Here is a 111,786-nt window from a genome sequence, read left to right as displayed (position 1 = left end):
TCTCGACAGCGTCGTCCTCGGCAGAAACAGCGTCTTCCTCGTCGTCAGCCTCGAGAGGCTCGTCGCTCTCGTCTGTGACTGGCTCGAGGTCGTCGGCAGCTGGTTCCTCGGCGTCTAGGTCTTCATCGACAGCTGCGAGGGCATCCTCGTCGTCCTCGAGTGGTGTCTCATCTGCGTCAGATTCGAGATCGTCGTCAGTCTCGCCGTCCTCAAGATCGAGTGTCTCCTCGTCATTGCTCTCGTCGTCGACACTTGCTGCCGCATCCTCGAGGTTGAGATCGAGTTCTGGTTCGTCACCGTCGTCGTCGCCATCCTCGAGATCAACCTCGAGTTCGAGGTCGTCGTCGGTCTCGAGGTCGTCTTCCTCGTCCTCGGCGACGGGTTCGGGGTCTGGAATTTCGTCTTCTTCGAAGCCGAGGTCGATGTCCGGCGTGTCGTCGTCGACGTCATCGTCGGCCTCGAGATCCGGTTCGGTATCGACGTCACTGAGATCGAGGTCGAGTCCGCCATCGTCGCCGTTGTCCTCGGCGTCAGTATCGGCATCGTCTGTCACCGATTCCGAATCATCAGGAGCCGGCTCTTCGACGTCGACTGCAGCGTCGGCTGCTGTCTCCTCGGCAGCCGACTGTTCGTCGCTGTCGGGGGTGGACTCGGCGTCGTCGGCGTCTGCCGTGTCGCTTTCGTCGGCAGCATCGTCGAGTCCAGGAACGGTACTCGAGTCGCCCGAGATCATTTCTCGGACGGCCTGATTCCGGTCTTCGGACACAATGCTGTCGATAACGGCGTCGTCGATTTCGTCACCCTCGGTTGTGGGTTCGTCGTCGGCACTGACCTCGACAACCGTTGGCTCGGTGAGAAATGCCTCGGCGGTGCGCTCGTCGTCGATGCGAATACCGTACACCGTCACAAGTTCCGCACCGGCCTCGAGCGTGCCGGTGAATTCGACGTGGTTGTCCTGGAATGCGGTCCAGTCGTCGCTGTGATAGTCGGGGTGGAAGCCGACTTTGTCCATTGGGAACGATTCAGGGATATCCTCGGAGAGTCGAAACGTAACCTGTGTGTCTCGCTCGGATTCAATCGCGAAGCGGATCGCAGGCACGGGGAACTCATCCGCCGTAAACGTCTTCCGGACGGTTAGCCCGTCGGCGTTGACCTCGATCACTTCGTCCGTATCGGCGGTACTGCTCATGCGGGCAACGTTGCCCCACCATTGTTATAAATGATACGGAAGAATATCAAATTTAGGTCATGTACGCATCTAGAGATCGACGCGATCACCGATCTCGGCGAGTTCGAGTCGGCGCGGGAACTCGAAACTCTTGGCGTGATGGTGCAGGATTTTCGGGTCCGAGGTCATGCCCTTCCACATATCCCAGTGACTTGGGAGGAGCCGGTCGAGTTGGAGGTCGTTTGTCGCCTCGATGATCTGGTTTTCGTCGCTGTACCAGCGGGTTCGCGTTGGCTCGCCGGTGTCTGAATCGGGGACGCGGCCGACCGTTCCGAACGCGAGGATGCCCAGATCGATATCGTACTCCTCGCCGATGCGGGCGAACTCGTCGCTCGGCTTCGTATCGCCGCCATGGAAGATGGTTCCGCTCTCGTGTTCGATCACGTAGCTAACCGGATGCGTCGAGTCGGGATCGTGGGCTGCTTCGACGTGAATCGTAAACTCGCCGATCTCGAGGGTGTCGCCTTCGGCGACTTCGCTGAACTGGTCGTCGTTGATATCCCACTCGTCGGTCCAGCCTTCTTCGTCCGTTACCGCGAGGCTGTCGTCTGCCCCGTAGAACGTTGTGCCCGTGTTCTCGAGGATCGGTGCCTGGCTCGGCCCATCGACGTGGTCCGTGTGTTCGTGCGTGGCGAGGACGGCGTCGGCCTCGCTGACATCGGTGGGATCGAACGGAACCGGGATCATTCGGACCGTCCGTGGCGGATTGCCAAGGCTCAGATAGGGATCAATATAGATCGTCGTTCCTGCACTACCTTTGAGGATAAAGCCGTTGCAGCCGAGATACCAGATACCGACGCTTTCCGGTGTTGCGTTTTCGACGTCGCGAACAAGCCAGTCTCCCCAGTCGCTTTCGACCATACGTGATGATAGACCAACGGCTGCGTAAATGTTGCTGTCGAGTTCGCAGTTCGAGCGACGGCGAGCGGTGAGAATAGTGCGGGTGTAGAGCGACAAACACGACCTACAGCGGGACTTCCGACTGGAGAGCTGCACACTCTCCGGTCATACCCTCGTCATCGGACTCGAACCAGGAGACACACTGTGCGGCGGTATCCGCGGCGATGACTTGTCCCGACTCGGTTTCATACTTGATCAGGTCGGCGTCGGCAAGCAGTGGCAGGTGGACGTGGACCAGTGATGTCCGAATGCTGTCGACCGCTGCTGTCGTGTCGTCGGCCGACGGCTCGCGTTGTGCAACGACTCGAGCGAGTGCGTCGACCGACACCGTGTCGCTCTGATTGGCTAGGGCGGCGAGGACCGTCCGCCGTCGCTCGTCGGCGAGTGCGCTGAACACTGTCTCGAGATCTGCATTCGAGGGATGGTCGTCGCCAGCCCGAATGGTGTCGAGAGTCGCGTCTGGCAGTGCGTCGGTTGCGACGAGCATGCCGTTTTCGTCGTCGAGAACGTCTGCGTCTTTCAGGGCAGGGAGGAGTCGGTGCTGACAGTCAATGCGTGCACGTTGGTGTTCGTCATCTGTGACTTCGGCAAGCGGTTTGTCATTTGTTACTGCAGCGATCTCATATGCAAGATCACCAGGTGTGATCCCGGTCGGGGAGCGGTCGGCGACGAGCCGAAGTACTTCACGACGGGACTCGTCTGCGAGCAACTTGAAGAGCTTCTCTTGGGAGGGCGTCGTTCGTCCGCCGACATCTGCATTACTCATCACTTACTGGTCGGGACCGTTTGGGCAAAAGAACTGTTCCAAATCAATTTGGAGTAAGTGGTGTTTTACTACCATACACGTGAAATTCTCGAGAATATACGTAACGTTCTGTGAATAGTTTATTCGTATTTCGCTACTGGTTCGAATTTGTGTACTGCTGTCGTAGCGGATTGGAGATCACTCTCTACTCGCGTTTTGCTTTCACTAACGACGATAGCCGTGAACAGCGCTCGAAAAGCGTTTGTGACTACCAGGTCCCGTGGAACGTATCGAAGGAGAGGTCCTCGAGTGGCTTGTTCCCGACGGCGATTTCGTACTCGCCGGGGGTGAGCATCGGCTTGTGGAAGCGCGGCCCGTCATCGGTCGTGATTCGCGGACAGCCGGTGTTGACGAACGCGTCCATATCGAAGTTCAGGAGGCGGTCAGGGGTGACCTCGTCCATCGTGATGAGGTAGGCATTGTCGTTGTTCTCGAGAATCTCCTGGGCTTGGTCCCAGCGACCCTGGCCGATTTTCGTACAGAAGATGACGCCCCACTTCTCGGCGTCCATCGCGCGATGAACTGCGCCGTAGCGCTGTTTCAGGAATTTTTCGGTGTCGGCGACGGTGACGACGTTGTTGACTGGATCGGCGATGACGACGTGTTTGTCGGGGTGTTCCATTGCCAGCCCGAGCGGGTGGAACTTCCCGCCACCGACGTACAACACTTGGTCCGCGGGCACGTCCGCGCTCGCGTAGTTACACCCGAGTACCTGTCCCTCGTGGGTCAGTCGGTCGTCGCCACGGCGGCTGTGGACCTCATAGCCGCGTTCCTCGAGGAATTCGGTCATCTCCTCGTAGAGGTTCATGTGCTGGGCCGTCGTCACGAGGCCGACGTCTTCCGTTTCATCGGGGTCATCAAGCGTCTCGAGGGCGTCTTCCATGATCGGCGTGACCTCGACGTTCGAGAACAGCGGCACGTAGATGACCTTGTCCGTGTTCTTCATTGGCGAGTGGCCGAAGTGCACGAACACGTCGGTGCGTTTCATCAGATAGGTGTCGAGGTCGCAGGCACCGTAACAGGGCTGCCCCGAGAGCATGAACGTGACGTCGTCGTCAGTCAACTTGCGCAGGTCGTCTGCCACTTTCGGGCCGCGGCGTTTGAGTCCCTCGGGGAACTGCAGGCCGACTTTCTCGGCGTCTCGCTCCTCGATGGCGTCGATAATTTGCTCGAGTTCGTAGTCCCACTCGCGGTCGTGTTTCAGCTGCATTCCGGTGTTTCGGAGGTCTCCCTCGGTATACTCCGTCTCCTGGCTCATTGACCGTGATAACGGCCACGGACGTATAACGGCGGCGCTTTTCGAAAATCAGTTGACGGACTCGTAGCCGGCAGGTGAGGAATTGGGTTTCGCCGATTCCACCCTCCCTCGCTTCGACCCAACAGTCATAGTACTGGAGTGTAAACGGGGAGCTAATGTCAGCGGAACAGTCCTCAGACGGATATCTCTTCGACCTCTATCGCCGGTATATCGGTGAACCGGAGAATCGGACTGACGTGTACGTCGGATTCGGCCTCTTTCTCGGCGGGGTTGGGTTGGCGGTCGTCGCACTGATTCTCTTCCTCTGGAGCAGCACGTTCAGTCGCGCAGATTCGGCCTACTTTACCTGGGTTGAACCCGCCTACGCGCTCGGGATGCTCTCACTGCCGGCGATGATTCTCGGGCTCGTCGTCTTGTTGCCCTCGAGTAAGAAGGCACTCGGCGTCTCGACGGCGGGCGCGGTCATCACGGTTGGCGCGACAGTGGGTTTCGTGATTGCCTATCCAGACAGCTGGAACTTCATGGGCGAGACGGACTACACGGTCGAGGTTACCGCAACGTACGCCGTTGGTCTGGCCGGGTTGACTGCCTCGACAGGCGCGGCGTTAATCGCTCACTACCTCGACATGGCTCGAGAGGCAGATCGGGTTATGGTCGGTGATGACGATGAACCTGATGAGTCGTACACCGACGAGGAAATCCAGAGCGACATCGACGCCGCGATGGAAGACGTCGAACTCTCCTGGGGTGGCGTCCAGAAAACTGAGCACAAGCGCCTGAGTTTCTCCGAAAACGAGTTCGACGAGGTCGACGTTGACAGCGTCGGCACGACGACCACCCGCTCCTCGGGCGTCGACGCACAGGTCGCCGGCCTCAAGGGACTCAAAGGCGGCGACACGAAGACGACCACCTCGAGTGCGACGGTCGACGATCAGACACAGAAACTGAAAGAGCTTCGTGAGCAACAGCGTGCTGAGGAGTTGGCGACGGACGACGGCGGAATTGGTGACTCGGTGACGGGTATACTAGCGTCCTTGCGGAACCGTCTGCGGCGCAATTAATCACTTATAAATTGACGTAAATACTATATTTTTCTGTATTTTCACAAAATGAAATCAATGCACATAGATTTATAATCCGTCAGCCGCCTTGGGCAACTATGGCTAAAGGCCTAGACGTTGGGACGATGAACATCCTGTCTGCACAGCAGGATGGATCCGACACGGTTTTCGTGCAACAGCGTAACTCCTTCGTGGAAATTGAGTACTCGGATATGGCCGAGCAGATGCTCTCGCGAAGTGAAGTGCTTCACATTCGCAAAGATGATAAGGTCTACGTCGTCGGTGACGACGCCCTGAACTTTGCGAACATTTTCAACAAGGAAACCCGGCGCCCGATGAAACACGGGATCCTGTCGAACGACGAACAAAGCGCGATTCCGATGATGAAACTCATCATCGAACAGGTCGTCGGCGAGCCGGCCTATCCTGACGAGAAACTGTATTTCTCGTCCCCTGCCGATCCAATTGACTCCGATCTCTCGACGCTGTATCACCAGAAGACGATTGAGTCCTTCCTCGACGACATGGGCTACGATTCCGAGCCGATCAACGAGGGGATGTCCGTCATCTACTCCGAACTCGCGGACAACAACTTCACCGGCCTCGGAATTTCGTTCGGTGCTGGCATGACGAACGTCTGTCTGTCCTACTACGCAGTTCCCGTCATGAAGTTCTCCGTCGCCCGCGGTGGCGACTGGGTCGACGAGCAGGCCGCCCGCGCAACAGGCACGCCCGTCGACAAGGTCACCTCGATCAAAGAGGACGACTTCGAACTCGACTTCACCACCGACGTCGGTGGCGTCGAAGGTGCACTCTCGATTTACTACGAGAACCTGCTTGACTACGTTATCGAGAACATCGTCTCGGAAGTCGACGAGGAAGACGTCGAGGAAGGCCTCGACGTCCCTGTCGTCGTCACCGGCGGGACCTCGAGTCCAAGCGGCTTCGAGGATCTGTTCCGTGACCACCTGAACGAAGCGAACATTCCGTTCTCGATCAGTGGCGTGACCCACGCCGACGAACCGCTCTACAGCGTCGCCCGTGGTGGCCTCGTCGCCGCCCGCTCCGATGAGGATGTCGACGTTGAGGAAGAAGACGCCGACGCAGCCGCTGCTGAGTAACGACACGCAGCAAGCACCAATTTTGGTGTTCTCTCTCGAGAAACTACCACACAAGAGCGACTGCGTTCTCGAGACCGAGTACGCAACTAGCTTTACTGTTCGTAGAACCGATTGAGAGCGTCCCGCCAGGATTCGGGTGTGTCGGGGACGCGGTCGTGGTCGACCGGGATGTCCGCAAACTCACAGTGGGGACAGGTTACGGTCGATACGTCACCGAGGGAGAGTTCCTCGAGCGAGCCCTGACACCGGGGACACTCGTCCATAGAATGCCTTCGAACGGCCTGTCCTTAACTCTATGCGAAGTTGTCACGAAACTGGTGGGGCAGAGACTGCCAACTTCACCCATCGGGTATTACTACTGTGCATCTACAAAACTTTTTGTATGCAGGATGTGTATACTCTCTGTATGAGCCTGACCTCGTCTGCCGACCACGAATCACCACTCGAGGGGTGTCGACCAGTGGATGTCACCCCGGTAACACTCGAGGCGCGTGCCCTCGAGTCGACGGCCCCGTCGTATCTGCGAGAGTTGAAACGCGACTTTGCCGACGACGGTCTCGCACCGACTGAACTCACCATCGACGCCTGTTTTGACGAAACGTGTTCGCTCGCGACGCAGGACGAAATCGACCGGATTCGTGGCTACGTTCGTGCCGGTTCGTTCCTCGGCGTCGGGTCCGTGACTGTCACCATCGACGACGTTGCCGAGGCCGAGACAGTCGAACCTGCACTCGAGGCCTGTGCCGAACGCGCTGATCGCGAGGGGATCGTTTTCGATCTCGAGGGGCCTATGACGCTCGAGCGCTACCACTAGGGTATGTCGCTGTCTCGTCGCTCGCTTGCTCGGGAACTCGAGTCAGTCGCTGATTTTGCTGATCCCTCGCCCGACCTCGAGCAGTATCTCACGCCGCCCGAAATTGCCGCCCACGTCTGTCATCTGGCTGCACTCGAGGGCGACTGCTCGCGGCCGGTCGTCGACCTCGGGACTGGAACGGGGATGCTCGCGATTGGGGCCGCACTTGCTGGTGCCGAGCGCGTGGTCGGAGTCGATATCGATTCGGATGCGCTGGCTACCGCGCGGAAGAACGCGACTCGAGTCGACGCTGCGGACATTGAGTGGGTTCGCGGTGACGGGACGTCCCCGCCGCTCGCACTCGAGAACGCAACTGTGCTTTCGAATCCGCCCTTCGGCGCACAACGCGGGAATCGACACGCAGATCGGGACTTTCTCGAGGCTGCAGCCGAAATTGGGACGGTTTCATATACGATCCACAACGAGGGCAGTCAGGAGTTCGTCGAGTCGTTCGCCGCGGACGAAGGCGGCGAGGTGACCCACGCGTTCAGGGCCGAGTTTCCGATTGCGCACCGGTTTGAGTTTCACTCCGAAGCGGAGTCGACGCTGCAGGCGGAAGTGTTCCGGATCAAGTGGTAAGTGGACCGCCGCTTGAACCGTCTCACTCCTCGAGGTGTTCGATCCGCGCGTAGCGTCCCGCTCGCCAGCCAGCGATGAGTGCGACGACGGTGCCGACGACGAGTGAGAGTCCGAAACCGATGACGTACACCTCGAGTGGCGTCTGTAGCAGGTCCTCGAAGCCAGCAACCGACGCGGCGAGATCGTTGAGTCCGCGGACGAGCAGCGGCGTTGCCGCGAGCCCAACGAGGCCGCCGAGTAGGCCGATGAGAAGCCCTTGCATCCCAATCGTTCCCGCAAGCAGCCGACGCGAGAGGCCAATCGCTCGCAGCGCTGCGAGTTGTGTTCGCTGCTGAGCGGCGACGAGCGCGAACAGATTGACGGTGAGGACGAGCCCGCCGACGACGGCGAGCCCGACCAGCGTCCCGCCGCTTGCGAGGACGAGGGGCTGTTCCTCGAGCAGTGCGCCGATCTGCTCGTCGCTGGTTCGGACGTCGTAGTCGGGGTACTCCTCCTCGAGGTCGGCGGCGACTTCTTCGCGGTCGGCGTCGTCAGCGACGTTGCCGGTGACGAACGTCGCTCGGTCGGTGCCGGTCGTTCCGGCGACAGCCTGCAGATCGAGCAGCGGGAGCGAGACCGTCTCCGAGCCGAGGAACTGCGAGTAGTACTGCGACGTGCCGACGACGGTGAACTCGTAGTCCGGCGCGGTCTCCTGGCTGGTACCGACGTAGATCGTGTCGCCGACGCCTGCACCGATCTCGTCTGCGACGCGCGGATCGAGCACGATCTCTTCGGTCGTCGGATCACTCGAGCGCTCCTCGTAGGCTTCGTCAGGCGTCTCGAAGCCCTCGCCGTCCTCGAAATTGAAGTCCTCGTGCGTCTGCTGGACGCCGACGGCGGGACGGCGCTCTAACTCGTCGGGCTCGGTCCCGACATAGACGTCGTGTATCGCAATCGGCGTCGCGTAGGTCATATCGTCGCGTTCGACGAGATCAGCCGCGATGGTGTGGGAGCCGACGATTGGATTCTCGGTCCCACTGGCGGAGGGATCGACCGGGTCGCTCGAGATCCAGATATCCTGATCGGCGTTCTCGAGGCCGTCCTCGCCGGTTTCGACGACGCCGACGCCGAGGCTTGCAAGCAGCGTAATCGAGAGCACGGCGATTGTGACTGCAAGAACTGTCAAGGCTGTTCGACCCGGTGACCGGCGCAGTTGGGCGACCGCGAGGCCCGTGACTGCTTTCGTACGGACGATAGTGCCACTGATCATTGGCTGACCTCCTCTACAACCGAGGTTCTCGAGGCGACTGCGAGCGGGTAGGGGACGGCGACGAGTCCGGCGAGCAGGGCGACACCGATGCCGTAGGGGATAAACAGCGGATGCACTGCAGCGACAGCACCCGGTGCAATCGTTGCACTCGCAACCGCGTTCACGACGTGTATCGCGCCGACACCCAATCCGACCCCGATGAGTGCACCCACGGCTGTGGTCGCGAGCGTTGATAACGCCACGACTGCGAGCCGGCTGAGTGTCGGGAAGCCGACGGACTCGAGGACGGCGAGCGTCTGGCGGTCTTCGTCGACGGTCATGCCCATCGTGGTCGCGACGAACGATGCACAGATGGCGATGCTGGCGACGAGTGCGAGGACGCTTGTCGCGAGTGCCAGTCCGTCGTCGAACAGCGAGCCGAGAGCGACGCTGTCGGGCGAATCGATTTCGGCGTCTGGATACGCGGTTTCACCTGCTGTCTCGGCTGTGCCGGCTTCTCCCCAGACGAGCACGCGGTCTGCGAGTTCGCCGTCTGCAGCGCCGGAGACGGTCTGTAACTCGCTTAGGTGGACGAGTGCAATGGGGGCCTCGTTTTCGCCCTCGGCACCAGCCGGTTCGACGCCGCTAACTGTCACTGCGGGCGCTTCGTCAATCGGCAGTGCTGCATCGGCACCCGAAACGGAGAGTTCGTCGCCGTCCGATGCCGCAAGTCGCTCTGCGGCCGCTTCCGAGAGCAGAATCTCTTCCTGTGGCATGCCCGCGTACGAACCGTTATCGTAGTGGGTATCGCCCGCCTCGAGACCATCCGTTGGGAGGCCGGCAACAGTCCGTGGCTCACCATCGGGCACGACGCCAACGAGGAGGATCGTTCGTGGCTCACCGTCGCCGTTCTCGAGACGGACTGGTTCGACAAGGACGGGTGAGGCGTGATCGACGCCGTCCGTCTCGCTGATCGTCGCGGCGCGTTCGTTCGCCTCTCCAAGTCGTGGGCCTTCGACGCCGTCGATGGCAGAGACAGACGCGCTATCGGCGGGTTCGATCTCGACGGTTGCGTCGTTTTCGCTGAGAGCGCCGCCGTCGGCAAGTGCCAGTGCGATGCCGGTGAGTACAATCAGAAGCGTAATCGTCAGTGCAACGGCAGTTACCGTCGCTGCGATCCGGCCCGAGCGGGTGCGCGTCGCACGACTCCACAGCCGACTAATCGAGAAGCCGACGAGCGCGTTCCAGCGCCCGCGGCGCGTGCCATCGGTGTCATCCGCCATCCGAAACCACCTGTCCATCGCAGAGCGTTACCACCCGATCAGCGACGGACAGTGTCTCGTCATCGTGTGAGGCAACGAGCACCGCCCGTCCGCGCTCGCGCCCAACGTCGGTCAGTAACTCGAGCACATCCCCTCCGGTCGTCGTGTCGAGTTCGCCGGTCGGTTCGTCCGCGACGATCACGTCGGGATCGGTCGAGAGCGCCCGCGCGAGTGCAACCCGCTGGCGCTCGCCGCCGCTGAGTTCGCTCGGCAGGTGAGTAATTCGCTCCTCGAGTCCGACTGCCTCGAGCAACTCTTCTGCACGGGCGCGTCGCCGGCGCTTGGGAACGCCTGCCTGGACGAGCGGAAGCGCAACGTTCGCACGCGCCGACAGCGACGGCAGCAGGTGAAAGCGCTGGAAGACAATCCCGACGTGGCGTCGTCGGAGTCGCGTCCGCTGTCGATCCGAGAACGTCGTCAGATCGTTCTCGAGCACCGAAACGGTGCCCTCGGTTGGAACGACCAGCCCCGCGACTGCATGCAGCACCGTCGACTTCCCGCTCCCGCTTGGCCCCTCGAGTCCGACGATTTCGCCACGTCCGACTGAGACCGAGACGTCTTCGAGCGCCGTCACCGTCCGTCCACTGCCCGAACTGAACCGGCCGCCACCCGAGCCGTACTCGTGGGTCACGTTCTCGAGTCGGACGGCTGCACGTGGTCCATCGTCGACTCGAGACACGGACGGAGCCGTCGCCGTCGCCTCTCCCTCGGACTCGGGGGTCGTTCCGGTCGTGGATCGAGACGCCGAAGCCGCCCTCGACAGTACGCGGTTAATCATCGACAGTAGTCAACTCACTCGAGTGGATGCGACAGCGGGCCATTGTTTCCCACCGACTTCCTGTTTCCACATGCTGGTTAACCACTGATCCGGCAGTTGCAACCGTTCAGCGACATGGTGACTGTCGATTGACACCGACTGTCACGAGTACAGAATAGTCTCTCGAAACGAACACACTGTCGTCACGACATGCGAAATCCCACCGTACACGGGGCTGTTCGAGACCCCTTCGGGAATCCGGCCGACTCGAGTGCGTTCAAGCGAACATTCTCAATGCAGCGTTCGATGATAGTCACGAAAACGGGCCAATTTCTGGGATGGATGAGCGAACAGTCACTCGAGAATGCAGGCCGAACACAGACTGGCAGATCGAGAAAGGTCACCATTCACTGTCCGTAGCCAGCCTCCTCGAGGTGGCTAGGTGTACGTTTCCTCGCTGGCGATGGCGACAGCTGTCGTCTCCGAGATGGCATAGACCGTTCCGCGTTCGTACTCGAACTCGACGCCATTGGCTTCGGTCGACTCATCGGCGGTCGGCATCGGCGCTGTTTCGACGCCGCTTTCGGATTCAACCTCGAGGACGAACTCGCCATCCTCCGGCGCGATTGTGATGAGCCGGTTGTTCACTCGCAGGTCTGCCATCTGTTCGTCCGATTCGTAGACGACGGTTGGCTCCTCGCCGGACTCCCACATGCGGATGTGATAGACATTCCCGTTGCCAACGGGTTCCCACCCGCTGCGGTCGATGTGGACGGACTCACGCCAGCCGGGACCGCCGACACTGATCGTCTCTCCGCCCGTATGCGCCAACTGCTGTTCTGTCACCGTTTCCATCCAGATATTTCGCTGCTCGCTCGAGACGATCACCCCCGTCGCCTCGAGTCCCGAATCGTCGATCAGTTCGTCGAGACCGATTCCAGAGACGAGCTGATTGTCGGCCTCCTCGGCGTATTCGATGGTGTAGTCCTCGATTTCGATGGCTCCCTCCCCAGGATCGTCATCGAAGACAACGACGTTCAGGTTGACCGGAATCGCCATACCCGACAGCACGGCAAGGACGAGCAAGACGACGAGCACTGCCGAACTTCGCTGGGTGATCGTCGACAGTCGAGTGCGCTCGCGGGCGTGCGTGCCACGGGCGATATCGCGGATGCGTTCGAGTCGTGAGTCGCTGTTCGACTCGCTCTGGCCGGTTGCCAACTCGAGCACGCGATCCGTTACCACGCCCGGATGCTCGTCGGCGTTCCAGTCGCGGAGAGTCGCGACGAATCGGTCGACTCGAGCCGGTATCACGGGCCGCTCGGTGGCAGTCAGTGCGACCGTAATGACCAGTGCCAGCAGCGCAACGATGACGAGTCCTGGCCCCTGAAAGAGGAAGTACGTCTGGCCCTCGCCGAACCAGTAAATCTGCCAGAGGCCTCGCGAGATCGCATACAGCAACACCGCCAGCCAGACGTGGAGTGGATTCGGCCGGCTGCCGCGGCGCTCGAGAACAGCGACTGCGAGGACGAGCCCGAGGAAAAAGCCGAGTGCGTGGCCCTGAATCGCGATTTCGGCCCACGAGGGAGCCGTTGGCGGACTCGGGCTGGCTGTGTAGACGTGGATTGGATCCTGTAGCGCGCGATAGAGCGTTTGGAGTGCGCTTTGAACGCCGATCACGCCGACGAGCGTCACGATTGGATAGTGCACGATTGCGAAGCCGACGAACGCGAAGACGACACCCGAAAAGCCGATCACGGGACCGAGCGAGAAGAGACTCGTCAGCAGCCCAATGGCGATGACGACGGCCGGGAAGATCACGACCGCACGAATCCACGGCGTCGTCCACCACGTGCGAAGTTGTGATCGAACCCCGGCGTCAGGATGGTTTTCTCGAGCGTTCGAACTCGCGTAGTGGCCCCAGGCGTATTCAGCGAGCGGCGCTGCGACGACGGTTCCAGCCAGATTGCTCACGAGGTGCCCAGGGCTCGCGTGTGAGAACGAGGCCGTCAGCATGCCGAGCGGGTAGAAGTACGACCAGGACCGGTACGGAATCGTCACGGGATCACTCGGATCTGTGATCCCATCCTGAACGAACAGATAGACGGCGAGGACAACCGTGACGACGACGAGCGTCCCCCATGGAACGCCCATGATGAAGCGCTCGCCGGCGACGTCTCGCCATCGTCGCTCGGGGGTGGCCAGTCGCCTGACGACAACGAGCGAGAGTGCGACCGTCACGACGATGACGGCCGCAAGCAGCGCCGCAATCGGTGACATGTGCCTGAGGTGCGACTGCGGGCGTATATACTGTTCGGCTCATCGTCTTACCGTCTCGACTCGAGCGACGGGCTTGGCGGACCAGCCTTCGAAAGGTACAAGCGGCCGACGAACGGAGTAGTCGCCATGGAACTGCGGGTCACCGAGAGCACCGAGGACGAACTCTCGATAGAAATCGCGGGCGAGGATCACACGTTCATGAACGTCCTCAAGGGCGCACTGCTCGAGCACGAGGACGTCAGTGCAGCAACCTACGACGTGAATCCAGAACAGTCCGGTGGGCAGACAGAACCGATTCTGACGGTCAAAACCGACGGCAGCGTCGACCCACTCAACGCACTCGAGGAGGCAGCCGTCGACGTCCGAGAAAAGACGGTTTCGTTCCGCGAGGCGTTCGAAGCCGCTGCATAATCGCTGATCGCTCGTTTTACTGCCACACTCACTCGTCGCCGAGCGCTCGCTCTCGCTTACTCACCTGCCTCGAGCGTCACGACGCCCTCGCTCAACTCAACACGCGGCATAGAAGACGTACACCGCTTGTCCACCCTCGTCGGGTCCGGCGTGTATGTCGAGCCCTTCGCGCTCGAGTGCACTCGAGTCGAGTTCGTCCGAACCGGCTTCACTGGCCTGGAGCGTTGCCGCAATCTCGTCGGCTAGCGCATCGGCGTCCTCGTAGTCCTCGAGGTTCCCGAGCGGCGGCTGAGAGATTCCGACTAGATCGCAGTCGACGCCGAACTCATCCGGGGTGGCGTACTCGGGCTCTGTATCCTCGTACTCGAGGGCGACCAGCCCGCGATTGCGGTGCTCGGCGAACGCGGCGATATCCTCGTCGTACGTCCGCTGGTCGTCAGCCTCTCGGGCAGCGTTGAGTCGCTCGTGGACCTCTTCTTCCGCGGCCTCGAGATCTATCCCAGCTGCCTCGCTCCCCTCGCCGGGCGCGCCCGGTGGCGCTGGTGCGCCGATACCGGGCAGGATCGAGGGCGGGATCACTCCGGTCGCAAATAGCAGGAAGACAATGCCGATGACGGCGAAGGCAGGGAGGTAGGGTTTGGCTACCTCGAGCCAACTGGGGGTCTCGAGTTCGCGCTCGATTTCGTCGTAGTTCTGCTCGGTTTTCTCGAGGTCGTGGCTGCCACAGCGCGAACACGGCGGGTTGTTGCGCATGTGCTGGCGGCCGCAGTCGGCACAGACCCACATGTACTGGGTGCCGGTGTCGACGGTGCCGTCGTCGCGGCCGCGGTCGGGTTCCTCGCCCTCACGGACGACCGCCTTCTCGAATTTGTTGTGCCCGCAGCTATCGCAGGGCGGGTCGTTGTCCTCGTGTGGTTTGCCACACCACGTACACCGCCACTTCACTGATAGAAGGGGTCGACCGCGACGAAATAAGCGTATTGAATCTAACCGGTCACTCGGTACACTTGACCGTTTCAGAGCCGAATCGGCACGCCCTGTTCGTCTAAGTATTCTTTCGTCTCCTCAATCGAGTACTCGTCGAAGTGGAAGATCGACGCCGCGAGCCCGGCGTCGGCACCGGCTTCGGTGAACACGTCGTACATATCCTCGGGGCTGCCACAGCCCGAAGAGGCGATCACGGGCGTGTCGACGACGTCACAGACCGCTTCGGTCAGCGGCAGGTCGTAGCCGTCTTTGGTGCCGTCCTTGTCAATCGAGTTGACGAACAACTCGCCTGCGCCGCGGGATTCGGCTTCTGCAGCCCACTCGAGGACGTCGATTCCGGTCCCTTCGCGGCCGCCCTTTTTCGTACACTCGAACCAGCAGGATTCGCCGTCGATTTCGGTGTAGTGTTCGCCCTGTTCGTCGAAGCGCCGGCGGGCGTCGACGCTGATGACGATACATTGGCTGCCGAAGGCTTTCGCGCCCTCGTTGACGAGTTCTGGGCGCTCGAGTGCGCCGGTCGTAATCGAGACCTTGTCCGCGCCGGCGCGCAGCGTCTCTTTGATGTCCTCAGTCGTGCGGATGCCGCCGCCGACGGTGAGGGGAATAAAGACCTCGTCTGCGACCCTCGAGACGACATCGAGCATCGTTTCGCGCCCCTCCGCGGAGGCGGTGATATCGAGGAAGACGAACTCGTCGGCCCCCGATTCGTTGTACGCTTTGGCCATTTCGACGGGGTCGCCGGTGTATTTGAGGTCCTCGAAGTGAACGCCGGTGTAGACCGCCGGGTTCCCGTCTTCGTCTATGTCAACGTCGATACACGGGATGATTCGCTTGGTCAGTGCCATTAGTCGTTACGCGAGTGTTCGCACCCGGGGTAGTAAAGCCGTCTGGATCGAACAATTTCGACTCGCCGCGACGGACGGTGGCCGATCACTCGAGCAGCCGATCTCGAAACGCGTCGACGGCCTCGGGAAGCGCCTCGAGTTCGGCACGCAATCGGGCGTATTCGCCGAACTCTTCGTCCAGCCTGACGTTATTGTTGGGCTCTCGATCTGCGTCGCGTGCAATCGTGTCGTCGGCCCAGGCGAGTTCCTGCAGGGTTTCTGCCAGCCGATACGCGCCGAGTGAAGGCTCATTCGCTGGGACAGCCTCGAGCGCTGCGTCTGCCGCCTCGAGTGTCGCATCGCGTTCGGCGCGAATCTCGTCGCTGTCTGTCGGTCCTGCCCCGTCGCGGGCTGCAAGCCAGTCACGGAAGCGCTCGAATCCGCGCAGGCGCTGTTCGAACTCGAGGGCGTGATGAAGTCCACTGCCGAGACTGCCTGTGTCCAACGCATCGTCCATCCGATCATGAGCGCGGTGTACCGACGAGCCAGCCCGCGACACGACGAACTCGAGTGGTCGGTGATCGAATTCCTCGAGTCCAACAGCGTCGTACCACTCCGCGGAATCCCCGTCCTGCGATGGAAACGCGGCCTCCTCGGCACGCGCACTCGAGCGCTCGAGTGCACGCTCGAACACTGCCTCGAGATCATCACTGTCGTCGCCGCCAAACTCGCGCGTATACTGGTCCTCGAAGTGCTCCCAGATTCGTGTCGTGGTCGTCGCAAACTCGAGGTCGCCCGCAGATTCGCCGATTTCGAGGACATCGTTGCTCTTGTGGACGCTCCACCGGTCGACTGTTCGGTCGGCGCGCTCGAGATCCGATTCGCGCTGATACGTGTAAAGCGCCGCGCGAAGTCGCCCCGAATCGGTGTCGATGCCATGATACGCGAGCGCCTCGCGGTGGTCGTCGATCACCGACTGTACGGCGTCGCGTTCGTCGCGAAGTTCGCGGAGCAAGTCATCTCGATCTGCATCAATCGCAAGCCACGCCGTCGCGGCTGCTCGCGCAGTCTCATGCAGTTCGCGCGCGTCGCGCAACGCGTGGTACTGCGCCGGCCCAGCCGCGTCGACTGCCTCCTCGCGAGCGGCCATCGCCTCGGTTCGGTCCTCCGCAATTGCCTCCCGAATCACGCCGTTCGGAACGTGGCCTTCCTCGAGTGGGTCCGGAATCTCACTGACGAGGCTGTCCGCTCGCTCGAGGGCGTCCTCGAGTTCGCTTGGCTCGGGTTCGACGGGCACTGGCCACTCGATCTCGGGGCGCTCTGACTCGAGAACCTGGCTGGCCTCGTCGGAGGTGTAGCTCGCCGTCGAGTCGTCATCGTCCCAGGGCAGGTTCTGACAACCGGCCACGGCGACGCTTGCGGCTGTAGTGATGCCCGCGAGGATCGCTCTGCGAGAGCGACTCGAGCGGTCTGGACGACGCTCGTTCTCCGACAGATCGGTAGTCATTCGTTGTCCTCTTCGGTTGTACGGCGGTCCGCGACGACGCCTTCGCCGTGACAGGACATGCTCTCGCCACTACTCCGGCTCGTTGGCCCCTCGTTGTATGGCCTGTCGACACGGATCACAACCGCTTCCATACGCTCGAGATCCGATTCGCAGGCGGTTTCCGGTGATTTCAGGCGCTGGCAGTACTCCGTTCGAAACGAGTTGCCGCGCGCTGTAACGGCGAGCAGGTGGCGCTCGTAACAATCGTCGATGGTCCGCTGGTCGATGACGATTGATTGCTGTTCGAAATTGGTGTCTGCGGCGAACTCCCGTATCTCGCGTGCAGTGGCGTCATCAGCATCGATCTCGAGGGCGTCGACGTCTTCGGTGTCGGTCACGAACAGCGCCCGATGAGGCCTGTGGATGTACTCGTCGTCGCCTTCGGCGGCATCCGCTGCGGTTTCTGCGTCCGGATACACGACGTGGTCGTTGCCATCTGTGCGGACCTGCAGCGTGTCATACCTGTGGCTCGAGTCTCGAGTCGGTGTCTCCGTTGCATCGTGTTCGTGCGTCGTCGTGCTCGTTGCGTTGTCGCTCGCGTTCTGCTCGAAGAATGAGCCGGTGTCGCCGACACAGCCTGCGAGAGAGATAGACAGACTACCACTCGCTGCGGCGAGCAGCCGTCTTCGGGAGGGAGTGCTGGAGGGCATTCGTCAGCAATTCGTCTGCTGATTGGTAAATACTTCTGGATGATGGGTTGGTGTCGAGTGCTGGCACTCGAGTGATGGCCCGTAAGCAGGGCTAAGTAGGTGTATTTAAGGGAGTGAGACGTGAACGCCCTCGTATGGCAGACGACACTCCAGCCGCGGATCACGACTCGGGCGCAGACGTCGGCCACGACCTCGAGGCCGACCGAACGACGGCTCCGATGAGCGACTACTCCTCGCGTGCCGTCGCTATCGGCTTTGTGGTCATGCTGATCGGAATCGCGGTCGTATTTGGCGTCCCACTCTTGACACTCGGTCTATAAGGAGACGTTAGAAGACGTATTCGTCGTCGTGGCCCATCATACCGTCATCTTCGAGGCCAGTGCCGCCTGTTGCTCCGTCCTCTTCGTCCATCGGTCCGCTGGTCTTGTAGGCTTTGATGCCCGTCGAGAGGAGATCCTCAATTGCTTCCTCGCGATTGACGAACTCGCCACGCTCGACCATCTGAGCGATTTGCATCTCGAGATGTTCCGGGATGGTGATCTCTACTTTTGGCATGCTGATTCGGCTTTCGGCGAGGGGGTATTTAGGTTTGACGGGGAGTGTACGCGTGTTGAAATCGCACACACTGGGGATACTCTCGCGGGGACGCGCCTTGTGCCCGACTGTCGTATCCTCGAGGCAATCACTGTAGGCCGGGGAACTCAGTTAGCCGAGGCTTGCCGAGTAGTTGTGGAAAGGGGGTCCACGGTGCGAGAGACACCGCCTGCGTGATGAAGTGATGCCAGTGTTTGCGTCGAACAGCAATGACGCGCTGTGAGCGGGGCCCTCGTCGTGGCGTATTGGTCTCCAGCGGTCGTCTGCGCTTAGCGATTGCCCATCATGGAGTCGAAGGCGTTTTTCAGCGTTGCTCCCGGCTGCGTGATTGAGTTCAGCTGTTGGCGCATCTTTCGCTGGTTGAAGTAACTCGCGAACGCGAGGATCGTCGGTGGCCAGAGGCCAACGAACAGTCCGCGCTGTCGGTCCCCGCGGAGGAAGAAGTAATACCACGAGAGCGCGACGGACGCGCCGGCTGCGAGGAGCGCAGGCCCCAGTGCTTGCTCTCCAACCTCTTCTACTGCTTCTCCGGAAACCTCTTGTTCCGTCATCTGTTGTTTGCTCGCCATGCACTCTGTGGGTGGGTGAGACGGTACTAAGTGATGGCGAGGGTTTCGATGAGAAGCTCCGACTTGTCCGGCTGAATTGAGTGCTGGGAATTGTTTCGACCTCGACGCAGTCCCCGAAATTCGGGCTTGGTCAAGCGAAACTCGCCCCTGTCACCAGTCCGTTGACACGCACTCGAGTGACTGCGTCACATCTACGTCTGTCCACACGAACACACTCGTATGCCGACCGACGTCACAGACCTCTATCAGGAGTTCGGCGACGACCGACTCCCGCCGGGCCAGCGCGAGACGACGGCATTTCCCGTCCTCTCGAAGAGCGCCACGCCGACCTGGGACCGCGACACCTGGGAGTTTACGGTTACTGGCGCTGTTGATACGGAACTCAGTTTCTCCTGGGAGGAGTTTCGCGACCTGCCACACGAAACCCAGCGCCAGGATTTCCACTGCGTGACCGGCTGGAGCAAGTTCGACTGCGAGTTTACGGGCGTTCCCTTCCCGGACCTCGCCGAGCGCGCGGGTGTCCACGGCGACGCCTGCCACGTCATGTTTTCCGCGCTCGATGACTACACGACGGATCTCCCACTCGAGGAGTGCATGCGCGAGGAAGTACTGTTTGCGTGGGCCTACGACGGCGAGTCACTGCCCGCAGACCACGGCGGCCCACTCCGGGTCGTCACGCCACACAGATACGCCTACAAGGGTGCAAAGTGGGTCGACGGCATCGAGTTTCTCACCGATCCCGAGCGCGGCTACTGGGAGAAACGCGGCTACTCGCAGACGGCGAACCCGTGGCGCGAGGAGCGATATAGTTAGGCTGAAGGCGAGGCGGTCCTGAGCATCGTGCGATGGACGGGACCTCGGAGGGACGGCTGGCGGGTACGCCCCACGAACCAGCGAGCGAGACGCTCGAGGAGCCCCTGGTCAGTGCGAGCCGCGAACTCGCGGACGTGTCGTTCGGTGCGATCACCGACGCCGAGTTCGATGGGGACGAGGCCAGCGAGTTGCGACTGCAGTGGGCGACGCCGGACGGCCTCGAGATCGTCGGCCGCGGCGTTGCTGCTCGCCTCACCGCAACCGGCCCAACTCGATTCGACGACATCCACCAGCAAGCGAGCAATCTTTTTGCCGACCTCGAGCACGATGGTCCAGCGATTGCTCGTCCGCGTGCGTTTGGCGGTTTTGCCTTTCACGATAGCCATGATACAGTGGCCGAATACGACGAGACGGCGACCTCCGACACCGCCGACACTGCGGACACCGACGCACGCAACTCACACTGGCAGGGATTCGACGCCGCGTCCTTCGTCGTCCCGCGCGTGTTCGTCACGCGCAGTGATACCGACGACCTCACAGGCAACGCGAAAATCTGGCTGACTGCCGTCGGCACCGACGCCAGCGAGACGAGTGACCGACTCGAGCGCTGGGACGAGCGACTCGCGGACCTTCCTGCGATGCAGCCAAGCGGCACGAGCCCGGGCGTCGCCGCGACCGAGCGAACCACCACGCGCGAGCAGTGGGCCGGGCAAGTCGACGCCGCCCTCGAGCGAATCGCGACGGACAGACTCAGGAAAGTCGTCCTCGCACAGGCGCTCTCGGTCGATCTGGAAGACGAGATCGACGTTGCGTCGACGCTCGAGCGCCTGCGTCGTCGGTACCCGAACTGTTACCGATTCCTGATTAGCGGCCACGATGGGTCGACCTTCTTTGGTGCGCCGCCCGAGCGGCTGGTTTCGAAACGCGGCGACCGCGTCGAAACCGAGGCGCTGGCAGGCTCTGCCCCCCGCGGCGAGGCACCCGAAGAAGACGAAGCGTACGCCGACGAGATGCTCGCGAGCGACAAACTCGACCGCGAACACGACCTCGTCGTCGAAGCGATTCGCGACCAACTCGAGGGACTCGCCAGCGAGTTGTACATTGGTGATCGCGGTATCCGCAAGTTGGCGACGATTCAGCACCTCCAGACGCCAATCGAGGCGACGCTTGCGGCTGATCGCCACGTCCTCGAACTCGTCGAAGGGCTGCATCCGACGCCGGCAGTCGGCGGGATGCCGCCGGAGGCAGCCTGGGAGACGATTCGCGACACCGAGCCCTTCGACCGCGGCTGGTACGCCAGCCCGATTGGCTGGTTCGACGCCAACGGTGACGGCGAGTTCGCGGTCGGCCTTCGGTCAGGAGTCGCGACAGCAGACCGCGTCACACTCTTTGCAGGCAACGGGATCGTCGCGGACAGCGACCCGGACGAGGAGTGGGAGGAAGTCCAGTTGAAGTTCCGCCCGATTCTCGACGAACTGCGATAACGACCGACGATTGTTATGCACGCACCAAATCGCGCAACGCTGTGGGGTCGTATTCTCGCCGACGAACTTGCCGCAGGCGGCCTCGAGGCTGTCTGTATCGCACCCGGAAGCCGGTCGACGCCGCTGACGGTCGCGTTCGCCGAGCACGCCGAGATCGACGTCTACTCACACCTCGACGAGCGCTCGGCGGCCTACTTCGCGCTCGGCCGCTCCCGGCGAACCGGCGAGCCAACCGCACTGGTCTGTACCTCGGGAACCGCGGCAGCGAACTTTCACCCGGCCGTTCTCGAGGCGAATCAGGCCCGCGTGCCGATGCTCGTTCTCACGGCGGATCGGCCGCCGGAACTCCGAGACAGCGGCGCGAATCAGACCGTCGACCAGGTGAAACTCTACGGCGATGCCGTCCGCTGGCACGCCGAACTGCCGGAACCCGAAGCCGACGAACGGAAAGTCAGGAGCCTTCGCACGACGGCCGCGCGGGCGCTTTCGGAAACCGTCGGCGTCGAACCCGGTCCTGTTCACCTGAACTGCCCGTTCAAAAAACCGCTCGAGCCACTCGAGGTCCCCGACGCCGTTCCGGACGCGTTTGCCGACACGCTCGCCGGGCGGGGACGCGAGGGCGCGTTCGTCGAGACCACCCGCGGAGATCGGACGCTCGAGGACGACCACGCCGCGGAAATCGCCGATACGCTCACGGATGCAGACCGGCCGCTTATCGTGGCTGGTCCTGCCGATCCGGTGGCGTTGCAGACGCTCGAGGCCGACTCCGTTGTCGACCTTGCCGAGCGGCTTGGTGCGCCGATTCTCGCGGATCCGCTGTCGGGGCTGCGATTCGGCCCGCACGTTTCGGCGGACGATGCCCCCGTCTTCGGTGGCTACGACACCTATATAGTCCACGTTGACGAGCCGGATGTCGTCCTCCGAATCGGGGCGTCGCCGACCTCGAAACCGCTGCGTCACGCCCTCCGAGACGCGGATGTACGCCAGTTCGTCGTCGATCCCGCGGGTGCGTGGCGCGAGGCGACCTTTACCGCGACGGATCTGGTCGCGGCGACGCCGCAGTCGGTTCTGTCGGGTGTCCTCGAGGTACTCGAGTCCGATTCAACAACAGATATGGCGTGGCTCGAGCAGTTCGAGACCGCCGAGCGCCGACACTGGGAACTCGCCGACGAAGCGCGTGCTGACGGAGCGCTCGAGGCTGACCCCTTCGAGGGGGCGATCATCGCGGACGTGCTCGAGTGCGCCCCGGACCCGGCGACAATTTTCGTTTCGAACAGCATGCCGATCCGGGACGCGGATCGGTTTGGACAGCCCCGTGCGGCCGATCTGACGGTACTCGCCAATCGCGGTGCAAGCGGCATCGACGGTATCGAAAGCACGGCGTTGGGTGCGGGAAGCGCAACCGCGGCGGACGAGCCGCTCGTGCTCGTCACCGGCGACCTGGCCTTTTACCACGACGCGAACGGGCTGCTCGCGGTCGACCGTTGCGACGTCGATGCGACCATCGTCTTGCTGGACAACGACGGCGGCGGCATCTTCCACAAACTCCCGATTGCGCAGTTCGAGCCGCCGTTTACCGACCAGTTCAAGACACCCCATGGCATCGACTTCGAATCGCTGTCGGCGGCCTACGGCCTCGAGTTCGAGCGCGTCGCGCCTGTCGAGTTCGAAGATGCGTATCGCCGGTCGCTCGAGCGCGACGGCACGCAGGTGCTGTCGGTGTCGTTCGATTCCGAGCGGAGTCATCGGCGACGAGAGGATCTAGGCGAACGCACTCGAGATGCGATTCGCTGAGTCGCGTCGACGCTGGCGGTGAAAGTGCTGTTTTCGCGATTATGGCTGTCTGTGAGCGGTTGGTTCGGAGGTTCGTCTTTGGGTGGACACAGACATATACATTCTATATCGCTATACCAAAATGGAGTGTGTCGTGCGAATCGACGTGGGCGATTGTCGGCCTCTACAGCGCGATCATCGTCACACCGATCACCGCGAGCACGGCGGCGATGAGCCGCACCCGGAAGTGGCGCTCGCCGAGCAAGATGCCGCCGAGGATGACGGCGACGATGGCCTGCGTGTTGATAATCGGCGAGGCGATGCTGGCCGGCAGGACGGCGAAGGCGAGTGTCGTCAGGTGTTCCCCCAGTGCGACCATCCCGCCCGCGAGCGCGAACTTCGGTAGATCGGCTCGGAGACTGACATCGCGTGGCGGATTGCGAATCGCACCCGGAAGCAAGACGACGGCGATACCGACGAGCAACAGCGGCACCCACAGGCGCTCCGGAATCGCCAACTCCTGTAATGCGACTCGCTTGCCGAGGTCGCTCACCGCATAACACATCGCACTCAGCAGCGCCAGCTGTGCCGGCCTCGAGTTTGCGGCTTTGACAATCGGTTTGAGGAATCCGCCGGGATCGTAGTTGGCGACGTACACGGCGAGGGTCGCGACGACGACGCCGGCGACCTGCAGCGGGGTGAGAACCTGGCCGAGAATGACGACCTCGAGCGGGAGAACGAACATCGGGACGGTCTTGTTGATGGGCGTGACATAGGAAACGTCGCCGTCCTCGATTGCGCGCAAAAAGAGGATGAACGCGAGAGCGGTCATGACGATGGTGAGTGCGGTAATTCCGATTTCCGAGGGGCCGAATCCCGAAAGCGCGGCTGTTGCGCCGTCGACTTCGGTCGCGGCGACCGGCAGATACCACGCGACCGCGAAGGTGTTGAGTAGGACCGTCAGCGCCGCCGGTGAGTAGCCCGAAAACAACCGCTTGAGTAGGTAGATGTAGACGCCCCACACCACGGCGGCACCGAGCGCAACTCCAAGACCGGCATCCATACCTCGCCGAATGGAGGTCCGTTACAAGAGTCGTTCGATCTGACGGCCGAACACCGCGTTTTCGAGTGATATGGCCCGTGTGAACGTACTACACCTGGCCGAGTGTGCCTCCTGTCCGGTCGAGCGTGACGAGAGCCTTATCAGGAATCGCACACCACTCTCGAGCACCAATGGTTTCGGAACTGTTCGACCCCGACCGCTGGGAGCCCGTCGCCGACCTGAACGACGAGTTCCGAGATATCACGTACCATCGCGCACTCGAGTCCGGGACGGTTCGGATTGCGTTCGACCGCCCCGACGTTCGCAACGCCTTCCGGCCGGGCACCGTCGACGAGTTGTACGATGCGTTAGAGCACGCCAAACGCCAGACCGACGTGGGCTGTATCCTTCTGACGGGCAACGGTCCGTCGTCGAAAGACGGCGGCTGGGCCTTTTGTTCCGGCGGCGATCAGACAATCCGCGGCGAGGACGGCTACCAGTACGAGGGAGACGAAGAACGAGCGTCCGAGCAAGGACGGCTTCACATTCTCGAGGTGCAGCGCCTGATTCGTCACATTCCGAAGGTTGTCGTCTGCGTCGTCCCCGGCTGGGCGGTCGGCGGCGGGCACTCGCTGCACGTCGTCTGTGACCTCACGCTCGCGAGCGAAGAACACGCGAAGTTCCTCCAGACCGATCCTGACGTGGCGAGTTACGACGCCGGGTTCGGCTCGGCGTATCTCGCGAAACAGATCGGCCAGAAGAAAGCCCGCGAAGTCTTTTTCCTTGGAAAGACCTACTCCGCCGAGGAAGCAGCCGAGATGGGCATGGCCAACGAGGCCGTGCCCCACGAGGAGTTAGAGGAGACCGCACTCGAGTGGGGCGAGCGCATCAACTCGAAAAGCCCGACCGCGATGCGGATGCTCAAGTACGGCTTCAACATGACCGACGACGGCATGATCGGCCAACAGGTGTTCGCCGGCGAGGCGACGCGACTTGGCTACATGACTGACGAGGCGGCGGAAGGCCGAGACGCGTTCGTCGAGGGCCGAGACCCCGAGTTCGACGACTTTCCGTGGCACTACTGACTCCGTCGGCTGTCATAGATGCCCCTCGTCTTTGCCGGCGAAAGCAAACCATTTGAAGCTCAAACCCCGAGTTCCGGATAGTGACGCTCCCTGACCGGTCTTCGCTCTCTCGACGTGAGTACGTCCGGCTGGCCGTCGCAGCGGGTGGGACGGCCGCATTGAGCGCCTGCCTCGGTGGTGAGGACGACACCTCGAGCGTCGACGTGCCTGCAGGTACCGACGACTCCGACTCGCTTCCGACACGACAGCACGCCTGGAACGATGCGCTCACGGCGGACGAGCACGGCAACGTCCAGCCGCCAGCACATCACGTGCTGGTGGCGCTGTCACTCCAGGACGACGTGATCGAAGACGGACGCGTCGACGAGACCGCTCGAGAAGCGACCGAAACCGCACTGCGCTCCCTTGAGCGCGCCTACGAGTGGAGCAACGAGGGGCTGGTCTTTACGCTCGGCTACACGCCGGCGTACTTCGAGCGCTTCGACGAGTCGCTGCCGGACTCGGTCGACCTGCCGGACCCAACGGCACTGACGACACAGGAAGCGCCCGAATTCGACGAGTTCGATGCCGTTCTCCATCTCGCGAGCGACGTTCCCGAAGTCGTCCTCGAGGCCGAAGAAGGGCTGTTCGGGGAGGTATCGGAACTCAACGGCGTCAACCTCGAGACGGACCTGACGTCGGTCTTTGACCGACTCGAGGACCGGCGGCGAACGGGCTTCGTCGGCGATGGCCTGCCCGCCGAGCACACGGACGTCTCAGGCGTGCCGGAGGCCGTTCCTGACGACGCACCCTTTTTGATGGGCTTTCGCTCGGGCTTTCGGGAGAGTCAGGCGACGGAGGACCGAGCGACACTCGAGTCCGGACCGTTCGCCGGCGGCGCGACCCAGCACATCGAATCGATGGACATCAACCTCTTGCAGTGGTTCGATCAGGAAAATCACTTCCAGCGCGTTTCGAAACTGTTCAGCCGCGAGCACGCTGTCGAAGACCTGACGGGGGAGGTTGGCGAAGAGTTGACCGCCTCGAGCGGGCTCTCATTGGAGCGAATCGACGCGACCGACGCGGACGCGCGCGAACACAATGTCGTTGGCCACTCCCAGAAGGCTGCACGGGCCAGAGAGGACGGCGAACCGCTATTGCTTCGGCGGGATTTCAACACCGTCGACGGCGACCGGCCGGGCTTGCACTTCCTCTCGCTGCAGCGCGAAATCGACGAGTTCGTGCGCGTTCGCGAGGCGATGACCGGCGCGGATCTGGACGTTCCGATGGCGAACAACGGCATTCGCCACTACATCTTCGTGAATCGACGCGGTAACTACCTGGTTCCGCCGCGGTCGCTGCGCGCACTGCCACCAGCAGCGCCGGAGCCCTAATCCGACGCAACCGACTTTCAGTACACAATCTCACCGATGACGAACGAACCTACTTTCGACCGACGGACGGCACTTCGACGACTCGGCGTTACGACCGGCGCGCTCGCACTCGCGGGCTGTCTCGGCGGTGACGACGCCGGCGACGACTCGAGCGATGACGCTGACACCGACGCAGACGACGACCTCGAGACGACGCCCGAGTTCTTCGAAATTGAGGATCCGCCGGATGCGGTCTACGTGCCGACACACCGCGAGGCGATGCGGATGCTCGAGCCGCTCGAGGCGGGCGACTACGTGCTCGCGCCGATGCTCTCGTACCCGCACCCGTTCTGGGTGATCGCGGGCGGGGACAGCGAGGACGAAGTCGAGCGCGTCGATCCCGAGGACGGCCGCGGCGTCCACATGATGTTCACGCTCTGGGATCGCGAGACCGAGACGGTGCTCCCGGTCGACGAAGGCGTCCAGATTCGGATCGCACAGGATGGCGACCAGATCGGGTCGCCGTTTTCGCCGTGGCCGATGCTCTCCCAGGAGATGGGCTTTCATTTCGGCGACAACGTCGCCCTTCCTGGCGATGGCACCTACACCGTCGAGGTCACGCTGCCGCCGATTTCGACGCGCAAAACCGGCGATCTCGAGGGGCGTCTCGACGAGCGCCAGACGCTCGAGTTCGAGTTCGTCTACGACGACGAGTTCCGCCACGAGGTCATCGGCGGCGTCGACTACCTCGACGAGGAGCACTGGGGCCAGCGAGGGGCCCTCGAGCCGATGGATCACGGCCACGACGAGGAACACGACGAGAGTCACGACGAGGACCACGGCGAACACGAGGGCGACCACGGGGACCACGACGGCCACGACGATCATTCCCACGACGATGGCCATGACGACCACGATCATGGCGAACACGACGACAGCCACGACCACGATCATGGCGAACACGACGACAGCCACGACCACGATCATGGCGAGCACGACGACAGCCACGACCACGACGGCCACCACCACGTCCCCTACTCCGAACTCCCGCCCGTCGACGCCTTCCCCGGAACACTGCTCGAGAGCGATGACGGAGACGCTGACGCCGACGAACTCGAGACGAGAGATCTCCCACGCAGCGGCGACGCGGCGTTTCTGGTCACGCTGCTCGAGTCGGACTCTCGACTGGCCGATGGGGAGCAGTACCTGCTCGTCTCGCCGCGGACGCCGTACAACCGCGTGCCGCTCGCGGATATGTCGCTCTCGGCGACGGTCGAACAGGATGGCGAGGCGACGGACCGATCCCTCGAGCAGACGCTCGACGGGGAGTACGGCCTCCACTACGGCGTCTCACTCGAGTCGGCGCTCGAGGCCGACACGCCGGTGACGATCACGGTCGAGTCGCCGCCACAGGTTGCCCGCCACCGCGGCTACGAGACGGCGTTCCTCGAGATGGACCCGCTCGAGTTCGTGGTTCCTGGGGAGGTGGACAACGAGTGACCCAGCAATCACGCAAGACGCTGCTCGCGCTCGTACTCGTCTGTTGTCTCGGCGTTGGACTCCTCGCTGGCACTGGACCGGCCAGTGCGGGCGATGGGGTGACAATCATCTCGTTCGACGCCGAGGATGCCGAGAGCACGGCAAACGGGATTGCACTCGACGCTGACGCAGGCGAGACGGTCGAACTCGAGGTGATCGTCAGCGATCACGGCGATTACAACGGGAACGGGATCGACAACCTCTCGCTGACGATTGCCCACGAGAGTGACGTCCTCTCGGTGACCGATGTCGAACACGGGCCGATGCTCGCGGATGGCAATTCCGACGCTACAGTTGATGGAACAGCCGATATCGACGACGAGAACGGGACAGTCATCATCGAGCAGGAACGAACGCCCTCGGGTGACGGCGCAACCGCGACGGACACGGCGGCGACGCTGACGCTCGCCGTCGACGACGACGCCGAGCCAGCGACGGAGACGCTCGAGATCGTGGAGTCGGAGGCGATAGTGATCACCGGCTATCCACAGAGTATCGTCGACCGAAACGCCCAGGTCCACATCGAGGGCGGTGCAGACGACTCGGAACCGGCCGATGAGTCCGGCGACGAGACGGGAACGGACGACCCCGATGGCATCACGCTCGCCGATGACGCCGAGCAAGACACGCAAAACGACACCGCGGACGAGAACGACACGACCGACTCGAGTACCCCCTCGGACGACGCGGCTGACGACGCTGCGGCGGCCGACGACGAGGGTGACGACGCGGTCCCCGGTGTCGCGATTCCGGGCGCAATCGTGGCGATTGCGCTCTGGGTGGGGCTCCAACGCCGGCACTGAGCCGGAGACCCGGCCAGTGGCGTGTGACTCGAGTCACAAACTCGAGTGCAATGCCAACGTTGACACTCCCACAAGTTGGACACTCGAGTCATGACTGAGGTCGAGACGTCACGAACGAAGGCGTGGCTGATGGCGGCACGCCCCCAGACGTTGCCCGCGGCAGCGGCACCCGTCATCGTCGGGACCGGACTCGCGGTCGCTGAGGGGGTGTTCGCCCCGATTCCGGCACTGATGGCGTTTATCGGTGCGGCGCTGATTCAGGTCGGGACCAACTTCGCGAACGACTACTACGACGCGGTCAAGGGCGCGGATACGGACGACCGTGAGGGATTCACCCGCGTTACCCAGTCGGGCCTGATCGCCCCAGAGCAGGTCAAACTCGCGACGATGATTACGTTCGCACTGGCAATTCTCTCGGGGACCTATCTCGTCTACATCGGCGGCGTACCGATTCTCCTAATCGGACTCGTCAGCGTCTTCTGTGGCTGGGCCTACACCGGCGGCCCCTACCCGCTTGGCTATCACGGACTGGGCGATCTGTTCGTCTTCGTCTTCTTCGGCATCGTCGCCGTCATGGGCACGTTTTACGTCCAGGCTGCGGCGGTCGTCCCCACGGAGACGCTGATCACGACGATTCCCGAGGGCACCGTCACGCTCGAGGCGTTCGTCGCCAGCCTCTCCATCGCCGGTCTCTCGACCTGTATCATCATCGTGAACAACATCCGAGATCGGGAGACCGATATCGAGGCCGGGAAGCGAACGCTCGCGGTTCGACTGGGCTATCGCTGGAGTCGCCTCGAGTACGTCGCCTTGCTCACACTCGCGTATCTCGTGCCGTTCTGGTTCTGGCTCGAGGGCTACGGCGTCGCCACCTTGCTCCCACTCGTTTCGCTGCCGTACGCTGCGGTGATCACGCGGACCGTCCTGACCAGAACCGATGGCGAGGCGCTCAACCCCGCACTCGAGGGCACTGGCAAACTGCTCGCGCTGTACGCCGTGCTGTTCGCGCTCGGGGTGGTCCTGTGAACTCAGACCGCGACCTCGACGCGGACCGCGGTGCGGACGACACACTCGAGTTCGACTACCAGCCGTTTTCGCTCGCACTCGAGGAGCCACTCGAGACGGCTGCCGGCCCAATCGACGCTCGCGAGGGGTTTCTCGTCCGTCTCGTTGATATCGACGGCACCATCGGCTACGGTGAGGCAACCCCACTGCCGGGCTGGACCGAGTCCGAAGCCGACTGCGAGGCAGCACTCGAGCGCGTCCAGCCAGCGCTCGAGGAAGGCGGCCCAAGCGCGGCGCTCGAGGCGGTCGACCAGCAGGTTGCAGCGCGACACGCGCTCTCGCTCGCCCTCGCCGATCTGCAGGCAACCCGTCAATCGACGCCGCTGTATCGCTATCTCGGCAACGGGCCGATGATCGGCAGAGTACCCGTGAACGCGACGATTGGCGACGGCTCGCCGGCAGCAACCAGCGCAGCGGCACGCCGTGCCAGCGACCGCGGCTTCTCCTGTTGTAAACTCAAAGTCGGACTGCGCTCGCTCGAGGCAGATCTCGAGCGTATTCGGGAAACACGGGCCGCCGTCGGCGAGGAGATGGCCCTCCGCGTCGATGCGAACGAGGCCTGGAGCTACGACGAAGCCGAGCGTGCACTTGAGACACTTGCTGATCTCGATGTCGCCGTCCTCGAGCAACCACTTCCGGCAGGTGCACTCGAGGGCCACGCGGATCTCCGCGCACAACAGTCGGGCGTCGATATCGCGCTCGATGAAGGGCTGCTTGAGCACGGTGTAGACAACATCTGTGAGGTGGGCGCGGCTGATGCCGTTGTCCTCAAACCAATGGCGCTCGGCGGCATCGACGTCGCTCGAAAGCTCGCCGCCTGGGTGACCGAACTCGGGATTACGCCGATTATCACGACGACTATCGACGGTGTCGTCGCGCGGACAGGTGCTGTCCACCTCGCAGCGGCGATTCCCGATATTCCGCCTTGTGGCCTCGCGACTGCGGAGTTGCTCGCCGAGGACCTCGGACGAGATCCCGTCTTGCTCGAGAAGGGCGCTGCCGTCGTCCCGCAGGCGAAAGGACTCGGCGTCGATGGGGTGTGGGCGGACGAATGATGCCCCCGGAGTGGCCCACTCGAGACCTGCTCTCGCATCGAGGCGCGACGACGCCGACTCGGACCGCGATGATTGACGCCGACACCGAACGGGCGTGGACGTACCGCGAGTTCGACCGCCGCGTCGACCGAGTTGTACAGGCACTCGAGGACGCCGGTGCTGGCACGGATGGCCGACTCGGCGTGCTCATGGATACGCGGCCGGCCTTTGGGGCCGTTCTCTTCGCTGCGATGCGACGGGGTCGCACGCTCGTTCCGCTGAACGTCCGGGAAACGCCATCCGAACTCGCGGCGAAAGTCGAGCGCACCGATCTCGAGGCACTCATCTGTGAGCGCGAAACTGAGTCGACGGCCCTCGAGAGTCTCGAGCAGTGTGACGGTTCCGTTCCGGTGGTGTCGGTCGACGATGCCGAGGCGTCCAGCGTTGGATCCATCCGCAACGCGCTCGAGTCCGAGACGGACCAAGAAACCGAACAGGCAGCGCTCGATCCCGTCGCGCTCGAACCGGACGACACGCAACTGCTCATGTTCACCTCGGGCACGTCGGGCGAGCCGAAGATCGTTCGGCTGACGGTCGGAAATCTGGTGGCCAGTGCAACGGCCTCGGCGTTTCGGCTCGGCCTCGAGCCTGACGACCGCTGGCTGTGTTGTCTGCCGATGTACCACATGGGCGGGCTGGCACCGCTTCTCCGGTCAACGCTGTACGGCACGACCGTCGTCATCCAGCGCAAGTTCGACGCCCGCGAGAGCGAGCGCGTGATGGACAACTACGATATCACGGGTGTCTCGCTCGTCCCGACGATGTGCAAGCGACTGCTCGAGGCGAGGTGGGACGTTCCTGACTCGCTGCGATTCGTCCTCCTCGGCGGTGCTCCAGCCTCGAGTGAGTTGCTCGAGCGCTGTCTCGAGGCTGGGATGCCGGTGTACCCGACGTATGGAATGACCGAGACGGCGTCGCAGGTGGCGACGGCGACGTCGGCGGACCTTCGAACCCACGAACGAACGGTCGGCCAGCCACTCGTCACCACCGACGTGACTATCGTCGACGAAAGGGGCGAGCCAGTCTCGAGTGGCGACCCCGGCGAACTCGTCGTCTCGGGGCCGACGGTGACGCCGGGCTATCTCGACGCCGACCGGACGGCTGAGGCGTTCGGCGAGTACGGTCTGCACACCGGCGATGTGGGCTACCGAGACGACGGTGGCCGCCTCTGGATCCTCAACCGGCGCAGCGACCGGATCGTCACCGGCGGCGAGAACGTCGATCCCGGCGAAGTCGTCGCCACGCTGCGCGAGTCTGCCGGACTCGAGGACGCAGCCGTGCTCGGACTCGAGGACGCGGAGTGGGGCGAACGGGTCGGGGCACTCGTCGTCCCAGCGGATACAGCATCGGACCTCGACCTCGAGGCAGTCCTCACCCACTGCGACGCCCACCTCGCGGGATTCAAGCGGCCGAAAACGCTCGCGGTCGCCGACTCGTTGCCCCGAACTGCGTCGGGGACCGTCGACCGCGAGGCGGTTCGCGAACGACTGCTCGAGGACGGCGTCGACGTCACTGACTGGTAGCACTACCTGCGTGCGATTTTGAAACGGGAGTTAAGACGCTCCAGCCCCTGCTTTCTCTCGTGTGTACACTCACGCTCGCCTGGCAGGTGTTTGAGGACGCGCCGGTCGCTGTCGCAGCGAACCGGGATGAAGCACTCGAGCGCGAGTCGCGGCCGCCGGGAGTCTACCGCGAGGACCCGCTGATCGTCGCCCCGCAGGATTCCGAAGCGGGCGGTACCTGGATCGGCTACAACGAACACAGTGTGTTCGCCGGGATCACGAATCGCTGGCTCGACGCCGAACTGGCGGGTGAGCGCTCGCGCGGCCTGCTCGTCGGCGACGTTCTCGAGGCCGAGTCAGCCGCTGAGGCGGCAACTGTCGTCGAGAACGCGACTGTCAAAAACGAGTACGATGGCTTCAATCTCGTCGTCGCCGACGCGGCCGACGCGTACTGCTTCCAGTGGGATGGCTCCCTCGAGCGGATCGACTTCGAACCCGGCGTCCACGTCGTCGTCAACGCGGCCGTCGATGACGACGTGTCGATTCCCGAGCACCGGGCCGAGGCCGCTCGAGCGCAGGCTTCGAATGCTCGAGCGGTTCGGCGTGACCTCGCCGTCGATAGCGACGAATCGGTCTCGGACTGGCTCGAGCGCGCTGGGACTGTTCTGGGTAATCACGAGTACGGCGTCTGCGTTCATGGTGACGGGTTCGGCACGCGCTCGTCGTCGTTGCTCGCGCTCGGGTCCGATCACCGGGAATACGCGTTCGCACCGGGGCCACCCTGTCAGACCCCCTACGAGGACGTGCGCCTCGAGCGCGAGGGCGACTAGGGCGGTCGCTCTCGCTGTCGGAACACCGAAGGGCACATTTAAGCGGCTCCCGAACGCTCTGTTGGACATGGACGCATTCTTGCCTGTAGCCACGGGCACGGAGAGGTGGTCACTGTGAGCATTTCAGCGGCCGAAGCAGAACTCTCAGAGGACGAACGCGCCGGTCTCGAACTCGTTCGCGACACTGGTGGCATTCACCAGAGTGACTTCTGGAAGGAACTGGGCGTGTCCTCGCGCAAGGGCAGCAGGATTGTCGAAGCGCTCGTCGAAAAGGACCTTGTCGACCGCGAGGAGACGGTCTACAGCGGTCACAACACCTACCACATCACGCCAACTGCTCGAGACCTCGACTTTCGGCTATTGATGGCCGGCGACATGCTCTCGCCGTTTATCGGTGAAGAGGAAGTCGATCCCAACAGCGACGCCTTCTCGCAGTGGATTATGAACCTCGCGTACGAAGAGTAACTCGCAGCCGCGACCACTTTGAGACGGTCCGTTACTCGTACTGGCCGAATTGCTCGATCAACACGAACGGATCTCGTTCTCGATTGTAGTACGAAACGTCCCCATCGAGTGCCTCGAGAATCCGGCGATGAACTTCGCGTGCGGCGCGACTCTCGTCTGGCTCCAGGTGGTGGCGACCGCGAAGATCGGTCCAGAACTCGCCATCCAGCCAGAGCAGTGTTTCCTGATTGGACTGGTAGACAACCTCACCAGTCCTGGTGAGTCCCGCAGTTTCGATTTGCCGACCCGATAACTGCGCTCTCGCGAGGACGGCGACGAGTTGTCGCCGCGAGACTGGGGCATGCAGCGCGACATCGTTGATCGTCTCATCGAAGTACGCTTCAACGAGGTCACAGGCCCGGGAGAACTCGTCGAACTCGAACTCGACGGTATGGTTGTGTGAATGTTTCATGGTCAGCGAATCGCGTCTCGATCAGTAGCTGTGTCATTCACAACGACTGATAAAAGTGTATCCCTTGTTGCAATGAGCGAGATTCTTACTCGAGCGCACTTGCCGCCTGAATCAGACGCTCTTCACCGAAGGCTGGACCGACGAGTTGGAGTCCAACTGGGAGGCCGTCAGTCTCGCCCGCTGGCACCGAAATCGCGGGCAGATCCGCGAGATTGACCGGGACCGTGTTCGCGTCGGCCAGGTACATCTGGAGCGGATCGTCCAGACTTTCGCCGAGTTCGAACGGTGGCACTGGCATCGTCGGCGATGCGAGCACGTCGGCCTCGGCAAGTGCCTCGTCGAAGTCCTGTTTGACCCACGCGCGGGCGTCCTGGGCCTTTTTGTAGTACTTGTCGTGGTAGCCAGCCGAGAGTGCGTACGTGCCAAGGAGGATGCGGCGTTTGACCTCGTCGCCGAAGCCCTCCTTGCGCGCTTTGGCGAAGGCCTCGTTCCAGTTGCCGTCGTAGCCGCCTGACTGCCCGTAGCGGACGCCGTCGAATCGTGCGAGATTCGAGGAGGCTTCCGACATCGCGATCACGTAGTAGGCTTCGACGGCGTGTTCGACCGACGGCAGGGAGACCTCGTGATACGCCGCACCCTGGGCCTCGAGTTCGGCAATCGATTCCCAGAAGGTCTCGACGACGCCCTCGTCAGCGCCCTCGAGCAGTTCCGTTGGGACACCAATCTGGAGCCCGTCGACGTCGCCCGTTGCGGCGTCGGCGTAGGACTCGCCCTCGAGATCCGGCGCTCGAGTCGTCGCGTCGTGGTTGTCGGGGCCGGCGATCACGTCGAGCAGGGATGCCGCGTCTTCGACCGTGTTCGCGAAGGGGCCGATCTGCTCTAAGCTGTTGCCGTAGGCGACGAGGCCGTAGCGCGAGACGAGCCCGTAGGTTGGCTTGATGCCGACGACGCCACAGAATGCGGCGGGACAGCGGATCGACCCACCAGTATCGGAGCCGAGTGCAACGTCGGCCTCGCCGGCGGCAACAGCGGCCGCGGAGCCACCGGAGGAGCCGCCGGGGACGTGCCCCGGTGCGGCGGGGTTGTCCGTCTCGCCGAACGCGGAGGTTTCGGTCGTCGAGCCCATCCCGAACTCGTCCATGTTGGTCTTGCCGACGATGGTCGCGCCGGCGTCTGTCAGCCGCGAGACGACGGTCGCGTCATACGGCGGGACGTACTCCTCGAGCATGGCAGAGCCACAGGTCGTGCGTACGCCCTCCGTGGAGATGTTGTCCTTGACGGCGACGGTCGTGTCCGCGAGCGGGCCGTCGCTCTCGCCTTCGATTCGCTCCTCGGTAATGAAGATGTTCTCGGCCATGTTAGGAAACGTTCGGCCCCTTGAAGTAGCCGTCCTCAGTTTCGGTTGCGTTTCGGAGCGCTGCGTCTTTCTCGAGGGAGTCGTGTTCCTCGTCGGGTCGCATCACGTTCGCGAGGTCTGCCTTGCGGTCGACTTCGGGGACGTCATCCAGGGTTTCGAAGTACCCCAGAATGTCCGCGAACTGGCGCGTAAACTGGTCAATCTCGTCGTCATCGAGATCGACTCGAGCCAGGTCTGCAACGTGGCGAACGTCGTCCGGCTCGACTTCGTCCGGGCTCTCACTCATGTCCGAGCACACTCGCCAGCGGAGAGTAAGGGTTTCGATACGGGTACGCAGGTGCTGCCGTCACGGTCCGGGTGGACGTCAAACGCGTCTCGTCTCCATCGCTAATTTTCATCTGACTTCAACTATATTCTGGGAAAATTTTAATTATGTATGGAGAATATATTTCCCGTGTCCGTCAGTAACTAGCACAGGATGTTACGGTCGGGTACCGATTCACGCGACTCGAGTTCGCGTGAGCGTCCGGCACGGGCAGTACACCTATGACACGCAAACCCACTGATTCCGACGGCGAACCGGCGGAGAACAACAGTCTGGAGAGTCAGAAGAAACGGTCCTCGAGCGGCCGTCTTGGAGCCGGATCGCGACGCAGCTTTCTGAAGGCGAGCGCTGGCGCGGGTGCGTTCTTGCTCGCCGGCAGTTCGCTCGCCGCGGGACAGGAACTCGCTGACGAGACCTGCGAGTCGTTTGGCGAGATCACCGTCGGCGACGGCAACTTCCTGCTGGTCAACAACGACTGGGGAGCGACCGCCGACGACTTCGAGATGTGTAGCTGGCTCGCGGAGGACGGCAGCTACGGCTACCACTGGGAGACGCGGACGACGGCAGGCGGTGAGCCGAACTATCCGCAGGTGCTGCTCGGCACCAAACCGTGGGGCGACGACAGCGGCGCCGACTCGTTCCCGATTCAGCGCGGCAACGTCGACGAACTGATTCTCGACATCGACGTCGACCTCGATGTGTCGGGCGGCGAGTGGAACCTCGCCGAGGAGTGGTGGCTGATGGAGCAACCGCCCTCTCAGGAGACCGAAACCCACACCCACGAGATCATGCTGGTGCTCGACTGGAGCGACGACCACGGCCACGGCGGGGCAATCGAAGACAACGCCTGGACCGACCAGTTCGGCAATACCATCGACTACTGGACGGTCTACAACGAGGGCGGCGGCACGGACGCAGCCTTCCATATTTTCCGCGTTAGCGGCGGCCTGACCACGGGACAGATCGATCTAACAGAGATCATGGACTATCTCACGCAAAACGTTGGTATCAGTGAGGACCTGTGGGTCAGCGGCATCGAAGTCGGCAGCGAGTACTGGCAGGGCACGCAGGGCGACGTCACCTACAATACCCTCGACGTAACAGTCAACGGAACGACCTACACCAGCGGGAGCGACGGATCTGGCACACCGCCTGGAGATGGCGAGAACGGTGATAACGGCGATAATGGCGATGATGACGACGGCGATACCGGTGACGACGACAGCCCAGGTGACGATGATGACAACCTGAACGCCGTGATGAACGAGAGCACGACGTCGGCGTCGGCTGGCGACCGCATCACGTTCGCCGTCGAGGATACCACGGGCGCTGGGACCTGGATCGACTCTCTCGAGTGGGACTTCGGCGACGGGACGACCGCCAGTGGCTGGTGGAACGAGCACACGTACGATTCCGCAGGGACGTACACGGTCGCGCTAGCTGCGACTGACAACGAGGGAACGACGACCACTCACGAGGTCGAAATCACCGTTTCCTAAATCCGTCTCGACGCTATCCGAACTCAGGCGTTCCAGTCACCGGCGGTGTGTGCTGTAATACGGTTCAGATATGTCGCTCGCACCGCTGAAACGTCGGTTCACAGTGAATGACCGTTCTCGAGGGTCGTGTATTGAAACTCGTCTCTGCAAGGCCACCCTGACCGACGCCACGGCGACCCCTCGTAAAGTAAATTGCAAGGTACATACTAGTGATTTTAATACACAGGGGTTGATACCAGTGACGAGAACTGATGACTGATCGGACCCACTTGCCGACGACCGACGCCGCCGCGGAGGACCGGCGTTCGGACATCACGTCGAATCGCGATCAAACTGAGACGGCCCTCGAGCGACGGTCGTACATGCAGCTACTCGCCACACTCGGCGTGGCAACCCCGCTGCTTGGCGCTGCGAGCGAGACGGCGACTGCGCAAGCGGCAAGCGATGACTGGGAATCGGCAGCCGACGAACGGATCGAGACACACCGAACGGGCGACCTCGAGGTCGTCGTCGAAGACGACTCCGGTGAGCGGGTCGCTGACGCCGACGTCGCCGTCGAGATGGACGAGCACGCGTTCGGATTCGGCGTCGCAATCGACGCGCCGACGTTGCTCGAGGCGGACGAGACCGATCCCTATCGCGAGCACACGCGAGAACTATTCAATACCGTCGTGCTCGGCGACCATCACAAGTGGCGGTTTTTCGATGACAATCCCCAACCAGCCAATGACGCGACGGCATGGGCGCTCGAGCACGACCTTGACGTCCGAGGCCATACCTGCCTCTGGGGTAACGTCAACGCGTGGTCGATCCCGCCGGACGTTGTCGAGGCCATGGGGGTTGACTGGCCCGAGGGCGGCGCGGACGATCCTGACTACGACCCCGAGTACGTCCGCGAGCGCACACTCGATCACATCGAGGATCTCATCGAGCACTACGGCGACGATATCATGGAGTGGGAAATCGTCAACGAGGTGCTCCACGAGACGGCGCTGATCGCAGCGGTCGAGGAGGGGCCGGACGAGGAACTCGAGCCGACCGCAGCAGCTACCGCGCCGATTCTCGCCGAGTGGTACGACCACGCACAAACCATCGCCGACCGCGAGGGTGTTGGTATCGCCGTCAATGACTACAACACGCTCGAGGGCGACTACGCGGACACGCAGGCGGCGTATCACGACCAGATTCAGTTCCTGCTCGAGGAAGGCATCGACCTCGACGGCATTGGCTTTCAGTGTCACTTCGACGCGGCGGAGACGCTCGAGCCGGAGGCAGTGTATTCGATTCTCGACGAGTTCGTGGAGTACGATGTCGGCCTGCGAATTACCGAGTTCGACACGTTTCAGGAGTTACAGGGCGTCGAGTGGGAGAGCGACGAGGCGAAAGGCGAGTTCCTGTCTCAGTTTCTCACAACGGTCTACAGTCACCCGGCGGTCGAGCAGTTCGTGCTGTGGGGGCTCTGGGACGGCGATCACTGGGGCGAGAACTTCGACGGCCACGAGGCCGATGCACCCTTGTTCTACGAGGACTGGGAGCCGAAACCTGGCTACGACGCCTACACGGACCTCGTCTTCGAGCAGTGGTGGACCGACGAATCGGGTGCGACCGACTCGAGCGGGCGCTACGAGACGCAGGCGTTTCTGGGGACACACGAGGTCACGGTGACGGTGGACGAGACGACCGTGACGGAAACGGTTTCGGTGACAGAATCAGACGGTACAACGGAAGTCGTTGTCACGGTCTCCGATGATAGTGAGGAGATCTCGGTTGGCGGCTACGAACCACAGGATACGACAGGCGACGGGTTAGCCAACGATATCACCGGTGATGGGCAGAGCACCCACGACGACGTTGCCGTTTTCTTCGAGCATATCGACGGCGATACGATTCAGGAGAATCCGCAACTGTTCGACTTTGCTGAAACCGGAGATGTTGGGTTCAGGGACGCTCTTGCGCTGTTGCGGACGATCTGATAGTGCGTTCAGCCATGCTCTCTTGTTGTTGCTGAATAATTTTAAATTTCCAATCTAACGGTATACTCTCTTCTCTACTTACCATTCCCAAGCATGCGCTATTCTGGAAATGATGAATACGCCTGTAGGACTTGTCGGATATGATTATCTTTTTCGGATGGATCACTAGCGTCTAATGCGTTCTCGAGGTGCTTCCGACCTCTGTCTGGTAGTCCTTCTAATGGACTAACTACTGACTCCCCAAATTTCCTTCCAGACATCGTAGCTATATTCAAGCGATAGAACTTGAATGAGAGATTCTCAGAAGGCGTTTTGGGATAGACATTTAACAGCGGGGGTGTCGCGTTCCTTGTAAGTGCACTTGTCGCACAGCTGTTTTCAGCCTCTGGAATCATTTCGAGGTCTCCACGAACAATGACGCTCTTCGTGGGTGTTTCAGTAAATGCAGTAAGCGTTGCTATATCGGTCGTTTCTACTACTTTCATTTTATGACTCTCTTCGGTATAGACGAATTGGAAGTAGAGTGCGTCTCCATCGTATCCAAATGACTCTGGTATGGCATAGGTTTCTGCTCCGTCAGTGAGCGATAATACCCCAGCATTCACGTCACAGAGAAATGACTCTATTTCCTCCCGGCTCATTTCCTCAACAGTCATCATCTGATTCTTGTGGAGAGCCAAACGTAGCGTATAGGGGAATTCCCACTTTGTAGTAAATTCGTGTGAATACTCTTGAATAAATCCCAATAATTTTGACTCCCTGCCCATACAAATAAACTCGGTCCTACATACTGTTACCATTTTCACGGATACTATCCTATTCATTCTGATATAGTGATATAAAAATTAACTAACACTATAGGGAACTTTTATCATGGTCTGTCGCGACATAATTTCACGTATGAGCCAACAGCAACATACGGCGATGGAGCGTCGACGCGTCTTGCAAGCAATGGGCGGACTCGCAACCGCTTCGCTTCTTGGTGGGGCAATGACCGGAACGGGGATGGCGGCCCACGACGACGAGTACCGTGGCGTGCGCGTCAATCAAGTTGGGTATCCACTCGAGGGACTCAAACGAGCGATTATCACGTCCCAGGCGATGGATGTCGACGGCGTCTCGACGTTTTCGCTCGTCGATGCCGACAGCGGCGAGGCGGTCTATGAGGGCGACCTCATGGACGAAACCCTCGGTGAGGGGCCAGATGCAGCCTCTCCCTGGGATGGCGACGACGCAGTGACTGACGAGTTCGGCACGGACCACGACCTCAAGTACGCCAATTTCACCGAGTTCGACGAGCCGGGCGAGTATCGGGTCGTCGTCGGGGACGAGGAGTCCTATTCGTTCGAAATCGATGACGCGAGCGAACTGTACGCACCAGTGCTTCGGGACGTCGGTCGCCTCTATACGCTCAAGCGCTCGAGCACCCGTATCGAGGACCCCTACACCGGCCTCGAGATGGGACCCGGCCACGAACAGGACGAGGAAGCCATCATTGCCGAACCACTCGGCGACTGGCTCGAGGACTACGAGGCCGGCGACACGATCAGCATTACCAACGGCTGGTACGATGCGGGCGACTACGGCAAGTACGTCAACCCGACGGGGGTTACCGTTGCGCAACTCATGCTTGCCTACGAGCGCAACCCCGAGTCGTTCCACGCCGGCCAGTTCCACATCGACCATCTCGTTGATGATCCGGAACTCGGCGACATGCCGGACGTACTCGTCGAGTGCAAGGAGGGCCTGCGCTTTTTGACGCAGATGCAGCGGCCAAACGGGTCGCTGTTCTACAAACTCGCGGGCAACGAGAGCTTCCCGGGCATGGACGTCGCACCCGAAGACGACGATATGGATCGGTACGTTTTCGGCACCTCCTCGGCCGGCACGGCCCACGCCTGTGCGGCCTTTGCGATGGCCGCCCGCGTCTACGAGGACCACGACCCCGATTTCGCCCAATCGATGCTCGAGCATGCCGAGGACGCCTGGGCCTGGCTCGAGGCCAACCCGGACCTTGTCTGGGAGGAATCGGCAAATCAGGACGAAGGGTCGGGTGCCTACGGCCGCGATGGGTTCGATGAACCGGATCGATTCTGGGCGGCCGCCGAGTTGTTGCGGACGACCGGGGATGACAGCTACGATCAGTGGATTCAGAACACTGACCTTGGCTTCGACAGCTTCGAGGGAGAGGTCGATGACCTGCCCTCGGACGAAGAAGCGCCAATCGACTGGAACAACCCAGTTGGCCTCGGCCACTACGCGTACTTCTGGGCCGACGGCGATCTCGCTGGCACCAGCCACGAGGATACAGAGACGGCCGCTGCTGGACTCAATGGCGCGTACTGGGCGACACAACGATACCTCGACGATCCGGCCGCCAACGAGTTCGACGCGTGGACGACCGGCGTCTACGGCCTCTACTGGGGCTGGACGAAATCTGGCCTCTCGAGGGCGCTCCAGGGTATCTGGGCCGTCGAGATGCACGAGGAAATCGGCAACGAGTGGATCGCAGATCAGCCGGAAGCCGACGTGATAACGGAGCCACTCCATCACGTCCTCGGGCGCAGTCCGACGGGGTACTCGTTCGTCACCGGCCACGGCGAGCGCTCGACGCAGAACCCACACGACCGCATCGTCCAGAGCCAAGAGATGGACGAGCCGATTCCGGGCATGCTCGTCGGCGGCCCACACCTCGGCGACGGTGTCGAAGACGACGAGACGCTCGAGCACCTCGGTGTCGACTCGCCGGGCGCGTTCGACCAGGGACCGCTGCTGGCGTATGCGGACATTCACGACTCCTATGCCACGAATGAGTGGGCGATCAACTACACTGCGCCGCTGTTCATGCTGCTGGCCGAAGTTGTCGGCACCATTGACGAGACGCCCGAACCCGACCCAGTCGAAACGGGTGATAGCATTCAGGTCGGCGAGTACAACACCGAAGACACCACGAGCGACGGTCTACACAACGACTTCACTGGTGATGGCGAGACCACCCACGACGACGTGACGGCCTTCTTCGAAAATCTCGAGGACGAAAACATCCAGAACAACCCAGAGGCGTTTGACTTCGCTGGAGACGGCGAGGTCGGATTCGCGGATATCGTGGAAATGCTCAACCGAATCTAAGCTCGCAGCGACACGTTCGAGTGCATTCGGTTCTCGATTGGTGTGACTCGAGCGAATTCGAGTTGCCCGCTTATATTCATGTCTACGAGCCAACTAGAAACCACAGCATTTAAGTACGTTTCGGCCGTTATTGGTGAGCACTGCATAGCGTTTTCACTGCGATTTGACGGTTTCAACACAATGACTGACTCCACAATCCAAACCCGTAGCGACGAGCGGCGCCACACCGACCAAGAACAGGAGCGGGAGTCCAACAAGCAGGCAAGCGAGCGAGAACAGTGTCCGGAGTGTGGCGGTCGTCTCGTTTCGGACGCCGAACACGCCGAGACAGTGTGTGATGACTGTGGGCTGGTCGTCGACGAAGGTGAGATCGACCGCGGGCCAGAGTGGCGCGCATTCGACTCCGCAGAGAAAGACAAGAAGAGCCGCGTCGGTGCCCCGACGACGAACATGATGCACGATCAGGGCCTCTCGACGAACATCGGCTGGCAGGACAAAGACGCCTACGGCAAATCCCTCTCGAGTCGCCAGCGCCAGAAGATGCAACGGCTGCGTACCTGGAACGAGCGCTTCCGCACTCGCGATAGCAAGGAGCGCAACCTGAAACAGGCACTCGGCGAAATCGACCGCATGGCGAGTGCGCTTGGGCTGCCAGAGAACGTCCGCGAGACTGCGAGTGTCATCTATCGGCGCGCACTCGAGGAGGACCTTCTCCCGGGTCGCTCCATCGAAGGCGTCGCAACTGCCTCGCTGTACGCCTCCGCGCGCCAGGCCGGAACCCCGCGCAGTCTCGACGAACTCACGGCGGTCTCTCGCGTCGAGAAAGACGAAATCGCTCGGACGTATCGGTATGTCATCCGCGAACTCGGTCTCGAGGTCCAGCCTGCCGACCCGGAGAGCTACGTGCCCCGTTTTGCGAGCGATCTGGACCTGCCCGACGAGACCGAACGCCGCGCCCGCCAGTTGCTCAAGACGGCCAAAGACGAGGGTATCCACAGTGGCAAGTCGCCGGTCGGCCTCGCGGCTGCTGCGGTCTACGCCGCCGCGTTGCTCACGAACGAAAAAGTCACCCAGAACGACGTCAGCGAGGTCGCGAGCATCTCCGAAGTCACCATCCGAAATCGGTATCACGAACTGCTCGAGGCCGAAGAAGCCGCGCCGGTCTGACTGCGCGCCGCTGCTGGTGCAACCGTGGCCGTCTGCAGGTGACGTGGCCCACACTACCGCGGAAGGTCCAAATCAGGGTTACCTTCGCCTTGGAAATGGAGAATTTAATTAGCGTCCGTGTTCACAATCTCTCGTTAGTATCGTTTAGCCACTCTATACTGAAGGTCTCAATTCGATACTGGTCGAGTATGAACGGTGAATGCGACAACTGCGAGTCAACATCGGAGATCGCATACACGCTGACGACCCACCTCGAGCGCAGCGATGACCAGATTGACCTGCACTTTTGTTCGACGGACTGTCTGCAGGTGTGGACGTAGGCTGTCCGTCGACTCGTGTGGCCTCGAGTGCATTCCATGGGATGGCTGACACTTATTGTGATCCTCATCGAAGGGTCGGTATGGCTTCCCCGCTGGCACTCGAGGATAGCGACTCGAGCACCGAACTGACGACGGAGTTTCGGACGATCAACGGAATCGAACTCCATACGGTCGTCGCGGGCGACCCGGCCGATCCGCTCGTTGTCTTTTTACACGGCTTTCCGGAGTACTGGGGCGCGTGGCGACGACAGATTGCACCGCTCGTCGAGTCGGGCTATCGCGTGCTCGTGCCCGATCAGCGAGGTTATAATCGAAGCGAGAAGCCACGCGGCGTTCGCGCGTACCGCCAGCCCCAACTCGCGGCCGATATCGCGGGGCTAATCGAGTCTGAGGGCACTGGGAGTGCTCATGTCGTCGGCCATGATTGGGGCGGCATGGTTGCCTGGGACCTCGCGCTTCGGTATCCCGAGTACGTCAACCGACTTACGATTGCCAACGCACCGCACCCGACGGCGTTCCGCCAGCATCTGCTCTCGAATCCCGCCCAGATTCGGCGCAGTTGGTACGCCTACTGCATTCAGGTACCCTGGCTCCCCGAGCGACTCTGTCGGTACGACGACTTTCGACTCCTCGAGCGCGCGCTCCGAGACACCGCCGCGCCGGGAACGTTCACCGACGACGATCTCGAGCGATATCGTCGCGCTTGGAGCGTCCCCGGTGCGCTCTCGGGCATGCTGAACTGGTATCGTGCAAGCGCCAGATACCCGCCAAACCCGCCGCGAGAGCAGATTGACGCCCCGACGCTTGTTATCTGGGGCACCGATGACGTCGCGCTTGGGACCGAACTCGCCCTCGACAGCTACGAGTACTGCCCTCGAGAGGAGCGCCGACTCGAACTCCTCGAGGGAACGAGTCACTGGGTCCAGCACGAACACCCCGAGCGCGTGACTGAGTTGTTACTCGAGCATGCTGCTGCGGGAGACGCGACCCACACATGACAGTCTGACGCACTCACTCTGCGTCGGGCGATTCCCAGCCGGTAGGAACAACGGCGAATATATTCCCGCCTGCTATGCATAGGGACCACTAGAACTCACTCCCATGGCTCAGGCAACACTCACACTGACGATGCCCGAGCAGCTCTGGATTCAGCAGCTGTCGACGGCCCATCCCGAAATGACGTTTCGCGTCCTGGCGGCCGTTCCTGGCGCGGACTCGGGGTTTGCACTCGTTCGAATCGCCGGCGCGGACGTCACCGACGTACTCGAGGCGACGCGGGACCACGATCAGATTACGGAACTGACAGTTGCACAGCGAAGCGAACACGAAGCGACGGTTCACTTCGAGACGACGGCTCCGCTGTTGCTGTTTTCCTCACAGGAGTCGGGCATTCCGATTGAACTCCCCATGGAAATCGTCGACGGCGAGGCGACGGTCGAGGTCACCGGCTCGCGGGACCGCCTTGCTGACCTCGCCGAGCAACTCGAGTATTTCGGGCTCTCTTATCGCATCGACAACGTCAGCGAACGACTTCATCAGAGTCAACTGCTGTCGGAACGCCAACTCGAGGTTATCGCGACGGCTGTCGATCAGGGCTACTACGACACGCCGCGTCGATGCTCGCTCACCGAACTCGCGGGCCACCTCGGAATCGCGAAATCGACCTGCAGCGAGACACTGCATCGTGCGGAGGAGGCGATTGTCAAGCGGTTCGTCAAGGAACTGCCCGGCTTCGATGCGGAAGCATCGCTCGCTGACCAACTTGCAGCGAACTGAGCGGGCCTCCCCGAGTGTTCCAGAGCGCATAGGTTGCTGTTTTCGTGGACTGTAGCGCCGCTACCGCAGCCACTAATATATGTGCGAATATGTTCGCCTCGATTCTCATGAATTGGAAACTGGGAGTGTAGTACAATTAGACACAGGCGTGAGTGCGCGATAGTGAGACGGGATAGATGGACATATTAAAGTACACCCCAGAAAGTTACTGGTCTACGAAAACGCTGTGTACAGAGGTGTTTTACCCAGATGAGTACGGACGATGAATCATTCCACCCACTCGGAAGCGAGTGGGAAGACGACCTCGAGACGATGCTCGACGATACCGAGTACGATACGGACCTCGGTATGCAAATGGCCCAAGACGCGTTCCGCGTCACCAAGGGCGAACTCTCTGAAGCCGAATTCCACGAGAAATATCACGACGACGTGATGGAGGAGTTCGGTGAGGACGAACGACCAACGAAAGAAGCCCACGAAGAGGCCCAAAAGACCGCCGGTGGTGTCGCTGGGATGCTGAAAAGCTTCGGCGATGGTGACTCCACGGAGAGCCGTCGCGATACGATGAAGAAGATGGGGGCCGGTGCGGCAGCCGTTGGCCTCGGTGCCTGGGGCACGGCCGACGACGGCCCCCAAGCCAGTCTCGGAGCTGCGCAAGAAGACGACGATGAAGCTGCTGACACTGGAGGCGAGAACGATCTCCAGTGGGGGATGACAATCGACCTCGAGCGCTGTGACGGTTGTCTTACCTGTGTTGACGCCTGTACGCAGGAGAACGACCTCGATCAGGGTGTCAACTGGATGTACGTCCTCGCGTTCGAGGACGAGCTTAGCTCTGGTGGCTCACCAGCACCCGACGTTCGCGGTGGAGCGGACGGGTTCGACATGCTTGTCCGTCCGTGTCAGCACTGTACTGATGCACCGTGTGAGAAGGTGTGTCCAACTACAGCACGACACACCCGCGACAAGGACGGTCTCGTTCTCACGGACTACGACGTGTGTATTGGCTGCCGATACTGCCAGGTTGCCTGCCCCTACGGCGTTAACTACTTCCAGTGGGGCGAACCAGATGTCTCGACGGACGAGATCGCGGCTCAGATGGATGTCGAGCCCGGCGAGGAAGGCGACCACATGACCGACGAGCGTGGTCGCTGGGTCGACGCTCGAGCCCCACGGGGCGTCATGAGCAAGTGTACGATGTGTCCAACTCGACAGGACGGCATGATGGGCGACGAGATGGTCGGAACCACGGCTTGTGAGGACGCCTGTCCACCGGACGCAATCCAGTTTGGAAACGTCAACGACGAGCGAAGCGATGCATACCAGCACCGCGAGAACCCGAACAAGAGTCGCTCGATCATTGATGTCCACCACAACATGCCGTCACCAGACGAGATCGACGAGGAACTCGACGGCGACACCGATCTCGAGGACGCGCTTGAAGCGCTCGAAATCGAGTCTGATGTGGTCGCTATCATGAAAGCGATCGAGATTACGACCGAGGACCTCGGTCCCAGCGACGAGGAGAACACGACGATCCTCGAACAGGAACAGGAGGTTCTCGAATCCGTTGCAACGCTTGAGGAGTACGTTGATCTCGAGGACGAAGATGTGCTGGACGAGCTTCGACTTGGCGATGGTGAGGAGAGCGATGCTGAATCCCGCCTCCGCAACTTCGCCGGTAACCCTCGGTCGATGTTCAAATTGCTTGAGGACATGGGAACGAACCCGAACATCGCGTACATCGGGAAGCAACCCGGACCGAACGCTGAGCAGGTTGAAGGGCCAGTCTCGTATGATGGCTGGGACAGTTTGACCGACAACCGCAAGGAGGTGCTCGACGAGGGCACCGTTGGTGACGCTGGGGTGTCCCTATGAGCACGAAGACGCCATCCGAGGAGGACATCCTCCGGCCAGTTAACCTGTTTACGAAGAAGTATTTCCTGCTCGCGGGAGTCTCCGCGTTGGCGTTTGGCGCGTTTCTCGTCGCCTGGGCGTACCAGCTTCAACAGGGGATGATCGTCACCGGGCTCTCCGACTGGGGGACCGGCGGCGGTGCCACCTGGGGGCTGTACATCGGGGCGTTCATCTGGTGGGTCGGGATCGCTCACGGCGGGATTATCCTTTCTGCCGCAGTCCGACTGCTCGGGATGGATCGGTACATGCCGGTTGCCCGCCTCGCCGAGATGCTGACGCTTGCCGGCCTTTCTGCGGCTGGCTTCTACGTGATTGTCCACATGGGTCGTCCGGACCGGATGGTCACGAGCGTTATCGGCCACTATCACATTACGATCAATAACTCGCCGCTGGTATGGGACGTGACGGTCATTACGGCGTACTTCGTCCTGACCGCAACGTATCTCGGACTCACGCTCCGGTATGACGTCACGCGCCTGCGTGATCAGCTGCCGACTTCTGGACCAACGGTTGCTGGCCGACAGCTGCCGAACGTCTACGAGCCGATCTACAAGACCATGACCATCGGCTACTCCGAGAAAGAAGATCAAATCGTCGAGCGGATGGTCTGGTGGCTCGCGCTGGCGATCATCATCATGGCACCACTCCTACTTCACGGCGGAGTGATTCCGTGGCTGTTCGCCGTCCTGCCAGGCATGCCAGCCTGGTTCGGTGCCGTGCAGGGACCACAATTCCTCACGATTGCACTCACTTCGGCGATCAGTGGCGTGATCATCGTTGCCTACGCGTTCCGCCGCGCCTACGACTGGGACCACATCATGACGGATGACGTCTTCCGTGGCCTGCTCCTCTGGCTCGGCTTTTTCTGCCTGCTGTTCCTCTGGTTGCAGCTCCAGCAGAACGTTACCGGTCTCTTCGCTGCACCCGTCAGCACGGAAGTCGCACAAGAGGCAACGATTGGCCACTGGATGTACCTCTCCGCGATGGGGCTTGTCCTCCTGACGCTCGTGTACATCTTCGCACAGACGATTCGGCCATCGCTGTTTACGAAGGGACGAGCAATCGTCGCCGCAGTGGCGGTCCTTACCGGCACCTTCCTCGAGAAGCTGATCTTCGTCATCGAAGGCTTCCTGCACCCTGAGTTCGAAATCTACGCGGCAACCCCTGGTGAGTACTTCCCGAGTGTAATCGAGTGGCTGTCGCTCGCAGGAACAATTGGGATGGTGACGCTGTTCTTCCTTACGCTCTCGCGAGTTGTTCCCGTCGTGGAACTCCACGCCGTTGAACACCTTCGCGGAGACCACGGACACGGAGACGAACACGATCACGACTCAACCCACGACAAAGCAACTGAACAGGAGGTGAACGCATGAACTCACTCATCGCTGCACTCGCATCGATCTCGCCAGAACTGCTCTATCACGGCTACGACGGGACCGAGGGACTGACTGGGTTCCCCAATATCGGGACCTGGATCATCTTCGGTGTCGTCCTCGTGCCGATCTACGTCATGATCGCCGCATGGTTTGCTGGCGCACCCCGTGATACGAAAACCGGCGGCATGGGCGTCGTCTACCTCGTCGGCATTACGGCGGGGATGTGGGTTCCGATGTTCTTCCTGACGGTGCTCATCGGCATCGTCTTCTTCGGCGGCGCACCGGAACCAATCGGCTCGCCCGGTCCATAAACCGCCCGCAGATTTCGACACCGATTTTTTGCGCGCTTGATCTCACTGTGAGTCACTCGAGAAACTGCCTTGAGAGCGCATGCACTAGCACGACCCTGCTCGAGGGTGTCTGGGAACTATAGTGATGTCACTCCATACCACAATCGTTGAGGCGTTGTCGCTGGTGCTCTATCACGGCTACGACGGCACTGAGGGGCTGACCGGTTTTCCGAACATTGGGACCTGGATCATCTTCGGTGTCGTCCTCGTGCCGATCTACGTCATGATCATTGCGTGGTTCGCTGGCGTTCCACGCGATACGAAACTCGGCGGGATGGGTGTTGTCTACCTCATTGGGATCACGGCGGGGATGTGGGTTCCAATGTTCTTCCTAACGGTGCTCATCGGTATCGTTTTCTTCGGCGGCGCACCGGAGCCAATCGGATCAGCCGGGCCACCATAGCGACGGGTGGCTTCATCACCACCTCTCGCAGCGTCAGTTGCGGCCCCGAACCATCACACGTATCCCCGTCGGTCTCTTTCAGTGCACTAACTCCTATCGACGCACCATGAGTATCACAGAACACGAACTCAAGATCAAACTCGAGGACGTCGAGGACCCCGATATCGGCGAGGACATTATCTCGCTCGGTCTGGTCAACGATGTCACGATTGACGACGAAACCGCCCGCATTTCACTTGCCTTTAACGCCCCATACGCACCTTCCGAAATGGAACTGGGCAACCAGATCCGGGAACTCTGTGACGAGGTCGGCCTCGAGGCTGACCTGCGCGCCCACGTCGGCCAAGAACACGGCTTCGACGACGAGGTCCTCCCGCGCGTGCGAAACGTCATCGCCGTCGCCTCCGGAAAAGGTGGCGTCGGGAAGACGACAGTTGCAGCGAATATTGCTGCCGGCCTCGAGAAACGCGGTGCAATGGTCGGCCTCCTAGACGCGGACATTCACGGCCCGAACGTCCCGAAAATCCTGCCGGTCGAGAGCGACCCTGGCGTGACACCCGATGAGGACATCGTCCCGCCGCGCTCGGACGGCGTCCGGATCATCAGCATGGGCTTCATGATGGAAGAAGAGGACGACCCCGCAATCCTGCGCGGCCCGATGGTCAACAAGTTCATGATGAAGTTCTTAGATGGCGTCGAGTGGGGCCGTCTTGATTACCTCATCGTCGACCTGCCGCCGGGGACCGGCGACGCAACGTTGAATCTGCTGCAGTCGATGCCTGTCACGGGTGCTGTCGTCGTCACGACACCCCAGGAGATGGCCCTCGAGGATACCCGCAAGGGGATTCAGATGTTCAACAAGCACGACACGCCAGTACTCGGCGTCGTCGAGAACATGAGTTCGTTCGTCTGTCCGTCCTGTGGCGACCAACACGGTCTGTTCGGGACCGAAGGCGCAGATACCATTGTCGACAACTACGACGTGCCACTGCTCGGTCGCATCCCGATCCATCCTGATTTCGGTGCCGACGGCAGCAAAGGGCCAATCGTCAAAGACGACGACAGCCCAGTCCAGGAACACGTCGAGGACGTCGTCGCCGAAGCCTCCGACCGCATCGGCGAGGCAAACCGCCGCACGGTCAACGAACACACCTCGGATACGCCGGATAGCACGCTTCCGACCGAAACTGAAGACTGATTCTCTGCGTCTCTTCCGTTACTCGAGCGTACTCCAAACAACTCCTTCGCGATAAATGGGACTGCAGCGAAGCGTACGATAGCACCAGTAACTGATCCGACGCAGTCGATTACTCGGCCGCCGGGGTTGTCGGCTCGTCCTCGAGCAACGACGCGATGTACTTGTCGACGTGGTCGTCCATCCGGCGCTTGTAGCCCGCCTGTCGCGCGAGTCGGTCGATTTCGCGGGCGACGAGACTACCGTACTGGACGGCCTTTTTGTCTCGCATCGCAACGTCGTCAGGGAGATACCGCGAGGCGACCTGTCGGAACCCGCGTTTGCGAGTTTCTTCGTCGGCCAATAGATCGTCCGGCAGCCGTAACGCGGCGTCGACGACGGCATCGTGGAGCAGCGGAGCAACGGGCTCGAGTCCCGTTGCCCGAATCGCCAGCACGTCACGCGGCAGTTGCTCGGACAGGCTCTGAATCTGCTCGCGGACCGCGCCGCGGGTCGTCTCAGCGTCGACGCGGTGGTCGAGGCGAACGACCTTTTCGTACCCGCCAAAGAGTTCGTCCGCGCCTTGCCCGACCGCGAGCGCGTCGAAGCCGTCTGCGGCGACGCGCTCGCCGACGAGATACAGCGGGAGGGCGATCTGGATGTCCATCGCGTTCGTCCGCCCCGTCGCGCGGACGATTTTGGGCACCGCGCGCTCGAGGTCTGCGGGCTCGAGGTCGACAACCGTCAGGTCTCGACCCATCGCCTCGGCAGCGGTGCGGGCGGCCTCGATGTCGTGACTATCCGGAAAGCCGACGACGTACAGCGGTGCATCGAGAAGTTCAGCGACGAGTGCGGAATCGACGCCGCCCGAGAAGGCAACGGCGATGTCGCGTTCAGCCGCTGTTGCAGCGCTGTGTGCCGTTTGAATCGCGTCGTCGAGGTCCTCGAGTGCGGTCGCCTGATCCGAAACCGGTTCGGGGGTGGGAAGCGTCCAGTGGCGGTCGACCGTCGGTGTGTCCGCCGACGCAGTCGCGTCGGTTCCCTCGAGTGCGGTCCCTGCTGGAACTGCAATCGGCTCTTCGAGTGTGGCAGGTTCGAACGCCCATCGTGGCTCGGTCGGTTCGGCGCGCTCGAGAAATAGCGGTTCGCGCCCGAGGACGTCGCGGACGAGTTGCCCGTCAAGTTCGCCTGCGAAGCCGGCGGTTCCGGGCAGCGGATCGACACGCTCGAGAGCATCACGAACGATTTCCTCGCTCGCGCCGCGAAGCGTCATTGCCACACCCCCGGCATACCGTTTCTGAGACGCCGCGTGACGCCGCCGGCGAACTGCCGGACGCTGATATGCCACGGTGTTCGTTTGCCTTCGACCGAGGTTTTTCCCTCGCGAATCGCCTCGAGAATCGCCTCGGCGCTTCGTTCGTCGGCGTCAACGCGAGTGACTGCCTGGCCGACCATTTCGCTGATGTGGGCGTCGCTGCCGGCAGTCCGTGGGAGGTCGTGTGACTGTGCGAATCGGTCGGCTTGCCGGTTCGCACGGCCGGTTAGCAGTCGAGAGTTGTACACTTCGATTGCGTCGCCTTTCGCGAGTTGTTTGCGCGAAATTCGGCCCATAACGCCATGTCGGGACTCCTGAAACGGGTGTGGAATAATCGCAATCCCGCCTTGCTCGCGAATCGCCTCGAGCGTCGTTTCGTAGGACAGCCCTGGTGGAATAGCGCGCTCGACGCCCAGTCCGAGGATATGGCCGGCCTTGCTCGAGATTTCGATTGCCGGGATACCCACGAGTCCATACTCGGGGGCGCGTTCTGCGGCCTCGAGGCTGGCATCAATCTCATCGTGATCGGTCACCGCAATCGCATCGAGGCCGATGGCCTCGGCTTGCTCTAAGATGAGCGACACCGGGTCGCGGCCGTCGTACGATAGCGACGAGTGAGCGTGGAGTTCGACCGACAGCACGCGTGGTAGTTCGGGCAGCGTGATCAAAAGCACCCCGGTCCCGGTTGCCACTGTCGTCGGTGGGGGGCATCAAGCCAGAACGCTTGAGGGGCTTCACTCGAGAACAGAGCTATGAACTCGGTGACGAGCAGGCTCCCCGGCGGCGACCGTCCGACCAGTCGGACGAGACTGTTCGGCTCGCTCTGTACGCTGGTCTTTCTCGTCAATCTCGGCCGGCTCATCTATGCGCCACTGCTCGAGCCGCTGCGGGACGTCTTTGGGGTTGGGCCGGCGGCCGTTGGCTTGCTCGCGACGCTGGCCTGGGTTGGGTCGACACTGCCTCGGCTGCCGACCGGCTACTTGCTCACCAAGTATCCGCGCCACACCATCGTCCTCTGGAGTGGCATCATCATGACGGGGTCATCGATAGTCGCGGCCGCATCGGTCTCACTCGAGATGCTCTACGTCGGTGCGTTGCTCATGGGCGTCGCGAGCGGTGTTTACTTCGTGTCGGCGAACCCGCTCGTGAGCGAACTCTTTCCGGAACGTGTCGGTCGGATGATCGGCATTCACGGTATCGCCGCACAGTTTGCCGCAGTGATCGCGCCCGCGTTCGTCGGCATCGTGCTGGCGATTACACTGTGGCCGCTTGCCGGCTGGCGAGTGATCTTTCTGGCAATCGGATTCGTCTCGCTGTGCTCGACGGTCGTTTTCTACGTACTCGCAAAGCGGGCGACGTTGCCCGACGCTGGAGCGGCCGACCGGAACCTTCGGGCTGCGTTGTTAGCGAACTGGCGACTTATCGTGACGGCGGTCGCACTGGTTGGCTTCATCGGCCTCGTCTGGAACGGCGTGTTCAATCTCTATGCGACGTATCTGGTCGACTCGAAGGGACTCTCTGATGGCGTCGCACTCACGCTGTTGACCGTCATGTTCGCCACCGGACTGCCGGCGTTCTGGATCATGGGGTCGCTCGCGGATCGATTGCCGTTTATTCCGCTCTTGCTCGCGATCACCGCCGCGTTCGCCGGGACCCTGTATGCACTCACGATTGTCCAGTCGCTTGCGGGCGTCATCGCCGTCAGTGCAATCATGGGCTTTGTCATCCACAGTCTCTTTCCCGTCTCGGATACGTACGTCCTTGCGTCGCTTTCTGATGCCCACCGTGGAAGTGCGTATGCCATCTTCAGCGCGACCATGATGCCACTCCACGCTGTCGGCCCGTTTGCCGTCGGCTGGCTCGTCGAGCAGGGGCTCACGTTCGACGAGGTGTTTCGCGGCCTCGTCGTCGGACTCGTTCTCACCATCGTCGGCTTCATCGTACTGTTCTCACTCGGAGCCGTGCCATCCGACTCGAGTGAGAGTAACCAATCCTGAGACGGGATATTGTCTCGTTGTCATGTGATGCACGAACGTGCACATAGAAACCCATTTACCGACCGGCTTTCATCACTGAAGTGAATGAGTCTTGCCGATTCGGACCGCGAACTCGTCGTCGAGGAACTGGGGCGAGAGCCGACCCCGGCGGAGGCGGCGCTGTTCGAGAACCTCTGGAGCGAACACTGTGCGTACCGCTCCTCGAGACCGTTGCTGTCGGCGTTCGAGAGCGAGGGCGAGCAGGTCGTCATCGGACCAGGTGACGACGCCGCAGTCGTCGCATTGCCCGACAGCGATGGGGACGAGGACACCTACATCACGATGGGAATCGAGAGCCACAACCACCCCTCCTACGTGGATCCCTTCGACGGGGCTGCGACGGGCGTTGGCGGCATCGTCCGTGACACGCTCTCGATGGGGGCATACCCGATTGCACTCGCCGATTCGCTGTACTTCGGCGGGTTCGACCGCGAGCACTCGAAGTACCTCTTCGAGGGCGTCGTCGAGGGAATCAGCCACTACGGCAACTGTATCGGCGTTCCGACTGTGGCGGGCAGCGTTGACTTCCACGACGACTACGAGGGCAATCCGCTCGTCAACGTCGCCTGCGTCGGCCTGACCGACGAAGAGCGACTCGTCACCGCGGTCGCACAGGAACCGGGGAACAAACTCGTTCTCGTCGGTAACGCGACGGGCCGCGACGGCCTCGGCGGCGCGAGTTTCGCGAGCGAGGACCTCGCAGAGGACGCCGAAACTGAAGACCGCCCCGCGGTCCAGGTCGGCGACCCCTACGCCGAGAAACTGCTCATCGAAGCCAACGAGCAACTCATCGAGGAACAACTCATCGAATCCGCCCGCGACCTCGGCGCGGCCGGGCTGGGCGGTGCCTCGAGCGAACTCGTCGCCAAAGGTGGCCTCGGCGCACACATCGAACTCGAGCGCGTCCACCAGCGCGAACCGAACATGAACGCTCTCGAGATTCTACTCGCCGAATCTCAGGAGCGGATGTGCTACGAGGTCGCCCCCGAGAACGTCGACCGCGTGGCCGACATCGCCGAGCGATTCGATTTGGGCTGTTCGGTCATCGGCGAAGTGACTGACGGGAACTATACGTGCACGTTCGACGGTGAACCCGTCGTCGACGTCGACGCGCACTTCCTCGGCGAGGGCGCGCCGATGAACGACCTCCCCGCCGATGAGCCGGACCAGCCAGAACCCGACCTTCCCGACGCTGACCTCGAGTCGGCGTTCGAAACCATCGTCTCGAGTCCGAACACGGCCTCGAAGCGCTGGGTCTACCGACAGTACGACCACGAGGTCGGCATTCGAACGAGCGTCGGTCCCGGCGACGATGCCGCGATCATTGCTGTCCGAGAAGCCGAGACGGGGCTGGCGATTTCATCGGGTGCTGCACCGAACTGGACCGCCACCGCACCGTACGAGGGCGCACAGGCGATTGCCCTCGAGAACGCGACGAACGTCGCCGTGAAAGGGGCAACGCCACTTGCGGCAGTCGACTGTCTCAACGGCGGCAACCCCGAGAAACCCGACGTCTACGGCGGGTTCAAAGCAATCGTCGATGGACTGGCCGACATGTGTGCCACACTCGAGGCACCCGTCGTTGGCGGGAACGTCTCGCTGTACAACGACTCCGTCTCCGGACCGATTCCGCCAACGCCGACGCTCGCACTCGTCGGGACGAAAGCCGGCTACGACGCGCCACCGCTTGCGGTCGAGTCCGACAGCGAGTCGTCTCTGTTGCTCGTCGGTGACCTCGGCCTCGAGTTCGAGTCATTCGCACTCGGTGGGTCCGAGTACCTCGGCCAACACGATGGAAGTGACGTCTTCCCCACGCTGCCCGAGGAGCCAGCCGCACTCATCGAGACGATTGCGACGGTCGCAGACGACGACGCGACGCTTGCGACCCACGACGTGAGCCACGGCGGACTCGCCGTTGCGCTCGCAGAGATGGTCACCGAGACGGCTGGCCTCGAGGTCAGCCTCTCGACTGCCGACCCTGCTGGCGCATTGTTCCACGAACAGCCGGGTCGCATCCTGATTCAGACGACCGCACCCGATGCGGTTCGCGAGGCGTTCGATGGCGTTGCGCCGGTCGTCGACCTTGGCTCGGCGACGACGGACGGCCGCCTCGAGATTACGGTCGGCGAGCAGACGCTCGAGACCGAGGCTGCGACGATTAGTGACCTACGCGAGACGATTTCGAGCGAACTCGAGTGATTTGGTAGTCAGTCGTGGGGTCCTCACTCGCGGCAACTATTGCATCTTCTCTCGGATCCCGATATGTTAAAATACCCCGAGAACCACTGCTCACAATAACGACCCTGGAGGCCTCTAGTCGATGGATACCGAGTTGTCGTCAGTGCTTATTGTCGAGGACGAACCCGACCTCGCGAATCTGTATACCGCGTGGCTCGAGAGCGAGTACAACGTCTGTACAGCCTACGATGGGTCTGAGGCACTCGATGCAATCGACGAGACGGTCGACGTCGTCCTGTTGGATCGGCGGATGCCGGAACTTTCCGGGGACACTGTGCTCGAGACGATTCGAGAACGCGACCTCGACTGTCGCGTCGCAATGGTCACTGCGGTCGAACCCGATTTCGATATTATCGGTATGGGATTCGACGACTATCTCGTCAAGCCCGTCTCGAAAGCCGAACTTCATCACGTTATCGAGCAGTTGCTGTTGCGTTCGACGTACGACGAGCAGTTGCGAACGCTGTTTGCACTCGCCTCGAAGAAGGCGTTACTTGACGGCGAGAAAAACGAGGCTGAGCTTGCAGCCAGCCGCGAGTACGACGAACTCGAGGATCGACTCGCCGTGTTGCGCACGCGCGTCGATGAGACGGTTGCGGCGGTTCTCGAGGGTGGCGACGCACGCCAACTCTCGCAAGATATCGCCAGTAGTGGATCCGAGGAGTAGCTATGGATTTTTGTCGTCGACCAACTCGAGTGTCATCACGTTTTTGATGTCGATCTGTGTGCCATCGTCTAGGCCGCACTCGATTGCGACCTGCCAGTCGTGTGCATCGGCGATGGCTTTGACGAGTGCCAATCCAAGTCCGTTTCGTGCCGTTTCGTTGTCCGGAAACGCAGGATCGAACACGCGGTCGTGGGCCTCGGCGTAGCTCTCAGCGGCATCGTCTCGCAGGAAAAAACCACGCGAGCGAGCGTCTTCGTTCTCGACGCCGACCACATCGATCCAGACTGTTACCTCGCTCTCGCTGTCGGCATCGCTTCGCGCTGCGATGTCGTTAAACGCCGCCTCGAGCAGTGAGATGAATCGGTCAGTATCCGCTCTGAGCGTTGCTGCTTGCTCGATGATGATGTTCTCCGTGGTGAGTTGTGAGCCGTGGGCTGCCTCGCTGACAGCCTGCTCGAGGTGGATTCGGCTCCGGGTTCGGACTGCAGAGGCGTTTCGGGCGAACTCCCGAACGTCGTCAATGAGCCGTTCAGCCCGGTCCAGCGTCGTGCCGACGGATTCCTCTGCGAGGGGGAACTGCCATGAGTCATCGGCCGGGTCGTCCTCGAGTGTACCCGCAACGTCCTCGAGTTGCTGTTGCAGGTCGTTCGAGAGGACGTCTGCAACCCGTTCGAGGCGTTCTGTCTGGCGCTCGAGTTCGACGCTTCGTTCGCGGAGGATGCGTTCGCGGTCTGCGCGGTCGAGTGCTGCACGGGTGTTTTCAACGAGTGTCGAGACGAGGTCGACATCTGTTTCGTCGAAGCGGTTTGCTTCGAACGACCCAGTCATGAGAACCCCGTGGGTACCGATTGGTGCGATAATTTCCGACCGTATCGGTGTGTCGGGGTTATAGAGGTCGTCTTTGGCCTCGAGGTCGTCGAATCGCTCGACGCCGCCGGCTTCGAAGACGTCCCAGACGAGTCCTTGGCCCGGATTGAATCGGGGGAGACCACCGAACTCGTCGTGTGCGTCCGCGGTTCCCGCGACAGGCTCGAGATAGCCCTGTTCTTCCTCAAGGAGCCACGCGCCACTGATCGGCAGGTTCAACAGATCGCTGCCGGCGTGGACGGCGACTGCACAGATTTCCTCGGGGTCATCGGAGTCGAGTAGCCAGCGGGTGACTTCGTGGAGCGAGGTTGCGACGCGTTCGTACTCGTACTGGTCGGTGATATCCCGGACAACACAGGCGACGGTCGCCGTTTTGTCTTCGACTGGGACGAACCGTAACTCGCTCATCCGTTCGATGCCGTCCGCGTCAGTGAGTGACGCCTCGAGCGTGCGCGTCTCGGTCGCACCGGTGTCGATATCCGTAATTGCGCGGCCCATCTCGAGGGCCTGTTCGTCCGCAATGTCTGCTAGTTCGGTGAGGATTTCGACGTGGGAACCGACGAGTTCCGCGCGGGACGTTCCGAGCAGGTCCTCGAGTGCGCTGTTGACGGAGACGATTCGCCGGTCCTGACTCAGTGTGAGGACGCCGTCGCTGATCGCTTCGACGACGGCCGCGTGCTGGGCGAGGGCGGTCTCCTGTTGCTTTCGCTCGGTAACGTCGCGCATGTACACCGACAGGCCGGTTTCGGAGGGGTAGGCCCGCGCTTCGAACCACGTCTCGAGACGGGTGTGATAGACCTCGAACGAGACGGGGACCTGTTTGTCCATCGCCTGGTGGAAGCCGTCGGGGAACTGCGTTTCGACGGTTTCGGGGAACTCATCCCACATGACTCGGCCGATGAGTTCCGACCGGGAGCGCTTGAGCAGTGACTGTGCGCGCGTGTTGAGATACGTAAACCGAAAGTCGGTATCGAGTGCAAAGAACGCATCCGTAATTCGGTCGAGCGCGGGAATCGAGCGCCGACTCACGTCGCATCACCTGAGCGGAAACGACGCTGCACTGTCAGTGCGTCGGGAGACGCTACTATGTGCGCCAGTATCGCCATCGGCTGACCGAGCTCGAGAGACATAGAATCGCGTTACCCGTACTTTGGGAACCGCGTATTTCAGTGTCGCGGCCGAGTGTCGGCGGACCTATAGTGCTTACTGGACGCAATCGTCGCTACTCAGAACCGATCACTGAGATAGACATCCGTCTCGGGGAACAGGGCTGTCAGCGTCTCGAGCGTGGCCGTGTCCGCCTCGAGGCGACCGGTTCGCTCGAGTTCAGATGCACCGCGAGCGCCGACGACGAGTTGGGAGAGCGCGCCGATGTCGATTCGGGCGACTGCGTTGCCGGCTGCTGATGCAGTCGATTGGGACGAGTCGATTCGCTCGCAAACGCCCTCGCCGTCGGTCACGGAGAGCGTGAACTGGCCGGCGTTCCACTCGGCTGCGTCGTCTGCGACGGCGAGTGTGAGTTGTGCCTCGAGAGCAGGATAGGAAAGCGCCGAAAGCGTTTTTTCGACGTCGACGATCCGAACCATCGGGCCGGTTTCGACCGTCGTTTCGATCTCGTCCGGTTCGGCCGCAATCTCAAGTAGTGGGACTTGCTCAGGGACGCGGAGTCGAACCCGGTCGACCTGCGAGTCGTGGGTGTGACAGAACGACAGCAATGCGAGCAGGTCGTCGTATGTCTCGAATCCGAGTTCGGAGACGTCCATCGTCCGCTCGTTGTGATCGTCGTTCGCCTCGACCGTGTAGATGAGATAGCCACGGACGGCCCCATCGCGCTCGTAGGCATAGATGTACGGATCGGTGTCGAAGTTCTCGAGCAGCCGATAGCGCCACCAGTCGTCCGAGCGCTCGAGCGTGAGTGCATATCGCTCAGCAAACGAGTCATAGGCCGACTCGAGGCGTTCGTAGTCGTCAGCGTCGAGACGTGTGAACGATCCCTCGCGGTCAGTTGCAGCCGCGGCGAACGCGAGCGTTTCGGGATCACACTCGTGGGTGACAATCGTGTTGCTCGTGTCCCAGCCGAACTGCCGATAGAAGGCGTAGCGAAACGGCCACAGCACCGCGAATCGACAGCCACGTTCGCGATACTCCTCGAGTGAGTGCTCGAGCAGTTGACCGACGTAGCCCTGTCGGCGATACTCCGGTGGGGTTGCAACAGCCGCGAGTCCGGCAGTCGGATGCAAGTCTCCGCGCACACGGGCGGTGAGCCAGTAGTGTCGACAGACTGCGCGTGGCTCGCTGGCGTCCGCGTCGGCATCCGGGTAGATCCCGCGCGGTGAGCCAAGCAGCGCTCGCGGCGTGTCGTGCTCGTCGGAGTCGTACGGTGTCGGCCCCAGTTCAGGAACGAACGCGTAGGTGCGATACTCGTGAAACACACCCCGCTCGTCGGGGATCTGCCGATAGTCAGCCATACACACGAACGCTGCAGCGAGCGAGAAAACGTTGCTGGTCCTGACTACTCGTGGTCCGCCAGGAACGCCTCGAGTCGGGTAAGTGCCTCACGGATATCCTCGAGTCCGGTCGCATAGGAGACGCGAAGGTGGCCCTCGCCGCCCGCACCGAAGACGTCGCCCGGGACGACGGCGACGCCTTGCTCGGTGAGGACGTCCTGGGCGAACTCCTCGGCGGTCCAGCCCTCGGGGACCTCAGGGAAGCAGTAGAACGCGCCTTTCGCGTCGAAGACGTCCATCCCGATTTCGCGGAATCGCGAAAGGATGAACTTGCGTCGGCGGTCGTACTCTGCGACCATCTCCTGGACGTCGTTCTCACACGACTCGAGGGCCTCGAGGGCAGCGTACTGGGCTGTTGTCGGCGCCGAGAGCATCGTGTACTGGTGAATCTTGTTCATCGCGCCGATGACCTCGGCGGGGCCAAGCGCGTAGCCGAGTCGCAGGCCGGTCATCGCGTGGGCCTTCGAGAAGCCGTTGAAGACGATGGTGCGCTCGCGCATCCCCGGCAGTGTCGCAATCGAGGTGTGCGTGTGCCCGTCGTAGGTGAGTTCTGCGTAAATCTCATCGGCGAGGACGGTCAGATCGTGTTCGCGGACGAACTCGGCGATTGGCTCGAGGTCCGATTCGCGCATGATCGCGCCCGTCGGATTGTTCGGATAACAGTAGACGAGGAGATCGGCCTCGCTCGCGCCCGCTTGCTCGATTGCGTCGACTGTCAGCCGAAAGTCATTCTCTTCCGTCGTGGGGACGGGCAGGACCTCGCCACCGGCGAAGGTGACGCCGGGTTCGTAGGAGATGTACGACGGCTGGGCGATAGCAACGGTGTCGCCGGGGTTGACGAGTGCGCGGAAGGCCAAGTCGACGGCTTCGCTTGCGCCGGCGGTCGCGATGATTTCCTCGTCGGGGTCGTAGCCGAGGTCGAAGCGGTCGGCGACGTAGTCGCTAATTGCCTCGCGGAGTTCGCGTTTGCCCCGGTTTGCCGTGTAAGAGGTTTTCCCCTGCTCTAAGGAGGTGATCGCGGCGTCGCGGGCGGCCCACGGCGTTGCGAAGTCCGGTTCGCCGACGCCAAGCGAGATGACGTCGTCGCGCTCTTCGGCGATTTCGAAGAATCGGCGGATACCTGACGGCGGGACCGATTGGACGCGGTCTGCAAGTTCGAACGTCATGGTCCTCAGGGCGACACCGAGAGTCGGTCGTCCTCGTCGCCGTCGCCGAGTTCAATCCCGTTCTCTTTGTAGGAGGTCATCACGTAGTGAGTGACCGTCTGGGTGATCTCGGGGACGGGTGCGACCTTTTCACTGATGAACTGCGAGACCTCGCGGATGGAGTCTCCCTCGACTTCCATATCGAAGTCGTAGTCACCGCTGACCAGTCGCAAGGCCGTGACCTGCGGAAATCGTGCGAGGCGCTCAGCGATATCACCGTAGCCAGTCTCGCGGTCGAGGTGAACGTTCAACTCGACTTCGGCGCGAACGCGCTCGTCTTCCAGTTTATCCCAGTCGACGACCGCCTGATAGCCACAGACTACGCCTGCTGCCTCGAGTTCCTCGATGGCTCTGTCGACCTCAGACTCGTCGAGGTCAGTCATTCGCGCGATATCTGCCGTGGAGTAGCGCGCATTCTCACGGAGCAACTCGAGCACCTCGCGTTCGCTCATACCAACGCGAAGCGCAAGCGCGAGTAAAAACGTTGTTGTTGCTCGATAGCACGTGTACTGACCCGGCGTTTTCGATACTTGTTTTTCGATAGGGTTGAGCAACTGCTCAACAGTGTCGATGACGAACATATTCGTCGAACAGATTATGAATCAAGGAAACTCATACTCGAGTGGCAGCAAAATAGATTTTTGAAATAGGAAAAATTGTTTTTTCACGGAAAAGCTTTAAGTGGAATGCGAACGTACCGTTGACATACGATGAGCACCCAGAAAACCGTCCGTCAACCGGCAGACGTCGTTGAGGAGAACGAACTTCGGCTCGATCAGGATAAGGCCGAACAGATCGTCGACGCGTTGAACACGGAACTTGCGAACGCGTACGTGCTGTATCACCAACTCAAAAAGCACCACTGGGTCGTCGAGGGCGCAGAGTTCCTCCCGCTCCACAAGTTCCTCGAGGAGGCCTACGAGCACGTCGAGGAGGGTGCAGACATCATCGCCGAGCGCGCGCAGGCACTCGGCGGCGTTCCCGTCTCCGGACCGGCGAACCAGCAAGAGCGCGCCACCGTCGAGTTCGAGGGCGAAGACGTCTACGACGCCCGGACGATGTTCCAGCACGACCTCGAGATGTACGGTGATATCATCGAGTCGATGCGTGACAGCATCGAACTCGCGGATAATCTCGGCGACTACGCGACTGCCGAAATCCTGCGTGAAATCCTCGTGACGCTCGAGGAAGACGGCCACCACTTCGAGCATTACCTCGAGGACGACACGCTCGTGCTCGAAGACGCGACGAAAGAACGGTAATCTGACCGCGGACGGCTGCCCAGCGGCCTCCCACTATTTCTCGAGGATAACTCGCTGAATCGCTCAGTAGGGTCGACAAAGGTACGATAGTATCGCAGTGAGATAGAGTGTTGTAACTGCAGTGACGCCAAATCAGTGTGGAGGGCGGCGCGAATCAGGTCCGAGATCAGCGCTCGAGGTCGACAGCGAAATCTGTCGCGATCCAGCCGTCGGTGTTGTCGCGCTCGGTGAAAACGTATTTTCCAGGGCGCGGTTCGTGGCTGCTCACCACCGCTGCTGGCTCGTCAGTGTCGTCGGTCTCTGTCTCCTGCCTGCGAACGGGAACGTCCATTACTATGAGTTAGGCGAGCCTAATTCTAAAAAGGTTTTGGTCGGCCTAAGTCCTTGGGAACTGGTGAGTTGTCTCGAGTGTTGTTTCATACTCTTCGAGTCTGTGCTTTCTGTATGGAGTTCGATGTCATCCAGGGTGATATCGCCGCACAGTCCGCCGACGCGCTTGTCAACGCTGCGGGGACAAGTCTCGAGATGGGCTCAGGCGTCGCAGGTGCACTCCGACGACGGGCTGGCCCCGAAATCAATGCAGCGGCAACCTCAAAGGGTCCTGTCGACCTCGGCGACGTTGCCGTCACCGACGCCTACGACCTCGAGGCCGAGTACGTCATCCACGCGGCTGCAATGCCCCACTACGGGGACGGACAGGCAACTGAGGACAGCATTCGCGACGCGACTCGAAACGCACTCGAGGCAGCCGACGACCGTGGCTGTCGCTCGCTCGTGATTCCCGCACTCGGCTGTGGCGTCGCCGGATTCGACTTCGAGACAGGCGCGACGATCATCGCCGAGGAAATTTCGGACTACGACCCGGAGACGCTCGAGGACGTTCGACTCATCGCCTACAGCAACGAGGAGTACGAAACGATACGAACGGCGATTAGCTGATGGTAATCGATGCCGCGCCGGTTTCGACGCCAACCGTGTAGTAGCCGTCGGCCTCAATTTCGACCTCGAAGGTCTCCTCGCCCTCGACGCGGTCGCTGATAAGTGGGCCGCTAAACATCCCACCAATCGCAGCTGCAGCGTCGTCTTCGTCTTCGATTTCTTCGGTCGTTTTCTCGATATCGTATCTGAGGTAGACAACTGCGTTGTCGCCATCTTCGACCTCGACTGCAACGTCGTACTCGTCGCCCTCGCTGGCTTCGAAGGTCTCCGTCTCGCCATCGGCCAGTTCGGCCGAAAGCGTCTCTCCGCCGAGGCAACCGGCGACCGTTGCTGTCGTCGTCGTTGCTGTTACTGCCAGAAACGTTCGTCGTTTCATACACCGCTCTGGCCGCGTGATCATATTTAAAGAACAGCCCCAGTGGGTGGGGACTCGAGCGGGTTTTCCTGTGCCCTCGAGTCGGTGGAACTTACTCGAGGCTCAATCCGCGAATGTCGACTGTTTTGCCGTCTTCGACGCGGCCGATGCGCTGTCCGTCCGTTTCAGCGACGAGCGATTCGGCCTGTTCGTCGGGCAGAGCCACGACGAATCCGGTTCCCATGTTGAACGTCCGGTGCATCTCCTCGTCGGTCACGTTCCCTTCCGCCTGGATGAACTCGAAGATCGGCTGGGCCGGCAGCGGATTCTCGATGACGTAGTTGCGCTTGCCCATCCGCAGCAGGTTCGTCCACCCGCCGCCGGTGACGTGGGCCGCCGCGCGAACGTCGTGGTCGTGCATCGACTCGAGGAGGTCTGTATAGATCCGAGTCGGGCGCAGGAGTTCCTCGCCGATAGTGCGCTCAGGATCGAGTGGGAAGGTGTCGGTGTAGTCGTGGTTGCGGGTCGCGGCTTCGCGAGCGAGCGTGAGGCCGTTCGAGTGGATGCCGTTCGACGGGAAGCCCACGAGCGCGTCGCCGACTGCGGCCTCGCCCTCGAAGATCTCGTCTTTGTCGGCCAGTCCGACGCAGGTTCCCGCGAGGTCGAAGCCTGTCACGACGTCGGGCATGACAGCGGTTTCGCCACCGAGCATCGTCAAGTCTGACTGCTCTAAGCCGACTGCGAGTCCCTCACCGACCTGATTCGTGATCTCCTCGTCAGGCTCGTCGATGGCGAGGTAGTCAACGAACGCGACGGGTTCGACGCCCGCGGCGACGAGGTCGTTGACGTTCATCGCGATGCAGTCGATCCCAATCGTCGAGAAGTCCTCGAGTGCTTCCGCGACGAGTAGTTTCGTGCCAACGCCGTCGGTCGCGAGCGCGAGATAGCGGTCACCGATGTCGATCAAGCCGGCGTACTCGGTTCGAAGGTCGCTCCCGAAGGCCTCGAGCAGGGCTGCGGTTGCGTCCTCGCTGGCTTCGATATCGACGCCGGAGTCGGCGTAGGTGAGCCGTTCGTCATCTTCGTTGTCCGCTGAATCGGTCATGTGCGAACGACCGCGTGGGGTGAGCAAAAGGTCACCGGTCCCGCACGACGCGTCAAGCGGGTCACCAGAAGCCAAACGTCAGGGCAAACCCGACGAGCAGGATTACGCTCACGGCGAAGACAGCGCCGAAGGCGGCTTTGTTCCACGTCAGGACCGTTTTCCCGTCAAGTGGGCCGAACGGGATCATGTTGAACGCGGCGAGAAAGAGGTTGATCAAAACGCCCATGTGTCCGATCAGCCCGAGGTAGCCACCGAACAGCATCAGCGGTAAGAAGAGCACGGCGAGTAGGTGGTTCGTCAGCGGGCCGGCCAGGGCGATCATCGCGTTCTCTCGTTTCGTGATGCGCCCGCGGTGGTAGACAGCCCCGGGAGCAGCGAAAAGAAAGCCGATCAGGGCACTCATGATCGCCAGAAACAGCATCTGGTAGTCCGCGCGAAACTCCGCGAGTTGGCCGTACTCGATTGCGACGACCTTGTGGGCGAGTTCGTGTAAGAGGAATGCAACGCCCACGGTGACGAAGCTCAGCCCGATCATCGTCACGAACGAGCCGACAGTGACGCCAGCAACGCGGTGAATCGGCTCGAACAACAGCGCGAACGCGACGCTCAGGACAATCCAGGCGACCGCGAGATCGAACAGTTCCTTGCTGCTGAAGGTAAGGTCCGGCTCCGACCGGCGAGTCGTTTGCATGCTCATGGAATGAGGCCACGGAGTAACTCGAGGCTGTTTTGAGCGCCCTGGAGCAGTTCAGCCATCAGTGCATCGACGCCGCCGATACCGGGTGCCAGATACGGCAACACGACCAGCGGGAAGAGGACGGTCGCGATGAGACTTCCAATGTTCGTCAGCGCGACGATCATGATGAGTCGGAACAGCGGGACATTGAACATGTCGTCCATCGCCTCGCCAACTGGTCGCTCGGTGTCGCCGACGATTTCGTTCAGCGTCTGGATGTCGCGGACGTTGACCGGTCGGTGTTTGAGTTCGACGTAGCCCGCGAACCAGCCTGGCGCGATCAGCGGGTTGATACTCGTCAGCCACGCCACGAGGCCGCCGACGCCGGCGCTGGTCCAACGTGCACCTGCGAGCCGGGCGAGCGTAAACGCGAAGATGCCGTTAAACAGGAACCACGCGAGGAACAATTGCAGGAGGAAGGTGTTCTGGACGCCCGCCATAATCAGCAGGAAGAAAAACCCGAAGAAGCCGAGCATCACGAGGTAGCCGAAGATTTTCAGCGGCGAGAACCGCCGACTCGAGGCCGTGCCGGTGAGCGACTCCATCGGTGGGAGTTGGTCGGGGTTCAGGAGGTAGTTCTCGATGCCGGCTTTGTGCCCGGCACCGACGACGGCGAGCACGTCGTGCCCCTGTTGGCGAAGCGCGTGCAGGTTGTGGGCGATATAGGCGTCGCGTTCGTCGATTAGGGCGTTTGCACCGCGGGGGCTGAACTGGCGGAACTCCTCCATCATCGCGGCGACGACGTCGCCGTCGGTCATCTCCTCGATATCGATCTGCTCGACTTCCTCGACGTCACCGCCGAGTGCACTGAGGACGAGCCCCAGTATGGCTCCGAGCGTCACGCCGATTCCGAGCCCTGCGAGCAGTCCAACGCCGCCACGGATGGTGTAGATGCCAGCGCTCTCGAGTGCGCCTGCGGAGAACGGGCCGACGAACGTGCTGGTGGCGACCAACGCGAGGCTCCCCGCGATTCCGACAAGCACGCCGATGACGAGACTGAGTGAAAAGCCATCGAGGAGGCCGCCAGTGTATCTGTCGGCGGATTCGATAGAGGGGATAAACAGGAGGCCGATGAAGAGGCCACCAGCAGTTCCGAGTCCGACTGCGCCGACGTACTGCAGCGTCGAGGTGGCGGTGATGCCGAGCAACAGCGTCTCGCCGAGACCAAGATACGGCGAGATGAACGCGGCGAAGACGAATCCGAGGAGTGCGCCGCCAACGGCGCCAAAGGCGAGCCCGATGGTTTTCGGGTTCGTAATCCCGAGTGCGAGCCCGCCGACCATTTTCAACTTCTCGGTAAACGATAACCGCCGCCAGAACCGCTGGATCGTAATCTGAATGTCGCGGTCGACCAGCGCGACGCCGCTGCCGTTTCGCTCGGCGGCGTCAATGCCGGCTTTCATGTCCGCGCCAGGTTCGATGTCGAACTGGTCGCCGAGTCGTGACTGGACGTACGAGAGCATCCAGTACGCTAAGAACTGGAAGACGGTGTTACCCGAAAGGAGGTCTTTGGCCTCGAGGTCGTCGGGTGTGCCGCCTTGCATCTGCTGATATCGCCCTTCGTCGAGTTCGACGGCGACGATATCGGGTTGTTCTCTGTCGACTGCTTCGTGGACGTCATCGACGCTGGCCTGGGAAACGTGGGCCGTCCCGAGAACCTCGACGGACCCCTGCTCGGCGGTCTCGCTGTCGGGGGGTTCCGGGACATTGGCGTCGCCTGCATCGCTCATTAGCACTATGCAACTCGGTCGGGGCTTTTACCAGTGTCGAACTTGCGAGTCGTTCTCGCAGGCTGACATGGTCTGTTCGGGCCGAACTCCTCGAGTTGTGACGACAGGCCTGAGTAGCCTCCCTGACAACGTACGACCATGACTGCACTGATCGAAACCGTCATCGAGAACCGCGAGATGGTCCAGCCGAATCACGCCAACATGCTCGACGTCGCCCACGGTGGCAACGTCATGAAGTGGATGGACGAGGTGGGAGCAATGAGCGCGATGCGGTTTGCGGGCGAAACCTGTGTCACCGCCCACGTCAACCGCATGGACTTCGAGCGCCCGATTCCAGTCGGCGACACGGCCTACATCACCGCTTATGTCTACGACGCCGGCACCTCGAGCGTCAAGGTCCGACTGGTCACCGAGCGCGAAGACCTCCGGACGCGCGAACGCGAGAAGACGACCGAATCCTACTTCGTCTACGTCGCGATTGACGAAGATAACGAACCGACGCCGGTGCCCGAACTTACGGTCTCGAGCGAGCAGGAGAATCAGCTTCGCCAGCAGGCGCTTGCAGGCGAAAACGGCGACTGACAACTCACTCGAAGCGAATCGTCTCGCTCTCGGGATCAATCTCGACGACGCTGCCGAGTGGAATCGGCGTCGTCGGCCACGTGTGCCCGAAATCGACGTTGCAGACGAGCGGTGCGCTCGGATTGTACCGCTCGAGGACGCCCTCGATTGCCTCGCGCTGCTGGTCTCGATACGCGTCGCGACGCTCCCGCGGGCGGTCATCGAGGTGTGATCGCGCTGCCGGGCGACCGACGAGCACGCCGGCGAAGCGCTCGAGCAGGCCGCGCTCGCCGAGGGCTCTGAGGACGCCAGCGACCCACCTGGAATCGGGCAGTTCCCCGGAGGTCTCGAGCGCGAGGATCGTCCCCTCGAGGTCGTCCTCGTCGGGGAGGTATCGGTCCGCGAGGAACTGCTGGTCGAGAATCTCGAGGCAGCCGCCCCAGACGCGTCCCGAGACGGGGTCGTCGCCGCCGGCCCAGTGCCAACCCGGATTCGCTTCGGTGTCGCGGGCCTGCTCGAGCGAGTCGGGATCTGCCCAGTCGCCGGGTTCGTCGGTGAAGCGCTCGGCGGGCTGAATCTCGCCAAACGAGTTCGCGAAGAAGGCACGTTCGGTGTACGCAATTGTGTGCTCGAACATCTCGCCGTCCATTGCGAGTTCGGTGAAGACGCAGGGGCCGTAGTAGGAGACAATTCCCAGATTCCAGAGATACAGCGCAAGGTTCGTGTTGTCGCTGTAGCCGTAGAACCTGGTTGGATTTGCCCGGAGGACTTTCGGATCGAGATGCTCGAGGACGCGAATCTGGTCGTTACCGCCGATGAGGGCAATGACGCCGTTGATCTCGGGATCCGCGAAGGCATCCATGATATCTCGAGCGCGCGCTTCGGGCTCGTCGGCTAACTCCTCGTTGCCCATCGCGACGGTCGGGAACTCGACCGGCTCGAGGTCGAACACCTCGCGCAAGCGCTCGAGGCCGCGGTCGTAGACGTGTGGGTACTCCTCGATTGGGTTCGATGATGGGGCGATGACGGCGATATTGTCGCCGCGCTCGAGTGGCGGTGGCGTCGTGACGACTGTCATGGCAGATGCTATGTGCGTACTGACAAATAGTGGTAGGTGAGTGATTGACGCCGCTACTCGGTTTTCGCGTCGTCGACGCGTCCTCTCGCTTCGCCGATGTACTCGTCTGCTGTCTCGCGTGTTTCGGCGACGAACGCGCCGACCAGTCCGCCGATTGCGCCGCCAGTGCTTGCTCCGTTTCGACCGAACAGACTGCCGACCGCGGCACCGACTGCGGCCCCGAAGGCAGCGTAGCGTGCCCGTCGAACGATGGTTGTGAGCTTCGCTCGCATATGTAATCACTTGTGACTATGTTGTTCAGCGGGATAAGTATGTCTCCGAGTCGCAACCACAGTGCTCAAAGAATCGTCTCGATATCGCCGAGCGACTCGAGGACGTGATCCGGCTCTGGACTACCCCCCTCGAGATCCGCCCGCTCCGTCACGCCCGTGAGGACGACAGCCGTCTCCATGCCAGCCTGCTTGCCGAGTGCAATGTCGGTATCGAGCCGGTCGCCGACGACGAGCGTTCGTTCGGGTGGGGCCTCGAGTCGCGCGTTCGCTGCCTCGGCGGCGACCGCGGAGGGTTTCCCGAGGATGGCATCGGGTTCGCGTCCCGCGGCCGCCTCCATGGCCGCGAGAATCGCTCCCGAGCCGGGGATGGTGCCCCCGTCGACCGGGATCGTCGTATCCGGATCGGTGCCATAGAACGCGCTCCCGTCCTCGAGTGCCTGTAAGGCGTCGGTGAGATCGCTGTAGGAGAACTCGCGGTCGAACGAGCCAAGGACGACATCGGCCGCGTCGGGGGCCGTCGTCAGTTCGATTGCTGCCTCCTCGAGAATCGTCTCGAGTCGCGGGCTCCCAACGAGGAAAACGCGCTCGTCGGGATGGGTGTCGGCGAGGTACTGTGCGGTCACCGTCGCCGAGGTCAGGACGGTCTCCGGGTCAACCTCGAGTCCGTACGGTGCGAGTTTCTCGCGGTAGTGGGCGCTACCCCGCGTCGGGTTATTCGAAAATAACAGCCGCGAACAGCCCGCCTCCTCGAGGGTTCGGATGCCGGCGGCCGCCCCGGAAAGGAGGTCGTCGCCGCGAATGATTGTCCCGTCGATGTCGAGGATCACGGCCTCGTACTCGGTCATGATTCAGTGCTACGGGTGGCGCGTGATTGAGTGTTTGGTTCCGCCAGCAGCGTCAATCCGAGCGCTCGTACTCGAGTTCTAACTCGTCGGTGTCGACGCCAGCACGTTCGGCGCGTTCGTTCGATTCGACGAGGTGATCGAGGCGGCGTTCGAACTCGGTTTCGGAGAGTTCACCCGCGGCGTAGCGTTGCTGAAGTTGGGTGACCGGATCAACAGCCTGTTCGGTCTCGTCTGTGTCGTCTGCGGGTCGGGTGAGATACCAGAGCAGAACAAAACTGAGTACGAACAGCGCAGTGATCGCGACTGCGACCCACGGGCCTGCCAATAACAGCGCCGCGATGATCACCACGTCCGCGAGGACGAACTTGAGGGCGAACAGTTCCGTGAGGTTGTAGTCTCGCCCACCGCTATCGCTGGCCATACGAGTGTCTATATCGTCGACAGGAATAACGATATGGTTCGCTGTTCGTCGCCAGTTTCGGGTCCGCCATCTGTGTGGCGTCGGTGAGAATTCTTATCCACCGACCGCTCCTACGGACAGGTATGACACTCGCGGCCGACGCACCCGAACCGCCAGCGCCACCGGCACTGGAGTTCGTCGATCCAAACGAGTACGAAGACGCAACGATCAGCGCCGACGACGGCGTCGACGTCGACTACCGCCGGGAGGAACTTCAGGAGTTCCTCGAGACCGGTGCCTGGGAGGCGGCATTCGACATGTGGCTCGCAGAGACTGACCTCGAGCGTCGAGAGTACGACATTGCTCGCGATCTCGAACTCTTTTCAGAGTTCGACTTCTTCTGGGACGATTTCGCCGACCGCGTGGGGTATCACGCGCCGGGAATCCCCGAGGATTGGCAGACTCGAGAATATCACCCGGAACTCGACACCTGGGGCACGGTCTCTGCGATCAATGCCGAACTGACGGAGTTCGGACAAATCGTCTCTGAGGTGCTCAAAGATGACTATATCGACTGGGAAGCCGAGTACGAACCGCCAGAGGATCTTCCGGATTTCGACTGACGACGAAACCGTGGAACCACAGTGAGAGTCGCCGCAGGCGTCGGGACCTACTCCCTGCCAACAGCGATGTTTTGTGTGTGTCCGTTACACTCGGGACAAGAACTGAGTGAGTCGGTTGATTCCTGATAGCCACAACGCCGGCATTCGTACCGCGAACGGGTTGGTGTGTATGGGTCCGTGTAGACCATAGCACTGTGAGAACATACCACATAAAAGAATGTTCTGTGGAGATGCTTGTGTATCACTCTATACAATACTCTCCCTACTATTGTGGTTTAATACTGAACGTTCGTCTAAAAGGGTGGTGTGTCGGTGGCCGTCTGCCGTTGCGGTCCTCGCTGTGACTCAGCCACTCCACTCTCCAGCGAGGTCACCAGCCACGTTTTCGCGCCAGTGATCGAACTCCTGTTCACACGAACCACTGTCGTCTATGTGATCAACAAACCCCACGCCGGGTGATGACAACTGGTCCCCACAGAAGGGACACGTTGTGGGATCAGTCCATTCTCGAGTACCATTCACTGCCATATGGACGTCGTCAACGACCAACTACATAAATGTAACTCGAAACACGCTATTTGGATTATGAATGTACTCTAAAATGAGTATTTAGTTGCTCTTTAAGCTACTACATCTGGATATGGCTGTTGAATCTCTATTTTCATCGTTCACGATAGGCGGACTCTCACCTCGAGTGCCCGCTCGTCACGGCTTGGTTTGATGGCTGCTCTCACAGCCGGCGAGCATCGGTGGTTTCTCGTCGCTTCAACGCGCGTGGGTCCACTAATGAGAGGAACGCTTCGCCGTCTCACTCGAGCCGACGTGCTCGTCCTGACGGCTGCAATCTGGTTTCTAGCGAAGTTTCTCCGCTACGCGTTTCCGCCGCTATTTGGCTCGTTTCAGGCGAGTTACGGCGTCTCGAACGCCGACCTCGGGCTGGCGTTTACCGGCTTCATGCTCGTCTATGCCGCAATGCAGTTTCCGTCGGGCGTGCTCGCTGATCGGCTTGGTTCCGTCTCCGTCGTCACGGCAGGCGTGGTGCTCGCAGCCAGTGGCTCGTTGGTACTCATCGTCGACTCGCCGTTTCTCGTGCTCGTGGGTGCGATGCTCGTGATGGGGGCGGGAACCGGCGCGCACAAAACTGTCGCCGTTCGATTGCTCTCTCGAGCCTATCCCCATCGGACGGGCCGCGCACTCGGCGTCCTCGATACGTTCGGCACGTTCGGCGGTGTGATCGCGCCAACGGCTGTCGTCGCAGTCGCAGGCGTCCACTTCGCGTTCGGCGCGAGCTGGCGGCTCATTTTTTTGGGGACAGGGATTCTCGGACTCGTCCTCGCAGTCGCGTTCTGGGTTCGTGTTCCGGCTCGAGTGCCGGATGAAACGGCGGGTGATGCCACACCGGCACTTCGCGAGGCGTTTGCGTTCGGCCAGTATGCAACCCTGTTTCGAGAGTGGCGATTTTCGATATTCGCCTTGCTGACGGTGTTGTTTGCGTTTACCTACAACGGCCTCGTCGCGTTCGCACCGTTGTATCTGACCGCCGAAGCGGGGGTGACGGATGCGACGGCAGGAGTGCTCTACAGTGCGTTCTTCCTTGCGAGTCTGGTCCAACTTGGGACTGGTGAACTGAGCGACCGGCTCGGTCGACTGCCGATCATCGTCGCTTTACTCTCGCTCGCGACGGTCGCACTCGTCACGCTCATCGCACTGACTGAGACGGCTGGCCCGGTCGTCCTCGGGGCCGCACTCGTCGCGGTCGGAATCGGATCACACGGCTTTCGCCCCGTCAGAGGGGCCTATCTCATGAGTGCGATCCCGGATGACGTTGCAGGTGGTGGACTGGGAGTTGTTCGAACGCTGCTCATGGGTGCGGGGGCGATCTCTCCGGCGATTGTCGGCGTGCTGTCCGAAGTTGCGAGCTTCCAACTGGCGTTTTCGGTCCTGGCCGCCTCGGTTGCGGCCGCAACTGTACTCAGTATCTTCCTCTGGGTGACGGACCGATAGGAGACGAGTCACTGCTTGCGAGCAGTCGCAATCGCCCCGATGAGCACCAGTGCGCCACCGATGAGTGCACCGGCACCGACCATTCCTGAGCCGCCAAGTATGGCAACGAACCCGGCGACGAGACCAGCACTTCCGCCACCGGCGGCGATTGGCTGCACGAGCGATGGTCCATCGAGCGCGTCGTCGTCAGCCTCGTCCATCTCGGAGACACGCGAGCGAACCGACTCCAGTTCGGTCTGCAGCGTTTCGAACTCCGTCTGTGTGGCCACGTCAGCCGTCGCTGGCGTCTCTGCATGTCCCTCCTCGAGCGTCGACACCCGATCCTCGAGCGCGCTGATCGTCTCCGCCGACGGCTGCTGGTCGGCAACCGACTCGAGACGCGTCTCGAGGTCCGTGAGTGTGGACTCGATATCGCTGGTGTCTGTCTGCGTCGCGACTGTGTCGACCTGTTCTGCAAGCGCTGCCACTCGGTCGGCTGTCTCGTCGAGCGCAGTCAACTGGTCGGCGTGTTCTTCGAGGCGCTCGGCCCGCGTCTCGGCGTCGTCCTCGAGTGCGCCAATCCGATCCGTAACCGCGGAGTGCGCTGTTGCAGTGACAACAGTGCCTTCGTCTGGCAATTCCTCGACCGTCGATTCGAGCGTCTCCACCGTTTCCGCGAGATCGGTATGTTTGTCGTGTCTTTCCTCGATGCGCGTCTCGAGCCCCGAAATTTCAGCCTCGAGTGCGTCGATGGGTGCCTCGACACGCTCGAGATCTACGTCGGTTGGAGCAGCCGCAGTTCGCTCATCGAGGTCCTCGACGCTCGACTCGAGGGTCTCGATTTCGTCTGTCACATCAGAGACTGTGGCTGTCGTCGCCTCGAGTTCTTCCTCGAGGGCTGCAGTACGTGTCTCGGCGGACTCGAGATCCGCTGTGAGCGAGTCTTCCACGTCCTCGAGTCCCGTTTCAACCACCCGTTCGATCTCCTCGAGTTGTGTTTCTCGTGCATCACGCTCATCGTCCAGGTCGCCAGCGATGGCGTCGATTCGCGTCGTGAGTTCCTCGAGTCGACCCGAAACACCCTCGAGACGGGCTTCCTGACTCTCGAACTGGCTCGACTGCGTCTCGAAGCGACGGTCGAGCGTCTCGAGGTCGTCCTCGAGCGTCTCCACTGTTTCTGTGAGAGTGTCGTCGTCAACAGTCTGCGCGAGGTCTGCGAGTCGATCCTCGAGCGTCTCGAGGTCGTCAGTCGTCACAGTTTCTGCAAGTCGGTCATCGACGGCCCCAACATGCGCCTCATGGGCCTCTTGACGACTCTCGAGGTCATCCTCGAGCCTGTCGAGGGCCTCTTCGAGCGTGCTGACCTCGTCCTCGAGTGCGTTGAGTTCCGTCTCACTCGCAGCTGTCGAGGCGGTTTCCTCGAGTTCAGCTTCGACCGCAGCGGTTCGGTCGGAGAGACCCTCGAGTGTCGTCGTGAGTGAGCTATCGACGCTCTCGAGGTCGTCTCTGAGCGCCTCGAGCTCGGCATCGCGGTCGCCGAGACGGTCGAATAAGTCGTCTATCGCCTTGTCTGATGGATCGGCTGCGGTTGCGGCCCCGTCGTCGAACGTGAGTGCTGTTTCAGTGTCACCGCCGCTGGCGCTCGAGTTGGTGCTTTCAGTATCCGGCTCTGCTGTCGTCTCGAGTTCGTCCCACTCGATTGTCCCGTCGACGCCATCTGCGGCTGCTGTGGCTGCCCCACGAACGGCGCTTTCAGTCGGCGCCTCTGCAAATCGGACGCCGCGAATCGAAAATGGGAGTGGAGCCGCGTCGAATCGGCCGCCAATGAGGAACTCAAGGCCGTCGACTGCGCCCGAGCCGGCGACCGCGACCGGCACGGCAACGCTCTCCTGAACCGTCCCGTCATCGGCTCGCTCGAGAAGTTCCTCGAGAATGCTGGCGATCACCGCATCGTAGGCCTGGGCCAGTGCCTGTTCAATCTCGCCTGTGGTGTCGGGATCGAGTGCAAACGTCTCGAGTGTCTCGGCGACTGTTTCGCGGGCAGCCCCACACTCGGCTGTCGCCTGCTCAAGTACCCACTCACTGCCGATGGGGAGAGAAAACGAGAGCGCTGGGACGCCGTAATACGCGAGCGAAACCGTCGTCGTCTGCCGGCCGAGATAGACGCCGAGACCAGTGAACTTGTCCGCCGAAAGCTGGTCGTAGATCACCGCGAACCCGCGATCAATCGCCGTCAGCGAGATGTCGTGAGCTGCAGTGGCTGCGTCGACTGCCTCGCGATAGCGCGTGGCTGCCACGTCGTTCGTCCCGACCGGGTCCGGAATCGCATAACAGAGCGTCTCTGCTCCCGACTCGAGCGTGAGAACGGAGTCAACAGCAGCCTCGAGCGTGTCCATGCTGATGGGTTCGCCTGTCTCCCCCGTCTGTCCTACAGTCTGTGTTTGTTCAGTTCCCTCGACAGCGCCAGCGCTGCCAGTGTCGCACGCACCACCATCACCGAGCGGTGACGTGTCGATTTCCATCCCCCTGCCGGTATCGCGTGCCGCCCGAACCGCGTCCGGGCCGAGATCGAGACCGTATGCCATGCCCACACAAACTAAGACCGACCTCTTGGTGTTTTGTGCCCAAATACCAGACGTGAAAATCAGTCAGTCTCATCCGCTCGAGTCCACCGTTACTTGTTCGTCTCGCTCGAGTCATCGAACTCGAACGCGCCGGTTGCTGGTGGGTGCCCGATGTCTGCTTTCCGATCCACTCGCTCGGAGTCTCGAGACGGAGCCTCGGTTGTCGTCTCGAAATGCTCGAGCGCGTTCGAGAGGTCGGTTGCCCGTGTCGACAGCGTCGTCGCCGAGTCGGTCACGTCGGTCAGCGCTGCAGTCTGTTCTTCGGTCGCCGCCGCGACGTGTTCGGTTTCGGTAGTCGTCTGGGCTGCAATCGATGCCGTCTCGTCGACGATAGTCGAGACCTCCTGTGTCGTCGCTGCCTGAGCCTGCGTCGCCGTCGAAATCTCTTGGACGCCGACGTTCGTTCGGTCGGCATACGTCGCAATCTCCTCGAGTGAAGCAACTGCCTGCTCGACCTGCTCGCTCGCTGTCGCCAGCCGCTCACTCGTTGCCTCGACTTGTGCTGCCGAGTCACCCGTTTGCTCGCGAATCCGCTCGAGTCGATCTTCGACCTGCTGGGCAGCCGCTTTCGCATCAGCAGAGAGCGTCTTGATCTCGCTTGCAACGGCTCCGAATCCGTCGGTCTCCTCTCCACCCTCGGATCTCGAGGCCTCGATGTTCGCGTTGAGCGCGAGCATGTTGGTCTGCTCTGCAAGCTGTTGGATCTGCTCGATCAACTCGTCGATCTGGCTAACGTCGTCCTCGAGTGCGGTGATTTCAGTGACGGCCTGTTCGGCCTCGGATTCGGTTTCGTTCATTCGGTCGAGAGCGTCGGTGGCAGCCTCGTGGCCCGTCTGTCCGGCGGTTGCCGTTCGTTCAGCAATGGCTGCGACCTCACTCGAGGAGGCTGCGATCTCTTCAGTCGTCGCCGAGAGATCCGAGAGTTCCGTCGTGACCGTCTGTAACGCATCGTTTTGGTATTCCGCGCCCGTTGCGATGTCCTGGACGGAGTCGCTGATCTGCTCGCTTGCTGTCCGAACCTCCTCGCTCGAGGCGGTGACCTGTTCGCTGGCGAGTGCGACCTGTGTGGCGAACGTCTGTAAGTCAGCGACTGTGGCGTCGATTGCAGCAAGCATTTCGTTGCACTCGGTCCCAATCGTCTGCATCGCCTCGTTGTCAGTCTCGACAGCCGCGCGTGCCTGTAGCTCCCCGCCAGCTGCGGCTTCCATGACCGTACAGTACTCCTCAGCTGCAGCCTCAAGGTCGGCGTTGATCTGCTCGACGCGCTCGCGCTCGGCGTCGGCGTCCTCGCGGGCGGACTGTGCCGTCTCGATTTGGTGGCGAAGCGAGTCCCGCATTGCCCCAAAGCTGGCGTACAACGAGCCGATTTCGTCGACGCGCCGGGTCGACAACTCGACCGAGAGGTCACCATCTTCCATCGCGTGTGCACGCGACTCGAGTCGGGAGAGATCACTCGAGACGCTGCGGCCGCCAGCGACACCGGCGGCGGTGAGAACGACCCCACTCAGGACAATCGTTGCAGCGAAACTCCAGAGTACCTCGTCTCGCACCGCAAAGGCCGTTTCGTGGGGCGTCTCAGTGACGATGGCAAACTCATGTGACTCGAGTCCGCTGGCAGCGTAGCGATGCTCGCCCTCGTCGTGCATGTGGACGGCGTCTCTCGCTGTGTTGACGCTGTCTCCCGCTACGTCAGCCTGTGCGGTGTCGACGTCTGCGGACCCGAGTACGAGTTCGCCATCGGCGGTGACGACAGCGGTCGCCGCGCCGTCGATTGCCTGTGGGAGGTCCGGCCCGCCCTCGGCTACATCGACCTCGCCGACGATGAGCCGATTCAGCCGATAGTCTCTGTGTGGCTGGCCAATCGCAATCGTCGACTCGCCTACTGCAGACCGGTACTGCTCGTCACTGATAAACGTCGATTGTGTTGTCGTCTCCGCGTCAACATCCTCGAAGAAATCACGCTCGAGTGCATCGTCGTCCGAACTCGCGATGATCGTTCCCGTCTCGCTATCGACGAGATGGAGGGCATCGAAGTCACTCGAGTAGGATTCAGTCTCGAGCACCCTCGATATCTCGTCTTCGTCGCTGCTTCGAAGGACATCCAGTCGCTGTCGTTCCTCGAGGTCGTGCTCTCGGTCGGCAACCCAGTTGTCGACGACGCTGGTGTGCAGTTCCGTCGTCTGTTCGATCTGTTCGTCGACCTGGTGCTCGAGGTGGTCGCTGATGCCGAGATAGAAGACCGTACTGATCCCGGCTGTCAGGACGAGGACAACGAGAATTCCGAGAGCGACTTTGGTGATGAGTCGACTTCTGAGTGCGTTCGGGACCAGTGATCCGTTCGCCTGCGCCGACGTGTCACCTGCTTCGCCATCACGACTCATGAATATCCCCACCGGGTGCGGTGTCTGCCTGGTCGCTCCCAGACTGTTGTCTGCGTTCTATTCTGCCCGTGCCCGCTGTTTCTATTGCTCGAATTCCTGATCATACTAGTCTAGAACTCAGTTCATCTATACATTATAACAATAGATAATAAATATTCACCTGCGTGACGTACTCGTCTCGTTGACTTTCAAAACAGGTGTCAGAAGGGCGTCTATCGGCAGTATCTGCCGTTTCCGCACACGGAAGGTGGCCGATTTTCGGCGCACACAAATAGCGTTATATGCGTTCAGTGCACACAGCCGATAATGAGCGCACAGGTACGATCTCCAACGGCCCGCGTCTGCGAACGCTGTGGACGTGAAGAACGGTGGGACGACGAACTCGGCGCGTGGCAACTCGCGCGCAAAGACGGCAAAAAGCTGGTTGGCAGCCCACATTGCCTTCACGAGTGGGATATCAACGGCACGTTCAACCCCGTCGCCGACGAGTAATCTGCAGGACGCTTCTGCTCGAGGCGGTTCGAACGCCGTCTATAGCACAGCGCTGGGCTTTTTGCACACTCGAGTATACGATCAGCCATGCCGACAGTCTACATCACAACGCCGCCAGCGGAAGCCGAATCGATTGCGACAGCGCTCGTCGAAGCGGAACTGGCCGCCTGCGTCAATCGCGTTCCGACGACGTCGACCTATCGCTGGGAGGGCGAGATTCACCACGATGAGGAGGTCGTTTTGCTCGCGAAAACGACCGACGAGGCCTACGACGCGCTGGTCGACCGCGTCACGGATCTGCATCCACACGACGTCCCCTATATCGAACGATTTGACGAGGACCACGTCCTCGAGTCGTATGCGACGTGGCGAGACGAGGTCGTCGACCCGTAACCGTTCTCGAGGCTGTGCGTTCGGTAGTCGGTCACAGACGTGACTGCGCGAAAAAGCAACCCTTAAAACTCGCGCACGGGTTGTGACAGATATGGCTGGAACCATCGAAGTGCTCGTTCCGGGTGGACAGGCCAACCCTGGCCCGCCACTCGGTCCCGAGCTCGGACCGACGCCCGTCGACGTTCAGGCGGTTGTACAGGAAATTAACGACCAGACCGAAGCATTTGACGGCACTGAAGTGCCTGTCACCGTCGATTACGACGACGACGGGTCGTTCTCGATTGACGTCGGTGTCCCACCGACGGCAGAACTCGTCAAAGACGAGGCTGACTTCGACACTGGCAGTGGCGAACCCCAGAAGGATTTCGTCGCTGACCTCTCCGTCGATCAGGTCAAACAGATCGCCGAGCAGAAACACCCTGACCTGCTCGCATACGATGCGAAAAACGCCGCAAAGGAAGTTGTCGGCACCTGCGCCTCGATGGGCGTCACCATCGAAGGCGACGATGCTCGCGAGTTCAAGGCGAAAGTCGACGACGGCGAGTACGACGATATCCTCGCAGCCGACGCCTAACACGCGATAACACGATAACTGACGGGCTCGTTTTCAGCCCATTTTCCCCATCCTGCTCGAGTCACAACTCCCCCGATCACCGACGAGCCAGTACATCCAGATTCGTTACCGTATACACCAGATCTCCACGCTCGAGTTCGTCCAGTCGGCGCTCGAGCCAGCGCTGTCGGTCACGCGCCGGAATCGCGTCTGTCTCCTGCGTTGAGACCACCTCCGCAACGGCGTCATCGATAGTCTCGAGAACGTGTTCAACGACGACCCGTTCGGCGTCCGGATAGCCATTATCAGCGCTCGGTCGCACGATCCAGTTCGAGCCACCCGACTCGAGGACAGTCCAGTCGCGTGCTGGCAGTTCGGTCAGGAGGTGCCGTCCGGCATCGCTTCGGCCGCCGTCTCTGTGCTCGTCCATGTGGCGGTGATACGCTTGCTCGAGGTGGGAATCGAGGGGGTCACGTGGCGCGAACCCGGTCCCGCCGTCGTAGGTGATTGGCGCGTACAACAGCCCGCCATCCTCGAGCATGGCTTCGAGCGCGGGCACCGCGGCGTCGGCATCGACGAGGTCGAGAAACGCGGCGGCGATGACGACGTCCGCTGTTGCCTCGAGCGTTAGCGCGTCTGCCTGTTCGAGGGTAATCTCGAGACGCGTTCGGTCCTCGCTGTGGTCGGCGATGAGTGTCTCCGTGTTTGCATCCGCTGTCGTCGACTGGGACACGTCGTAGCCCAGCGTCTCGAGTTCGGCTGGGACCAGGCTTTGCGCGCGTTCGATTGTTTTTCGGTCGTGATCGACGGCGCGGTAGCTGACGCGCTCGGGGAGCAGTCCCCACGCAGCTAGCCGAGTGATCATTGTCCCCACGCCAACTCCGAGTTCGACGATGCGAACCGGATCAGTATCGGGGAGTTCGGTCTGGAATCGCTCGAGAACGCGTCGATTCAACGCCCGGTCGTCCACCGTTCGTTTGGCCTCGAGATACGCCTTCATCAGCGCTCACCTCGAGTGTTTTTCGATGGGACCGACTCGAGGCGTGTGTCATCGGTTGCGAGCCATTCCTGGAGCACCGTTCGGAACGTCCCCATCGATTCGTCCCAGGATGGGTGAGAGTCAGCAGTGGTGAGCGCCCGCGTGCCAAGCGCAACGAGAGCGGTCCGGTTGCGCTCGAGTGTCTCAACTACCTCCGCCATTCGTTCGGCATTGGCTGGGTCGACTAAAAACCCGCTCTGGCCGTCCGTGACGATCTCGTTGGCCCCACCAACGGTGCTTGCAATTGGAACCACGCCGTACTCCATCGCCTCGAGATAGACCATTCCAAATCCCTCGTAGCAAGAGGGAACGGCGATGATGTGGGCACGCTCGAGGATGGACTCGAGGCGGTCGTCGCTGACGTGGCCAGCGAACGTGACGCGGTCTGTCAACCCGGCGCTGGCGACGCGCTCGCGCTGGTCGGCCACGTAGTCGGGGGCTTCCCCCGTGTCGCCAACGATGGTTAGTTCCCACTCCGCTTGCTCGCCGACTCGCTCGAGTGCCTCGAGGAGGGTCTCTATGTTCTTTCGCGGAACGAGATTCCCGACGAAGACGAGTTGCAAGGGAGACTCATCTGCACGCGCCTCGACGGCGGCAGGCGAGACGGCTGCTGTCTCGTGGCGACCTGCCGGCGGAACGACGGCCGTCGGAAGCGCCGTGAGCGCCGTCGTTTGTGTTCGGGTAAACTCGCTCGTACAGATCGCAGCGTCGACGGACTCGAGATACCGTCGCTCGCGCGCTCGCACCTGTGGGTCAGTGACGTGAGGGTCCGCCGACTCGAGGAGGTGGACGAGCGAGACGATTCGTTTCGGGGCCTCGAGGTGTGGATTCACCTCGAGCAGTGTCGGATAGCAGAGTTCGTCCTGGAGCAACACGTCGAACGGCTGGTTCAATCGTGTCCGAATCGAGTCGTCCAGATCGGCTCGCTGGCGGTGACGTCCGTGCTCTCTGCGGGGGAGTGAGATCACGTCGACTGTCTCGCCCTGTCCCTCGAGATAGGTGCGGAGTCTGCGGTCGTAACGGTAGCCACCCGAGGTCTGGCCGAGGTCGCCAGCGATCACAAGGCCAACGTGCATGAGAGGTCGCGCTGGTGGGCAACTGTTGCCACGTCGTCTTCCTCGATTTCGATGCGCAGCGTCGAGATGGCGTCGGTCTCGAGTGCAGCGTGCTCGAGCAGCCGGTCAGCGAACACCGTCGCAAAGTACTCCGCGCTCGGGTTGGTTCCCTCGAATTCGGGGAGATCGTTGAGTGTCTGCTCTCGATAATAGTCAGCGACAGTGGTCATCGCGTCGGCCAGCGCGTCGATATCGACCAGATATGCGTATTCGTTCAGTGCCGGCCCGCGTACCGTCGCAGTGATCGTGAACTGGTGTGAGTGCAGTTCCCCTTCCGGCCCCGGATCGGGCACTGTCAGGTAGTGCTGCGCGACGAGCGAGCGCGTCACGGCAACCTCGTACATGACTCACACAGTACAGGTCACGGGTAGTAAATCTCAGCCCTTACACCGGTCGCTGCAACTGCAGTTCGGACCGCCTCACTCGTAGGTCAACACCACCTGTATCGCTTCCTCCGGACGCTCCTCGAGCAGTTCGTACGCGCGCCCTGCATCCTCGAGTGGAAATTCGTGTGTCAGCAGCGACTCGACCTCGAGTTGGCGAAGCCAGTCCCAGACAACCTCGTGGCGACGCTCGCGCGACCAGCGCCCGCGGAGGCTAGGGGCGATAGTGCTCACCTGGCTGCTCTCGATCTCGAGGCGGTCACGATGGAAGTGCCCGCCGAGGTCGAGCGTTGTCGGCTTGGTGCCGTACCACGACCCGACGATGACGCGGCCATCGTACCCTGTCGCTGCAATCGCGCCGTCGAGTGCGTCCGGATTGCCCGAGAGTTCGTACGTGAGGTCCGTTCGCTCACCGGCGACGGCTTCGACGCCCTCGCGAATCTCGAACTCGAGCGGATCCAGTGATCGGTCCGCGCTGAGTGCCTCTGAACGTTCGCGACGGCGTTCGTAGGCGTCGAATGTAACCAGCGTCTCGAGTGGCATCTCCGCGAGCACGGCGGTCGTCAATAGGCCGACGACTCCCTGTCCGAGGACGGCGACGCGCTCGCCGAGCAGTGGCGCGCCGTCGAGCAGAAACGTCACGGCCGTCTCGAGGTTCGCAACGAACGCTGCCTCGCGATTGGAGATGTCCTCGGGGACGACGAGCAGATCGTCCGTGGGCGCACAGAAGTGACTCTCGTGTGGGTTGTACGCGAAGACGCGGCGCTCGAGCCACGATTCTGAAACGTTCTTGCCGACCGCAGTTACCTCGCCGACGGCGGCGTAGCCGTACGAGAGTGGAAAGGAGAGATCGCCGGTGAGCGCCTCGAGTTCGGAATCAGCCGGGAGATTCGCCGGCGCATCTCCGCGGTAGATCAGCCCCTCAGTCCCGGCGCTGATAGCCGAGACTGTCGTTCGAACGCGGACCTCGTTGGGGCCGGGCTCAGGAACCGGCTGACGTCGAACGGCAACCGTGCGCGGCGCAGTGAAATAGAGTGTCCGCGCGCTCACTGGTGCTCGCCTCGCTGGAACACGACGGACAGTCTCTCCAGATTGCGATTAGTCACACTACGAACCATTTTGACGAGGCGATACTTTACCGTTTGTCTGCTTCTCAAGAGTCGAATTCGCACTCGAGCAGTAGTCCCCGCTCAGCGGCGATAGCCTGCGACAGCGATCCAGTCTCGAGTGAAGTTGAGGACGAACGGGACTAGGACGAGGAATGCCACCGTCCGCGAGAGCGCGGGATCGACAGGCGGTAACAGGGCGAGCCAGATCGTGCCCATCGCGAGTGCACCCAGTGGGCGACGGAGTCGACTCTCTGGTAACTCGAGGACGGGACGGCCGCGTCGCCGTCGCCACCAGCAGCCAAAGATGAACAGGTAGCGTGCTAGGCCGACCGCGAGAAACGCCAGCGGGACGGTATCGGCTGCGATGGCGACAAGCGTCCCGATGAGCACGATCAGGGCGTCCGTTTCCACGTCGACTCGAGCGCCGAGCGCCGTCGTCGTCTCAGTTCGGCGGGCGAGCAGCCCATCGACGGCGTCGAGTGCGGCCCCCGCAGCGAACAGTATTGCAGGTGCCCAGACGAGCACTCCATCCGGCCGCGGAACGACGATGAATCCAGCGAGCACCGCACTTGCTGCCCCTCGTGTGACAGTCACCCACGTCGCGAGTGTAACTGGCTCTGAACCGGCGCTACGGCGCGTCTCCGAGACGATCCGAACGAAGATGCCTGACTCAAGGACCAGAACAAACCCGACGAGCGCGAGGAACCAGACGGATGAAATCACAGCTGTCCCGCCATCCTCGAGCGCGAGTCCAAACGCGAGGCTGAGAACGAGCGCTGCAGCGCTGAGCCAGAGGCCAAGTGTCACACGGCCCCACAGCGGGAGAAGGTGTGGTTGCGTTCCCGACTCGTCCTCGAGTGTCGTCTCACTCATTGCTCGTCTCACGCGGTGGCCGTTCGCGTCGATACAGTGCGATCAACACGGCGAGCAAGAGCGCCTGTGTAACTTTGTCGATGACCTCGAGGGCCGAGAGATCGCCGACTGCGGTCGGTCGATTGAGATCGTACCAGAGGATGAGTTGGGTGGCGGTAAAAGGGATACCGGCGAGGTAGACGAGTCGCCGGTGGATGTCGAAGACAACGAGGGCGATTCCAAGGAGAAATCCAGCGGTTGCGACGAGAAACGCGATGCCCATCCAGTGTGGAAGAAAGTCAACACCCAACACGAGATGGACAAGCGCAGTGACGGCTGCGAGGGCGATTCCGAGCCAGTGGAGCGGCGAAAGCGACGACCACGCTCCCTGCAAGTTCTCGGTCGCAACGCGCATCTACGAGTTCTGTCGACCTCGAGTGAGAAACAGTTTGGGACGGAACGGCCTCGAGTCGCCAGTGTGTGGCGTCGCGTCAGATCTTGTTCGCTGGTGGGACGGTGCGCTCTTCTGGCTGTGTCGATCCACCTGCGGCGAACAGGACGCGAGCCCCGGCCCCGACGCCGAGTATTGCCGCGAGGCTGGCGAGGACGAGTGTCGCACCCAGTGAGAGGCCCGCAAGTCCCGCGAGTGCGCTTCCAGCGAGAACGCCGGCTCCCAGTCCGTCTCGACCGACTCGAGTCGTGATCGTCTGGCCGATTGCGACAACCCCTATCGTGGTCAGAAGTGGCAGGACTGTCAGGCCGAAGATGACGAACGGGATTCCGAAGAAAATCCCGAGACTTGAACCCAGCAGTAGGGAGCCTGTTTGAGCGAGGCCGGCAATGACCAGTGCACCCGGCAGCCCGATACAGCAGGAAATGATCGGACTCCGGCGGACAGTTCGGACCGACCGTGGGCCGGATTCCTGTAACAGGCCTAGTACGACAAGCGCAATGACGAGCGTTCCAAGAAACTGTCCGCCCGCGCGTATGGGCGGGGCCAGTGCTCGGTAGGCGTCCAGTCCACCGCTGGACGCGACCAGATACGTCGATTCTCCCCCAGTAGCTAGTACCTCCACAGCCCACATACGCATCTCGTACAACCGGTGCTATAATATTAGTTTCGATGGTATTGAAATATTATTGGTCCATGTGTCATGTGTTCGATTCCCGTTCGCTCGAGGCTCGAGCGCTGGGACTGTCAGTTCGACGGGTTTAAGTTTGCCATGGCGCTTCGTTCAAAGGAGACAGGCGTAGCCTGTTTCACTGACCCGTAGGAGCAACCCTGCGTACTACGGAGGTGAACGATGGCAGATACGGATATTCAAACCGCTGTGGCTCGCGCACTCGAGGAGTCACCCGACCGGAACTTTACCGAGACGGTGGACCTTGCGATTAATCTGCGCGACCTTGACCTGAACGAACCGTCGAACCGTGTTGACGAGTCTATCGTCCTGCCGTCCGGAACCGGCCAGGAAACGATTATTGTCGTCATTGCTGAAGGAGAAACGGCCGTCCGCGCCGAAGACGCTGCGGACGACGTGCTTTCTGTCAGTGATGTGGCCGATCTGGACGATGACGAAGCCAAAGATATGGCTGACGAGACGGACTTCTTCATCGCCGAAGAGGCGATGATGCAAGATATCGCCCGGCATCTGGGTACCATTCTCGGTCCCCGCGGGAAAATGCCGGACCCGCTCTCGCCCGACGACGACGTCGTCGAGACCGTCAACCGACTCAAAAATACCGTGCAGCTTCGCTCCGGTGACCGACGAACGTTCCACACGCTCGTCGGCTCCGAGGCAATGGAGTCCGAAGACGTCGCTGACAACATCGACGTCATCCTGCGTCGCCTGCACGCTGACCTCGAGAAGGGCCCCCAGAACATCGATGCCGTCTTTGTAAAGACGACGATGGGCCCATCCGTGGAGGTGGCCTAAGATGAGCGCACAGGCTGAACGCAAAACCGAAAACCTTCCCCAGTGGAAGCAAGCAGAAGTCGACGACCTCAAAGCGCTGATCGACAGCTACGAGAGCGTCGGCATCGTCGGCATCGCCGGCATTCCAAGCAAGCAGCTTCAGGACATGCGCCGTGACCTTCACGGTAGCGCTGAACTGCGTGTGAGTCGTAACACGCTACAAGTCCGTGCGCTCGAGAGTGCTGGCCTCGGCGACCTCGTCGAACAGGTCGAAGGCCAAGTCGGTATTATCGGCACGAACAACAACCCGTTCGCACTCTACAAGGAACTCGAGGCGTCGAAAACGCCTGCGCCGATCAACGAGGGCGAGGTCGCCCCGAACGATATTGTCATCCCTGAGGGTGACACGGGTGTCGATCCCGGACCGTTCGTTGGCGAACTCCAGAGCATTGGCGCGAACGCACGCATCGAGGAGGGCTCGATTCAGGTCATGGAAGACTCGACGGTCTTAGAGGCCGGCGAGGAGGTTTCCGCAGACCTGTCGAACGTCCTCAACGAACTCGGCATCGAGCCCAAGGAAGTTGGGCTTGACCTTCGTGCAGTCATTGCCGAGGGCGTGCTCTTCGACCCCGAAGACCTCGATATCGACATCGAGGCCTACGAGAGCGACGTGCAGACGGCCGCCGCTCGCGCACAGAACCTCGCAGTCAATGCGAACTTCCCAACCGCGACGACGGTCCCAACGCTCATCGCGAAGGCCACAGGCGAGGCCAAGAGCCTCGGCCTGCAGGCCGCCATCGAGGACGAAGCACTCATGCCAGACCTCGTCAGCAAGGCCGACGCACAGCTGCGTGCGCTTGCGGCCCAGATCGACGACGAGGAGGCCCTGCCTGAGGAACTGCAGGGTGTCGAGGCACCGGCCCAGCCGGCAGCCGACGACGGCGAGAGTGACGATGACGAATCGGCAGATGACCAGGACGATGCTGCGGCCGACGACGCTGACGTCGACGACGACGATGAAGACGACGACGACGGCGCAGAAGGCCTCGGCGCGATGTTCGGATAATCAACACAGACTACAACAATGGAATACGTTTACGCTGCACTCATCCTGAACGAAGCGGACGAAGAGATCAACGAAGACAACCTCACCGACGTGCTCGACGCTGCTGGCGTCGACGTCGAAGAATCCCGCGTCAAAGCGCTCGTCGCTGCCCTCGAGGACGTTGACATCGAGGAAGCAGTGTCCGAGGCCGCTGCTGCACCTGCTGCAGCCGCAGGCGGCGCAGCCGCTGCAGGCGGCGCTGCTGCTGACGACGGTGACGATGACGACGAAGAAACCAGCGACGTCCCTGACACGACGGACGACGATGACGATGACGACGAAGACGAGGAAGCCGGTGGCGAGGGCCTCGGCGAACTCTTCGGCTAAGTCGGTCTCAACGCGAGACGCGACGAGTTAGCACTCACATTTTCTTTCGGCAGCAACTCCCCGAGCGACGCGACCGCCACCGCACATTCCAGCGCCAGCACCTGCTCACTCGAGCGCGGGTTTAAGTACGAATAGGCGGCCAAACCGTCCGATGGCCATCGGCCCCCTCGAGTTCGTTGCTGATCCGGCGCTGTCGCTGCAGTTGCTGGCGTGGATTCTGGCAGGGGCGACACTCGGTACGCTGAGTGGGCTCGTACCGGGGCTGCACGCGAACAATTTCGCACTGTTGCTGGCCGGCTTCGCACCTGCAGTTCCCGGCTCGCCGCTGTTCGTCGGCTGTGCGATGCTTGCGGCTGGTGTCGTCCACACCTTTCTGAACGCCGTTCCCGCGATGGCGCTTGGTGTCCCCGATGCTGAGATGGCAGTGACTGCATTGCCCGGTCATCGGATGGTACTCGAGGGCCGGGGCTACGAGGCGATTCGGCTGTCGGCGCTTGGGAGCCTGCTGGCCGTGCTCGCAGCAGTGCCGCTTGCGATTCCAGTGACCGAGGCGGTGACGGCGGTGTATCCGACGATACGGGATAACCTCTCGCTCGTGCTGGCGATGGTCGTCGTTGCGCTCGTCGCCTCGGAGCGAACGTGGCGAACGAAGGCGGCTGCGATGCTCTCGTTTTCGCTGGCTGCCGGTCTCGGAGCGCTCACCCTTGATCTCTCACCGGAAGCACCGCTGACGGCTGGTGGAACGCTTGCCCCGCTGTTTGCCGGTCTCTTTGGCGCACCCGTGTTGATCGACGCCATCTTCGGGAGTGGCATTCCACGACAGGATGAGGAGACACTCGAGATTTCCAGTCGACTCGTCGGGCTGACTGCCGTTGCTGGCGCGCTCGCTGGTGCCGTCGTCGGCTACATTCCCGGTATTTCCGCTGCGATTGCCGCCGTCGTTGTCCTCGTATTCGTCCCCGGCGGCGCTGGTGATCGTGGCTACATTGTCGCAACCAGTGGCGTTGATACGTCGAACATGATTTTTGCCCTGTTCGCACTCGTCGCTATCGGCCAGCCCCGAACCGGCGTAATGGTCGCCTTCGAAAACGCCAACGCACCCCTCGAGTTGCCGATTCTGATCGGAACTGTCCTCGTTGCCGGCGTGCTCGGGTTTGTCCTCGTCATCGTCGTCGGCGACACCTATCTCGAGATCGTGGGGCAACTCACCTACTGGAAAATCTCGGCTGTCGTCCTGACACTGTTGTGTATCCTTTCGTATCTGTTCACCGGCGTCATCGGGATCGCAATCTTCGCCGTCGCAGCCGCAATTGGCATGGTTCCGGTTCGATTGCGCGCACGCCGCGTGCATCTAATGGGTGTGCTGATCGGCCCGTTGATGCTCGGCGTCTGAATCAACTCAGTCACTGCTCGAGTCGCTCTCTCGAGCAGCCGTTACGACTGCGTCGACACGCTCCTGTGAGACCGGGTTCGTCGTCTCGCCGCCGTCTTTGAGCGCGGTGCCAACGATCACGCCGTCTGCGCCTGCCTCGAGACAGTCGCCGACGGTGTCGGGCGTGACGCCGCTGCCGACGAGGACAGGGGCGTCCTCGAGTGCGCTGGCGACGCGCTCGAGGTCGTCGAGCGGCGTTTCCTCTCCTGTCCCTGGTCCCGAGACGATAACGCCGTCGGCGCGGCCGCGGTCGACGGTTTCGAGGGCTGCGTGCTCGAGGCTCGTCTCACCAATCGGGGTGGCGTGTTTGACATGGACGTCCGCGAGAATCGCAACGTCGGCGGCGAGTCGCTCACGCAGTCGCAGGGTCTCGTGAGCCCGGCCCTCGAGAATGCCCTGGTCGGTCGCGGCGGTGCCGACGTGGACGTTGACGCGGATGCAGTCTGCCCCGACTGCGGCGGCGACCGACAGCGCGGCTGCGGCGTCGTTTCGGAGCACGTTAAGCCCCAGTGGAACGTCGACAGTGTCTGCCACAGCCGCTGCGACCGTGGTCATCTCCGCGACGACGTGTGCCGGAACCGACTCGGGATAAAAGGGTGCGTCGCCGAAGTTCTCGAGGATCACTGCGTCGACGCCGCCAGCCTCGAGTCGGCGGGCGTCTGTGAGTGCACGCTCTCGGATGGCGGTTCGGTCGCCGTTGAACGCGGGTGCGCCGGGCAGGGCCGGCAGGTGAATCATGCCGAAGACGGGCGCGGTCGACTCGACGCGCGCTCGAAGCGGTGTGATCGCGGGCATACCTGAGGTGACTCCTCGAGCGGGTAAGCCATAGCGGATTCGCTGGCGGGTGAGAGACGCGCCACCGTGACTCAAGCCGGCAAAGCCGTCGCCGTCCGCGGGCGTTTTGCGACGTCCGTGGCTACACACGAGTGACTATGCCTGCGCTGTTTTCCGACCTGTCGCTGCGTGATCTCGAGTTACCGAATCGACTCGCCGTCTCGCCGATGTGTCAATACTCCTGTGAGGATGATGGACTGCCGACAGAGTGGCATCGCGTCCATCTCGGGAGTCGGGCCGTCGGTGGTGCCGGTATCGTCATGACCGAGGCGACGGCCGTCGAACCGCGCGGTCGGATCACGCCCGGCGATCTCGGCATCTGGAGTGACGAACACGCAACAGCACTCGAGCCGATCACTGAGTTCATCCGCGACCAGGGCGGGGTTCCAGCGATCCAACTCGCACACGCGGGTCACAAAGCGAGCAAGCGAAAGCCCTGGGACGGAAACACACCGCTTTCGCCCGACGAGGGCGGCTGGGAGGTTCTGTCCCCGTCTCCTGCTGCCTATCCGCCGTTCGATGGCGACCGGCCCGAAATGAAACGGGCCGACGAGCGCGATATTCAGGCGGTGATCGACGCCTACCGCGACGCCGCCGAGCGCTCGCTCGAGGCTGGCTTCGAGATCGCCGAAGTCCACGCAGCACACGGCTACTTGCTCCACGAGTTCCTCTCGCCGGTGACGAACGACCGGACAGACGAGTACGGCGGCAGTTTCGAGAACCGAACTCGACTCGTTCGCGAGGTGACGGCTGCGGTCCGTGAGGTTTGGCCCGACGAGAAGCCCGTGTTCGTCCGCATTTCGGGAACGGACTGGCTCGAGAGCCGCGAGTCCTGGGACCTCGAGCAGTCGGTGCGACTGGCGGACTCACTCGCTGAACTCGGTGCCGACCTGATCGACGTCAGCTCTGGTGGGATTCACCCGGACCAGCAGGTCGAGGGCGGACCGAACTTCCAGGTGCCGCTGGCCGAAGCGATTCGCGATGGAACGGACATCGCCGTCGGTGCGGTTGGTGGCGTCACCGAACCCGAACAGGCCGATGCACTCGTTCAAAATGAGAGAGCGGATCTCGTTCTCGTTGGGCGTGAGTTCCTCCGTGATCCGTACTTCGGTCTTCGGGCTGCCGGCGAGTGTACCGACGATGAGGCGTCAGCCTGGCCAGTCCAGTACCGGCGGGCCGTCCGCTAGTCCCACACACTGGTATTTGTATAGCCGAACATATTCGCCCCCCGTCCCACTGCTCGGGAATGGACAGTCGTTTCAACTGGTTTCTCCCGAAAGAGTCTGATGACCATGACCGAACATGATACCGACCGTCGGACGTTCCTGAAAGCTGCTGGTGCCGCAGGCGCAGTCACACTCGTTGCTGGTTGTAGCGACGATGACGACGGCAATGGAAACGGGAACGGTAACGGCGAGGATAACGGCGGCGAGGCCGAGGCACTCGAGCCAGGCACGGAAATCGAACTCGACGGCCAGACGGCTGGCTGGGAAGCTATTGCCCCCGACGCCATCGCTGGCGAGACCAACCCAACGCTCGTCCTCGAGGAGGGCGAGAGCTACGAACTCGGCTGGTCCGAAGGCGACGGACAGGACCACAACATCGAGATCCGCGACGACAACGGCGACGTCGTCGACGACCTCGAGACCGACGAAGTCAGCGACCCCGACGACGACCAGTGGCTCGAGTTCGAAGCCAGCTCCGACATGGCCGAGTACGTCTGTGACCCACACGAAGGGTCGATGGCCGGCGACATCGACGTCCAGTAAGTCGTTTTGCGCTAGTTTCTGGCATCAATCAGGTGTACTCCACCGATTCTTCGAGTAGTTCAGTCGCAGCCTCTCTCATACTGCCGGATAAAACTATTTGAAGGTCGGTCGCGGCGAACGTGTCTTGTCGCTCTGAAATCGCTTCCTGTCGGAGCAGACCGTCACAAATCGGATACTCACTACGGAACACAACGGGACTGCGCCTAGCCGCCCAGCCCGCTTGTGTGCACTGCCGCCGTGTTCAACCGTCCGAGACGGTCAGACAGCAGATGACAATTACTCGTCGATCCACTTGATCGAACAGCCTTGGGACGGCTGCCACTCGAGGTCGACACTCTCGCCGGCGAGAATCGCATCGATGGCTTCGCGAACGTGATAGCGGGAGGGGTCGTCGTCCGGATTCAGGGCGTCATCGAGACGGCCCTGATAGGCTAGTTCGAACGCCTCGTCGTCAGCGCGCTCGAAGAGGAACGGATCCGGTGTACAGACTGCACCGTAGGCCTGAGCGACTTCCTGGGTGTCATCACGCAGATAGGCGTCGTACTGTACTGTGCCGTCCTCGACGAACTCCGCCATCGACTCGAGTGAGTCTTCGGGGTACTCCTCGGCGTCGTTCGGGTTGATGCCGACGACGGCAACGTCGTCGTACTCCGCTGCGATTTCGTTGAGGAGGTCGAACTTCGCCTGTGCGTAGGGGCAGTGATTGCACGTAAACACGACGAGCAACGCGTCGTTGTCGGCAAAGGACTCGAGAGTGTACGTCTTGCCGTCTGCACCCTCGAGTTCGAACGCGGGCGCGGCATCTCCGGCCTCGAGTTGCGTGTCGGATTCAAGTAGTGCCATGGGGCGTTGTTTGCCCTATTGATCCTTAAGAATCCCGCTCGCGGCGATGTCGACGTTTGGGTGGCGGGCCAGCAGACGCCCAGACCGACGGCGTACCTATTTGTACCAGCCACATCATCGGTGAACTATGCAGACCCTCGAGATTACAGACGAACAGTACGCGTTCATCCAGCGGCTTCGACAGGAGATTTCCGAGGATGTCGTCGGCAAGTACGGCTTCGTCCGAGAGCAAGACGCGGTCCAGTTTTTGATCGACAACATCGACAGCGAGCAGGACATCGATATCGACCTCGACGGCGAGGGGTCGTCCTCGGCGACCAGCGACGTTGCCGGCTCCGTCGAGGCCGCAATCGCGGGCGAGCCGGAACCGGAGACAACTGGCGAATCAGTCTCCTTCGACGAGGGCGACGACGCAGCGACTGACTCGAGTGCTGAGACGGACGCCGATGCAGACGACACCGGACGCGATGACGCTGCTGACGATGACAGCGATGATGGCGACGATGACGATAGCGACGGCGACGGCAGCGCCTCCGACGATGACATGCTTGATGAAATGATGAGTCTGCTCGAGACCCACGACGGCAAGTGGGAAGAGTCCTCCTCAGCTGATTATCGCTACACTGTGACTCTCCCCGACGGCTCGACGGAGGATGTCCAGACGAAAGACGACGTCCGAGCGTTGCTGTTCAAAAACTACCGGTAGTCGGGGTATTACTTGGTGCTGGCAGCGATCCAGCTGGCAACGTCATGAACCCGAAAGCGAGCACCGCCGGTTTCGCCGTCGGTGACGTCGATGTCCCAGCCATGGGCATCGACAATCGCGTCGACGATTGCCAGCCCGAAGCCGGTCCCCTCCGGTGAGGACGTATAGCCATGCTCGAAGACGTCTTCGCGTTCCTCCGGTGGGATACCCGACCCGTCGTCTTCGATCCAGAGCGTGCCTTCGTCCCAGCCGACACGGACCGTAACGGCCGGATCGACTGGCTTGCTCGAGTGCGGTTTCTCTCCCACCTCGAGTGTCGAGCCGTGTTCGATTGCGTTTCGAAAGAGATTCTCGAACAGCTGTCGCAATCGGCCATCGTCGGCACGAACCATCCGTGTCTCACCATACTCCGTCTCGAGTGTCGCGGCTGTGGTTCCGACGCTGTTCCAAGCGGCGTCGACGACGTCACGCAGTCGAACTGCAACCGGTTCATCGACGGTCTGTCCCTGACTGGCAAGCGTCAGCAGGTCATCAATCAGCGTCCCCATGCGCTCGTGTGCCGCCAGCAACTCCTCGAGTCGGTCCTCAACTGCCGGCTCTGAGGTAAGTTCCAGTGCCAGTCTGGCGTTGCCGTCTGCGACACTGAGTGGATTGCGCAGGTCGTGTGAGACAACACTGACGAAGCGCTCGAGTTGTTCGTTCTGGCGCTCGAGCGTGCGTTCACGGCGTTTCCGCTCGGTGATGTCCGTATAGATGCCAAAGCCTTCGATGCGTCCGTCGAACCCCGAGACGATGACTGGCCGAAAGAGGAAGGTTCGACGGTCACCCGAGGCAGTGACGCGTTCGATTTCGGTGCCACCGCCGGTATCCGACCGAAACCACTCATCGACCGTCTCGCCGTCAGCGGGGTCGGGGACGATCAGTGCCGACAATGAGTGGCCAACGGCGTTGTCTCCATAGCCGAACGTCTCCTCAAACGCAGGGTTGACTGCGTTGACAACTGGTTCTGACTCCTCGAACGTTACCATCACTACTGGGTCTGTAATTCGCTCGAGTAGCGCGTCGAAGCGGCGTTTCGCCTGTTCGCGGACGCGAACCTCGTTTGCGACGACAGTGAGGTAGCCATCGCTTTGCCGGCTGATCGTCTCACAGATATCAGCGATTTCGTGACTCGAGTAGCTGTCCTGGTGCTCGATCTCGAGTTCCTCGAGAGCGTCCGTGACCAGTGCTGTGGCTTTCTCGACGCCGACGGTCTGGCCGAACGTTGAAACGAGGTCGTCGTGGCGCATTAGGCAGGCAGGAGTAAGGCGACGGTCGTTGTATTGTGATAGCCACTGAGTTGGCCTGGGCCCATACAGATCTCGCCGTAGGTTTCAAAGCCGACGAATGGAATCTCGAGTTCGTCTGCCATCGCCTCGACGGCGGTGTCGAACTCGTCGCCGAGGACGATGCCGCGACAGGCACAGTCGTAGATGAACCCGCCGGCGATTTCGACGTCACCAGCGTCATCGCGTGCGCGCCGCGCAGTCTCTGCGGCCGATTCGATCTGTGCGTCGGGTCGGCCATGCATTACCCGGAAGACGGTTCCTTCCGGGATGTCGACAGCAAAGTGCATCGCACCGCCCTCGTCTTCGATCCAGGGCCAGCGCATCTTGTACTGGGCCCCCTGATCGATCCCGAACTCGAACTCACAGAGAATCTCCTGGAGGAGTTGATCACTCGGTTCGAGATCGTCGATTTCGACGTCGAACTCCGCTCGAACGGACTCACGGACGGCATCCTTCCAGACCTCGAAGGCAGGTTTGCCGTCGAACTCGTAGACGGTCGGGCCATCAGATCGCGTCACTTCGACCGGCTCCGAGAGCGGTTCGTGACCGTGTGCCACCGCCATCGCCGGGCGTTCGTCCGCACCGATCACGCCGAGGACGACGCCATCTTCGACGACCTCGTCGTCGTGAAACACGTACGTCGCCTCGAGTTGGTGGTCATCCGCTGCGGAGCCACCGACGATGAACACTTCCGGCCCGAGCTTTTGCTGTGTCGTCAGTGCTAATTGCTCGCCGACCCCGCTCAATCCATCGCTGAGTGCAATTGCAGCAGCGTATGGATGGTCTTCGAGGGCGTCCGGAATGTCGCTGACGGCTTCCCGGACCGCTCTCGAGACGTTCTCTTGGAGTCCAGTCCCGAGCCCGGTGTAAAACGAGAGCGTATCGCTCGCGACAAGCCCGACGGCGACGCCGTGGCCGACGGTGTCCTGTGTGAACGAGCCGTTGGCCGAACAGCCAATGAGCTTCGTATCGGGGCCGACAACTGCTCTGATTCCCTCGAGAACGGCGTCGAAGTCGTATTCGACCGGACAGAAGACCTGGCAGAAATCGACCTGCGTTCCCGACAACTGCTCGCGGGCCGCTGTGGCAGCGCGTTCACCCGCTTGCCGACCGCAGCTGTCTGTCACGAGTGCCGTTCCAACGGAAGTTCGCATAGTCACAATGACGTTTGTGTAGCTAATTGAATGTTTGGTCTCCACACCTAACGAGCCGAATCCGACTCCTTTAGGGCGAGGGGAATCCGAATTTCGCGTACTGATGCTCATCGCTGGAACGAACGGCTATCGCGTTTCGCGCACGCGCAACGCCATTGGACGACGAGCACACTGGGGGCAGCGATGACTGTCGGCGTCGTCGGTGCCGGTATGTCCGGGCTGGCGCTCGTTCATGCCCTTCGCAAACAGGGCAAAGACGTCCGCGCGTACGAAGCACGCGCAGATCCTGGCGGTATCATGCGAAGCCGTCAAATCGACGGACACGTCGTCGAACTCGGTCCACAGCGCCTCCGGCTCACGCCGAGTCTCGAGACGCTGATCGACGACCTCGAGTTGTACCCACAGCTTCGACTCGGTGCGGACGATCAGCCGCTGTACATCTTCTACGACGGCGAACTTCGCGTCGTGCCGCTGTCCGCTCGAGAACTCCTCACGACGGATCTGTTGAGCGTCGGTGGCAAACTGCGACTGCTCAAAGAGCCACTGACAGAGAGTTCACGGCCGGGCGAAACCGTCGATGAGTTCCTCGTCCGAAAGTTCGGCCCGCAGGCTGCCCGCCGCTTCTTCGGCCCGCTGTACAGTGGTCTGTACGGGACGGAGACGACCGATATGCTCATGGAGTACTCGCTCGGGCGCGCCATCGAGAACGCCGGCATCGACGGCAGTATCGTCGTCGCCGTCTTGCGAAAGCTGCTGTCGGGCCGGGAGACGCCGCCGATCTGTACGTTCGACGACGGTCTTGGCGTCCTCTCGAACGCCCTCTACGAGCGCCACGCCGACGTAATCTCACTCGAGACGCCGGTCACGGCGATCAATCCCGTCGATGAAGGCTACGAACTCGTCACCGACGACGGGACCGATGTCGTCGACGATGTCGTCGTGACGACGCCAGCCGGAACGAGCGCTGACCTGCTCGAGTCGGTCGATGCGGACCTTTCCGAGACGTTGCGCCGGTTCAATTACAACCCGATTGCCGTCGTCTTCCTCGAGTCGCCGTTCGACAGGGACGGCATCGGGACGCTCGTGCCCTCGACGGAGCCGAGCCAGATCAGCGGTCTCACCTGGAACGCGAGCTTTCTCGACCGCGATGAGGTGTTTACCTGCTACATCGACCCCGGCCGATGTCCGAACATGACCGAGCGCAGCGATAGTGACCTCGAGTCTGTCGCCGCGTCGGAGTTCGAGCGAATCACTGGCGCGCCCGCAGAGCCACTCGGAATCCACCGCTGGGACCCCGGCATGCCGGCCTACGACCGCTCGTGGACGGCGATGGACGATATTGACCTTCCCAACGGAATCCACCTTTGTTCGAACTACGTTGGCCGCCCAGGAATTCCCGGACGTGTCCGAAACGCGAACCGACTCGCAGACGAACTGGCCACGGCCGAATAAGTTCGTCTCGAGTGCTGTGTGGGGCTTCCGCCTCCGAAGTACCTATACGGAACGGGTCCTGACGCCCCACTATGGAGACAGAAACTGGGTCAGCAACAGGCATCGTCCTGTTGAATTTCGGCGAACCGGCAACGCCCGACCGCGAGGTCGTCCTCGAGTACCTCACGCGAATTTTCTACGACAACGCCTCGCTCGAGGAGGCCGACTCCGACGATGAGGCGTGGGAGCGCTCTCGCGAACTGGCGAAGCGACGACTACCCAGTCTGATGGAGGAGTACGAAGCTATCGGCGGCTCGCCGCTGCAAGCACAGGCCGACGCTCAGTCCGAGGCACTCGAGGCCGAACTGACGGATCGCGGCCACGACGTGACGGTCTACCGCGCGATGCAGTTCATGGAGCCACTGATTCCCGATCTCGCGAGCGAACTCGCTGCGGACGGCATCGAGTCCGTCCTTGCGGTTCCGATCTACCCGCTCTGTGGCCCCTCGACGACCGTCTCCTCGATCAACTCGCTCGAGGGCGCACTCGAGGAGATCGACGGCTACGACCCGACGGTCGCATCACTGACTGGCTGGCATCGAGCGCCGGCATACAACCGGATCAGAGCCGACGCGATCACGGAGTTTGCCAATGCAGAAGGCATTGATCTGACCGACCCCGACACGGCGTTCGTCTTTTCGGCACACGGCACCCCGACACGATATCTCGAGGAGGGCAGCCGGTACGATCAGTACGTCGAGGAACACGCCGAGGCACTGGCCGGGATCATCGGCCTCGAGGAGTACGAAATCGGGTATCAGAACCACTCGAATCGGGATATCGACTGGACCGAACCCGAAACTGAAGACGTTGTCGAGGAACTCGGCCGAAACGACGAGGCTGACCGCGTCGTCGTCGAGCCGATGAGTTTCATGCACGAACAGTCAGAGACGCTCGTCGAACTCGATATCGACCTGCGCGAGGACGCCGAAGACGTTGGGCTCGAGCTGCATCGGGTGCCGGTTCCACACGACGACTCGAGGTTCCCTGAGTTGCTCTCGGATCTGCTCGAGCCATTCGTCTCCGGATTCGAGCCGTCGTACTACAACCTCCGGCAGTGTCAATGTCGCGACGAGCCGGGATCGTACTGTCTGAACGCTGGCCTTCCGCCGCAGTAGGCGCGGGGGAGCGGCAGTTGGGAAGACGAGCAGGCTGGATTGTAATTCTCGTGGCGGTATCGCAGTCTACTTCCTTTATTGGTACGTTCAACCCAGATCTGGTACTCTGATTACGAGACGACCTGCACGTCAAACTTTCCGGACCACTTGTATGTTCGGCCACCCCACTCGAACGACGGCGCAACGAGTGCCAGTATGAGAAAAACGGGGACGAGAAGCAGGGATGGGTACGACAGAAGGACCGATGCCCGGGTAATGCCCAGCTTCCAATATGCAAGCCCTCCAAGTACCGTTGCTACGATCACGCCGACAATCGGGAACATGAGCGCACCTGCGGAGAAGGCGAGTGACATCCCCAGAAGGATGGAGGTTTGGAGTGGCTCAAAGCGCCAGGATGTTTTGCCAAATCGAACGAGTCGGTGATAGACGGCCTCGGGAGATCCATCTACCTCGAGGTGTCGACAGTGATCCGTCTCTGCCCAGATGTCGTCTACGTACTCACTCAGCAGCGAGTCATCGCCGACCGTTCGACGAAGGTCCCGAAGAAACGCTGTTTCATCCAGCTTCGTCCGATCAAATGCGACGCCACCGCCCCACACGTACCGTCCAGATGCGGTCCCGGACGTTCCCGCGATAATCAGTGCTGGTTCAAACAGTTGCCAGAGCCCAGACCCAGTATACACGGGCACTTCTGTCGCGGCATCGTGAGTCTGCACTTTCGACGTGAGCGTTTCAATCCATCCCGCTTCACGATGCACGTCATCATCCGTCCAGACGATAATATCATCAGTTGCGTGTTCCATTCCTGTTGCAAGCGCGTGCGCCTTTCCTGAACAGCCAGTTGGCTCACCAGCTATAACGACAGTTGCCTGATTCGGGGCCTCATCAGCAACTGGGGCCGTAGACGAATCACAAACGATGAGCAACTCGTCTGAATCTCGGAGATCTTTGATCACGGACTCAGCAGCATCCGTCCATCTATTAGTTGGTAAAATAACACTCGCCATGCAAATAGTTCGGCGTAAAATCAAATAGTAGTTATGTTTTTTCGACAGCAACTCGAGTTTCAGACGCTCAAGAAAGGAAGGGCTCCATCTGCTCAAGCTTTTCTGTCGGTTCTACAATCATCCGGTCTTGATCGTAGGTGACGATGTCTGTCTCGGCCAGTTTCGGGATGTGGACGTGATGGAGCAACACCATTGTTTGTTTGACTTGCTCGTCGTCAAGTTCCGTTATCTCGGTGCCGTGTTTCCGTTCGACGATCTCGTTGCGGAGATCCCGGAGAGTCAATGCCCGATACTGAGCGAGAAGCAAATTGAGGACTGTACGACGGTGGCGGTGAGAAAGTAGAGTAAAGATCGTATCGTGGGACAGACTGGCTGGTCGGAGGCCCGACTCGCCTTGCTCAGTTGGGGAATTCGTAGTCACAGATACAATAAGGGGCCGTATGGGAAAGCGTATTACGGGCACCGCAACTGGAAACACTAGTATTTTCACAGCGTATCGCAGAAAACGCTCTCATTTCAACAGTTTCTCCCTCCTTTGATCGACCGGCGATGAGAACTACGCTTCGTCCTCGTCGGTGCTGGGAGCCGGACCGAAATGATTGAACGGTTGAACGTGTTCTTCCTTCACAATCTCCGTACTCATGATTTCGAGGCCAAGATCCGTTATTTTCCCGGTTACGGTATCTACTGCAGCAGAATCTTCGGCGATAGCCTCGATGTGAAGATTGCTCGGTCCAGTCAACATCTCGCGGACAGTGACGGTGCCGACGATTTTCAACGCTTCTTCGGCGAGTTTCGCACGCTCGTCAGGCGACACTCGACAAATGATAAAAAGGTGAAGTTGGTAATTTGCCGCCTCGTAATCAATGTGCGGGTGGTATCCTTCGATCACACCCACATCTTCCAACCGCTCGATTCGGTTGCGGATGGTGCTAGCGGAGACGCCTGCTTCCTCGCCCATCTCTTCGGCAGTGGTCGTGCGTGCGTCCGCTTGAAGTTCGTGGAGGATGGCGCGATCAACCTCATCGAGTTCAAAAGAAAACCAAGGCGGATTCCCCGGGCCACCGTGCCCGGGGTTGAAGCCGACACTCGCTACCACTAACCACGGACTATTAAGTATCTATACCATCTATTGAAACCCGTGGCAGACGACTACCTGAGACGTACCGCAATCACCCGCCCCATCCTCACCACCGATCAACAGGACTTGCTCGAAGCCACCATCACTGAGTGGAAAACTGCCTGTAACATCAGTAGCCGCATCGGATGGGAAAACGGTGAGACGCGGAAAACCTACCTCCAAGACCTCGCCTACGACACGGTGTTGGAGGAAACACATCTCGGGAGTCAACACGCGATTCTCGCCACCCATCAGGCCGCAGCCGCCCTCGATGGTGTCGAAGCAATCGAAGACCTCGATGAACACTACAAAACGTCCCGACCAGAGTTCACCAGTAATACGGTGAAATACGACACCCGGACGATGACGCTGTTCGATGATGGGTCTGTGTCGCTTTCCACTGTCGATGGCCGGATTCGGTGTGACTTGAACCTTCCCGACGAAGAAGACGGGTATCAACACGAATACCTCAACGATGACGAGTGGGAAGTAACAGAGTCTACGCTGTCAAAGCGTGATGGTGAATACTACCTCCACCTCGGGTTTCGCAAGCCGAAGCCCGAGAAGCAGGTCGAAAGACAGGATGACGACGAGGACAGGACAGTTCTCGGCGTTGACCTCGGCATCGTAAACATCGCCACCACCAGCACAGCGTACTTCGCATCCGGCAGAGAGCTTCGACACCAGCATCGAGAGTTCGAGCGGATTCGCGGAAACCTTCAGCAGACCGGGACACAATCCGCCCATCGGACGATTCAGCAGATGAGTGGGCGCGAGTCACGGTATCTCCGTGACCAACTCCATCAAGTCGCTAACCAGATTCTCGAAGAAGCACGCACACACGACTGCGAATACATCGCGTTCGAGAATCTAAAGCACATCCGAGAGCGTGCGCCGCCCGTGAAAGAGTTCCACCAGTGGGCACACCGGCAACTCGTTGACCTTGTAGAGTACAAAGCTGAAGCCCACGGGATTAGTGTCGAGTTTGTAGACCCGAAGAACACGAGTCGGCGGTGTCCCGAGTGTGGGCATACGAGCGAAGGGAATAGGGTGCGACAGGCGGAGTTTGAGTGTGAGTCGTGTGGTGCAACTCAAAATGCAGATTACGTCGGTGCGAAGAATGTTGGGTGGCGGTATGTCCGTCGGGGCCTACAGTCGTCTCGGCGGACGGGCGACAGTCAACTCGCCCTGAAGTCAGGAATGGTGACACCGAACCGGGGATTTGTCCCGTCTGACTAACTTAGTCGGTAGAGGTCGAGTTCACTGACAAGCCCCGCGCCACCGTGCGCGGGGCAGTTGACGCCCAGTCATAGATCCGTTAGCGTCGGTTGAGCGAAGAGCGTTGTGCCTGTACAGCAGATAGTGAGGTAACGAACAACACTCAAAGGGCCAGATCACTATTCGTGTCTATGGCCATCGAAGCCTCATTCACTATCGATCAACCCGAATTTCCATTGAACGCCATTTTCAAGGCGTTACCAGACGCCAGAATCGAACTGGACCGGGTTGTCCCGACCAAGGATGCCGTCGTTCCCTATTTTTGGATTTATTCGGAGAACATCAGCGAATTCTCGGCTGATATGAGTGGCGACGAAGGGGTCGATAATTTCAAAGTGGTTGACGAACTGGAGAATCAGATGCTTGTCCGGATCGACTGGAACCTCGATCACGAAAGCGTTCTCACCGCAATCGTCAACACCGACGTCACCCTTCTTTCTGGATTGGGTGATGCGGAGAACTGGACGTTCGAAGTCAGAAGCAGCGATCAGAAGAACGTCTCTGCGTTCCAGACGTACTGCCACGGGAACGATGTTCCCATCAAACTCTCTCAATTGCATGCGCTTTCGCCACTCGAGTTGGATCGGGAGTACGACCTAACCGACGGACAGCGGAAAGCGTTGGTATTGGCGTATTCTCGCGGCTACTTTGACTCGCCACGTGACGCCACACAAGATGATCTCGCCGACGAACTCGATATCAGCCGACAGGCTGTTTCGTCACGGTTACAACGTGGGCTTCGACGGCTTGTAGCAAGTACATTGATAACGTCTCAAGAGTGACAAATGATACTTAAATAGGTATTGCACGAGCAAAATTCATCGTCATCCCGGTGGCTCCCGTTTGTTCTGGTGATGGAATTCTCTAATACGGCAGTAGATACCGTCGAAATCGTTCCGTCGATGAAATCCGTTGAGTTCGTCGTTGATGATGGTGTCTACCGAGCGGAGTACGACAGTAGTCGTGATAAGCTGAGTATCGCAATTATCGCGGCGATAGCGGCTGCTGACCAACGAAATCCCCACGAATTAACACCGCTTCACTATGTGATTGATACCGAAGCGCTCGATAAATTATTCGCTCCAACAGTCTCCGAAGGGCAGAGAAATGGGTCCCTCTCATTTTTGTACGAAGGATTTGAAGTGACCGTATCCAGCGAGGGAGTTATTGAGGCCAAACCCACGGAGAACACGTAGTCGGAATGGTGGGGGTAAGTCGACAACCGTCTGAGAGCGATGACGTAAAAAGGGCTGTGAGATTTTGACGTTTTGTCTCCCAAATACTTCTATAGAGGGGTAACGCGGACGATCTACCGGGATCCGAGTCGGATTAAGTAATCGAACAGGACGAAACATCCGAGCATGACAACTTCGGTCTCGTCGAAATGACCGGAATATGGCGGGGAATTGACCACGTCGATTCAGCACGTCACACCGGTCAAAGGGACGTCATCATCGTTCGGTACTCGACGGAAGAGGGCAGCGAACAGGGAGACGAACTCACGGGACCGCTCGATGAGTTCATCGAAGCCACGGAATGAGAATCCACTCTCAGAACGAATTGCGCTCAGTATAACTCAGTTTACAAGCTATTTTCGCCGTCCGCGTCGTACTGTGTTGCCGTCTCGAAGAACGCCTCGACGTTTTCGACCGGCGTCTTCCGGTCGACGCCGTGGCCCAGATTGAGAATGTGTCCGTCCCTCCCCGCAGCATCGATCACCTCGAGCGTGCGTTCGCGAACGTCTGCCGGATCGCCGTACAACAGCGCGGGATCAAGGTTGCCCTGAATCGCGACGTCCTCGAGTGCGTCGTGGTCCTGCGTGATATCGACCGTCCAGTCGAGGCCGACCACGTCGGCCCCGCTTTCGGCGAGCAACTCGAGGTTGCCGCTCATGTTGCGCGCGAAGATGATCGTGGGGACGTCGACAGCCTCGAGGATCTCTTGATGGAGCGGGAGCAAGAACTCGCGGTAGTCTGCGGGTGAGAGAAGGCCAGCGTAGGTGTCGAATAGTTGGATTGCATCTGCGCCCGACTCGACTTGATAGGTGACGTACTCGACGATGATGTCGGTAAACGCCTGCAGGAGCCGTTCGAACGCCTCGGGGTGTTCTGCACGGAGTCGCCGAATCGCCATGAACGACCGCGACGGCGTCCCTTCACAGACGTACGCACCAAGCGTGAACGGGCCGCCGGAAAAGCCGAGGACGGCAGCCTGTGAGCCGAGTTCATCCGTTAGACGCTCGAGGAGGTCGCCGACGTACCACAGTTCCTCGCGGACGTCGCCGCGTTCGCGGGCCGTGTCTGCAGGTTCCTCGACCGGGTTTTCGACGACCGGGCCGACGCCGGACTCGAGGTGATAGGAAAAGCCCAATGGCTCGAGGACGGTCAGAATATCGGAGTACATGACGACGCCGTCGGGCTGGAACCGCTCCCAAGGCTGGAGGGAGATTTCGGCAGCGACCTCTGGCGTTGAAATCGCCTCGAGAAATGAGTAGTCTTCCCGGAGGTCGCGGTACTCGGGGAGATAGCGTCCGGCCTGGCGCATCATCCACACCGGGGGGCGTTCCGTCCGCTCGCCCTGGGCCGCCCTGATGAACAGCTCTTTCATAGGTTGCTGTTGGACGGCGGCGGCCTAATAGTTGTGAAAGCGGTCGAACACACCCGGTTTCGGCGCTCGTGTGGCGCTTTCGTATGACTTGCAAGCGAATTACTATCATCGTGGCGCTCGTGTATCAGCTATGGCCACGACCGCCGGAGACGCCGTCTCGTTCGGGAAGTCGATTGTTGCAGGGATTCAAGCGAAGAAGGTGCCGTTTATGGCTGCGAGTCTCGCGTATCAGGCGTTTATCTCACTCCTGCCGTTGCTCGTCTTGGTCTTTTTCCTCGTGACGATTGTGGGCGACGAGCAGTTTGCGTCCCAGACCACCGCAGCGACGGAAGGGTTCTTGCCCGAAAGCGGGCAGTTGCTGATCGAGGAGGCAATCGAAGACTCGCCCGCGACTGCGGGGTCGACGCTCATTGGCCTCGTTATCCTGCTCTGGGGGTCGCTGAAAATCTTCCGCGGGCTCGACACAGCGTTTTCAGAGATCTATGAGTCCGACGACAAGGGCTCGTTTGTCTCACAGCTCCAGGACGCACTGCTCGTGCTCGGAACGATTGGCGGTGCCCTGATCGCTGCCGTTGTCGCGAGTCTCGTGCTCGCGTTCTTCCCTGACATTCCGTTCATCGGGATTGTGCAACCGCTCTTTCTCGTCGTCATCCTCTCGGCTGCGTTCTTCCCGATGTACTACTTTTTCCCCGACGTCGGCGTTGCCAAACGTGAAGTCATCCCCGGTGTCCTCGTCGCCGCCGTCGGCTGGACGATACTGCAGTCGCTGTTTAGCGTCTACGTCTCGTTTGCCGGAGACTCCGAGGCTGCAGGCCCGATTGGAGCCATCTTGCTCTTGCTCACCTGGTTGTACTTCGGGTCGATGATCCTGCTCGTCGGCGGCGTCGTCAACGCAATTGGGGCTGGCCGCATCGAGATTCCAGACGATGACAACGACGACTTGCCCGGTATTCCCGACTCGGATCGCCCACCGTTCGTCGACGACGCCCGGCGCACACACGAGCGTCTCGAGCGCTCACTCGAGTCTGTAACGCGCGAGCGTGACCTTCTCCAGAACGACCTGCGCGCACAGCGCCAGCGCCGGTATCATCTCGAGGACCGACTCAAACGACTTGAGACCGAACGCGAATCGATAGCGCGCGAGCGTGACCGACTCGAGGCGGAGAACGTCCGGTTGCGACAGCGACTCGATGTTGCCGAGGAGACCTCGGGGTGGCGCTGGGTCGCCCGGCAGGCGCTTGCACACGTCCGGACGATTCGAATCGGGACGACCAAACAGGACTAATACGGATTGCTGTACCGATCTACCGGCGGTGAGTCAAACCGTGTGAAACGAGTCCCGGTGGGGGAGTGCAGCGAGTCCACCGCTGCAACCGCCGCCGGGTTGCGGTTGCGTCGGTACTGACGTACAGTAAACCATTGAGCGAAACCCGGACACCTTAGTACTGAGAGCGCGCACTTTCGGCCGTGTCGTATCCTGTCCGGGAGGCACGCCAGCGGATTCAGACGGCCCATCGCCCGACTATCGCGGCGATCAATGACTGTGCAATACAGGTCGCTGCTCCCTGGGATACCGCCCGAACCACCAACCCCGACGCAGTTGTCGGCCCCTTTCGTGACGCACTCGAGGAGCGCGGATTGCTCGAGACGCTCGCGTCGCTGTTAGTCGATGTCGTCGAGGCGCTCGACTACGAGTGTCAGGGGTCGCCGGTTCCAGCACCGCCGTACGTTATTGTCACGAGTCGCGGGCCGATGGTCCGAGCGACAATTGATCCCGGCCGTCTCGTGATTCGGTTCGACGCCTTCGAGGTGTTGCGTGACTCCGACCCCGAGCGGAGTCCCACGTATCATCGGTGTGATGGCGTGACAGTCGACGTCTCACTCGAGTAGGATGGCTGTTCTCGTGGGTGCTGATTTGACTCACTCGAGCAATATTGCTATCCTCACGAACTCCCTTGGCTCCTATTAATAACATCGTTAGGTTCATTACTAACTACCCGCAACTGATGAGTGGTGACTACTAGTGACTGATTCACGACGCTCGTCTCGTCGGTCATTGCTCGCGACGTCCGGCTCCCTTGCAGCACTCGCATTTGCCGGCTGTCTCAGCGATGATGACGATGGAAACGGCAATGGAAGCAGCGACGACCATGACGACGACCACGACGATAATCATGATGACGACCACGATCTCCCCGTCGCCGAATTCGACGTTCTCGACCGCGACCACGACGAGGATGTCCTCGTCTACATCCACGGCGACCACTGGCACGACGACCCACTCGAGATCCCCCATGACGATTACCTCTCGCTCGGAGCATCCGTCGAAGATGAGGACGGTGATGAGATCGAACTCGGCGACGGAATCGATCTCGAGGTCGATATCGTCAGCGGCGACGACGTGATCGACGTCGACTTCCACGGCGATCACGTCCACATTCACGGCGAGGACGATGGCTTTGCAGATATTACGTTCCAACTCGTCGAAGACGGCGAGGTTGGCTACGAAACGCCAGAACTCGAGGTCGACGTTGGTGACCACGATCACGACGATCACGACGATCACGGCCACGCGGAGGTTGAGGAACTGAAGATCCTCGACCGCGCTGAAGATCCCCACGAGCAGGTCGCGGCGTATCACGACGACCACTGGGACGGTGAACTCCCACACGTCCACGTCGATGCACACGTTTCGCTGGGCGGCGAGTTCTACGATGACCACGGTGACGAGATTCCGATTGGTGGGTCCGAGGAGTACGAACTCGGTGTCCGCGTTGCCGACGACGCCAACGAGGATATCGTCAAGATTGACGACGCCGACGACTTCCACGGCGACCACGTCCACATCCACGGCGAAGCAGACGGCGAGACCGAGGTCGTCTTCATGCTCTGGCATGACGACCACGCCGACTGGGAAAGCGAGCCACTCGCAATCACGGTCGAAGACCACTAACGGACCCTGCTGACTGTCGGGTTCGCCGTGGCATCCGGCGACCCCGTCTGCCGAACTGGTTGCGGTCGCGGTCCCCGCCTCGCGCTCGATCCCCTCTGCGGTGTTACTAGCGAATCGGCCTATAGCTACCTTCGATTATTAACTGCGCTATTTTGGATAACAACCCTTTTACCCGAGAGAGCGTACCCTCGTACATGGACCGAACACGCCGTTCAGTACTGCGCTCGAGTGCGAGCGTCGGTGCAGGTGCCGTTGCACTCGGCGGGCTCGCGGGGTGTCTGAGCGAGCCGGATACTGGACGTGATCCTGACGGCGGCTATGCAGCATTTTTCGCTCTCTGGGATTGGACCGAACAGATTTCTGGCGACCAAATGGACTTCGAGAACCCTGTGAGTACGGGCGAGATGGGACATGGTTGGGATCCACAGAGCGATCTCATCGCCGACATCGCTTCCACGGAAGTGTTCGTCTATCTCGACACACCCGAGTTCTCGTGGGCACAGAACGTCGCCGCTGACCTCGAGAGCGATTACGATCACATCACGCTGATTGACGCGATGGACGGCCTCGAGTCGGAACTGTTGCCGGCTGCTGGAGGGGATGGCCACGACCACGACGATGGTGACGACCACGACGACCACGACGACCACGACCACGATGGTGACGACCACGACGAGTACGACGGTGACCCAGCGGACGTCTCGATTGCGGAGTTCCAACTCATCAATCGCCAGACGGGCAATGACGCCGCCTCCTGGCACAACGACCACTGGCATCAGGGGCTGCCTGACGTCCCAGTCGACAGCTACGGTGCCGTCGGCGCAGTCGTCGAAGACGACGAGGGACGCGTCCTGCCACTCGGCGAGGGCGACCCGTTCTCGCTCGAGGCCCGCATCGTCGACGGTGCAACTGAGGGACTCGTCGATATCGACTCTCATGGCGACCACCTCGAGTTCCACGGCCTCGAGACGGGCCGAACGCGCGTTATTTTCGAACTCGTCGCAGACGGCGACGTCGTCTGGGATTCGAGCGCCGATACGCTCACACTCGAGGTTGTCGACGAACTCGACGAGAGTGAGGTTCCGGAGTTTTACGATCCACACGTCTGGACCGATCCGATGCTCGTCCAGGAGATGGTCACGACAATTGCGGACGGCCTCGCCGAACTCGACCCGGACAACGCCGAAACGTATCAGGACAACGCCGACACCTACAGCGAGCGTCTCGAGGACGTCCACGAGCAGTTCCAGACGGTCGTCGCAGAAGCTGAACGCGACGTTGCCGTCCTCGCCGGCCACGACTCGTTCCAGTATCTCGAGCAGCGATACGGGTTCGACGTTCATACGCCGTCCCCGATTTCGCCGGATGCGGACCTAACGCCCGGTGATCTGGCCGATACCATCGAACTGATTGACGAGGAAGCAATCGAGACGATTCTGTACGATCCGTTCGACGCGAACGAAGGCGAGATGCCTCGAGAAGCTGAACACTTACTCGAGAACAGTATGGCGACCGACGCCGTCCCGATCAGCCCCACTGAGGGAACGACTGCAGAGTGGAACGAACAGGACTGGGGCTGGGTCGAGCAGATGGAGGAGTTGAACATTCCATCACTGCGGGCAGCACTTGGAGCTGAGTAGAATGCAACATGTACATATCCTCGCGGTCGAACTGCTGGTGAATCGAGAGTGAGTAACGCAGTCAACGTTCGAAACGTCTCGTTCGCTTACGGTGACCAGCCTGCACTCGAGGACGTCACGCTGACTATCGAGTCCGGGGACTTCTTGGGATTGATTGGGCCGAACGGATCGGGGAAAACGACGCTTCTCCATATTATTCTCGGGCTTCTCAGCCCCGATAGCGGCGTCGTCGAACTGTTCGGCCAGCCCGTGGACTCGTTCGATCAGGGCGAGCGCATCGGCTACGTTTCACAGAAAGCAACGGATCGTGGCGGGACGATGCCCGTCACCGTTCGTGAGTGTGTCCGAATGGGCCGATTTGCTCACGTGGGTCACGGTCGACTCAGCGATGAAGATCGCAAAATTGCAGATGACGCACTCGAGACGGTCGACATTACGGACCTCGCTGACCAGCAGATGAACCAACTGTCGGGTGGACAGCGCCAACGAGCTTATATCGCGCGGGCGCTGGCCTCGGAAGCCGACTTGCTCGCACTGGATGAACCGACGGTCGGTGTCGATGCAGAATCGCGTGATGCGTTCTATCAGTTGCTCGAGTCGTTAAACGAGTCGGGAATCACGATTATTCTGATCGAGCACGATATCGGCGTTGTCACGGATCGGGCGGATCGAATCGCCTGCATCAATACGCAACTGTATCACCACGGCGATACGGAATCGTTCGTCGAAAGCGATGCACTAAGTGAAGCCTACGGGGCGACAGGCACGGTCGTCCACCATCACCACTGATGAGCGGGGACGAACGCGCCTCAGGAGCACGCGACGCTGCGGAGGCACAGCAACCGGAGACACACGAGGGGCTCGATCTTCGCTACGGCCTCGAGATCGTCGGGATCGGCCTCGTTGCGCTGCTTGCAACGGCGATGATCGCGTTTATCGCCCTCGACTGGTTGCGCCACCTCAACGGCAGTGCGGCGGTGCTCTTCGAGCAGTTCCTCATCGCTGGCATGTGGATTGACTACTCGGTTGGGACAAACGTCTTCCAGCACGCGTTTATGTGGCGAATGATCGCCACTGGCGTCCTCATCGGAATCGTCGCGCCGCTAATCGGGACCTACCTCGTCCACCGGCAAATGGCGCTGATCGGTGAGACGCTCGCCCATACCGCGTTCGCGGGCGTTGCAGTCGGCTTCCTTGTCATCGCCGTGACGGGCTGGGAGGGCTCGCTGTTGATCGTCGCACTCATTGTCAGCATACTCGGTGCACTCGGCGTCCAGTGGCTGACCGAACACACCAACACGTTCGGTGACGTGCCGATTGCAATCATGCTCACCGGGAGTTTCGCTGTTGGGACGTTGCTGATTAGCTGGGGGCGAGGGACGATGTCGGTTGCCATCGATATCGAGGGCTGGCTCTTTGGGAGCCTCTCGGTTGTGCCATCCGGTGGCGCGCGTATGATGGCAGTTCTCACGGTGTCCGTCGTCGCCGTCATCGCGTTGACGTACAAACAACTGCTGTTTATCACGTTCGACGAGCAGGCGGCCCGCGTCGCCCAACTCAACGTCACCGCCTACAACACTCTGCTGGTCGTTATGACTGCCGTCGTCGTCGTCGGCGCGATGCAGATTCTCGGTGTGATCCTCGTCGCCGGGATGCTCGTTATTCCCGTCGCGGCTGCCTCACAGATCGCCAATAGCTTCCGTGAAACGCTGTTTCTCTCGATTCTGTTCGGCCAGGTCTCGATACTTGGCGGCTTTGCGTTCGCGCTCAGTCAGAGTCTCCCACCCGGTGGTTCGATTATCGTCGTCGCAATCTGTTGTTATCTCGCAACAATTGCGCTCTCGAGTCGCTCTGGTGTTGCACTCTCCATGCATTAATTTGGTCGCGTGCCCGAGTATGCCATCCGTTCACAGATCCTTTGTCGCTGCAGTCGAATACTCAGTATGGCCATCGAAGCCTCGTTCACCGCCGAGGAAGGAGAGTTTCCGCTCGCAGAGGTCTTCTCGAAGTTTCCCGCTTCCCGTATCGAACTCGAGCGGGTCATCCCGACAAACGACGCGTTGGTTCCGTACTTCTGGTTGCAAGACGTCGATGCAGCAGCGATTGATCTCGAGGGTGTTGACCATCCGGGTATCAACGACCTCCAGATTATCGACGCCCTCGAGACGGAGGTGTTCGTTCGGATCGACTGGGATTTCGACTACGAAAGCGTGCTGACGGCCATTTTCGAGACAGATATCGCGCTGGTATCGGCAGTTGGCACGCACGAGAAGTGGACGTTCGACGTCCGAGCGACGGAGCAGGCGGCCGTCTCGGAGTTTCAGTCGTACTGTCGTGAGTGTGGGATCCCCATCGAACTCGTCCAGTTGCACGCACTTTCGCCGTTGCATTCGGGCAGTGAGTACGACTTGACGGATGCCCAGCGCGAGGCGTTAGTGCTTGCGTACTCGCATGGG

Annotated in this window: 115 protein-coding genes (2 of these 115 cut by a window edge); 61 read left to right on the top strand and 54 right to left on the bottom strand. The window is 61.2% G+C overall.

The genetic code is table 11. The features are described from left to right. The 4 genes from B2G88_RS05955 to dph2 form a co-directional block, all read right to left on the bottom strand. A protein-coding gene (locus B2G88_RS05955; RefSeq protein WP_087714237.1) for an AAA family ATPase crosses the window boundary here: on the bottom strand, window positions 1–1,189 show its 5' portion. 1,061 nt of this gene lie to the left of the window's left edge; the window shows 1,189 of its 2,250 coding nt (coding positions 1–1,189); the start codon lies at window positions 1,187–1,189; its stop codon lies off the left edge, out of view. Window positions 1,190–1,258: 69 nt separating this feature from the next. Further along, on the bottom strand, window positions 1,259–2,089 hold the full coding sequence (locus B2G88_RS05950) for an MBL fold metallo-hydrolase (protein WP_054863293.1): 831 nt from the start codon (window positions 2,087–2,089) through the stop codon (window positions 1,259–1,261). Window positions 2,090–2,192: 103 nt separating this feature from the next. Continuing rightward, complete coding sequence (locus tag B2G88_RS05945; protein ID WP_087714236.1) at window positions 2,193–2,894, bottom strand: DUF7344 domain-containing protein; 702 nt, start codon at window positions 2,892–2,894, stop codon at window positions 2,193–2,195. Window positions 2,895–3,141: 247 nt separating this feature from the next. After that, window positions 3,142–4,191: a diphthamide biosynthesis enzyme Dph2 gene (dph2, locus tag B2G88_RS05940; RefSeq protein ID WP_087714235.1), complete on the bottom strand. Its 1,050-nt coding sequence runs from the start codon at window positions 4,189–4,191 to the stop codon at window positions 3,142–3,144. Between the two features lie 155 nt (window positions 4,192–4,346). Between dph2 and B2G88_RS05935 the strand changes: the two genes are divergently transcribed. Continuing rightward, on the top strand, window positions 4,347–5,252 hold the full coding sequence (locus B2G88_RS05935) for a DUF7139 domain-containing protein (protein ID WP_087714234.1): 906 nt from the start codon (window positions 4,347–4,349) through the stop codon (window positions 5,250–5,252). A 98-nt stretch (window positions 5,253–5,350) separates the two neighbouring features. Next, the gene (locus B2G88_RS05930) at window positions 5,351–6,373 is read left to right on the top strand and encodes a disk-shape morphogenesis protein volactin (RefSeq protein WP_087714233.1); all 1,023 of its coding nucleotides are present in this window, start codon (window positions 5,351–5,353) and stop codon (window positions 6,371–6,373) included. A 92-nt stretch (window positions 6,374–6,465) separates the two neighbouring features. Here B2G88_RS05930 and B2G88_RS05925 read toward each other — a convergent pair whose 3' ends face one another. Continuing rightward, window positions 6,466–6,636, bottom strand: a complete 171-nt coding sequence (locus B2G88_RS05925) for a zf-TFIIB domain-containing protein (protein ID WP_087714232.1) — start codon at window positions 6,634–6,636, stop codon at window positions 6,466–6,468. Window positions 6,637–6,779: 143 nt separating this feature from the next. On the opposite strand from B2G88_RS05925, the gene B2G88_RS05920 reads away from it, so the two are divergent. Next, window positions 6,780–7,187, top strand: a complete 408-nt coding sequence (locus B2G88_RS05920) for a hypothetical protein (RefSeq protein ID WP_087714231.1) — start codon at window positions 6,780–6,782, stop codon at window positions 7,185–7,187. A 3-nt stretch (window positions 7,188–7,190) separates the two neighbouring features. After that, complete coding sequence (locus B2G88_RS05915) at window positions 7,191–7,805, top strand: METTL5 family protein (protein WP_054863294.1); 615 nt, start codon at window positions 7,191–7,193, stop codon at window positions 7,803–7,805. 22 nt (window positions 7,806–7,827) lie between these two features. On the opposite strand, the gene B2G88_RS05910 is transcribed toward B2G88_RS05915, so the two are convergent. The 4 genes from B2G88_RS05910 to B2G88_RS05895 form a co-directional block, all read right to left on the bottom strand. Continuing rightward, entirely contained in the window at window positions 7,828–9,054 is a 1,227-nt protein-coding gene (locus tag B2G88_RS05910) for an ABC transporter permease (protein WP_087714230.1), read from the bottom strand. Then, complete coding sequence (locus B2G88_RS05905) at window positions 9,051–10,316, bottom strand: ABC transporter permease (RefSeq protein ID WP_087714229.1); 1,266 nt, start codon at window positions 10,314–10,316, stop codon at window positions 9,051–9,053. The genes B2G88_RS05910 and B2G88_RS05905 overlap by 4 nt, the downstream gene beginning before the upstream one ends. Beyond that, window positions 10,306–11,133, bottom strand: a complete 828-nt coding sequence (locus B2G88_RS05900) for an ABC transporter ATP-binding protein (protein ID WP_087714228.1) — start codon at window positions 11,131–11,133, stop codon at window positions 10,306–10,308. The genes B2G88_RS05905 and B2G88_RS05900 overlap by 11 nt, the downstream gene beginning before the upstream one ends. Window positions 11,134–11,550: 417 nt before the next feature. Beyond that, window positions 11,551–13,392, bottom strand: a complete 1,842-nt coding sequence (locus tag B2G88_RS05895) for a rhomboid family intramembrane serine protease (protein ID WP_087714227.1) — start codon at window positions 13,390–13,392, stop codon at window positions 11,551–11,553. 126 nt (window positions 13,393–13,518) lie between these two features. Here B2G88_RS05895 and B2G88_RS05890 point away from each other — a divergent pair, with 126 nt between their 5' ends. Further along, window positions 13,519–13,803, top strand: a complete 285-nt coding sequence (locus tag B2G88_RS05890; protein ID WP_054863297.1) for a DNA-directed RNA polymerase subunit L — start codon at window positions 13,519–13,521, stop codon at window positions 13,801–13,803. 96 nt (window positions 13,804–13,899) lie between these two features. Here the strand turns inward: B2G88_RS05890 and B2G88_RS05885 are convergent, their stop codons facing one another. The 4 genes from B2G88_RS05885 to B2G88_RS05870 all read right to left on the bottom strand — a co-directional run bounded on the left by B2G88_RS05885 (window position 13,900) and on the right by B2G88_RS05870 (window position 17,810). Beyond that, window positions 13,900–14,748 (bottom strand): hypothetical protein, encoded by an 849-nt coding sequence (locus B2G88_RS05885; protein ID WP_054863298.1) that lies wholly within the window; start codon window positions 14,746–14,748, stop codon window positions 13,900–13,902. Window positions 14,749–14,819: 71 nt separating this feature from the next. Continuing rightward, entirely contained in the window at window positions 14,820–15,635 is an 816-nt protein-coding gene (gene hisF / locus B2G88_RS05880) for an imidazole glycerol phosphate synthase subunit HisF (RefSeq protein WP_087714226.1), read from the bottom strand. Between the two features lie 85 nt (window positions 15,636–15,720). Continuing rightward, the gene (locus tag B2G88_RS05875) at window positions 15,721–17,121 is read right to left on the bottom strand and encodes a transposase (protein WP_087714225.1); all 1,401 of its coding nucleotides are present in this window, start codon (window positions 17,119–17,121) and stop codon (window positions 15,721–15,723) included. Continuing rightward, a complete protein-coding gene (locus B2G88_RS05870) occupies window positions 17,118–17,810 on the bottom strand; it encodes a hypothetical protein (RefSeq protein WP_087714224.1) in 693 nt (230 codons plus the stop codon). The genes B2G88_RS05875 and B2G88_RS05870 overlap by 4 nt, the downstream gene beginning before the upstream one ends. Window positions 17,811–17,944: 134 nt before the next feature. On the opposite strand from B2G88_RS05870, the gene B2G88_RS05865 reads away from it, so the two are divergent. Continuing rightward, entirely contained in the window at window positions 17,945–18,130 is a 186-nt protein-coding gene (locus tag B2G88_RS05865; RefSeq protein ID WP_054863300.1) for a DUF7550 family protein, read from the top strand. A 7-nt stretch (window positions 18,131–18,137) separates the two neighbouring features. Here B2G88_RS05865 and B2G88_RS05860 read toward each other — a convergent pair whose 3' ends face one another. Both B2G88_RS05860 and B2G88_RS05855 read right to left on the bottom strand, forming a co-directional pair. Next, complete coding sequence (locus B2G88_RS05860; RefSeq protein ID WP_054863301.1) at window positions 18,138–18,365, bottom strand: ribbon-helix-helix domain-containing protein; 228 nt, start codon at window positions 18,363–18,365, stop codon at window positions 18,138–18,140. Window positions 18,366–18,673: 308 nt separating this feature from the next. After that, window positions 18,674–18,973, bottom strand: a complete 300-nt coding sequence (locus B2G88_RS05855; protein WP_054863302.1) for a hypothetical protein — start codon at window positions 18,971–18,973, stop codon at window positions 18,674–18,676. Window positions 18,974–19,192: 219 nt separating this feature from the next. Here B2G88_RS05855 and B2G88_RS05850 point away from each other — a divergent pair, with 219 nt between their 5' ends. Genes B2G88_RS05850 through menD form a run of 3 tightly spaced genes read left to right on the top strand, consistent with a single transcriptional unit; the run spans window position 19,193 to window position 23,064 of the window. After that, on the top strand, window positions 19,193–19,786 hold the full coding sequence (locus B2G88_RS05850) for a sulfite oxidase-like oxidoreductase (protein WP_054863303.1): 594 nt from the start codon (window positions 19,193–19,195) through the stop codon (window positions 19,784–19,786). 32 nt (window positions 19,787–19,818) lie between these two features. Continuing rightward, a complete protein-coding gene (locus tag B2G88_RS05845) occupies window positions 19,819–21,270 on the top strand; it encodes an isochorismate synthase (protein WP_087714223.1) in 1,452 nt (483 codons plus the stop codon). A gap of 15 nt (window positions 21,271–21,285) precedes the next feature. Beyond that, entirely contained in the window at window positions 21,286–23,064 is a 1,779-nt protein-coding gene (gene menD, locus B2G88_RS05840; RefSeq protein WP_087714222.1) for a 2-succinyl-5-enolpyruvyl-6-hydroxy-3-cyclohexene-1-carboxylic-acid synthase, read from the top strand. Window positions 23,065–23,227: 163 nt separating this feature from the next. On the opposite strand, the gene B2G88_RS05835 is transcribed toward menD, so the two are convergent. After that, window positions 23,228–24,106, bottom strand: coding sequence for a DMT family transporter (locus tag B2G88_RS05835; RefSeq protein WP_054864131.1), 879 nt, complete (start codon window positions 24,104–24,106; stop codon window positions 23,228–23,230). A gap of 170 nt (window positions 24,107–24,276) precedes the next feature. On the opposite strand from B2G88_RS05835, the gene B2G88_RS05830 reads away from it, so the two are divergent. The 9 genes from B2G88_RS05830 (at window position 24,277) to B2G88_RS05790 (ending at window position 33,820) form a co-directional block, all read left to right on the top strand. Then, window positions 24,277–25,170: a 1,4-dihydroxy-2-naphthoyl-CoA synthase gene (locus B2G88_RS05830; protein WP_054864130.1), complete on the top strand. Its 894-nt coding sequence runs from the start codon at window positions 24,277–24,279 to the stop codon at window positions 25,168–25,170. 80 nt (window positions 25,171–25,250) lie between these two features. Beyond that, on the top strand, window positions 25,251–26,543 hold the full coding sequence (locus tag B2G88_RS05825) for a DUF7405 family protein (RefSeq protein ID WP_087714221.1): 1,293 nt from the start codon (window positions 25,251–25,253) through the stop codon (window positions 26,541–26,543). A gap of 36 nt (window positions 26,544–26,579) precedes the next feature. Beyond that, on the top strand, window positions 26,580–28,022 hold the full coding sequence (locus tag B2G88_RS05820; protein WP_054864129.1) for a DUF7350 domain-containing protein: 1,443 nt from the start codon (window positions 26,580–26,582) through the stop codon (window positions 28,020–28,022). Beyond that, the gene (locus B2G88_RS05815; protein WP_087714220.1) at window positions 28,019–28,864 is read left to right on the top strand and encodes a cohesin domain-containing protein; all 846 of its coding nucleotides are present in this window, start codon (window positions 28,019–28,021) and stop codon (window positions 28,862–28,864) included. Before B2G88_RS05820 ends, B2G88_RS05815 begins: the two co-directional genes overlap by 4 nt. Before the next feature lie 90 nt (window positions 28,865–28,954). After that, window positions 28,955–29,890, top strand: a complete 936-nt coding sequence (locus B2G88_RS05810) for a 1,4-dihydroxy-2-naphthoate polyprenyltransferase (protein ID WP_087714219.1) — start codon at window positions 28,955–28,957, stop codon at window positions 29,888–29,890. After that, window positions 29,887–30,984, top strand: a complete 1,098-nt coding sequence (gene menC / locus B2G88_RS05805; RefSeq protein ID WP_054863371.1) for an o-succinylbenzoate synthase — start codon at window positions 29,887–29,889, stop codon at window positions 30,982–30,984. The genes B2G88_RS05810 and menC overlap by 4 nt, the downstream gene beginning before the upstream one ends. Beyond that, entirely contained in the window at window positions 30,981–32,546 is a 1,566-nt protein-coding gene (locus B2G88_RS05800) for a class I adenylate-forming enzyme family protein (RefSeq protein WP_087714218.1), read from the top strand. Before menC ends, B2G88_RS05800 begins: the two co-directional genes overlap by 4 nt. Before the next feature lie 59 nt (window positions 32,547–32,605). Beyond that, window positions 32,606–33,355 carry an NRDE family protein gene (locus B2G88_RS05795; RefSeq protein WP_054863370.1) on the top strand — a complete coding sequence of 250 codons (750 nt, stop codon included), beginning with the start codon at window positions 32,606–32,608 and terminating at the stop codon, window positions 33,353–33,355. 114 nt (window positions 33,356–33,469) lie between these two features. Beyond that, on the top strand, window positions 33,470–33,820 hold the full coding sequence (locus B2G88_RS05790) for a helix-turn-helix transcriptional regulator (RefSeq protein WP_054863373.1): 351 nt from the start codon (window positions 33,470–33,472) through the stop codon (window positions 33,818–33,820). Between the two features lie 31 nt (window positions 33,821–33,851). Here the strand turns inward: B2G88_RS05790 and B2G88_RS05785 are convergent, their stop codons facing one another. From B2G88_RS05785 to gatC, 3 genes are all read right to left on the bottom strand, one after another. Beyond that, a complete protein-coding gene (locus B2G88_RS05785) occupies window positions 33,852–34,271 on the bottom strand; it encodes a hypothetical protein (protein ID WP_054863369.1) in 420 nt (139 codons plus the stop codon). 85 nt (window positions 34,272–34,356) lie between these two features. Then, a complete protein-coding gene (gatA, locus tag B2G88_RS05780; protein ID WP_087714217.1) occupies window positions 34,357–35,628 on the bottom strand; it encodes an Asp-tRNA(Asn)/Glu-tRNA(Gln) amidotransferase subunit GatA in 1,272 nt (423 codons plus the stop codon). Between the two features lies 1 nt (window position 35,629). Next, window positions 35,630–35,914, bottom strand: a complete 285-nt coding sequence (gatC, locus tag B2G88_RS05775; protein ID WP_054863368.1) for an Asp-tRNA(Asn)/Glu-tRNA(Gln) amidotransferase subunit GatC — start codon at window positions 35,912–35,914, stop codon at window positions 35,630–35,632. Window positions 35,915–36,174: 260 nt separating this feature from the next. Between gatC and B2G88_RS05770 the strand changes: the two genes are divergently transcribed. Both B2G88_RS05770 and B2G88_RS05765 read left to right on the top strand, forming a co-directional pair. Further along, window positions 36,175–37,452, top strand: coding sequence for a PKD domain-containing protein (locus B2G88_RS05770; protein WP_087714216.1), 1,278 nt, complete (start codon window positions 36,175–36,177; stop codon window positions 37,450–37,452). Between the two features lie 251 nt (window positions 37,453–37,703). Beyond that, window positions 37,704–39,425, top strand: a complete 1,722-nt coding sequence (locus B2G88_RS05765) for an endo-1,4-beta-xylanase (RefSeq protein ID WP_087714215.1) — start codon at window positions 37,704–37,706, stop codon at window positions 39,423–39,425. 98 nt (window positions 39,426–39,523) lie between these two features. On the opposite strand, the gene B2G88_RS05760 is transcribed toward B2G88_RS05765, so the two are convergent. Then, window positions 39,524–40,192 (bottom strand): pyridoxamine 5'-phosphate oxidase family protein, encoded by a 669-nt coding sequence (locus B2G88_RS05760; RefSeq protein WP_245835301.1) that lies wholly within the window; start codon window positions 40,190–40,192, stop codon window positions 39,524–39,526. Window positions 40,193–40,325: 133 nt separating this feature from the next. Here B2G88_RS05760 and B2G88_RS05755 point away from each other — a divergent pair, with 133 nt between their 5' ends. The 10 genes from B2G88_RS05755 to B2G88_RS05715 all read left to right on the top strand — a co-directional run bounded on the left by B2G88_RS05755 (window position 40,326) and on the right by B2G88_RS05715 (window position 51,061). Continuing rightward, entirely contained in the window at window positions 40,326–42,554 is a 2,229-nt protein-coding gene (locus B2G88_RS05755; protein ID WP_176393182.1) for a glycoside hydrolase family 9 protein, read from the top strand. Between the two features lie 180 nt (window positions 42,555–42,734). Beyond that, window positions 42,735–43,721 (top strand): transcription initiation factor IIB, encoded by a 987-nt coding sequence (locus B2G88_RS05750; RefSeq protein ID WP_054863362.1) that lies wholly within the window; start codon window positions 42,735–42,737, stop codon window positions 43,719–43,721. Window positions 43,722–43,909: 188 nt separating this feature from the next. After that, a complete protein-coding gene (locus B2G88_RS20060) occupies window positions 43,910–44,041 on the top strand; it encodes a hypothetical protein (protein ID WP_281253842.1) in 132 nt (43 codons plus the stop codon). A gap of 80 nt (window positions 44,042–44,121) precedes the next feature. Continuing rightward, the gene (locus B2G88_RS05745) at window positions 44,122–45,039 is read left to right on the top strand and encodes an alpha/beta fold hydrolase (protein ID WP_087714213.1); all 918 of its coding nucleotides are present in this window, start codon (window positions 44,122–44,124) and stop codon (window positions 45,037–45,039) included. A 103-nt stretch (window positions 45,040–45,142) separates the two neighbouring features. Continuing rightward, window positions 45,143–45,817: a helix-turn-helix domain-containing protein gene (locus B2G88_RS05740; RefSeq protein WP_087714212.1), complete on the top strand. Its 675-nt coding sequence runs from the start codon at window positions 45,143–45,145 to the stop codon at window positions 45,815–45,817. Between the two features lie 249 nt (window positions 45,818–46,066). Then, the gene (locus B2G88_RS05735) at window positions 46,067–47,695 is read left to right on the top strand and encodes a 4Fe-4S ferredoxin N-terminal domain-containing protein (protein ID WP_054863360.1); all 1,629 of its coding nucleotides are present in this window, start codon (window positions 46,067–46,069) and stop codon (window positions 47,693–47,695) included. Continuing rightward, window positions 47,692–49,107, top strand: coding sequence for an NrfD/PsrC family molybdoenzyme membrane anchor subunit (gene nrfD, locus B2G88_RS05730; protein WP_087714211.1), 1,416 nt, complete (start codon window positions 47,692–47,694; stop codon window positions 49,105–49,107). The genes B2G88_RS05735 and nrfD overlap by 4 nt, the downstream gene beginning before the upstream one ends. After that, window positions 49,104–49,421, top strand: a complete 318-nt coding sequence (locus B2G88_RS05725; protein WP_054863359.1) for a hypothetical protein — start codon at window positions 49,104–49,106, stop codon at window positions 49,419–49,421. The genes nrfD and B2G88_RS05725 overlap by 4 nt, the downstream gene beginning before the upstream one ends. 124 nt (window positions 49,422–49,545) lie before the next feature. Next, window positions 49,546–49,863 carry a hypothetical protein gene (locus tag B2G88_RS05720; protein WP_054863358.1) on the top strand — a complete coding sequence of 106 codons (318 nt, stop codon included), beginning with the start codon at window positions 49,546–49,548 and terminating at the stop codon, window positions 49,861–49,863. A gap of 106 nt (window positions 49,864–49,969) precedes the next feature. Continuing rightward, complete coding sequence (locus tag B2G88_RS05715) at window positions 49,970–51,061, top strand: Mrp/NBP35 family ATP-binding protein (RefSeq protein ID WP_087714210.1); 1,092 nt, start codon at window positions 49,970–49,972, stop codon at window positions 51,059–51,061. A gap of 109 nt (window positions 51,062–51,170) precedes the next feature. Here B2G88_RS05715 and B2G88_RS05710 read toward each other — a convergent pair whose 3' ends face one another. Further along, window positions 51,171–52,310, bottom strand: coding sequence for an asparagine synthase C-terminal domain-containing protein (locus B2G88_RS05710; protein WP_087714209.1), 1,140 nt, complete (start codon window positions 52,308–52,310; stop codon window positions 51,171–51,173). After that, window positions 52,307–52,993 carry a PHP domain-containing protein gene (locus tag B2G88_RS05705; RefSeq protein ID WP_087714304.1) on the bottom strand — a complete coding sequence of 229 codons (687 nt, stop codon included), beginning with the start codon at window positions 52,991–52,993 and terminating at the stop codon, window positions 52,307–52,309. The genes B2G88_RS05710 and B2G88_RS05705 overlap by 4 nt, the downstream gene beginning before the upstream one ends. 111 nt (window positions 52,994–53,104) lie before the next feature. Between B2G88_RS05705 and B2G88_RS05700 the strand changes: the two genes are divergently transcribed. From B2G88_RS05700 to B2G88_RS05690, 3 genes are all read left to right on the top strand, one after another. Next, entirely contained in the window at window positions 53,105–54,349 is a 1,245-nt protein-coding gene (locus B2G88_RS05700; protein ID WP_087714208.1) for an MFS transporter, read from the top strand. Window positions 54,350–54,433: 84 nt separating this feature from the next. Further along, window positions 54,434–56,587 carry a phosphoribosylformylglycinamidine synthase subunit PurL gene (gene purL, locus B2G88_RS05695; RefSeq protein ID WP_087714207.1) on the top strand — a complete coding sequence of 718 codons (2,154 nt, stop codon included), beginning with the start codon at window positions 54,434–54,436 and terminating at the stop codon, window positions 56,585–56,587. A gap of 121 nt (window positions 56,588–56,708) precedes the next feature. Further along, window positions 56,709–57,293, top strand: a complete 585-nt coding sequence (locus B2G88_RS05690) for a response regulator transcription factor (protein WP_087714206.1) — start codon at window positions 56,709–56,711, stop codon at window positions 57,291–57,293. Here B2G88_RS05690 and B2G88_RS05685 read toward each other — a convergent pair whose 3' ends face one another. The 4 genes from B2G88_RS05685 to B2G88_RS05670 form a co-directional block, all read right to left on the bottom strand. Then, window positions 57,294–59,189 carry a PAS domain-containing sensor histidine kinase gene (locus B2G88_RS05685; RefSeq protein WP_087714205.1) on the bottom strand — a complete coding sequence of 632 codons (1,896 nt, stop codon included), beginning with the start codon at window positions 59,187–59,189 and terminating at the stop codon, window positions 57,294–57,296. It abuts the gene before it with no gap. A gap of 197 nt (window positions 59,190–59,386) precedes the next feature. Beyond that, entirely contained in the window at window positions 59,387–60,628 is a 1,242-nt protein-coding gene (locus B2G88_RS05680; protein WP_087714204.1) for a GNAT family N-acetyltransferase, read from the bottom strand. Between the two features lie 44 nt (window positions 60,629–60,672). Next, window positions 60,673–61,833 carry a pyridoxal phosphate-dependent aminotransferase gene (locus B2G88_RS05675; protein WP_054863357.1) on the bottom strand — a complete coding sequence of 387 codons (1,161 nt, stop codon included), beginning with the start codon at window positions 61,831–61,833 and terminating at the stop codon, window positions 60,673–60,675. 5 nt (window positions 61,834–61,838) lie between these two features. Then, complete coding sequence (locus B2G88_RS05670; RefSeq protein ID WP_087714303.1) at window positions 61,839–62,324, bottom strand: Lrp/AsnC family transcriptional regulator; 486 nt, start codon at window positions 62,322–62,324, stop codon at window positions 61,839–61,841. A gap of 258 nt (window positions 62,325–62,582) precedes the next feature. On the opposite strand from B2G88_RS05670, the gene dpsA reads away from it, so the two are divergent. Continuing rightward, window positions 62,583–63,134: a DNA starvation/stationary phase protection protein DpsA gene (gene dpsA, locus B2G88_RS05665; protein ID WP_054863355.1), complete on the top strand. Its 552-nt coding sequence runs from the start codon at window positions 62,583–62,585 to the stop codon at window positions 63,132–63,134. A gap of 166 nt (window positions 63,135–63,300) precedes the next feature. Here the strand turns inward: dpsA and B2G88_RS19470 are convergent, their stop codons facing one another. Next, window positions 63,301–63,465, bottom strand: a complete 165-nt coding sequence (locus B2G88_RS19470) for a hypothetical protein (protein WP_176393181.1) — start codon at window positions 63,463–63,465, stop codon at window positions 63,301–63,303. Window positions 63,466–63,578: 113 nt separating this feature from the next. Between B2G88_RS19470 and B2G88_RS05660 the strand changes: the two genes are divergently transcribed. Beyond that, a complete protein-coding gene (locus B2G88_RS05660; protein WP_087714203.1) occupies window positions 63,579–64,073 on the top strand; it encodes a macro domain-containing protein in 495 nt (164 codons plus the stop codon). Here B2G88_RS05660 and B2G88_RS05655 read toward each other — a convergent pair. The 4 genes from B2G88_RS05655 to B2G88_RS05640 form a co-directional block, all read right to left on the bottom strand. After that, window positions 64,066–64,449 (bottom strand): hypothetical protein, encoded by a 384-nt coding sequence (locus tag B2G88_RS05655; protein WP_054863372.1) that lies wholly within the window; start codon window positions 64,447–64,449, stop codon window positions 64,066–64,068. The two genes, B2G88_RS05660 and B2G88_RS05655, sit on opposite strands and share 8 nt — an antisense overlap. Window positions 64,450–64,540: 91 nt before the next feature. After that, complete coding sequence (purM, locus tag B2G88_RS05650) at window positions 64,541–65,533, bottom strand: phosphoribosylformylglycinamidine cyclo-ligase (protein ID WP_054863354.1); 993 nt, start codon at window positions 65,531–65,533, stop codon at window positions 64,541–64,543. 61 nt (window positions 65,534–65,594) lie between these two features. Continuing rightward, window positions 65,595–66,230 (bottom strand): zinc metalloprotease, encoded by a 636-nt coding sequence (locus B2G88_RS05645; RefSeq protein WP_087714202.1) that lies wholly within the window; start codon window positions 66,228–66,230, stop codon window positions 65,595–65,597. Beyond that, window positions 66,227–67,999, bottom strand: a complete 1,773-nt coding sequence (locus B2G88_RS05640; protein WP_087714201.1) for a TraB/GumN family protein — start codon at window positions 67,997–67,999, stop codon at window positions 66,227–66,229. Before B2G88_RS05640 ends, B2G88_RS05645 begins: the two co-directional genes overlap by 4 nt. Before the next feature lie 138 nt (window positions 68,000–68,137). Here B2G88_RS05640 and B2G88_RS05635 point away from each other — a divergent pair, with 138 nt between their 5' ends. Beyond that, a complete protein-coding gene (locus tag B2G88_RS05635; protein ID WP_054863353.1) occupies window positions 68,138–68,581 on the top strand; it encodes an acyl-CoA thioesterase in 444 nt (147 codons plus the stop codon). 4 nt (window positions 68,582–68,585) lie between these two features. Here B2G88_RS05635 and B2G88_RS05630 read toward each other — a convergent pair whose 3' ends face one another. The 4 genes from B2G88_RS05630 to B2G88_RS05615 all read right to left on the bottom strand — a co-directional run bounded on the left by B2G88_RS05630 (window position 68,586) and on the right by B2G88_RS05615 (window position 71,176). Then, window positions 68,586–69,638, bottom strand: coding sequence for a S66 family peptidase (locus B2G88_RS05630; RefSeq protein ID WP_087714200.1), 1,053 nt, complete (start codon window positions 69,636–69,638; stop codon window positions 68,586–68,588). Window positions 69,639–69,691: 53 nt separating this feature from the next. After that, the gene (locus B2G88_RS05625; protein WP_054863104.1) at window positions 69,692–69,910 is read right to left on the bottom strand and encodes a glycine zipper 2TM domain-containing protein; all 219 of its coding nucleotides are present in this window, start codon (window positions 69,908–69,910) and stop codon (window positions 69,692–69,694) included. A gap of 65 nt (window positions 69,911–69,975) precedes the next feature. Then, window positions 69,976–70,755: an HAD-IIA family hydrolase gene (locus tag B2G88_RS05620; RefSeq protein ID WP_087714199.1), complete on the bottom strand. Its 780-nt coding sequence runs from the start codon at window positions 70,753–70,755 to the stop codon at window positions 69,976–69,978. A gap of 52 nt (window positions 70,756–70,807) precedes the next feature. Next, entirely contained in the window at window positions 70,808–71,176 is a 369-nt protein-coding gene (locus B2G88_RS05615; RefSeq protein ID WP_054863105.1) for an SHOCT domain-containing protein, read from the bottom strand. 122 nt (window positions 71,177–71,298) lie between these two features. On the opposite strand from B2G88_RS05615, the gene B2G88_RS05610 reads away from it, so the two are divergent. Further along, on the top strand, window positions 71,299–71,778 hold the full coding sequence (locus B2G88_RS05610; RefSeq protein WP_054863106.1) for a hypothetical protein: 480 nt from the start codon (window positions 71,299–71,301) through the stop codon (window positions 71,776–71,778). 47 nt (window positions 71,779–71,825) lie between these two features. On the opposite strand, the gene B2G88_RS19035 is transcribed toward B2G88_RS05610, so the two are convergent. After that, window positions 71,826–71,966 (bottom strand): rubrerythrin-like domain-containing protein, encoded by a 141-nt coding sequence (locus B2G88_RS19035; RefSeq protein ID WP_140408822.1) that lies wholly within the window; start codon window positions 71,964–71,966, stop codon window positions 71,826–71,828. 157 nt (window positions 71,967–72,123) lie between these two features. Further along, complete coding sequence (locus tag B2G88_RS19865) at window positions 72,124–72,306, bottom strand: DUF7501 family protein (protein WP_054863136.1); 183 nt, start codon at window positions 72,304–72,306, stop codon at window positions 72,124–72,126. Between the two features lie 258 nt (window positions 72,307–72,564). Here B2G88_RS19865 and B2G88_RS05600 point away from each other — a divergent pair, with 258 nt between their 5' ends. Next, complete coding sequence (locus tag B2G88_RS05600; protein WP_087714302.1) at window positions 72,565–73,782, top strand: MFS transporter; 1,218 nt, start codon at window positions 72,565–72,567, stop codon at window positions 73,780–73,782. A gap of 8 nt (window positions 73,783–73,790) precedes the next feature. On the opposite strand, the gene B2G88_RS05595 is transcribed toward B2G88_RS05600, so the two are convergent. Beyond that, window positions 73,791–76,346, bottom strand: a complete 2,556-nt coding sequence (locus B2G88_RS05595; protein WP_087714198.1) for a disk-shape morphogenesis protein volactin — start codon at window positions 76,344–76,346, stop codon at window positions 73,791–73,793. Between the two features lie 89 nt (window positions 76,347–76,435). Beyond that, the gene (locus B2G88_RS05590; protein WP_087714197.1) at window positions 76,436–78,766 is read right to left on the bottom strand and encodes a methyl-accepting chemotaxis protein; all 2,331 of its coding nucleotides are present in this window, start codon (window positions 78,764–78,766) and stop codon (window positions 76,436–76,438) included. 306 nt (window positions 78,767–79,072) lie between these two features. Between B2G88_RS05590 and B2G88_RS05585 the strand changes: the two genes are divergently transcribed. From B2G88_RS05585 to B2G88_RS05575, 3 genes are all read left to right on the top strand, one after another. Next, window positions 79,073–79,258: an HEWD family protein gene (locus B2G88_RS05585; RefSeq protein WP_054863112.1), complete on the top strand. Its 186-nt coding sequence runs from the start codon at window positions 79,073–79,075 to the stop codon at window positions 79,256–79,258. A gap of 87 nt (window positions 79,259–79,345) precedes the next feature. Next, the gene (cutA, locus tag B2G88_RS05580; RefSeq protein WP_054863113.1) at window positions 79,346–79,651 is read left to right on the top strand and encodes a divalent-cation tolerance protein CutA; all 306 of its coding nucleotides are present in this window, start codon (window positions 79,346–79,348) and stop codon (window positions 79,649–79,651) included. Between the two features lie 91 nt (window positions 79,652–79,742). After that, window positions 79,743–80,225: a 50S ribosomal protein L11 gene (locus B2G88_RS05575; RefSeq protein WP_087714196.1), complete on the top strand. Its 483-nt coding sequence runs from the start codon at window positions 79,743–79,745 to the stop codon at window positions 80,223–80,225. A gap of 76 nt (window positions 80,226–80,301) precedes the next feature. Here B2G88_RS05575 and B2G88_RS05570 read toward each other — a convergent pair whose 3' ends face one another. The 7 genes from B2G88_RS05570 to B2G88_RS05540 all read right to left on the bottom strand — a co-directional run bounded on the left by B2G88_RS05570 (window position 80,302) and on the right by B2G88_RS05540 (window position 85,787). Further along, window positions 80,302–81,204: a hypothetical protein gene (locus B2G88_RS05570; protein WP_087714195.1), complete on the bottom strand. Its 903-nt coding sequence runs from the start codon at window positions 81,202–81,204 to the stop codon at window positions 80,302–80,304. Next, on the bottom strand, window positions 81,204–82,319 hold the full coding sequence (locus B2G88_RS05565) for a glycosyltransferase family 4 protein (protein ID WP_087714194.1): 1,116 nt from the start codon (window positions 82,317–82,319) through the stop codon (window positions 81,204–81,206). Before B2G88_RS05565 ends, B2G88_RS05570 begins: the two co-directional genes overlap by 1 nt. After that, window positions 82,301–82,702 carry a 6-pyruvoyl trahydropterin synthase family protein gene (locus B2G88_RS05560; protein ID WP_054863115.1) on the bottom strand — a complete coding sequence of 134 codons (402 nt, stop codon included), beginning with the start codon at window positions 82,700–82,702 and terminating at the stop codon, window positions 82,301–82,303. Before B2G88_RS05560 ends, B2G88_RS05565 begins: the two co-directional genes overlap by 19 nt. A 75-nt stretch (window positions 82,703–82,777) precedes the next feature. Further along, entirely contained in the window at window positions 82,778–83,791 is a 1,014-nt protein-coding gene (locus B2G88_RS05555) for a zinc-dependent alcohol dehydrogenase (RefSeq protein ID WP_087714193.1), read from the bottom strand. 140 nt (window positions 83,792–83,931) lie between these two features. Beyond that, complete coding sequence (locus B2G88_RS05550; RefSeq protein WP_087714192.1) at window positions 83,932–84,723, bottom strand: CDP-alcohol phosphatidyltransferase family protein; 792 nt, start codon at window positions 84,721–84,723, stop codon at window positions 83,932–83,934. Beyond that, complete coding sequence (locus B2G88_RS05545) at window positions 84,716–85,117, bottom strand: DUF7475 family protein (RefSeq protein ID WP_054863116.1); 402 nt, start codon at window positions 85,115–85,117, stop codon at window positions 84,716–84,718. The genes B2G88_RS05550 and B2G88_RS05545 overlap by 8 nt, the downstream gene beginning before the upstream one ends. Before the next feature lie 76 nt (window positions 85,118–85,193). Beyond that, entirely contained in the window at window positions 85,194–85,787 is a 594-nt protein-coding gene (locus B2G88_RS05540) for a hypothetical protein (RefSeq protein ID WP_087714191.1), read from the bottom strand. Between the two features lie 219 nt (window positions 85,788–86,006). Here B2G88_RS05540 and B2G88_RS05535 point away from each other — a divergent pair, with 219 nt between their 5' ends. From B2G88_RS05535 to B2G88_RS05520, 4 genes are all read left to right on the top strand, one after another. Continuing rightward, a complete protein-coding gene (locus B2G88_RS05535) occupies window positions 86,007–86,639 on the top strand; it encodes a 50S ribosomal protein L1 (protein WP_087714190.1) in 633 nt (210 codons plus the stop codon). Between the two features lies 1 nt (window position 86,640). Next, complete coding sequence (locus B2G88_RS05530) at window positions 86,641–87,684, top strand: 50S ribosomal protein L10 (protein WP_054863119.1); 1,044 nt, start codon at window positions 86,641–86,643, stop codon at window positions 87,682–87,684. Window positions 87,685–87,702: 18 nt separating this feature from the next. Continuing rightward, complete coding sequence (gene rpl12p, locus B2G88_RS05525) at window positions 87,703–88,050, top strand: 50S ribosomal protein P1 (protein WP_054863120.1); 348 nt, start codon at window positions 87,703–87,705, stop codon at window positions 88,048–88,050. Window positions 88,051–88,201: 151 nt separating this feature from the next. Then, window positions 88,202–89,443: a tripartite tricarboxylate transporter permease gene (locus B2G88_RS05520; protein WP_087714189.1), complete on the top strand. Its 1,242-nt coding sequence runs from the start codon at window positions 88,202–88,204 to the stop codon at window positions 89,441–89,443. 6 nt (window positions 89,444–89,449) lie between these two features. Here the strand turns inward: B2G88_RS05520 and B2G88_RS05515 are convergent, their stop codons facing one another. After that, window positions 89,450–90,277: a BtpA/SgcQ family protein gene (locus B2G88_RS05515; protein ID WP_087714188.1), complete on the bottom strand. Its 828-nt coding sequence runs from the start codon at window positions 90,275–90,277 to the stop codon at window positions 89,450–89,452. A 137-nt stretch (window positions 90,278–90,414) separates the two neighbouring features. On the opposite strand from B2G88_RS05515, the gene B2G88_RS05510 reads away from it, so the two are divergent. Together B2G88_RS05510 and B2G88_RS05505 are read left to right on the top strand one after the other, a co-directional pair. Further along, window positions 90,415–91,503 carry an NADH:flavin oxidoreductase/NADH oxidase gene (locus B2G88_RS05510; RefSeq protein ID WP_054863121.1) on the top strand — a complete coding sequence of 363 codons (1,089 nt, stop codon included), beginning with the start codon at window positions 90,415–90,417 and terminating at the stop codon, window positions 91,501–91,503. Between the two features lie 99 nt (window positions 91,504–91,602). Then, window positions 91,603–92,085 (top strand): twin-arginine translocation signal domain-containing protein, encoded by a 483-nt coding sequence (locus B2G88_RS05505; RefSeq protein WP_342744101.1) that lies wholly within the window; start codon window positions 91,603–91,605, stop codon window positions 92,083–92,085. A 276-nt stretch (window positions 92,086–92,361) separates the two neighbouring features. Here B2G88_RS05505 and B2G88_RS05500 read toward each other — a convergent pair whose 3' ends face one another. Further along, window positions 92,362–92,928 carry a thioredoxin family protein gene (locus B2G88_RS05500; RefSeq protein ID WP_054863122.1) on the bottom strand — a complete coding sequence of 189 codons (567 nt, stop codon included), beginning with the start codon at window positions 92,926–92,928 and terminating at the stop codon, window positions 92,362–92,364. 127 nt (window positions 92,929–93,055) lie between these two features. On the opposite strand from B2G88_RS05500, the gene B2G88_RS05495 reads away from it, so the two are divergent. Next, on the top strand, window positions 93,056–93,634 hold the full coding sequence (locus tag B2G88_RS05495) for a hypothetical protein (protein ID WP_054863123.1): 579 nt from the start codon (window positions 93,056–93,058) through the stop codon (window positions 93,632–93,634). 8 nt (window positions 93,635–93,642) lie between these two features. On the opposite strand, the gene B2G88_RS05490 is transcribed toward B2G88_RS05495, so the two are convergent. Further along, the gene (locus tag B2G88_RS05490) at window positions 93,643–94,923 is read right to left on the bottom strand and encodes a sensor histidine kinase (RefSeq protein ID WP_054863124.1); all 1,281 of its coding nucleotides are present in this window, start codon (window positions 94,921–94,923) and stop codon (window positions 93,643–93,645) included. Further along, a complete protein-coding gene (locus B2G88_RS05485) occupies window positions 94,923–96,116 on the bottom strand; it encodes an FIST signal transduction protein (protein WP_054863125.1) in 1,194 nt (397 codons plus the stop codon). The genes B2G88_RS05490 and B2G88_RS05485 overlap by 1 nt, the downstream gene beginning before the upstream one ends. 183 nt (window positions 96,117–96,299) lie before the next feature. Between B2G88_RS05485 and hemG the strand changes: the two genes are divergently transcribed. Next, on the top strand, window positions 96,300–97,568 hold the full coding sequence (gene hemG / locus B2G88_RS05480) for a protoporphyrinogen oxidase (protein ID WP_087714187.1): 1,269 nt from the start codon (window positions 96,300–96,302) through the stop codon (window positions 97,566–97,568). A 71-nt stretch (window positions 97,569–97,639) separates the two neighbouring features. Next, window positions 97,640–98,725 (top strand): ferrochelatase, encoded by a 1,086-nt coding sequence (gene hemH, locus B2G88_RS05475; protein ID WP_087714186.1) that lies wholly within the window; start codon window positions 97,640–97,642, stop codon window positions 98,723–98,725. Window positions 98,726–98,835: 110 nt separating this feature from the next. Here the strand turns inward: hemH and B2G88_RS05470 are convergent, their stop codons facing one another. The 3 genes from B2G88_RS05470 to B2G88_RS05460 all read right to left on the bottom strand — a co-directional run bounded on the left by B2G88_RS05470 (window position 98,836) and on the right by B2G88_RS05460 (window position 100,831). Continuing rightward, on the bottom strand, window positions 98,836–99,732 hold the full coding sequence (locus tag B2G88_RS05470) for a glycosyltransferase (protein ID WP_087714185.1): 897 nt from the start codon (window positions 99,730–99,732) through the stop codon (window positions 98,836–98,838). 67 nt (window positions 99,733–99,799) lie between these two features. Beyond that, the gene (locus tag B2G88_RS20235; RefSeq protein WP_449406689.1) at window positions 99,800–100,153 is read right to left on the bottom strand and encodes a DUF7344 domain-containing protein; all 354 of its coding nucleotides are present in this window, start codon (window positions 100,151–100,153) and stop codon (window positions 99,800–99,802) included. Window positions 100,154–100,288: 135 nt separating this feature from the next. Continuing rightward, complete coding sequence (locus tag B2G88_RS05460) at window positions 100,289–100,831, bottom strand: Lrp/AsnC family transcriptional regulator (RefSeq protein ID WP_054863128.1); 543 nt, start codon at window positions 100,829–100,831, stop codon at window positions 100,289–100,291. A 42-nt stretch (window positions 100,832–100,873) separates the two neighbouring features. On the opposite strand from B2G88_RS05460, the gene B2G88_RS05455 reads away from it, so the two are divergent. The 4 genes from B2G88_RS05455 to B2G88_RS05440 all read left to right on the top strand — a co-directional run bounded on the left by B2G88_RS05455 (window position 100,874) and on the right by B2G88_RS05440 (window position 103,670). Next, a complete protein-coding gene (locus B2G88_RS05455) occupies window positions 100,874–102,091 on the top strand; it encodes an RNA-guided endonuclease InsQ/TnpB family protein (RefSeq protein ID WP_087714184.1) in 1,218 nt (405 codons plus the stop codon). Between the two features lie 170 nt (window positions 102,092–102,261). Further along, window positions 102,262–102,912, top strand: a complete 651-nt coding sequence (locus tag B2G88_RS05450; protein ID WP_087714183.1) for a helix-turn-helix domain-containing protein — start codon at window positions 102,262–102,264, stop codon at window positions 102,910–102,912. A gap of 72 nt (window positions 102,913–102,984) precedes the next feature. Then, window positions 102,985–103,326 carry a HalOD1 output domain-containing protein gene (locus tag B2G88_RS05445; RefSeq protein WP_245835297.1) on the top strand — a complete coding sequence of 114 codons (342 nt, stop codon included), beginning with the start codon at window positions 102,985–102,987 and terminating at the stop codon, window positions 103,324–103,326. A 188-nt stretch (window positions 103,327–103,514) separates the two neighbouring features. Beyond that, a complete protein-coding gene (locus B2G88_RS05440; protein WP_245835294.1) occupies window positions 103,515–103,670 on the top strand; it encodes a hypothetical protein in 156 nt (51 codons plus the stop codon). Window positions 103,671–103,711: 41 nt separating this feature from the next. Here the strand turns inward: B2G88_RS05440 and hemE are convergent, their stop codons facing one another. Beyond that, entirely contained in the window at window positions 103,712–104,737 is a 1,026-nt protein-coding gene (gene hemE, locus B2G88_RS05435; RefSeq protein WP_087714182.1) for a uroporphyrinogen decarboxylase, read from the bottom strand. A gap of 130 nt (window positions 104,738–104,867) precedes the next feature. On the opposite strand from hemE, the gene B2G88_RS05430 reads away from it, so the two are divergent. From B2G88_RS05430 to B2G88_RS05400, 7 genes are all read left to right on the top strand, one after another. Next, window positions 104,868–106,022, top strand: a complete 1,155-nt coding sequence (locus tag B2G88_RS05430) for a YhjD/YihY/BrkB family envelope integrity protein (protein ID WP_087714181.1) — start codon at window positions 104,868–104,870, stop codon at window positions 106,020–106,022. Between the two features lie 182 nt (window positions 106,023–106,204). Next, the gene (locus tag B2G88_RS05425) at window positions 106,205–106,627 is read left to right on the top strand and encodes a hypothetical protein (RefSeq protein WP_054863130.1); all 423 of its coding nucleotides are present in this window, start codon (window positions 106,205–106,207) and stop codon (window positions 106,625–106,627) included. 133 nt (window positions 106,628–106,760) lie between these two features. Then, window positions 106,761–107,690 (top strand): hypothetical protein, encoded by a 930-nt coding sequence (locus B2G88_RS05420; RefSeq protein WP_054863131.1) that lies wholly within the window; start codon window positions 106,761–106,763, stop codon window positions 107,688–107,690. 194 nt (window positions 107,691–107,884) lie between these two features. Next, entirely contained in the window at window positions 107,885–109,330 is a 1,446-nt protein-coding gene (locus tag B2G88_RS05415; RefSeq protein ID WP_087714180.1) for a metal ABC transporter substrate-binding protein, read from the top strand. 48 nt (window positions 109,331–109,378) lie between these two features. Further along, on the top strand, window positions 109,379–110,119 hold the full coding sequence (locus tag B2G88_RS05410; protein ID WP_087714179.1) for a metal ABC transporter ATP-binding protein: 741 nt from the start codon (window positions 109,379–109,381) through the stop codon (window positions 110,117–110,119). Beyond that, complete coding sequence (locus tag B2G88_RS05405; protein WP_054863132.1) at window positions 110,119–111,207, top strand: metal ABC transporter permease; 1,089 nt, start codon at window positions 110,119–110,121, stop codon at window positions 111,205–111,207. The genes B2G88_RS05410 and B2G88_RS05405 overlap by 1 nt, the downstream gene beginning before the upstream one ends. Window positions 111,208–111,273: 66 nt before the next feature. Continuing rightward, a protein-coding gene (locus B2G88_RS05400; protein ID WP_054863133.1) for a helix-turn-helix domain-containing protein crosses the window boundary here: on the top strand, window positions 111,274–111,786 show its 5' portion. Its footprint extends 138 nt past the window's final position; the window shows 513 of its 651 coding nt (coding positions 1–513); the start codon lies at window positions 111,274–111,276; its stop codon lies off the right edge, out of view.

Origin of the sequence: Natronolimnobius baerhuensis, from assembly GCF_002177135.1 — an archaeon.
GTDB classification, from domain to species: domain Archaea; phylum Halobacteriota; class Halobacteria; order Halobacteriales; family Natrialbaceae; genus Natronolimnobius; species Natronolimnobius baerhuensis.
The sequence above is the reverse complement of the archived record's forward strand: the minus strand, read 5'-3'. Positions and strand labels throughout refer to the sequence as shown.

What these genes read in the sequence shown, in the direction of transcription:
- B2G88_RS05950 (WP_054863293.1), bottom strand. Translation starts at nt 2,089, where the DNA reads ATGGTCGAAAGCGACTGGGGAGACTGGCTTGTTCGCGACGTCGAAAAC.
- B2G88_RS05945 (WP_087714236.1), bottom strand. Translation starts at nt 2,894, where the DNA reads ATGAGTAATGCAGATGTCGGCGGACGAACGACGCCCTCCCAAGAGAAG.
- dph2 (WP_087714235.1), bottom strand. Translation starts at nt 4,191, where the DNA reads ATGAGCCAGGAGACGGAGTATACCGAGGGAGACCTCCGAAACACCGGA.
- B2G88_RS05935 (WP_087714234.1), top strand. Translation starts at nt 4,347, where the DNA reads ATGTCAGCGGAACAGTCCTCAGACGGATATCTCTTCGACCTCTATCGC.
- B2G88_RS05930 (WP_087714233.1), top strand. Translation starts at nt 5,351, where the DNA reads ATGGCTAAAGGCCTAGACGTTGGGACGATGAACATCCTGTCTGCACAG.
- B2G88_RS05925 (WP_087714232.1), bottom strand. Translation starts at nt 6,636, where the DNA reads ATGGACGAGTGTCCCCGGTGTCAGGGCTCGCTCGAGGAACTCTCCCTC.
- B2G88_RS05920 (WP_087714231.1), top strand. Translation starts at nt 6,780, where the DNA reads ATGAGCCTGACCTCGTCTGCCGACCACGAATCACCACTCGAGGGGTGT.
- B2G88_RS05915 (WP_054863294.1), top strand. Translation starts at nt 7,191, where the DNA reads ATGTCGCTGTCTCGTCGCTCGCTTGCTCGGGAACTCGAGTCAGTCGCT.
- B2G88_RS05910 (WP_087714230.1), bottom strand. Translation starts at nt 9,054, where the DNA reads ATGATCAGTGGCACTATCGTCCGTACGAAAGCAGTCACGGGCCTCGCG.
- B2G88_RS05905 (WP_087714229.1), bottom strand. Translation starts at nt 10,316, where the DNA reads ATGGCGGATGACACCGATGGCACGCGCCGCGGGCGCTGGAACGCGCTC.
- B2G88_RS05900 (WP_087714228.1), bottom strand. Translation starts at nt 11,133, where the DNA reads ATGATTAACCGCGTACTGTCGAGGGCGGCTTCGGCGTCTCGATCCACG.
- B2G88_RS05895 (WP_087714227.1), bottom strand. Translation starts at nt 13,392, where the DNA reads ATGTCACCGATTGCGGCGCTGCTTGCGGCCGTCATCGTCGTGACGGTC.
- B2G88_RS05890 (WP_054863297.1), top strand. Translation starts at nt 13,519, where the DNA reads ATGGAACTGCGGGTCACCGAGAGCACCGAGGACGAACTCTCGATAGAA.
- hisF (WP_087714226.1), bottom strand. Translation starts at nt 15,635, where the DNA reads ATGGCACTGACCAAGCGAATCATCCCGTGTATCGACGTTGACATAGAC.
- B2G88_RS05875 (WP_087714225.1), bottom strand. Translation starts at nt 17,121, where the DNA reads ATGACTACCGATCTGTCGGAGAACGAGCGTCGTCCAGACCGCTCGAGT.
- B2G88_RS05870 (WP_087714224.1), bottom strand. Translation starts at nt 17,810, where the DNA reads ATGCCCTCCAGCACTCCCTCCCGAAGACGGCTGCTCGCCGCAGCGAGT.
- B2G88_RS05865 (WP_054863300.1), top strand. Translation starts at nt 17,945, where the DNA reads ATGGCAGACGACACTCCAGCCGCGGATCACGACTCGGGCGCAGACGTC.
- B2G88_RS05860 (WP_054863301.1), bottom strand. Translation starts at nt 18,365, where the DNA reads ATGCCAAAAGTAGAGATCACCATCCCGGAACATCTCGAGATGCAAATC.
- B2G88_RS05855 (WP_054863302.1), bottom strand. Translation starts at nt 18,973, where the DNA reads ATGGCGAGCAAACAACAGATGACGGAACAAGAGGTTTCCGGAGAAGCA.
- B2G88_RS05850 (WP_054863303.1), top strand. Translation starts at nt 19,193, where the DNA reads ATGCCGACCGACGTCACAGACCTCTATCAGGAGTTCGGCGACGACCGA.
- B2G88_RS05845 (WP_087714223.1), top strand. Translation starts at nt 19,819, where the DNA reads ATGGACGGGACCTCGGAGGGACGGCTGGCGGGTACGCCCCACGAACCA.
- menD (WP_087714222.1), top strand. Translation starts at nt 21,286, where the DNA reads ATGCACGCACCAAATCGCGCAACGCTGTGGGGTCGTATTCTCGCCGAC.
- B2G88_RS05835 (WP_054864131.1), bottom strand. Translation starts at nt 24,106, where the DNA reads ATGGATGCCGGTCTTGGAGTTGCGCTCGGTGCCGCCGTGGTGTGGGGC.
- B2G88_RS05830 (WP_054864130.1), top strand. Translation starts at nt 24,277, where the DNA reads ATGGTTTCGGAACTGTTCGACCCCGACCGCTGGGAGCCCGTCGCCGAC.
- B2G88_RS05820 (WP_054864129.1), top strand. Translation starts at nt 26,580, where the DNA reads ATGACGAACGAACCTACTTTCGACCGACGGACGGCACTTCGACGACTC.
- B2G88_RS05810 (WP_087714219.1), top strand. Translation starts at nt 28,955, where the DNA reads ATGACTGAGGTCGAGACGTCACGAACGAAGGCGTGGCTGATGGCGGCA.
- B2G88_RS05800 (WP_087714218.1), top strand. Translation starts at nt 30,981, where the DNA reads ATGATGCCCCCGGAGTGGCCCACTCGAGACCTGCTCTCGCATCGAGGC.
- B2G88_RS05785 (WP_054863369.1), bottom strand. Translation starts at nt 34,271, where the DNA reads ATGAAACATTCACACAACCATACCGTCGAGTTCGAGTTCGACGAGTTC.
- gatA (WP_087714217.1), bottom strand. Translation starts at nt 35,628, where the DNA reads ATGGCCGAGAACATCTTCATTACCGAGGAGCGAATCGAAGGCGAGAGC.
- gatC (WP_054863368.1), bottom strand. Translation starts at nt 35,914, where the DNA reads ATGAGTGAGAGCCCGGACGAAGTCGAGCCGGACGACGTTCGCCACGTT.
- B2G88_RS05770 (WP_087714216.1), top strand. Translation starts at nt 36,175, where the DNA reads ATGACACGCAAACCCACTGATTCCGACGGCGAACCGGCGGAGAACAAC.
- B2G88_RS05765 (WP_087714215.1), top strand. Translation starts at nt 37,704, where the DNA reads ATGACTGATCGGACCCACTTGCCGACGACCGACGCCGCCGCGGAGGAC.
- B2G88_RS05760 (WP_245835301.1), bottom strand. Translation starts at nt 40,192, where the DNA reads ATGGGCAGGGAGTCAAAATTATTGGGATTTATTCAAGAGTATTCACAC.
- B2G88_RS05755 (WP_176393182.1), top strand. Translation starts at nt 40,326, where the DNA reads ATGAGCCAACAGCAACATACGGCGATGGAGCGTCGACGCGTCTTGCAA.
- B2G88_RS05750 (WP_054863362.1), top strand. Translation starts at nt 42,735, where the DNA reads ATGACTGACTCCACAATCCAAACCCGTAGCGACGAGCGGCGCCACACC.
- B2G88_RS20060 (WP_281253842.1), top strand. Translation starts at nt 43,910, where the DNA reads ATGAACGGTGAATGCGACAACTGCGAGTCAACATCGGAGATCGCATAC.
- B2G88_RS05745 (WP_087714213.1), top strand. Translation starts at nt 44,122, where the DNA reads ATGGCTTCCCCGCTGGCACTCGAGGATAGCGACTCGAGCACCGAACTG.
- B2G88_RS05740 (WP_087714212.1), top strand. Translation starts at nt 45,143, where the DNA reads ATGGCTCAGGCAACACTCACACTGACGATGCCCGAGCAGCTCTGGATT.
- B2G88_RS05735 (WP_054863360.1), top strand. Translation starts at nt 46,067, where the DNA reads ATGAGTACGGACGATGAATCATTCCACCCACTCGGAAGCGAGTGGGAA.
- nrfD (WP_087714211.1), top strand. Translation starts at nt 47,692, where the DNA reads ATGAGCACGAAGACGCCATCCGAGGAGGACATCCTCCGGCCAGTTAAC.
- B2G88_RS05725 (WP_054863359.1), top strand. Translation starts at nt 49,104, where the DNA reads ATGAACTCACTCATCGCTGCACTCGCATCGATCTCGCCAGAACTGCTC.
- B2G88_RS05720 (WP_054863358.1), top strand. Translation starts at nt 49,546, where the DNA reads ATGTCACTCCATACCACAATCGTTGAGGCGTTGTCGCTGGTGCTCTAT.
- B2G88_RS05715 (WP_087714210.1), top strand. Translation starts at nt 49,970, where the DNA reads ATGAGTATCACAGAACACGAACTCAAGATCAAACTCGAGGACGTCGAG.
- B2G88_RS05710 (WP_087714209.1), bottom strand. Translation starts at nt 52,310, where the DNA reads ATGACGCTTCGCGGCGCGAGCGAGGAAATCGTTCGTGATGCTCTCGAG.
- B2G88_RS05700 (WP_087714208.1), top strand. Translation starts at nt 53,105, where the DNA reads ATGAACTCGGTGACGAGCAGGCTCCCCGGCGGCGACCGTCCGACCAGT.
- purL (WP_087714207.1), top strand. Translation starts at nt 54,434, where the DNA reads ATGAGTCTTGCCGATTCGGACCGCGAACTCGTCGTCGAGGAACTGGGG.
- B2G88_RS05690 (WP_087714206.1), top strand. Translation starts at nt 56,709, where the DNA reads ATGGATACCGAGTTGTCGTCAGTGCTTATTGTCGAGGACGAACCCGAC.
- B2G88_RS05680 (WP_087714204.1), bottom strand. Translation starts at nt 60,628, where the DNA reads ATGGCTGACTATCGGCAGATCCCCGACGAGCGGGGTGTGTTTCACGAG.
- B2G88_RS05675 (WP_054863357.1), bottom strand. Translation starts at nt 61,833, where the DNA reads ATGACGTTCGAACTTGCAGACCGCGTCCAATCGGTCCCGCCGTCAGGT.
- B2G88_RS05670 (WP_087714303.1), bottom strand. Translation starts at nt 62,324, where the DNA reads ATGAGCGAACGCGAGGTGCTCGAGTTGCTCCGTGAGAATGCGCGCTAC.
- dpsA (WP_054863355.1), top strand. Translation starts at nt 62,583, where the DNA reads ATGAGCACCCAGAAAACCGTCCGTCAACCGGCAGACGTCGTTGAGGAG.
- B2G88_RS19470 (WP_176393181.1), bottom strand. Translation starts at nt 63,465, where the DNA reads ATGGACGTTCCCGTTCGCAGGCAGGAGACAGAGACCGACGACACTGAC.
- B2G88_RS05660 (WP_087714203.1), top strand. Translation starts at nt 63,579, where the DNA reads ATGGAGTTCGATGTCATCCAGGGTGATATCGCCGCACAGTCCGCCGAC.
- B2G88_RS05655 (WP_054863372.1), bottom strand. Translation starts at nt 64,449, where the DNA reads ATGAAACGACGAACGTTTCTGGCAGTAACAGCAACGACGACGACAGCA.
- purM (WP_054863354.1), bottom strand. Translation starts at nt 65,533, where the DNA reads ATGACCGATTCAGCGGACAACGAAGATGACGAACGGCTCACCTACGCC.
- B2G88_RS05645 (WP_087714202.1), bottom strand. Translation starts at nt 66,230, where the DNA reads ATGAGCATGCAAACGACTCGCCGGTCGGAGCCGGACCTTACCTTCAGC.
- B2G88_RS05640 (WP_087714201.1), bottom strand. Translation starts at nt 67,999, where the DNA reads ATGAGCGATGCAGGCGACGCCAATGTCCCGGAACCCCCCGACAGCGAG.
- B2G88_RS05635 (WP_054863353.1), top strand. Translation starts at nt 68,138, where the DNA reads ATGACTGCACTGATCGAAACCGTCATCGAGAACCGCGAGATGGTCCAG.
- B2G88_RS05630 (WP_087714200.1), bottom strand. Translation starts at nt 69,638, where the DNA reads ATGACAGTCGTCACGACGCCACCGCCACTCGAGCGCGGCGACAATATC.
- B2G88_RS05625 (WP_054863104.1), bottom strand. Translation starts at nt 69,910, where the DNA reads ATGCGAGCGAAGCTCACAACCATCGTTCGACGGGCACGCTACGCTGCC.
- B2G88_RS05620 (WP_087714199.1), bottom strand. Translation starts at nt 70,755, where the DNA reads ATGACCGAGTACGAGGCCGTGATCCTCGACATCGACGGGACAATCATT.
- B2G88_RS05615 (WP_054863105.1), bottom strand. Translation starts at nt 71,176, where the DNA reads ATGGCCAGCGATAGCGGTGGGCGAGACTACAACCTCACGGAACTGTTC.
- B2G88_RS05610 (WP_054863106.1), top strand. Translation starts at nt 71,299, where the DNA reads ATGACACTCGCGGCCGACGCACCCGAACCGCCAGCGCCACCGGCACTG.
- B2G88_RS19035 (WP_140408822.1), bottom strand. Translation starts at nt 71,966, where the DNA reads ATGGTCTACACGGACCCATACACACCAACCCGTTCGCGGTACGAATGC.
- B2G88_RS19865 (WP_054863136.1), bottom strand. Translation starts at nt 72,306, where the DNA reads ATGGCAGTGAATGGTACTCGAGAATGGACTGATCCCACAACGTGTCCC.
- B2G88_RS05600 (WP_087714302.1), top strand. Translation starts at nt 72,565, where the DNA reads ATGAGAGGAACGCTTCGCCGTCTCACTCGAGCCGACGTGCTCGTCCTG.
- B2G88_RS05595 (WP_087714198.1), bottom strand. Translation starts at nt 76,346, where the DNA reads ATGGCATACGGTCTCGATCTCGGCCCGGACGCGGTTCGGGCGGCACGC.
- B2G88_RS05590 (WP_087714197.1), bottom strand. Translation starts at nt 78,766, where the DNA reads ATGAGTCGTGATGGCGAAGCAGGTGACACGTCGGCGCAGGCGAACGGA.
- B2G88_RS05585 (WP_054863112.1), top strand. Translation starts at nt 79,073, where the DNA reads ATGAGCGCACAGGTACGATCTCCAACGGCCCGCGTCTGCGAACGCTGT.
- cutA (WP_054863113.1), top strand. Translation starts at nt 79,346, where the DNA reads ATGCCGACAGTCTACATCACAACGCCGCCAGCGGAAGCCGAATCGATT.
- B2G88_RS05575 (WP_087714196.1), top strand. Translation starts at nt 79,743, where the DNA reads ATGGCTGGAACCATCGAAGTGCTCGTTCCGGGTGGACAGGCCAACCCT.
- B2G88_RS05570 (WP_087714195.1), bottom strand. Translation starts at nt 81,204, where the DNA reads ATGAAGGCGTATCTCGAGGCCAAACGAACGGTGGACGACCGGGCGTTG.
- B2G88_RS05565 (WP_087714194.1), bottom strand. Translation starts at nt 82,319, where the DNA reads ATGCACGTTGGCCTTGTGATCGCTGGCGACCTCGGCCAGACCTCGGGT.
- B2G88_RS05560 (WP_054863115.1), bottom strand. Translation starts at nt 82,702, where the DNA reads ATGTACGAGGTTGCCGTGACGCGCTCGCTCGTCGCGCAGCACTACCTG.
- B2G88_RS05550 (WP_087714192.1), bottom strand. Translation starts at nt 84,723, where the DNA reads ATGAGTGAGACGACACTCGAGGACGAGTCGGGAACGCAACCACACCTT.
- B2G88_RS05545 (WP_054863116.1), bottom strand. Translation starts at nt 85,117, where the DNA reads ATGCGCGTTGCGACCGAGAACTTGCAGGGAGCGTGGTCGTCGCTTTCG.
- B2G88_RS05540 (WP_087714191.1), bottom strand. Translation starts at nt 85,787, where the DNA reads ATGTGGGCTGTGGAGGTACTAGCTACTGGGGGAGAATCGACGTATCTG.
- B2G88_RS05535 (WP_087714190.1), top strand. Translation starts at nt 86,007, where the DNA reads ATGGCAGATACGGATATTCAAACCGCTGTGGCTCGCGCACTCGAGGAG.
- B2G88_RS05530 (WP_054863119.1), top strand. Translation starts at nt 86,641, where the DNA reads ATGAGCGCACAGGCTGAACGCAAAACCGAAAACCTTCCCCAGTGGAAG.
- rpl12p (WP_054863120.1), top strand. Translation starts at nt 87,703, where the DNA reads ATGGAATACGTTTACGCTGCACTCATCCTGAACGAAGCGGACGAAGAG.
- B2G88_RS05520 (WP_087714189.1), top strand. Translation starts at nt 88,202, where the DNA reads ATGGCCATCGGCCCCCTCGAGTTCGTTGCTGATCCGGCGCTGTCGCTG.
- B2G88_RS05515 (WP_087714188.1), bottom strand. Translation starts at nt 90,277, where the DNA reads ATGCCCGCGATCACACCGCTTCGAGCGCGCGTCGAGTCGACCGCGCCC.
- B2G88_RS05510 (WP_054863121.1), top strand. Translation starts at nt 90,415, where the DNA reads ATGCCTGCGCTGTTTTCCGACCTGTCGCTGCGTGATCTCGAGTTACCG.
- B2G88_RS05505 (WP_342744101.1), top strand. Translation starts at nt 91,603, where the DNA reads ATGACCATGACCGAACATGATACCGACCGTCGGACGTTCCTGAAAGCT.
- B2G88_RS05500 (WP_054863122.1), bottom strand. Translation starts at nt 92,928, where the DNA reads ATGGCACTACTTGAATCCGACACGCAACTCGAGGCCGGAGATGCCGCG.
- B2G88_RS05495 (WP_054863123.1), top strand. Translation starts at nt 93,056, where the DNA reads ATGCAGACCCTCGAGATTACAGACGAACAGTACGCGTTCATCCAGCGG.
- B2G88_RS05490 (WP_054863124.1), bottom strand. Translation starts at nt 94,923, where the DNA reads ATGCGCCACGACGACCTCGTTTCAACGTTCGGCCAGACCGTCGGCGTC.
- B2G88_RS05485 (WP_054863125.1), bottom strand. Translation starts at nt 96,116, where the DNA reads ATGCGAACTTCCGTTGGAACGGCACTCGTGACAGACAGCTGCGGTCGG.
- hemG (WP_087714187.1), top strand. Translation starts at nt 96,300, where the DNA reads ATGACTGTCGGCGTCGTCGGTGCCGGTATGTCCGGGCTGGCGCTCGTT.
- hemH (WP_087714186.1), top strand. Translation starts at nt 97,640, where the DNA reads ATGGAGACAGAAACTGGGTCAGCAACAGGCATCGTCCTGTTGAATTTC.
- B2G88_RS05470 (WP_087714185.1), bottom strand. Translation starts at nt 99,732, where the DNA reads ATGGCGAGTGTTATTTTACCAACTAATAGATGGACGGATGCTGCTGAG.
- B2G88_RS05450 (WP_087714183.1), top strand. Translation starts at nt 102,262, where the DNA reads ATGGCCATCGAAGCCTCATTCACTATCGATCAACCCGAATTTCCATTG.
- B2G88_RS05445 (WP_245835297.1), top strand. Translation starts at nt 102,985, where the DNA reads ATGGAATTCTCTAATACGGCAGTAGATACCGTCGAAATCGTTCCGTCG.
- B2G88_RS05440 (WP_245835294.1), top strand. Translation starts at nt 103,515, where the DNA reads ATGACCGGAATATGGCGGGGAATTGACCACGTCGATTCAGCACGTCAC.
- hemE (WP_087714182.1), bottom strand. Translation starts at nt 104,737, where the DNA reads ATGAAAGAGCTGTTCATCAGGGCGGCCCAGGGCGAGCGGACGGAACGC.
- B2G88_RS05430 (WP_087714181.1), top strand. Translation starts at nt 104,868, where the DNA reads ATGGCCACGACCGCCGGAGACGCCGTCTCGTTCGGGAAGTCGATTGTT.
- B2G88_RS05415 (WP_087714180.1), top strand. Translation starts at nt 107,885, where the DNA reads ATGGACCGAACACGCCGTTCAGTACTGCGCTCGAGTGCGAGCGTCGGT.
- B2G88_RS05405 (WP_054863132.1), top strand. Translation starts at nt 110,119, where the DNA reads ATGAGCGGGGACGAACGCGCCTCAGGAGCACGCGACGCTGCGGAGGCA.